Here is a 114,882-nt window from a genome sequence, read left to right as displayed (position 1 = left end):
GATTATATCAATTAAAAATAATAGATTTAATCATTCGGTTTCAGCTATGCTCTCGACTACAATAGAGTTGAGAAGGATGGTGGTGGCCATGTACGAAGAACAGTTTTCTAAGAGGCTTACTGAGCTGCGCACACAGAAGGGTGTGTCTGCAAGAGACATGAGCCTCTCAATCGGGCAGAATCCCGGCTATATTCGTGCAATCGAAAGTGGTACTGCCTTTCCGACGATGGCAAATTTCTTTTACATCTGCGAATATTTCAACATTACTCCACAAGAATTTTTTAATTTCGGCGAGGAAACCTCCAATGGAATGAATGCACTTGTTGACCAGCTAAAACAGTTCGATGCCGAGCAGATCAATGCACTTACGGCTTTTATAAAAACAATCGTAAAAAAGTAAATTATCAGAGAACTTAATACTTGGTAAACCTACCGAAAGATAGGGCAACAAAGCCAAATGAGTCTAAAATCTCATATACGAGGTCATGGCAGCTGGTTGCTTTTTGAATGGGATAATTTTATCCCTCTACCATGTTAGAACCGTCTGTGAAGATTTCAACTCACAGGCGGTTTTTGTTATTTAAAAGCAAAATGATGGGGCATTCTTCAGCTTATGCGGTGGAGAGATAGCTTTACATAGCAGCATCCGGGATTCACCGTATTAAGCGGAAGAATGCCCGGATGCTGCTTTTTATTCAGGAGGTGTCTGTTATGCGGCAATCTGATTCGGTGAGCGAAGAACTTGACACGGAGAACGTTCAGTGTGCGCTTGATTTTGAGAACACAATGAATGAGCTGGAGACACAGTTATACTATCGCCATCTGCCGCCGAAGGAAGTTGCTCTGCGGGTCATGGAAGCGGCCTGTAAATTCTATGATGCCGACTGGTGCGGTCTAATTCAGGTTGATCTGGATTTGGGGCTGTGGAAGCCGCTCTGGTGGCACAATGAATGCCAAGAAGATAAAACCACTATCCTTACAAATGAGTTTGAATCGTCTGAATTTCTCGACCGCTGGGTAAAGGCAGTGCGCAGAGGAACCCCGATGGTCGTTTCTGATGCAGAAGATGTCAAGGACACCTACCCGGACGAATACCGGTTGTATGAGCGCTTAGGTATTAAGTCCGTCCTTGCGATTCCACTGGAACCACGGCAAATCGCCCTGATTGCCGTGCGCAACCCTCAGCGGTACACCCATCAGACCAGTATGCTTAAACTTCTGGCCTATGTGTTACTGGCGGCATACAACGATAAGCGAATGGCTGACAGTCTGAGCATGGCATTCTCGCCAGAAAATATCAAGAGCAGCCATGATGTCTTCATCAGCTTGTTCGGAGAATTGAAAATCCACACTTCCCACGGTGTCCTGCCGGAGTCTGACCTGAAATCTCCTAAAATCAGCCGTCTGCTGACTTTTATGCTGCTTTCCAATAAGAAAGCCCTTTCATCGTTGGAAATCGTACAGGAAATCTGGCCAGAAGAACTGGAGGATAAGGACGAACCCGGAAAAAAGGTCAAACAGCTCGTTTACCGTCTGCGGCAAGCATTCAGCATTATCTCGGATGAGCAGCTGATTCTCTCCACGCCGTCTGGCTACCAATTCAACCCCGACCTCCATATCACGACCGATTTTCAGCGGTTCGATGAGTTGTGCATTGCAGCCGCAAAAGCCACTTCTGCTATAAATAAGGTGAGATTGCTCGAAAAAGCGGCATCATTGTATCAGGGCAAACTTCTTTCTGCTGCCAATGGCGAACATTGGCTGGTTCACTACGCAAACCGATACCACCTCGCATTTATGAGTACAGTTAATGAACTGCTGAAGCAATTGATGGACTTCCACGCATACGATCTGCTTCATCGGGATGCTGCACTGGCCCTGACCATCGCGCCGGAAAACACAAAAGCCTACTATTGGCTTATTCGCTCGTACCAGAAGCAGCACATGGACGAGATGGCAGCGGGCGAGCTTGCGGCTGCAAAGCAGAAACTGCCCGAAGATGAGTATCAGAAACTGCTCATTTCGCTCGAACGATAAAACAACGTAGTTTCGCTATATGACTTTCATGTGACCTTCATGCGACTTCTGCGTGACCCGATTTTTTCAAAAATCGCCCCATGTGACTTTCATAAGACCGTCATGTGACTTCTGTAAGACCCTCGTGTGCTATGATAGCAAGGCAAAGCCTTGTTGTCTGGCTGCGAGGGCTTTATTTTTTGTCCTTTTTTAGCCGGATAAACCGCTTTTGACCTGTAACGAAGAAAAATATATCGAAAGCCTGAGATGCATTAAAGGCTGAGGATACTCATATTGCTTTCCATCTACGGATGGAAAACAGTGTCTGTACCCTTTTCTTTAATGCGTCTCTTTTTTTGCGCCCAAAGAAAAGCCAGTGCCCTGTCCAGCAGTGAGGTGTCCTCATCCTCCGCATCCAGCGGAAAGGACACTTCATGTTTCTTTTTGCCCTCTTTTCGTGGCTGGAACTGGCCGCAAAGTATCCCTAGAATCTCCAGATTTTCAATTTTTTACGAATTATCGAAAATTTGGAGGTCAACAATGGAATTTAATAACGGCAACGAACGTCGAAAACTGAACAAAAAGTGGGAACGGCTGCGTGTGCAGTACCAACAGGCGGGAATGAGTGAAGATGCAATCCAAGCCATGTATGATTTTGATTTGGGCGTTCTCAATAGTGAGCGTTCCTACGTTGCAAACACACTGGCAATCGTTGACGATGGTGATGACAACACGGGAAGGAAATCTTCTGACTTTAAGCAGTATGAAAAGGCAATTACTGTAACCGATACTTACCACGAGACCCGGACTCGGTTTGCATGGGTAGGCGAAATCAAAGACAAGCGTTTGCAAGAAGGGTTAGAAAAACTCTCCGATGAAGAACTTCGGCTTATCACGCTGTATTTCCGCGACGAATATAGTACCGTAGAATTATCTAAAGTTTATGGCATTGCACAGCAAAATATTAGCAAGCGAATCTTGAAAATTACTAAATTTTTGAAGAAGTTTGGATTTTTAGGTGTAGATTGAGGCTTCTCGATGGCTCGTAAGTGAGGGGACAATTCACCAGACGGCTCTCGCCGCTGGTGATATGTCCACACTCACGGACCTTGAAAGCTGAATAGTTCAATCATCTGGTACTTCAAGATAATGATACTTCTGTTCAACGCAGCCCGGTCAGCGTTAGGCGGGGTGGCTGAGATGCCAATGGAGCGGTACAAGCCCGCCGCCAGATGATTCCCCACTCTCAGGGAGCCGAGGGCGAATATGAGAGAACTTTATTCATATTTTCATCGCACTGCCAAATCGGCAGAGCAGTGATCTGCAATCCCAACACGATTCCCCAACAAATAACACGTTGGTTTGCAATAAAGCAGGAGCGGTCGGATGCCGTTTTCGGTCTCCGACAACTCCTGTTACTTTTACTTATCCATATCTATCCGCAAAACAACTACCCGACATAGGAGGACATCTCTATGGTTGAATTGAATCCTACCGTGCGGGAGCAGGAGACCTACGAGGAAATGGAGCTGACCCCGGAAATGGTCAAATCCATCCGAACCCTCTGCGCGACCTGCCTCCGGCACTTCGTGGAAGCTAAGGCTTTCAAAATTGCGCTCGTGCCCAGCCCTGACAAGAGCATGGACACCTGCACGGTCTGCCAGACCAACCGTGGGCATGACTATGTTGTTATGCACCGGTAAGTCCGGCACTGCACTTTGTCACCGGGGAGGTGATAACACACCCCATTAAAATGAATGCCACCATAAATTGAACGAAGCCCGCTGCCAAGAAAAAGCAGCGGGCTTTGTACATAACAAAACATGGAGGTAAACATTTGCAGCAAAACTGGAAGTTCCGGCGCGGAGACATTTACTACGTCCAATTCGGAAACACAAGTACCGGCTCGGAACAGCACGGCGACCGCCCTGCGGTCATCATTCAGAATGATGTGGGCAATACCTACGCACCGACCCTCATCGTTGTCCCTCTGACAAGCAATACGGAAAAGAAAGTAACTCAGCCGACACACTGCTTGTTGGAAAACGAAGGGCTGTCTATGTCCTCTATGGCTCTGGCAGAACAGATCTTCACCATCGACAAAAGCCGCATTTTGAAATACTTAGGGCATCTCGCCCCGGAAGATATGCAGCGGCTCGATTATGCCTTGAAGAACAGTCTTGCCTTGAACCCACTGGGCAGCATTCGGAAGCTCAAGCCCATCATCCGCTCCACGGCAGCGTATGCGCCGCCGGAAGTAGTGGATGGAAAGCCACCCATCTATCCCTACACACCCATCAAATCGTCCTTTGAGGACGCAGGGAGCGTGGAGGAAATGATGCTGTACACCGAGCTGCAATCCGCTGTTCATGCCATGATACAGCGACTCGAATACAGCTTTACCTTTAATCCCAGCCTGCTCGCCATCCCGAAGCGTAAGCAGCAGGTCAGTGAGATTTTAGCAGAAGCCGAAAAATACATCTGGAGAATCCGGGAGGAAATGCAATGCGACTGAGCAACACCAACAACTTTTCCGCATCTTTCAATGTGGCCACTCCTTATCAGATGGTGGTCATTCACAGCAGCAAGCTAATCTACCCGCGCGAGCTTTATCAGCGGGGCATCCAGCGTAAGCGCGTTGAGCTGATTGCAAGAGACTTCAATGAATATACGGCGAATGAGCCGAAGGTCAGCTTTCGCAATGGCCGGTATTATGTAACGGACGGTCAGCACACCATTGAAGCGCGTATCCTGCGCAACGGTGGCAAAGACCTCCCGATTCTCTGCAAGGTGTATACGGGTCTGACGATGCAGCAGGAAGCCCTGTTCTTCGCAGAGCAAAACGGTCACGCTGCACCGCTGACGGCGGGCATCAAGCTCCGTGCCAAGGTCGTGGGCGAGGATGCTCTTTCCATGGCATTCCTCGCAGCCACCAACCGGGTGGGTCTGGACTTCAACTATGACAGCTTGCAGTTGAGCGACTACCGCATCAGCTGCGTAGGCACTGCACTCAAGCTGTACAACCAGATGGGCGAGAAAATCTACTGCGAGGCTCTGCGGCTGATTGTGGACGCATGGGAGGGCAAACCCGATTCCTTCCGTGCCGCAGTCCTGAAGGGTGTGATGTACTTCGTGGAAGTGTATCACGGTGAGTTCAACGAGGAACGGCTGATCCGTGCCCTGCGCAGCGTCCATCCCATGGAAATCTACCGCACCGGGATGGACAACCCGGCAAAGCTGCCCGGATGGAAGAAATACGTTTTCCCCATCTATGCGGCGTACAACGGCAAATCCCGTAAGGATGCGCTGCCAATGAAGTTCTGACATTTACAGGAATCTCTCCTTAAAGACAATGGGCATCCGCACAACGCAGATGCCCATTGTTACATATTAAGACAACAGCATTTATTCATAATAGGAGTTACAATCTTATGATCGATAAATTTTCACAGGTCGCAGAGAACCTTCCTGCGGCTGACCGTGATGCCGACCGGCAATATCATGTAATCAACGGTTATCCTGTCGTTTTTAGCTTTTCCAAGGAACCCAACCCGGAAGCGTTTGAGCGCATTCGGAACATCCTGCTTGCCACCAGCTATACGAAGAAGGTAGGTTGACATCATGGACGAATGCAGAATCAAACGCTATACTGAGTGCGGTAACGGGCGATATTACAAACCGAGCCATTGCCGGACGTTCTTTGACAACGAAATAAAGCCTATCCCCACTTTTATGATGAAAGTGAGGAATTTACAATGACAAGAAATAACAATCGCGTGTGCTGCTTGTACCGCGTTTCCACCGATAAGCAGGTGGATTTCAACTCCAACCATGAAGCAGACCTGCCCATGCAGCGAAAGGCTTGCCATAAATTCGCTGAATCGAAGGGCTGGGTCATCGTCCATGAAGAACAGGAAGAAGGCGTGTCCGGCCACAAAGTCCGGGCCGCCGCCCGCGACAAGCTCCAGATCATCAAGGACTATGCCCGAAAGGGCAAGTTCGATATCCTGCTGGTATTCATGTTCGACCGTATCGGTCGTATCGCAGATGAAACGCCCTTTGTTGTGGAATGGTTTGTACGGAACGGCATCCGGGTATGGAGTACCCAAGAGGGTGAGCAGCGTTTCGACAACCACACTGACAAACTGCTGAACTACATCCGATTCTGGCAGGCGGACGGAGAAAGCGAAAAGACTTCCGTCCGTACCCGCACCAGTCTGCGCCAGCTTGTAGAAGAAGGTCACTTCAAGGGCGGAAATGCGCCTTATGGCTATGACCTTGTACGGAGTGGGCGTATCAACAAGCGCAAGCATGAACTGTACGAACTGCACATCAACGAGCAGGAAGCTGCCGTAGTGCGGATTGTCTTTGACAAATATGTGTATGAGGGCTACGGCCCGCAGCACATTGCTACCTATCTGAACAATTCTGGCTATCGCGCAAGGTCTGGAAAGTGCTGGCACCCATCCAGTATTCGGGGGATGGTACAAAACCTGACCTACACCGGCGTTCTCCGCTGTGGGGATGCACGGTCAGAATTGATGCCGGATTTGCAGATTGTCCCGCAGGAACAGTTTGAAAACGCACAGCGCATTCGGAATGAACGCTCTGTGCGCTCAACTGCGGAAGCCGAAAATCGTCTTCCTTTGAACATCCATGGGAAGTCGCTGCTTGCCGGCAACGCTTACTGCGGACACTGCGGTGCAAAGCTGGAACTGACCAGCAGCCGTAAATGGCGAAAAATGGCAGATGGATCGTTAGACGATACGCTGCGTATTCGCTATACCTGTTACGGAAAGCTCCGCAAGCAGACCAACTGCACCGGGCAGACGGGATATACCGTCCACATTCTGGATGAGATCATTGATAAAGCTGTCCGCCAGATTTTCTCCAAGATGAGGGGTATCCCCAAAGAGCAGATCGTTACAAAACGCTATGAAAAAGAGAATGCGGAACGCAAGAATCATCTGCAAGACCTTCAGACACAGCGGAACAAGGCAGAAAAAGACCTGTTCGCACTGAAAACCGAGGTTTTAGCTTGCATCAAAGGTGAAAGCGTGTTACCGAGAGAAACCCTTGCCGAAATGATTACAGCGCAGGAAGAGAAACTCACGGAGCTGGAAAACCTTTGCGAAGCGGCCAGTGAAGAACTGGAGAAAACGGCTGAGCTGATGGATAAAGTGTCGCGGCTGTATGATGAACTGATTTCTTATGCTGACCTGTACGACAGTGCAAATTTTGAAGCGAAGAAGATGATCGTCAACCAGCTCATCCGCAGGGTAGACGTATATCGCGGATACCAGATCAACATCTCGTTCAACTTCGATCTCACTCCTTACATTGAGGGGGAGTGATACGTCCGCCTGCAAAACAGTCGGGCATCGAACAAGCATTTTCAAAAACAACGAAACAGCAAGAATTGGGGGTTGCCGTCCATACGCCTGCAAAATCAGGCATTTGGCTGATTTTCAGTGTGACCTCCAAGAAAGCAAAAAGAAAAGCACCATACTTCCTACGAAGTACAGTGCTTTTTTGGTGGAGAATAGCGGGATCGAACCGCTGACCTCTTGCATGCCATGCAAGCGCTCTCCCAGCTGAGCTAATCCCCCATAAAATCCAAGAAGCGAACCTCTTGGATGGAGTTTTTTGTTGGGAATTTGATTGTCGCAGGACTATCTGACTGGGGGTGTGTTTTGATACCAACCGGGCTCCCAGCTGAGCTAATCCCCCACATTTTCAGTTTGTGTCCTGCGACGTGAATTATTATACCAGCTGCGCCGCCCTTTGTCAACCTTTTTTGCAAAGATTTTTCAGTAAACTGAACCGTGCAGGCACATCGACCGGGCACAGCCCCCTCCACGCAAAACAGCGCATCCCGCAGGCAGGCTCTGCCCGAAGGATGCGCTGTTGTTTTTTGTTCCGGTTACTGCTTGTGCCTAGAACCAAAGCGGTACTCTTTTCCCTCACGGATGCGCTGGATATTGGCCCGGTGCATCCAGATGACCATGCCGCCCATGATGGCAGCTCCCACCACGCAGACGATGAGGTCGCCAACGGCAAAGCCCTTGAGCAGGCCGTAGATGAGGGTCAGCACCGGATAGGATGCCGCCATTGCAATGCTGCCCAGCGACACCATGCCGGTGGGGACAAGGCAGAGCAGAAAGACGACGGTCAGCACCGGCAGGAGGATGGGCTGGATCGCCAGGATAGCCCCTCCCGCCACCAGCACGCCCTTGCCGCCCTTGAAGCCGAAATAAACAGGCTTGGTGTGGCCCACCACGGCCAGAATGGCAGTCAGATACACGCCCAGATAGGGCGAAACGGCGGCATCTGCGGGCAGGAACCCGAAGAGCCAGCGGCCGATGCAGACAGCGGCAACGCCTTTCAGCACGTCGCCTGCGGCGGTGAACGCCGCTGCCTTTTTGCCAAAGGTGCGCAGCATGTTGGTCATACCGGCTGCACCGCTGCCGTGATTGCGGACATCATCGTGGTACAGGTATTTGCTGACCAGGATGCCGGTGTCCACGCTGCCCAGCAGGTAAGCCTGCGCAGCGGCAGCCAGAACGATGAAGAAGGTCATCATCAACAGCCGCCTCCCCTGTTACACATCTTTTGCGCCGACGCTGCCGGTGCCGCGCTCACGGATCACCAGGCGGATGGGCGTGTGTTCCAGACCAAAGTTCTCCCGGATCTGGTTGATCAGATACCGCTGATAGCTGAAATGGAACAGCTGTTTGGAGTTGACGAAGGCCACGAACGTCGGGGGACGGGTGGAAGCCTGGGTCAGGTAGAAGATCTTCAGGCGGCGGCCCTTGTCACTGGGCGGCTGCATCCGGGCGGTAGCGCGGGCCAGCATCTCATTCAGGACACCGGTGGGCACGCGGGCACCGTTCTGGGCATCCACGTCACGGATCAGCTGCATCAGCTTGTTCACGTTATAGCCGGTCTGGGCCGAAATGAAGATGATGGGCGCATACCCCATGAAGCTGAAGCAATCGGCGTAATCCCGGCGCTGATGCTCCATGGTGTTGGTCTCCTTGCCCTCCACAGCGTCCCACTTGTTGACAACGATGATGCAGGCCTTGCCCTGCTCGTGGGCATAACCGGCCACCTTGCTGTCCTGCTCGGTGAAGCCGACAGTGGCATCCACCAGGATCAGGGCCACGCGGCTGCGCTCCACAGCGGCCAGCGCGCGCACGACCATATAGCGCTCAAGGCCGTCAGAAATGTTGCTGCGCTTGCGCAGACCAGCGGTATCGGTAAAGATGAACTTGCCGTAAGCGTTATCCACAGGGGTATCAATGGCATCACGGGTGGTGCCGGCCTCGTTGGCAACGATCATCCGGTTCTCGCCCAGAATGCGGTTGGTCAGGCTGGATTTGCCCACGTTGGGGCGGCCGATGATGGCAACGGGGATGCGGTCCTCCTCCACCACGGTCTCGCTGAAATCGAGGTGGGCGCAGACAGCGTCCAGCAGGTCGCCGGTGCCGTGACCATGCACGGACGAGATGGGCATCACCTCGTCAAAGCCCAGGTTATAGAACTCGTAGAGCTCCATGGGGGCCTCGCCGGTCTTATCGCACTTGTTGACAGCCAGGATGATGGGTTTATGGCTGCGGCGCAGCATGTGGGCCACTTCCTCGTCGGCGGCGGTCAGGCCGTCGCGGACATCCACCACCATGATGATGCAGTCAGCGGTGTCAATGGCGATCTCTGCCTGCTCACGCATGTGGGCCAGAATGCCCTCGGTCGCCTTGGGCTCGATGCCGCCGGTGTCCACCAGCATGAACTCGTGGCCGCTCCACTCGCAGTTTGCAAAAATGCGGTCGCGGGTGATGCCCGGGGTATCCTCCACGATGGCCAGACGCTGGCCGCAGAGCTTATTGAACAGGGTGGACTTGCCCACATTGGGGCGGCCAACCACTGCTACGATGGGTTTGCTCATAGGGGGTTCCTCCTTTCGTTATGCTCTTCTTCTCGAAATATGCAGGCCGGTGCGGAGCAGGGCTTTTGCCTCATCGCCGCCGCTCACCGGCAGCACCTCGACCTTGACCCCCAGCCGTTCTCCCAACTGGGCAATGGTCATATCATCGAGGAACGTATCTTTTTCTTCCCGCAGCATGACAGCGGGGATGCCCAAAGTTCCGCTTTCCAGCTTTCCCTCGCACTGGGCAATGATATCGGTGGCGGTGATAAGCCCCGCCACGCCCACGTTGCCGCCAAAGAAATTATTCTTGACAACGTGAACTTTCACATCGATCATGGGGTACTGGCGGTGGAGCTCGTCCATCATCTCTGTGATGAGGGGGCCTGCCATCGTGCCGGTGACCACATCGATCTGTTTGGTGCCGTAGATGCGGTGGGGCCTGTCCAGCTCTGCCCGGAATTCATCCTCGAACAGGCGCATCATACCCACGCCGTTTTCCAGCTGATCAAAGTCCTCATAGAACTCTGCCGGGGGGATGGGCCGCCCCGCCTTGAGGTACCACTCATCGCTGGGGTAGATGATGCGCTTGCCGTGGCGGCGTTTGCACTCATCGCCAAACTCCTCCATAATGTCGATGACAGCGGCGCTGGTCTCGGCATCATAGGGGGTCTGCTTGAACAGATTCTGGCGGTAATCCGTCACACCGCAGGGCACAGCGGCAATGCTCTGCACCATAGGGGTCAGCTCCAGCAGGTCGCCCAGGGTGCGGCGAAGCTCTTCGCCATCATTGATGCCCCGGCAGAGCACCAGCTGACAGTTGACGGCGATGCCGCCCTCCACCAGACGGGGCAGGTACTTGAGCACCTCGCCGCCCCGCTTGTTGGCCAGCATCCGGACACGGAGCTGGGGGTTGGTGGTGTGCACCGAGATGTTGATGGGCGAGATGTGCATCTTGATGATGCGGTCGATCTCGTGATCCTGCATATTGGTCATGGTGATGTAGTTGCCGAACAGAAAGCTCAGCCGCTCGTCATCATCCTTGAAATACAGGCTCTCGCGCATACCGGGGGGCAGCTGGTCGATGAAGCAGAACATGCAGTGGTTGGAGCAGGAATGCTTCTGGTCGCCCAGATAGGTGGAGAAATCGCAGCCAAAGGGGCCGCGCTCCGCGCGCCGGACATCCCACTCCCGGATGCCGTCGGCAACCTTTGCCTTCAGGTGAAAGCTGCTGCTGTCGGTATAAAAATCATAGTCCAGCGTATCGTTCAGCTCATTTTCATCCACGCTCAACAGCTCATCGCCGGGCTGCAGGCCCAGCGCCTCGGCTTCGCTGCCCGCGTCGATGCGGTCGATCTTGATCGCCATTGCATTTCACCTCCAGACAAAGAAAGAAGGGGAAGGCATTGCGCCATCCCCTTCTCAACATAACACCAATGTGCCACCAATTTTGCGCAAATTAGGCCTTCTTGATGACTTCCTCGCCCTTGTAGTAACCGCAGTTGCCACATGCCTGGTGGGGGAGCTTCAGAGAGCCGCAGTTGCTGCACTTGACCAGTGCGGGGGCCTCCAGCTTCCAAACATTGCTGCGACGCTTGTCGCGGCGGGCCTTGGAAAGATGTCTCTTAGGTACTGCCATATTTTTGCACCTCCTTGATGGGTTTCTCAGTTCAGCAGTGATTTGAGGATCGCGAGCCTTGCGTCAACAGGAGCGGCCTTGTCTTCCTCCGGCGGGCAGGTACAATCTGCCCTCTTCTTGCCGCACCGGGGGCATAACCCCGGGCAGTCGGCGCTGCAAAGCAGCACCGTGGGGATCTGGAACATAAACTCCTGGGCAAGCCATTCATCCACATCCAGATGTCCTTTTTCGTCCAGCGGAAGCTCGAAATCCGGGTCATCCAGATCCCGCTCCTTTGCTGTCCACTCCGCTTCAACTGTCTCTTCCCGCTCAACCGGGTCCAGACAGCGGGCGCACTCTCCGTGCACCAATGCTTTTGCCCGCAGTGTCATCCGGACCTCATCGCCGTCCGGCTCAGCGGTAAAGCTGGCGGTCACGGGCTGTTCGATCCTTGCACCGGCAAAGTCCCGTGCAGACAAATCACAGGGAAACTCTGCATGGTAAGGCTGTGTGCCGGTTGCGATAAACTTTCTCAGGTCAAATTGCATAGTACACCTCATAAAAGGCTGCTTTGTTAGTATAGCGCCAAAGCCAACCTTTGTCAACACCAAAACAGGCAGAAAACCGAAAAAATTTTGATTTTCCGGTTTCCTGCCCGTTGGAATGCGCTCAGTTCAGAAAATTACAGGTACTTTTTCACGTCGTGGGGCAGAGCAGCCTCGTCAGCACTGACAGTAACAGTGACCTTGACGGAATCGCCTGCAATGGCGGCCATCTCGTCCAGCACAGCGCCCAGACGGTTGATATCGTGATCCAGCACCTTCAGGATGCCGTCGATGTACAGGTCGGTGATATCGTAGTTGCTTGCCATCAGGCCGGCAACAAAGCCGTACAGCATCTCGCCGCCGGCGATCTTATACTCATCCAGATCGATCAGACGTGCAGCGGGGGCGATGTCGTAAGTCAGCTTCATGCCTTTTTCCACGACGACGACGTTGCCCTTGGAGGTCTTGACCGCGTCATTGATCTGGTCGATCATTGCCTTGGTCTTGCCGGAGCCCTTGGTACCAACAATCAGTTTAATCATAGTTCTGTCCTCCTGTATTTTCCACGCCTTGCGGCGGGAGATCATTTTTTGTTTCCTGCTTACTTCAACTTTGCTTCCAGCTCGGCGGTCAGGTTCTCGTAACCCGGCTTGCCCAGCAGAGCGAACATGTTCTTCTTGTAGCTCTCGACACCCGGCTGGTTGAAGGGGTTCACGCTCAGCAGGTAGCCGCTGCATGCACAGGCACGCCAGAAGAAGTAGATGAGGTAGCCTACATTATAAGCAGTCAGGTCGTCCACCTCGATCAGCACCTCAGGCACGCCGCCGTCGGTGTGGGCAAGGATGGTGCCCTCCATGGCCTTGCGGTTGACCACGCTCATATTCTGGTCCGCCAGGAAGTTCAGGCCGTCGAAGTTGCCCTTCAGCTCTTCGATGAACAGATCCTGCGCAGGCTTTTTGACATCCACGATGGTCTCGAACATGATGCGGGAGCCTTCCTGGATGAACTGGCCCATGGAGTGCAGGTCAGTGGAGAAGATGCAGCTTGCGGGGAACAGGCCCTTGTTGTCCTTGCCCTCGCTCTCGCCGAACAGCTGCTTATACCACTCGTTCATCAGGGTGAAGTTGGGCTCGTAGCACTCCAGGATCTCAACAGCCTTGCCCTTGCGGTACAGGATATTGCGGATGGCAGCATACTTGTAAGCGTCGTTGTCCGGGCTCAGCACGGAGAAGCGCTCCATGGCATCGGCTGCGCCCTTCATCAACTCGTCGATGCTGATCCCGGCGGCAGCAATGGGCAGCAGGCCCACAGCGGAGAGAACGGAGTAGCGGCCGCCCACATCGTCAGGAACCACGAAGGTGGGCCAGCCCTGCGCGTCAGCCAGCTGCTTCAGGGTGCCCTTGGCACGGTCCGTGGTGGCATAGATGCGCTTGTTGGCTTCCTCAACACCCATCTCATCCTCCAGCAGCTTGCGCAGAACACGGAACGCCAGGCTGGTCTCGGTGGTGGTACCGGACTTGGAGATGACATTGATGGAGAACTTCTTGCCCTTGCACAGAGCAATGATATCATTCAGGTAGCTGGGGCTGATGCTGTTGCCGCAGAAGTAGATCTTGGGGCCATCCTCCAGCTCGTTGTGGTACAGGCCTTTGACGGCCTCGATCACAGCGCGGGCACCCAGATAGCTGCCGCCGATGCCGGCGACCACCAGCACCTCGGAGTCCTCACGGATCTTCTTGGCAGCTTCCTTGATGCGGGCAAACTCTTCCTTGTCGTAATCGCGGGGCAGGTACATCCAGCCCAGGAAATCATTGCCGGGGCCATTCTTGGCTTCCAGCTGGTTGTGAGCCGCTTCCACCTGAGGATAGATGGCCTTATATTCCTCTTCGTTGATAAAACTGGAGAGGTGCTTTGTATTCAGAACGACGCTCATTCTATCAGAACCTCCAAACGTTTTTACGGGACGTGCTCCCTGAGGGTTTTGTTAGTATAAGTGTACCGTTCCAATCGTGCAAAGTCAAGGCCAAAATCCCCGGATTTCATACAATTTTAATAGTGTTCTTTTGGCTGTCCTGACATCTTTTGTTCAGGCCCGCCAACGCCGCTTTGTTTCTGCTAACCGCTTTTGTTCGGTGATGTGTTTCTTTTGTCCGCTATGCTCCCAGCAGGCACTGCCACAGCATCTCCAGCGCGCCGCCAAAGGTCAGCAGCGGGGCATCCGCGGCCGCTTTTACTTCGTATTCATTCAATAAGGTATCATCCTGAAAAATGCTCACCTTTCCCACCGTCCGCCCCTTTTCCACGGGGGCTTCCAGCGCCTCGGGCAGGGTCAGTTCAGCCCGCAGGGCAGAGGCCGTCCCCTTCTCGGTCAGGATCGTCTCGGGCAGGGCGGCGTAATCCAGCGGCACGCTGTCCTCGGCGCTGCCCTTTACGGCCAACGCCAGCGGGCGCTCCGGCAGGGTGGGCAGCGGGGCAGCGGCATAGTTGGCAAAGCCGTAGTCCAGCAGGGTGGTGGCGGAGTGGAACCGGTCGGCGCTGGAGGGTGACCCCAGCACCACGGCGATCAGGGTCAGGCCGTCCCGGGTGGCGCTGGCGCTGATGCAGACCCCCGCCCCGCTGGTGGTGCCGGTCTTGAGCCCGGTGATGCCGCTGTACCGGCGCAGGAGCTTGTTGGTGTTCACCAGCTGGGTCTGGCCGTTCCGCAGGCTGTCCGTCCAGATGCCGGTATAGTGCAGCAGCTCCGGGCAGGTATTGAGAAGGTAACGGCTCAGAACGGCAACATCCCGCGCCGTGGAGAGATGGCCCTCGGTGTCCAGCCCGCAGGCGTTCCGGAAGGTGGTGTTGGTCATCCCCAGCTCCGCCGCCCGGGCGTTCATCTGTTCCACAAACACCGGCTCGCTGCCGCCCACCAGCTCGGCCACCGCCACAGCGGCATCGTTGGCTGAGGAAACGCAGATGGCCCGCAGCATCTCGTCCAGCGTGAACTGCTCCCCGGGCTCCAGCCAGATCTGGCTGCCGCCCATGTGATAGGCGTGTTCGCTCACCGGCACGGGGGTATCGAGGGTCAATTTTCCACCGCGGATGGCCTCAAAGGTCAGCAGCAGGGTCATCAGCTTGGTGATGGAAGCAATGGGCATCCGCTCATCCGGTGCTTTCTCGTAGAGCACACGGCCCGTCTCCGGCTCCATGAGGATTGCCGCCCGGCATTCCAGCTGCAGCCCGCTGTTGGCCGGAGCCGCCGCCAGCACCGCCGGGGCATCCGCCTGCACTGCCGGTCCCGTTCCCCCAATGGCCACCCGCAGCCCGGCCCCCTGTGCCGTACCCACAGCCAGCGCAAACAGCCAGAAGCAGAGCACCCCCGCGCAGAGCAGGGCCAAATTTCTCCGTTCCATTCCTCGTACCTCCCCGCGTAAAGTCTCTGGTTGCATTCTATGCAAAAAAAGAGGGGTCAATGCCCTTTTCTACGGGAGGAAAATCTGCTATAATAGGAGAGTTTATAAACACTTTAGCTGGCTCACCCTCTCAGGCCGCTTCGCGTCCAGCTCTCCCAAAGGGAGAGCTTTTGACAAAACCAGTAACTTTGCATGGATTGCCAAAGCCTCGCCCTTCGGGAGAGGTGGCAGCGCGTCAGCGCTGACGGAGAGGGTGAGGCCGTTTATCTGAGAGGATCTTTATGCGAGTTTGTTTTTATACCCTTGGCTGCAAGGTCAACCTGAACGAGACCGGCGCGCTGGAGCAGATGTTCCGGGGCGCTGGCTTCACCATCGTGCCGGAGGGCGAAGAAGCGGATGTTTTTGTGGTGAACAGCTGCACCGTGACCAACTTCGGTGACCAGAAGAGCCGCAAGTGGCTGCGCCGCGCCAAGCGCGAAAATCCCGGTGCCGTGACCGTGCTCACCGGCTGCTATCCTCAGGCTTTCCCCGAGGAGGCTGCCCAGTTCATGGAGGCTGACCTCGTCTGCGGCAACGGAGACCGCAAGGCCATCCTGGACAATGTGCTCAAGCTGCTGGACGGCCACGAGCGCATCGTTGCCGTTACGCCCCACCAGCGGGGCGAACTGTTTGAGGAGCTGCCCGTGGAGCGGTTCGAGACCCACACCCGCGCGTTTATCAAGGTGGAGGACGGCTGCAACCGTCAGTGTGCCTACTGCGTCATCCCCCGCGCCCGCGGCCCGGTGCGCAGCCGCGCCGAGGACAGCATCCTGAAGGAGCTGCGCCAGCTGGCCGCCTCCGGCTACCGCGAGGTCGTGCTCAGCGCCATTTCCCTGCCCAGCTACGGTCTGGACACCGGGACCAATCTGGTGGAGCTGGTGGAAAAATGCGCTCAGGTGGAGGGCATCGAACGGATCCGTCTGGGCAGCCTGGACCCCGACATGCTGACCCCGGAGTTCATCACCCGGCTGGCAGCGGTGGAAAAGCTCTGCCCCCAGTTCCACCTCAGCCTGCAGAGCGGCTGCACCTCCACCCTGCGCCGGATGCGCCGGGTCTACACCGCGGAGCAGTACGCCCAGGTGGTGGATCAGATCCGCGCCGCCTATGGGGAGCGCCCTGTCAGCTTTACCACCGACTGCATCTGCGGCTTCCCCGGTGAGACCCAGGCCGACTTTGAGGAAAGCTGTGCTTTCCTCAAGAAGATCGGCTTCCTGAAGGTCCATGTGTTCCCCTACTCCCGCCGCAGCGGCACCCCCGCCTATGATTTTCCGGCGCAGGTGCATGAGCGGGAGAAGCAGGCCCGCAGCCGCGAGATGAACGCACTGGCCGAGGAGATCCGCCGGGAAGTGCTGGCCGCTCATGTCGGCACCGAGGACGAGGTCCTGCTGGAAACACCCCTCTCCGAGACGCTGTTCACAGGCTACACCCGGCTGTACATCCCGGTGGTGGTCTCTGCCCCCGGCCACAAGAGCGGCGAGATCGTTCACGTCAGGCTGGGCGAGTACGATGGCGAGCGCGTCCGTGCAGCACTCTGCTAAAAAAGTTCGTTAAATCTTGTGCGTCCTGTACTATTTGCTAATTCTTTAACATATTTGAAATTTTCTCTTTTCACGCAGGCCCGTTTATGTTAAAATAAAACTGGATATCTGGGTCGGAGCGCCGGTTGCAGCGGTGCGGTACCAGCCGGCCCGGAGCAAAGCAAATTCCGCCTGCCGCAGTCCAGTGTAGGACGGGATGTTTTCTGTTTCTGAACAAGGAGAGATTGGAATGAGTTTTAGAGGAATCAATACCACAGTCATTCAGATCCGCCGTCAGGTGTTTACCGAGGTGGCACGGATGGCTTACGCCAACGTCAAGGGCGAGCAGGCCAACCACCTGATGCGCAAGATCCCCTACACCATCATCCCCGGTGAGGAAGGCAAGCTGCGCAAGGACATCTTCCTAGAGCGCGCCATCGTTGAGGAGCGCGTCCGTCTGGCCATGGGCCTGCCCACCCGCCGCATGGATGAGCACAACAGTGTGGTCTCCGGCTTGGAGGATGCTTCCATTGCCGATAAGTACTATGATCCCCCGCTGGTAAACGTGATCAAGTTTGCCTGCAACCGCTGCCCCGAGAAGCTGGTCAAGGTCTCTGACCTGTGCCAGGGCTGTCTGGCCCACCCCTGTATGGAAGTCTGCCCCAAGAAGGCCATCACCTGGGAGAGCGGCCGTTCCATCATCGATCAGGAAAAGTGCATCAAGTGCGGCCGCTGCGTCACTGTCTGCCCCTACAATGCCATCGTCAAGACCGAGCGTCCCTGCGCCGCTGCCTGCGGTATGGGTGCGATCCACTCTGACGAGCTGGGCCGTGCCGAGATCGATTACAGCAAGTGCGTTTCCTGCGGTCAGTGTCTGGTGAACTGCCCCTTCGGTGCCATTGCCGACAAGGGCCAGATCTATCAGCTGATCCAGGGCTTCAACCGCGGCGACCGCATCTATGCACTGGTCGCTCCCGCCTTTATCAACCAGTTCCCCTCTCTGGCTTCCACCGGCAAGCTGAAGGCTGCCCTGAAGGCCATCGGCTTCTGTGATGTGGTGGAGGTTGCCATTGGTGCCGACCTGTGCACCGTGGACGAGGCACACGACTTCCTTGAGGAAGTGCCCGAGAAGCTGGACTTCATGGCTACCTCCTGCTGCCCCGCATGGAGCATGATGGCAAAGACCGCCTTCCCCGGCCTTGCCAAGAACATCTCCATGACCATGACCCCCATGGTGTTCACCGCCCGCATGATGAAGCAGGCCGACCCCGAGACCCGTATGTGCTTCATCGGACCCTGCGCCGCCAAGAAGCTGGAGGCATCCCGCCGCACCGTCCGCTCTGACGTGGACTTTGTGCTGACCTTTGAGGAGCTGGCCGGCATCATCGAGGCCAAGGATCTGGATCTGGATAGTCTGGAGGTGGATCCCGCCGAGATGGATCTGTGCTACGCTTCTGCTGCAGGCCGCGGCTTTGCACAGTCCGGCGGCGTGGCCAAGGCCGTTGCCGACAAGATCAAGGAATGGCGTCCCGACATGGAGGTGAAGATCGCCTCTGCACAGGGTCTGGCCGAGTGCAAGAAGCTGCTGATGCTGGCCAAGGCCGGCAAGTACAACGGCTACCTGCTGGAGGGCATGGGCTGCCCCGGCGGCTGCATTGGCGGTGCCGGCACCATTGCCGACCCCGTGCGCACCGCAGCTGTGCTGAACAAGTATGTGAAGGAGGCCGAGTTCACCGACCCCGAGCAGAGCGCCTTCATGACCAACATCCACATGCTGAAGGACGACCCCAATTTTGAAGTGTAATCTCTCCGTCACCTGCGGCTTGCCTCCCCTATTATGGGATCTGGCGCAAAGAGCCTGAGAGGTTTTACAATATCCGCTTCCCGCACAGGGGAGCGGATATTTTTTCTACTTTTGATTTTATAAGTGAAACTTTTTTGTGAAAAGCTCACGAAGCAGATTGACATATTATCGCTGACGTGATATTTTGGCGTTGACAAACCCTGTGTCCTGCCCCAACAGGACACCAGAGCAGGCCGCACACGCACGGCCAGGAAAGGTTGATCTTTATGAAAAATACATTCAAACGCTCCGGCGCAGCGCTGATCTCGCTGGTGCTGCTGTTGGTGCTGGCTGTCAGTGCCGGTGCCGCCAGCAGCCAGAATGTCGGTGTGAAATTCTGGAAGGAACGCTCCGATAAGGAATCCATGGCCAACAGCGGCATCGATCCCGACCGCACCGCCACCCTCACCCGGCAGGCCAACGGCACTTACACCCTGACCCTGCCGGTCATGCAGGTATCCAAGCTGGGTGTCACCGGCTATCTGTCCGGCCTGACCATCGGCGATGTGACCTACGACGGCACCCTGACCGGTGATTTCAACAAGGCCACGGCGGTGCTCACCATCAAGAACCTGCCCGCCTCGGTGCTCACCGGCAGCGACGTGAACAAATCCGTCCTTGTGACCTGCAACATCCAGATGGACCTGCAGGTTCTGGGTGAGATCAACACCAGCGCCCGGATGTGTATCTGGAACCAGAAGTAAATGGCAAGCAAAAAGGCAGAGCCCGCGGGCCCTGCCTTTTTGTTTTTCCTCACAGGTCCATCCTGCGCTCCACGAGATCCGTGACCATGGTGTCCAGCTGGCTCATGGCGCGTTCCGCGCCCTTGGCCAGCTTGCGTGCGGTGCGCTTGACCTGCCGCTGGTTCTGTGCCATTGCCATGGTGCCCACGGCCCCCAGGGCCGCGCCTGCCGCCATGCCCAGCAGAACACTGCCGGAGGAAGGCTGACGATTTGTGTTTTTCATGTGGCTCTCTCCTTTCCACTGTGTGATTTTTTGCCGCTGTGGCTAGTATTTCCTGTAAAGAATCCGGTATGCGCTTTTTTTGTCCCGCAAAATGTGGTATACTGTATCATACGCTGAGAAACTGGGCCCTGTGCGGCCCGTGGATGGCGCAAAGGAGGATCCTTTTTATTGAAACCGACTGAACCGAAAAAAATTCTCTGCATTCACGACCTCTCCGGCATGGGCCGGTGCAGCCTGGCGGTCATCCTGCCGGTGCTGTCCGTTATGGACTGCCAGCCTGTGGCCCTGCCCACTGTGGTCCTCTCCACCCACACGGGCGGTCTGGGCACACCGGCACGGCTGGACGGTGCCGCCTACGGGCTGGCCGCTCTGGAGCACTACCGGGAGCTGGGTGTGGAGTTTGACTGTATCTACACCGGCTACTTAGGCGGCGAGGACCAGGTGGCGCTGGCCGAAAAGGCGTTCGATCTCTGGCCTGCTGCCCGCAAGGTGGTGGACCCTGTGATGGGGGACAACGGCAAAGCCTACTCCACAGTGACCTCGGCTCTCATCGACCGGATGCGCGGGCTCTGCCGCCGGGCAGACCTGATCCTGCCCAACGCCACCGAGGCCGCCCTGCTGCTGGAGCGGGAGCCCCAGACCGACACATTCGATGACGCTTCCGCTCAGGCGCTGGCCGATGAGCTGCTGACGCTGGCCCCCAGCGCGGTGGTCACCGGCCTCGCACTGGGCAAGTACATCGGCTGCGCAGGCTCCGGCCGCGAGCGCTTCGTCATCAAAAAACTGCACATCAGCCGCAGCTTCCCGGGCACGGGTGACCTGTACGGTGCCGTGCTCATTGGCTCGCTGATCCAGGGCAACGCCCTGAGCGCCGCTGCCGACAACGCCGCCGAGTTCGTCTCGCTGGCCATTCAGCAGACCCCCGCCGATCAGGACACCCGGTACGGTGTCTGGTTCGAGCCCCTGCTGCCCCGGCTCTGCCCGGTGAGCTGGAGTGACTGAGGAGGCCGCCATGAGCGAAAAACCGACCCTGAACATCGTTCTGGTGGAGCCGCGTATCCCCCAGAACACCGGCAACGTGGCCCGCACCTGTGCCTGCACGGCCTGCCGCCTGCATCTGGTGGGACCCATGGGCTTTGCCATCGATGACAAAAAGCTCAAGCATGCCGGGCTGGATTACTGGCACTACCTCGACATCAATTACTATGATGGGCTGGAGGATTTCTTTGCCCGGAACAAAGGCCCGTTCTACTACTTTACCACCAAAGCGCCCCAGCGCTACACCGACATCCAGTACCCGGACGGGGCCTACCTCGTGTTCGGGCGGGAGGATGCCGGCCTGCCTGAGGCACTGCTGGCGGCCAACCAGGAGCATTGCATCCGGATGCCCATGCGGGATACCTGCCGCAGCCTGAACCTTTCCAACAGCGTGGCTGTGGGCGTGTATGAAGTCCTGCGCCAGTGGGATTTCCCGGAGCTGCTGGATCATGGCCGCCTGCGAGAATACGAATGGAAATGAGGGACATTATGAGCAAGATCGCGATCCTGACCGATTCCTCCTGCGATATCCCGCAGGAGCTGGCCGAGAAGTACGGCATTGATATTATGGGCTTTCACATCCTGCTGGATGATGTAGACTATATCGAGCGTGAGAGCTGCACCAATGAGGAGTTCTACGAAAAGATGCGCGCCGCCAAGGGCATTCCCTCCACGGCTGCCATCACCCCCATCCAGTTCTGCGAAAAGTACTGCCAGTATGTGGACGAGGGCTACACCGATGTGATCCATGTACCCATCAACCGCAGCGGCTCCTCCACCTACAACAACGCCGTGATGGCCCAGGGGATGCTGCGGGAGGAGCGCCCGGAGCACCACCTGCGGATCCATCTGCTGGACCCGCACACCTACTCCATGCCCTTTGGCTGGTATGTCTGCGAGATGGCACGCAAGCTGCAGAATGGTGCGGAGATCAGCCACGTCATTCAGGAGTTTGAGACCCAGATGGACAAGATGGAGATCGTCCTCGGACCTTACAGCCTGAAGCAGATGAAGAAAAGCGGCCGCATCTCTGCCGCCGCCGCTGTCATGGGCGAGCTGATGGGCATCCGCCCCATCATCACCCTGATCGATGGAAAGACCAAAGTGGAGGCCAAGGTGCGCGGCGATGACAAGGTCGTGCCCGCCATGGTGGAGCTGGCCAAAAAGCGCAGCGAGGGTGTGGAGGACTTTGATTATATGATCGGCCACACCAACATCCCCCAGAAGGATGATCTGATCAAGGCCTGCCGCAAGGCGTTCGGCAAAGACCCGCTCATCACCTTCCCGCTGGGCGGCGTTGTTTCCGCCAACACCGGCCCCGACACCATTGCTCTGGTCTACGTTGGCCACGCACGCTGAGTTTTTTCTGAGAACTGCCCGCCGCGGCAGTTCTTTTTTGTTTGCAGGCCGTTGCATTTTGCGGCAATTTGTGCTATACTCCCTTTTGCTGTGCTTTTGCGCGGCAACCTGAAAGAGCAACTTAGGATTTTAGGCTCCCCGGCGTGTCTCGAACCATGCCGGGCCAAACCCATAGGGCTGGCGGTCCCTGTGCGGTCAAAATTCATCCGCCGGAGTATTGTTATGAATCAGAATTTTACTGTCCGCAAACTGGCCCGCTGCGCTGTGGTCGCAGCTCTCTATGTGGTGCTCTGCATGGCGCTGCAGCCGTTCTCCTATGGTGCGGTGCAGGTGCGTGTTGCCGAGGCCCTCTGCCTGCTGCCCGTGTTCGGTGCCGAGTACATCGTGGGCGTGGTGCTGGGCTGCTTCCTGGCAAACCTGCTGGGCTCCACCATCGTGGATGTTATCTTTGGCACCCTGGCCACCCTGCTGGCCTGTGTTGTGACTTACAAACTGCGGAACGTCCGCTTCAAGGGTCTGGCCATCGTGCCTTCCCTGCCGCCCGTGCTCTTCAATGCGGTCATCATCGGCATTGAGATCGCCGTCATGTTCCCCGATCCTTCTTCCTCTGCCCCGCTGTGGCTGGCCTGCATCACCAACGGCATCTCCGTCGGCATCGGTGAGCTCATCAGCTGCACCGTGCTGGGCGTGCTGCTGGTGAAGATCGTGGAGACCAACCCCTCCCTGCGCAAAGTGTTCCTGGAAGCCTGATCGAGCAGGCAGACAAGACAGATTCATAAGGCAAAGGCTTTTCCGTTGCTCGGCCTTTTTGCCCACAATATAGAAAGACCTCCTCTGGCTGTTTCCAGAGGAGGTCTTCGTTTTTATCCGATCACTTGTGCTCCTGCAGCCAGCGCAGGGCCATATAGGCGTAGGCCGCGCTGCCCTCAAAGAGGACGCTGTCATCAAACTTCACCTTAGGGTGGTGCTGGCCGTAGGTGTAGCCCTCGTTGGCGTTGCCCGCCGTCAGGAACATGCTCACGGTGGGCACCTCGTGGCTGACGAACGCGAAATCCTCGCTGCCGCCGCCGGGCTTTCCGCCGGTCATCGGGGTCATATCCATTGCGCCCTTGCCCAGCAGCTCACCCATATAGGTCAGGGCGTTGCCGGCAAGCTCCTTGTCCACCACCATGCAGGGGCAGTAATCACTGAAGGCGATCTCGGCGGTGCAGCGGTAGGCCGTGGCCACCCCCTGCACGATCTCGGTCATCCGCTTGTGCAGCAGCTCCGTCACCGCGCCCTCGGGGTCGGTGGTGCGGATGGTGCCCCACATCTCCGCGCTGTCCGGGATGACATTGGAGGCCGCGCCTGCCTGGAAGCGGCCGGTGGTGAACACGCCAAAGCTGTGGGCATCCAGCTCCCGGCTGTTGATCTCCTGCAGGGCAATGTGGATGTGTGCCGCCGCCGTGATGGGGTCGATGCACTTTTCCGGCATGGAGCCGTGGCCGCCCTTGCCGTGGACGATGATGTGATACTGCTCACAGCTTGCCATGGTGATGCCGCCGCAGGCAGGCACCAGCACCACACCGGCGGGGATGGGCATTCCGCCCAGCACATGGAACATGACTGCCGCATCCACGCTGGGGTTTTCCAGCAGGCCGTTGGCGATCATATCGGGGGAGCCCTGGAAGATTTCCTCGGCGGGCTGGAACTCCAGCTTGACGGTGCCCTCGATCTCATCCTCGTGCTCCTTGAGCAGCTGGGCAGCACCCAGCATCATTGCCGTGTGCATATCGTGGCCGCAGCCGTGCATCTTGCCCGGCACCTCGGAAGCGTAATCCACGCCGGATTCTTCCTGAATGGGCAGGGCATCCATATCACCCCGCAGCAGGATGGTCTTGCCGGGCTTTTTGCCGCCTGCCAGCGCAATGACACCGGCCTTGCCGCAATCCTTGGGCTCATAGCCCATCTCGATCAGGGCCTTTTTCACCAGTGCCTTGGTCTGGGTCAGATCAAAGCCCACCTCCGGGTGACGGTGAAGGGTGCGCCGCCACTCCACCAGCTGGGGTTCCAGCGCCTGGGCACGGCCCAGCAGTTCTTTTGCAGTCAACATTTCAGTCAGCTCCCGTTCTATTTGATTTTAAGGTCGCTCAGTTTTCCCCGCCGTTGCTTCCTTCGGGGTGATACTGGGCGCAGGTGCACTTTTTCCACTTGAGACCGCTGCCGCAGGGGCAGGGGTCATTGCGGCCGATCTTGATGACCCGGACAGGCTGGCCCTTGGGGGCACCCTTGACACCGGGTGCGCCGTTGCCGGGCACAAAGCCCTCACCGGTGGGCTTGGCCACCTGCTCCCGTTTGGGGGCAGCACCGGCCTGCCGCACCTCGATGGTCAGCAGCATCTTGATGCTGGACTCCCGGATGGAATCTACCATCTGGTCGAACATATCAAAGCCCTCAATGCGGTACTCCACCACGGGGTCCTTCTGGCCGTAGCCGCGCAGGGCGATGCCCTGACGCAGCTGGTCCATGTTGTCGATGTGATCCATCCACATCCGGTCCACGCACTTGAGCAGGCAGATGCGCTCCAGCTCACGCATGACCGGTGCGCCGTACCGCACCTCCTTGGCCTGCAGGATCTGCATTCCGCGGTCGTAGAGCAGATCGGCGATGCCCTTCTGGGAGAGGCTGTCGTAATCGGCCACAGTGTAGTGGAAGTCGGCATCGGTGGTCAGCCAGCCCTGATAGTGGCGGCGCAGGGCACCAAAGTCCCACTCGTCCTTCACATCTCCGGCCAGGAACTGCTTGCAGCTGGAATCAATGTTCTCCCGCAGCATGTTGTGCATCTCGGTGCTGATATCCTCACCGTCCAGCACCTTGCGGCGCTGGCCATAGATGATCTCGCGCTGCTGGTTCATCACATCGTCGTACTTCAGCACGTTCTTACGGATCTCAAAGTTCCGGCCTTCCAGCTTCTTCTGGGCACTTTCCAATGTGCTGGTGATCATCCGGTTCTCAATGGGGGTATCCTCGTCCAGCTTGAGGGTATCCATCAGGCTGGAAACGCGGTCACCGCCGAACAGGCGCATCAGGTCATCTTCCAGGCTCAGGTAGAAGCGGGACGCGCCGGGGTCGCCCTGACGGCCTGCACGGCCGCGCAGCTGGTTATCGATGCGGCGGCTCTCGTGCCGCTCCGTACCGATGATGAACAGACCACCGGCCTTGCGCACTTCCTCTGCCTCGGCGCTGATGGCCGGCTTATACTGGGCATACAGTTCCTCAAACCGTTTCCGCACCGCCAGGATCTTTTCATCGTTGGTGTCGCCGTGGCCGTCGGCCTCAGTCAGCAGGAGCTCCACCGCATTCGGGTCGGCATCCTGCGGCTTTTCGGGGTCGAGCAGGTTCTCACAGAAGTGTTCCCTGCGCATCTGGGCCTTGGCCATGAACTCGGCGTTGCCGCCCAGCATGATATCAGTACCACGGCCTGCCATGTTGGTGGCAATGGTGATGGCACCCTTTTTGCCGGCCTGCGCCACGATCTCGGCTTCACGCTCGTGGTTCTTGGCGTTCAGGACATTGAAATCGCGGGTGTACTTCTGCAGCATTCTGGCCAGCGTCTCGCTCTTTTCCACGCTGACGGTACCCACCAGAACCGGCTGGCCGTTCTTGTGGCATTCCAGCACCTGCTCGATGACAGCCTTGTACTTGCCGTTGACGGTCTTGTAGACCGCGTCCGGGTAATCTTTGCGGATGTTGGGGCGGTTGGTGGGCACGGTGACGATGTTCAGGCCGTAGATCTCGGTGAACTCGGTGGCTTCCGTCTTGGCGGTACCGGTCATGCCGGACAGCTTCTTGTACATGCGGAAGTAGTTCTGGAAGGTGATGGTCGCCAGCGTCTTGCTCTCGGCGGCGATCTTCACGCCCTCCTTGGCCTCAATGGCCTGATGCAGGCCCTCGTTGTAGCGGCGGCCGATCATCAGGCGGCCGGTGAACTCGTCCACAATGATGACCTCGCCGTTCTTCACGACATAGTCGATATCCTTCTGCATCACGCCGTAAGCCTTGATGGCCTGATCGATGTGGTGGGCCAGGGTCATGTTCTCTGCGGCGGCCAGGTTCTCAACCTTGAAGTATTCCTCGGCCTTCTGGATGCCCTTGGCGGTCAGGGTGCAGGTCTTGTGCTTTTCGTCCACGACATAATCGCCGTCGGTCTGCTCATCGGCCTCCACCTTATCTTCCAGCTCGACCACCACGCTCTTGTGCAGGGTGCGGACGAAGCGATCCACCTGGGTGTACAGGCTGGAGGAATCCTCGCCCTTGCCGGAGATGATCAGAGGGGTGCGGGCCTCATCGATCAGGATGGAGTCCACCTCATCGACGATGGCAAAGGCGTGGCCGCGCTGCACCATGTTATCCTTATAGGTCACCATGTTGTCGCGCAGGTAGTCGAAGCCGTACTCATTGTTGGTTCCGTAGGTGATATCGGCGTTGTAGGCACGGCGGCGGGCATCGCCATCAATGCCCTGCACGATCAGGCCGACATTCAGGCCCAGCCAGCGGTAGAGCTTGCCCATCCACTCGCTGTCACGCTTGGCCAGGTAATCGTTGACGGTGACGATGTGCACGCCCTCGCCGGTCAGGGCGTTCAGGTAGGCGGGCAGGGTGGCCACCAGGGTCTTGCCTTCACCGGTCTGCATCTCGGCAATGGAGCCGCGGTGCAGGGCAATGCCGCCCATGATCTGTACAGGGAAGTGCTTCATGCCCAGCACACGCCAGGCGGCTTCGCGGCAGACAGCAAAGGCATCGGGCAGGATATCATCCAGCGTCTCGCCGTTTGCCAGCCGCTCTTTCAGGGCCGGGGTCTGCGCCTGCAGCTCGGCATCGGACATCGGCTGATACTTTGTTTCCAGTGCCAGCACCTTTTTGGTAATGGGATTGATCTTTTTCAGCTCCCGGTCAGAGAAGCTGCCAAAGAGTTTTTCAGCAAGGGACATTGTTACACCTCATCTATCAAAAATCGGGGCGGCAGGCCGCCCAACAGCGGAAAAAACCACATACTGTTTATATGATACACCAAAGCTGAAAACCCGTCAAACCCGATGGATAGATTTTATCCGTTTTTTGGGTGAACTTTCTGTTAATTTAGAAAAAACGACCCTCTCCGTCATTGCTGTGCCATGCCGCTTGCCGTGTTGCGGCGCGCGGCGGCGTGACAGAGAGGGTCATTCTTATACCAATGTCGCCCCCGGGCGGGGAACGTGCTCCGTCAGCAGGGTGTGCAGCTGTTCCGGCAGGGCGTAGAAATTGCCGTTGGTATATTCCCACGCCCCCACCGCAGCGAGAGCCGCCAGCAGAGCCAGCACCAACAGCGTCATGCACACCCGGCGCAGGGGATGCCGCTTGGGTTGGGGGCCGGGCGAAACGTCCTTCTTTGCAGCCCTGCGGGCAGGCAGGAAGCCTGTCCCTTCAGCCTGAGGCTTGTTTGCCGCCGTGCGCCGGATAATATCCAGCAGCCAGAGGGCAGGGTTCTCCCCCGCCGGGACGGTGCGCAGAAAGCAGCCCTTCCTGCAGCTGAGCACCAGCACACAATCATTTTCCCGCTCGGCACAGGCGGCGGAGAGATCTGCCCCCACCACGCGGCGGGCAGCCTGAGCCCGGGCCAGCGCCTGCCGGAGCGGGTCGGTGCAGTCTTTGGGCAGACGGGCACGCTTTTCGATCAGTGGGCCGGTCTTGGGGTTAGCATAGCTCACCGCGCCAAAATCAAAGACCTTCTCGGCCCCGGGCAGGTTCTCGAGCCGGGCTTCCAGCAGGGCACCGGCGGCAGCATCCGCACAGATGAGCAGCTTATCGTGCCGTTCCAGCGCCTCCACCACGGCGGCAGGCAGAGTGGTCTCCCCTGCCCCGTACAGGTCTGCCGAAAACGCCTGCCGCAGGGCCTGCGCGGCCTTTTTCAGCCCGGAAGGGTTCTGCGCCTGCAGGGCCACCAGCGTTTCCGCGCCCCGGCTCTTCCACTGGGCCGCGGCCCGCCACTGGGGCGGAAAGTTTTCCACCGTTTTGCCCACCGCTGTGGACTGCGCACCGAACAGCCGCAGCACACACCCGGTCTCCTGTTGCTGTGTCACCCTGCATTCCCCCTGCCTTTTAGTGGCCCAGGAACACCTCGTTCAGCTTGTCCAGCGCTTCGGCGCTGTGCTGTGCGTCCCGGGCAAGGGGCTCTGTGCCTGCGGGAACTTTTCCCTGTGCCAGCCGCAGGGCCAGCTCCAGGGCAGCCTGCGCGGCACGGGCACGCACCAATGCACGGTCGGGCCGGGAGACAGACAGCTTTTTTACATACACCGTCTCCCCCCGGGCCGCGCCCAGATACACCGTGCCCACCGGGCGGAGGGCATCTCCACCGGTCGGCCCGGCCACGCCGGTCACGCTGATGCCGATCTCAGCACCGGCAGCCTGTGCGGCCCCCAGAGCCATCTGGGCGGCCACGGGGGCCGACACCACATTGTACTTTGCAATGACATCCGGTTCCACGCCCACCAGCCTGGCCTTGGCGGCCTCCCAATAGGTCACAAAGCCGTAGCCGAACACTTCACTGGAGCCCGGCACCGAGGTGATGCGCTGTGCGATCAGCCCGCCGGTGCAGCTCTCGGCGGTGGAGAGGGTGAGCCCCTTTTCCTTTAAGGTGCGCACCAGTGTCTCCTCCAGCCCGGCCACATCCTCATCATACACCGCATCGCCCAGCAGATCATAGAACTTTTTGGCATATTCCCGGCACATTTTTTCGCCTTCCGCATCGGAAGCAGCCCGGGCCGTGATGCGGATCTCGCACTCACCGGTCTTACAGTAGATGGCAGCAGTCGGGTTGGCGTTTTCCAGCAGATCACGCACCTGATATTCCAGGTTGCTCTCGCCGCCCAGCACCCGCAGGGTGACAGAGTGCAGGGTGCAGTTCTGGCGCTTCATCAGCAGGGGGCGGACGCTCTCGTTCCACATGGCCTTCATCTCACTGGGCACGCCCGGCATCAGGACAGCACAGCGGCCCTCCTGCTCAAACCACGCGCCGGGGGCAGTGCCGTGGTGGTTGATGATCTTATGCCCCTTTACAGGCACCATGGCCTGCTTGCGGTTGTTGGGGGTGGTCACCCGGCCGGAGCGGGCAAAATAACCGGAGATCTTCTCCCACTCGCTCTCGTCAAAGACCAGCGTATCGCCATAGCAGGCGGCAACGGTCTCCTTGGTCAGGTCGTCTGCCGTGGGGCCCAGACCGCCGGTGAATACCAGCAGGTCACAGCGGTTCTTTGCCTCGTTGACAAAGTCCGCCAGCCGCCCCTGATTGTCGCCGATGGTGCTCTCCCGCTGGACCGTAATGCCCAGCTCAGCAAGCTCCCGGCTCAGGTACTGGGCATTGGTGTTGAGGATGTTGCCGAGCAGCAGCTCGGTGCCCACACTGATGATCTCCGCTGTCATGCCGCTCACCCCTCAAACTCGATCTCGTCCGTAATGCGGATGCGGATCCGCTCGGTGTTCTCGGCAGCTTCGGCCTCCAGCTCTGCCAGACCGGGCATGGCGGCTTCGGCCTCCAGGATCTCTGCCAGCTCGGGGCGGATCTTCGGGTGCGGCGGGGTGAAGATGGTGCAGCAGTCCTCATAGGGCAGGATGCTGGTCTCATAGGTGCCAATGTGGCGGGAGGTCTCGATGATCTCGGTCTTGTCCATGCCGATCAGCGGGCGCAGAATGGGCAGATCCTGGGCGGCATCGGTGCACTGCAGGGCCTTGACGGTCTGGCTTGCCACCTGAGCCAGACTCTCGCCGGTGATGAGGGCCTCGCAGCCCTGTCTGGTGGCAATACGATTGGCAATGCGCATCATGCTGCGGCGCATCAGCACCGTGAACAGCACATCGGGGGCATTGTCCCGGATATATTCCTGCGGCTTGGTGTAGGGCACCACAAACAGGTTGGAGCTGCCGGTATAGGGGGTGATCTTCTGGGCCAGAGCTTTAACTTTCAGTTTTGCGCGCTCAGAAGTATACGGAGGGGACGCAAAATGGATGTGATCCAGGGCCAGACCGCGCTTTGCCATCCGGTAAGCGGCCACCGGGCTGTCGATGCCGCCGGAGAGCATATTCAGGGCACGGCCGGAGGTACCCACGGGCAGGCCACCCTCTCCGGGTATTTTCGGGCCATGAATATACGCACCGTAATCGCGAATCTCTACAATGACCTTAAACTGGGGGTTCTTCACATCCACCCGCAGGTAGTTGTGCAGCCCCAGCAGGTAAGCGCCCAGCTCCCGCATCAACTCAGGGCTGGTCATGGGGTAGGTCTTATCGGAACGGCGGGCCTCCACCTTGAAGGTCTTGATGCCGTGCAGGCTGTCGCCCAGATACTCCTCCGCAGTCCGGCAGATGGTGTCAAAGTCCTTTTCGCAGACCACGGCACGGCTCAGCGCCGCCAGACCGAACACGGTGCGCACCCGGTCAAAGGCCAGATCCATGTCCACGTCCTCTTCCTCGGGCTCCATATAAAAGGTAGACTGGGTGCAGTACACCTTGAACTTGCCCACGGTCTTGAGCCGGTAGCGCAGGATCTTCATCATGGCCGACTCAAACTGGTTGCGGTTCAGACCCTTCAGGGACATCTCGCCCTGATAGCCCATAATAATTTCACGCATAGAGTTCTCCTTAATTATAGCTGGCTCACCCTCTCCGTCAGCGCTGACGCGCTGCCACCTCCCCCAAAGTGGGAGGCCTTGGCATTCCACGCAAAGTTTCCGGTTTTGTCAAGAGCTCCCCCTTTGGGGGAGCTGGACGCGGAGCGGCCTGAGAGGGTGAGGATGCTTTCCTTTTTTACTTTTTGATTCTCTGTAAGTGCTTCATTCCGTCCTCGAAGGCGTTGAGGAACGCGTCCACATCCTCGGGGGTGTTGTCCGCACAGAAGGACACGCGGATGGCCGTGTCGATGGCCAGCGGGTCCCTGCCCATAGCGGCAAGGGTGTGGCTGGGCTGCCCTCGGCCGCAGGCACTGGCCGAGGAGACATAGACCTGCTGCTGTGCCAGATGGGCCAGCATGGTCTCGCTCTTGATGCAGTTCTCGCTGAAGTTCAGCACCTCGGGCACCGCATTGTCCGGGCTGTTGATGACCACCTCCGGGAAGGCTTTCAGCCCTTCCCGCAGGCGCAGGTTCAGGGCGCGCACAGCAGCATCCCGGCTCTTCATGGTCTTGTTCAGGCGGGTGGCCGCGGCAGCAAGGCCCAGCGCATAGGGCAGGTTCTCGGTGCCGGGGCGCTTCTCCCGCTCCTGCTCACCGCCCAGATAGGGAGCCTGGAACGCCTGATACAGGCTGTCGCTCAGGTAGAGCGCACCAATGCCCTTGGGTGCATGGATCTTGTGGCCGCTGACAGCCAGCGTGTCGATGTTCGCCAGCTTGATGGGCACCCGCATCCAGGCCTGCACGGCATCCACATGGACGATGGTGCGGCTGTTGCGGCGTTTGACCTCGGCGGCCAGGCGTTCCACATCGTTCCGGGTGCCGACTTCATTGTTGACCATCATGCAGGCCACAAGGATGGTGTTTTTGTCCACATGGTCCAGCATCCGGTCGATGTCCAGCGTGCCGTCCGGGCCGGGGTCCACCACGGTCACATCGTAGCCCATGGCGGCCAGACGCTCCAGCGGCTTCTGCACGCTGGGGTGCTCAAAGCCGGACACCACGATGCCCTTGCCGAACCTGCGGGTCAGGGCCGCGCCCAGCAGGGCCATGTTGTTGCTCTCGCTGCCGCAGGAGGTAAAATAGAGCTCCCGGCTCTTGCAGCCCAGGGTGCGGGCCACGGCGGCGCGGGCGGCGTTCAAGGCTTCCTCGCTCCGGGCACCGGGGGCATACAGACTGGACGGGTTGGCCCAGTGCTCCCGCATGGCCTTGTCGATGACATCCGCCACTTCCGGGGCCACGATGGTGGTGGCGGCGTTGTCCAGATAATGCAATTCAGGGTTTTGCAGCATAAATTTTGATTCCTGCTTTCTCAGTTACGCCAGCGGCACCCGCCGCCGACAGGATTTCATACTAAACCATGATGATTATACCACAAAGCATCTGCCGCCGTAAAGTAGCACGGCCCACTTGCACGGCCCCGCCGGGTGCTGTATAATGAGGGTAACGAACACAAAGAAAGCCGGGTGTTTTTATGGCCGATTATCAGGAATACCGCCGCCGCATCCTGCGCAAGCGCTGGCGCAGGACTTTTGCCGTTGCCGGGCTGCTGGTGCTGCTCATCCTGCTCAGCGCCGTAGGCCTGCTGTGGAAGCACCTCCACCGGGAGCAGAGCCCTGCCGCCGTGCAGGGCCCGACCATCTTCCAGCAGGAGCTGCAGAGCAGCGAGTGGAACACCATCAGCTACACGCCCGCGCGGCGGCTGAACGTGCAGACCACCTCTGCTGGGTCCACCGCCATGGATTTCCGGCTGGCCGCGCTGGACCGCACCACCGCTGTGGACCGCAGCTATTTTGCCAACGTCTGTTTTCTGGGCGACAGCCTGACGCAGGGGATGCAGATCTATTCCAGCGGCCTGCCGGAGGCTTCTTTCTGCGCCTACCGGGGCGCAGGCCCCAGCGTCGTGGTCAACGGCACCACCTGCAAGCGCTCCGATGGCGGCACAGAGGTCCCCATGGAGGTGCTGACAGCCCGGCAGCCCCCGGTGCTGTACATCCTGCTGGGCACCAACGTGCTCAACCGGGACGGGGATTATTCCAGCTTCCTCACCTACTACCGGCTCATGCTGGATATGATCTCCCAGGCCTTGCCCAACACGCAGATCTACGTGCAGTCCATCACGCCTGTCCGGCCCGAGGTGCGCAGCAGCCACCCCGGCCTGTACAAAGAGCGGCTGTGCGAGATCAACAATGAGCTGGCTGCCATTGCGCTGGAAAAGAACTGCGCTTTCCTCAACCTGTGGGAAGCCCTTGCCGACGACAACGGCGACCTGAAAGCCGAGTACGCGCAGCCTGACGGCATCCACATCAAGCCGGAAGGTTACCCCGCCTGGGTGGAATATCTCGCCACCCACACCGTGGGCCAACAGACGGCTTAAGCTGAATACTCACATAGAAAAACCGCCCTTCTGGTATCAAATCGGAAGGGCGGTTTTGTCATAGAAACAGGAACGGGGAACGCGGCATCAGAACAGCCCCGTGATCTTGCCTTCGGCATCCACGTCGATATTGACGGCGGCGGGCTTCTTGGGCAGGCCGGGCATGGTCATAATGTTGCCGCAGATAACCACCACGAAACCGGCACCGGCGGCAAGGCGGACTTCCCGCACCTCCATGGTAAAGCCGGTGGGTGCACCGGTCAGCTTGGCGTTGTCGCTGAAGCTGTACTGGGTCTTGGCGATGCAGACCGGCAGGTCGCCGTAGCCCAGTTCGGTCAGTTCGGCCAGCGTCTTGGAAGCGGCGGCACTGAAATTCACCCCATCGGCACGGTAGATCTTTTTGGCGATGGCTTCCACTTTCTGCTTCAGGGGCATATCCAGCGGGTAGACATACTGGATGGGACGGTCCTCCATGACCTCCAGCACCTTCTCGGCCAGAGCCTTGCCGCCCTCGCCGCCCTTGGCGAACACCTCGCTCAGGACGCAGGGCACGCCCTGCTCGGCACAGACCTGCTCAACGTATGCCTGCTCCTCCGGGGTGTCGGTGGGGAAGGCATTGATGGCCACCACCACAGGCAGGCCAAAGCCGTTCTTCAGGTTGTCGATGTGGCGCACAAGGTTGGAGGCACCGGCCTTGACAGCCTCGAGATTCGGCTGGTTCAGGTCAGCCTTGGCAACGCCGCCGTGGCTCTTGAGGGCACGGACAGTGGCAACCAGCACGCAGGCGCTGGGGGCGATGCCGGCATAGCGGCACTTGATATCCAGGAACTTCTCGGCACCCAGATCTGCACCAAAGCCAGCCTCCGTGATGACGTAATCGGCCAGCGAGAGGCTGAGCTTGGTGGCCATGACGCTGTTGCAGCCGTGGGCAATGTTGGCAAAGGGGCCGCCGTGGATGATGGCGGGGTTGTTTTCCAGCGTCTGAACGAGGTTCGGGTCAAGGGCATCCTTGAGCAGTGCAGTCATGGCACCGGCAGCACCGATGTCGCCAGCCGTGACGGGCTTGCCTTCGTAGGTGTAGGCGCAGACGATCTTCGACAGCCGCTCCTTCAGGTCGGAGATGCTGGTGGCCAGGCAGAAGATCGCCATGACCTCGCTGGCAACGGTGATATCAAAGCCGTCCTCACGGGGGGTACCGTTCACCTTGCCGCCCAGACCATCCACGATGAAGCGGAGCTGGCGGTCGTTCATATCCATGCAGCGCTTCCAGGTGATGCGGCGGGGGTCGATGTTCAGGGGGTTGCCCTGCTGGATGCTGTTGTCGATCATGGCAGCCAGCAGGTTGTTTGCGGTGCCGATGGCATGCAGGTCACCGGTAAAGTGGAGGTTGATATCCTCCATGGGCACCACCTGGGCATAGCCGCCGCCGGCCGCGCCGCCCTTGACACCGAACACGGGGCCAAGGCTGGGCTCACGCAGGCAGAGCATGGTCTTTTTGCCCAGAGCGTTCATGGCATCGGCCAGGCCCACGCTGGTGGTGGTTTTGCCCTCGCCTGCCGGGGTGGGGCTGATGGCCGTGACCAGGATCATCTTGCCCTGCCTGGATGCCTTGTGGATGAGGCGGTGGTTGATCTTGGCCTTGTAGCGGCCATAGGGGATCACGTCCTCATCGGCAAGGCCCAGCGAGGCAGCGATCTCGGTGATGGGCTTCATTTTGGCTTCCTGTGCGATCTCGATATCAGACTTCATGCTCAAATCCTCCCTGAAATGCAAAAAGGACAGCTTTGCGCACCAATAGCGCAAGGCTGCCCAGACGGTCGGCGTAACAAAACCCGGTTTTGTCTGCACTGTGGTGCTCCACAACGTTCCGTCAGCAGGCAAACCCGTTCTTCTGGGTCAAAGATATCACATCTGCCCGTGGTTTGTCAAGCAGAAACTGTCCGCAAAGAAAAATCTGCCTGTACGGCCCCTGCGGCTTGCATCCATCCTGCCAGATGTGTTATACTAAAGTGTATCAAACGATAGGGAGGCTTTCACGATGCCATTTACACCGAAACTGACTTATAAAGGCAAGCCCCTCGTCCGTAAGGACAACGAGCTGTATTACGGCCGTATGACCGACCCCTATGTGCTGCGGATGCAGATCCTGAGCACCAAATCCGTGGGCGGCATGGATGTGGCCGATAAGGTACACATTCAGGTCTTTTCCACCAACGACAGCCTGGCCCCTGAGGCCCGCGTGTTCCGCCAGACCACCAAGAATGGCCTGTACAACGCACTGGACATTGGCAGCATCTGGCTGCAGAAGGCAAACGAGACCCGCTGAACGGCATAAAAAAGGACCGTCTCCCGCTGAGGAGACGGTCCTTTTTGTTGCGCTTTACTCTTCGGTCACTTCAAAGTCCAGGGGCTTGCCGCAGCCGGGGCACTTGGGTGCGCCATCCAGCAGGTCGTCCTCCTCAAACACAGTGGTCTGACCACAAGCGGGGCAGGTCACCTCGTACTGCACGGGGCCTTCCTCCTGCTCCTCGTCGTCATCCTCCAGCGCGACCTCAAAGGTCACGCCGCAGTGGGCGCAGTTTGCTTCGCCCGCGTCCAGGTCGTCCTCGCTGACGTAAACTGTCTCGCCGCAGTTGGGGCAGGCCACCTCATAGAACGGCTCACTGGCGATATCATCGTCATTGTCGTCCTCTTCGGTGTCCTCTTCCTCTTCTTCGGGCTCCTCGTCATCCTCATCGTCCTCATAGAGGTCGGCTTCCAGATCCTCCAACTCCTCGCTCAGGTCGTTGATCTGGTCGTAGGCGCGGGTCACATCTTCATCGATGCCGTCCACAGCCTCTGCCAGTTCGCCCAGCAGCTCGCTCATGGCCTTGATGACCTTGCCCTCTTTGGTGGTCTCGTCGATGCCCAGGCCCTCGATCAGGCCCCGCAGGTATGCAGCCTTTTCCTTCATAAGAATGACCTCCTATCTTAATCAAAAAACCGGGCACACGGTTGCCCGCTGCCCGGTCTGTCGGTAAATTAGACGCGCTCCATATACTCGCCGGTGCGGGTATCGATGCGGATGTGGTCGCCCTCGTTGATGAACAGAGGAACGCGGATCTCAGCACCGGTCTCGACAGTAGCGGGCTTCAGGGTGTTGGTGGCGGTGTTGCCCTTGACACCCGGCTCGGTCTGGGTGACTTCCAGCTCGATGAAGTTGGGGATCTCGACGCTGAAGACCTTGCCCTTATAGCTCAGCAGCTTGCACGGCTCGTTCTCCTTGCAGAACTTGAAGTTATCGGGCACATCGGAAGCGTTGACGGGGATATCGTCGTAGGTCTCGTTGTCCATGAAGTGGTACAGATCGCCATCCTCATAGCTGTAAGTCACGTCCTTGCGCTCGATGAAAGCCTGAGGGAACTTTGCGGTTGGGTTGTAGCTGGTCTCAACCACAGAGCCGGTGATCACGTTCTTGGTCTTGGTGCGGACAAAGGCAGCGCCCTTGCCGGGCTTCACGTGCTGGAACTCAACGACCTGAAGAACCTGGCCGTCCTGCTCAAAGGTCACGCCGTTGCGAAACTCGCCTGCAGAAATCATAGGAATTCCTCCATTAGTAAAATCTCATTGATGCTTAACGCATATCTCTATTTATTTTACTCAATCCCGCATGGTTTGGCAAGGGGTTTGAGCAAAAAAGACGATAAAATCAGAAAAAAGTTCATCCACAATACATTCTCTGCATCGTCTGTGCATCCTCTGCCTGCGTACCGGCGCTCTCACAGATGATGACAGGTGCAAGCCCACGCTCGGCCAGCAGCTCCATCAGGGGCTGGGGTTCGGGGCCAAACTGAATCTCGGCAAAGGTCCAGTGCCGCTTTTCACCGCCCTTGGAATACTCGATGCGGGAAAAGTGGACATGGAACTGCCGGGCACGCGCATCCCCCAGCGCCTCCCCGATGCGGTCAAGGATAGCGGCATAATCCGCCTTGGACCGGATGCCGCCCAGCGTCCGGGCGTTGAGGTGGCCGAAGTCGATGCAGGGGGTGATGCGGCTGTCCACCCCGCAGAGAGCCAGCACCTCCTCCAACGTGCCCAGCTGGCCGATCTTTCCCATCGTCTCAGGGCAGAGGGTGATCTCGGCAAAGCCCGCTTCATCCAGCGCGTCCTGCGCCCGTTTCAGGGTGTCCAGCGCTTTTTCCATGGCAGCTTCCCGGCTCTGCCTGCCGCAGCTGCCGGAGTGGAAGATGACCCGCCTGCCGCCCAGCGCCCTGCAGAGCGCCGCGCTCTGGAGCAGATAGTTCACGCTGTTCAGCCGCTTTTCCTCGTCCAGGCTGGAGGCGCTGATATAGTAAGGCGCGTGGACGCTGAACAAAATCCCCCGGGCGGCGGCATCGTCAGCCATCTGCCGGGCCTTGTCCAGCCCCAGCCGGACTCCATGGCCGCACTGGTATTCAAAGGCATCCAGCCCCATTTTTTCGGTATAGGCCGGAATGTCCAGACTGTTCTTATACCCCATGGCCGTGAAGCTGTCGCTGGTGCCTGCGGTACCAAACCGAATTTTCCACTCACTCACAGGGTCTTACCTCCCCGGTCGTAGTATTCCTGCCAGTGTTTTTTCTCCCACTTGCGCTTGAGCACCACCTGTGCCCCGAGATCCGGCCCGCGGGGGATGACCATCAGGCCCGGAATCCCATAGAGCGCCGCCGCCATCCGGTCGGCATAGAGCTGGTCGCCCACCATGGCCATTTCCCTGCGCTTCACCTGCATCCGGCGGCGGGCCACCCCCAGCGCAAAGGGCAGGGGCTTGGCGCTGCGGTAGAGGTAGGCAAGGCCCAGCTTTTCCGCAAAGGGGCGCACCCGCTTTTCGGCACCGTTGGAAACGATGGTCAGCTTTACGCCCGCCCTGCGCATGGCTTCCAGCCACTCGGCCACTTCTTCCGGCAGCTCCTGACTGCGGTCGGCGGTCAGGGTGTTGTCGATGTCCAGCACCAGCGCCCGGATGCCCTTTTGGGCCAGCCACTCCGGCGTGATGTGGGTCACATCCTTGAATACATATTCGGGGGTAACTAACATACAGAACCCTCTCTTTGCCTTTCACAGGCTCACCCTCTCAGTCCGCTTCGCGTCCAGCTCTCCCAAAGGGAGAGCCTCTGGCGAAACCAATAACTTTGCACGGATTGCCAAAGCCTCTCCCCTTGGGAGAGGTGGCATTGCGCAGCAATGACGGAGAGGGCGAGGATGTTTATCTTTTTCATAAATGAAAATAGGAGAGCCTGAGTTTCAGGCTCTCCTACATCGGCGTTAGCAACGCGTTTGAAATCTAAAGCAACGTGCGATTTCAAGCAGTTAATTACTTGAACTTGCGCTTGCGGGCTGCTTCGGACTTCTTCTTGCGCTTGACAGACGGCTTCTCGTAAGCCTCGCGCTTACGGACCTCTGCGAGCACACCGCTGCGAGCGGTGCTGCGCTTGAAGCGACGCAGTGCGCTTTCCAGCGACTCGCCCTCTTTAACACGAATTTCCGACATCTTATTCCCTCCCTTGGACCGTGAGGCAGGAATTTCGTTGTTACATGGTAACTAACAGTAGACAGTATAGCGCATTTTCATGCGTTCGTCAACCTTTTTTGAAAGATTTTTTGAAAAAACTCTCCGGCAAAGCGCTTGAGGGATCAGCCCTTCACGGCCAGGTTGACCAGACGGCCCTTGACGTAGATCTCCTTGACGACCTGCTTGCCCTCCAGAGCGGCAGCAACAGCGGGGTCAGCCTTGGCGGCAGCAATGGCGGCAGCAGCATCGATGTCGGCAGCCACCTTCAGGCGCGCCTTCACCTTGCCGTTGACCTGCACCGCGATCTCCACGGTGCTCTCCACGCACTTGGCCTCTTCGTACTGGGGCCAGGGGTAGTAGGCCAGCTGCTCATTGTGGCTGTGGCCCAGCTTCTCCCACAGCTCCTCGGTCATGTGGGGAGCAAACGGGTTCAGCAGCTGAACAACGGTCTCCAGCTCGGCCTTGGTCGCGCCGCCGTTGTCGTACAGGGCGTTGACCAGCGTCATCAGCTGGGCGATGGCAGTGTTCATCTTCAGGCTCTCAATGTCAGTGCCCACCTTCTTGATGGTCTGGTGCATCAGGGTCTCGATGGCGGGGCGATAGCCCTCGCCCTCCACCAGCTTGTCGGACAGCGCCCACACGCGGTCGAGGAAGCGGTTGCAGCCAGCAATGGCAGAGGTCTGCCAGGGTGCGGCCTGCTCAAAGTCGCCCATGAACATCTCATACAGACGCATGGTGTCGGCACCGTACTGGTCCACCACCTCGTCGGGGTTGATGACGTTGCCCAGGCTCTTGGACATCTTGACAATGGGATGGCGTGCCATCTCGCCGTACTTCTCTTCCAGTGCCTTTTCGGCAGCCTTCTGGCTGCCATACTCCTTCAGCAGCTTCTCCTGCTCGTCAGCGGGCAGATTGACAAAGCTGTGGGGGTTCAGGCCCAGGATCATGCCGTGGGCGGTGCGCTTCTGGTAAGGCTCGGCAGTGGGCACCACACCGATGTCATACAGGAACTTGTGCCAGAACCGGCTGTACAGCAGGTGCAGGGTGGTATGCTCCATACCGCCGTTGTACCAGTCCACGGGAGACCAGTACTCCAGCGCCTCCTTGGAGGCCAGAGCATCCTTGCAGTGGGGGTCCATGTAGCGCAGGAAATACCAGGAGGAACCGGCCCACTGGGGCATGGTGTCGGTCTCGCGGGTGGCGGGGCCGCCGCAGCAGGGGCAGGTGGTCTTGACCCAGTCGGTGTGGCGGGCCAGCGGGGACTCACCATCGGGGCCCGGCTCAAAGTCGGTGATGTCGGGCAGGGTCAGGGGCAGGCTGCTCTCAGGCAGGGGCTGCCAGCCGCACTTTTCACACTTGACCATGGGGATCGGCTCGCCCCAGTAGCGCTGACGGCTGAACACCCAGTCGCGCAGCTTGTAGTTCACCTTATCGCAGCCCTTGCCGTTGGCTTCCAGCCACTCGATCATCTTTTTCTGGGCATCTGCCACAGACAGGCCGTCCAGGAAGCCGGAGTTGACCAGCGTACCGGTGGCAACATCGGTAAAGGCAGCCTCGTCCAGATTGGACTCGGTATTGCCCTTGACCACCTCGATGATGGGCAGGCCGAACTTCTTGGCGAACTCCCAGTCGCGGGTATCGTGGGCAGGCACAGCCATGATGGCACCGGTGCCGTAGGTGGACAGGACATAATCAGAGATAAAGATGGGGATCTGCTTATCGTTGACGGGGTTGATGCCCATCACGCCCTCCAGCTTCACGCCGGTCTTTTCCTTGTTCAGCTCACTGCGCTCGAAATCGCTCTTGCGGGCAGCCTCTGCCTGATAGGCTGTAACGGCATCCGCATTCTTGAGCAGGCCCTTTTCCAGCCACTCCTTGACCATGGCGTGCTCCGGGGAGACGACCATGTAGGTAGCGCCGAACAGGGTATCACAGCGGGTGGTGTAAACCGTCAGGGTATCGCCTGCGGTGGTACCGAAGTTCACCTCTGCACCATGGCTGCGGCCGATCCAGTTCTTCTGCTGGGTGGCAACGCGCTCGATGTAATCCAGACCATCCAGGCCGTCGATCAGCTTGTCGGCGTAAGCGGTGATTTTGAGCATCCACTGGCTCTTGACCTTGTGCACGACCTCGCTGCCGCAGCGCTCGCACACGCCGTTGACAACTTCCTCGTTTGCCAGCACACACTTGCAGCCGGTGCACCAGTTGACGTTCATTTCCTTCTTGTAGGCCAGGCCGTGCTTGTACAGCTGCAGGAAGATCCACTGGGTCCACTTGTAGTACTCGGGGTCAGTGGTGTTGATCTCGCGATCCCAGTCAAAGGAGAAGCCCAGCGCCTTGAGCTGCTCACGGAAGTGATCCACATTCTTTTTGGTGACGATGGCCGGGTGGATGTGGTTCTTCATGGCAAAGTTCTCGGTGGGCAGACCGAAGGCATCCCAGCCCATGGGGTACAGCACGTTGTAGCCGTTCTGGCGGCGCTTGCGGCTGACCACATCCAGGGCAGTATAGCTGCGGGGGTGGCCCACATGCAGGCCCGCACCCGAGGGATACGGAAACTCCACCAGTGCATAGAACTTGGGCTTTTTGTGGTCGATCTCGACATGGAAGGTCTTTTCGTCCTCCCACACCTTCTGCCACTTGGCCTCAACGGCCTTGTAATCATACTTCATAGCTTTCAATCACTCCTCATATTCGGCAGCCGCCCTTGCAGGCAGGGAAGCTTACAGACTGTTTTCCGGGGTCAGATACTCCGAGATATCCATGGGCTCACCATCGGCCCACAGATGTTCCAGATCATAGTAGGTGCGGGTGTTGGGCACAAAGACGTGCACGATGACGCTGGAATAATCCAGCAGCACCCAGTTCTTGGAGTCGAAGCCCTCGGTGGTGTAGGGCTCGATGCCCTTCTGAGAAAGCTCGTACTCCACCTCGTCGGCCAGAGCACCCACCTGGGTGGTGGAGGTGCCGGAAGCAATGACGAAGTAATCGGTCAGAACGGTCAGGCTCTCCACTTTGAGCACACGGACATCCTGGGCCTTTTTCTTGTCCAGGATCTTTGCGATCTCAATGGCAAGGGTCTTGCTGTCGATCTTGTTTTCCATAAAAGTCTCCTCTCTGGTTTGTTACTGTCCTGCGGCCTGGCCGTCGGTGGTGGTCGCACCCGCCACGTCGGTATCGCCGCTCAGGATGGCATCATCGGACTCCTTGTCCAGCTGTCCCACGAACTGGACGTTGGCGCTGGTGGAAGCGGTGCCGTGGGGCCAGTTGTTGGTCACAAGGTTCATTTCCTCGGCGCTCACGGGGCCGGTGTAATTGCGGAAATAGGTGTTCAGCAGCTCTGCAATGGAACCGGCATCCGGCACCACGCAGGAGTATCCGTCAAAGCTGCTGGTCTTGCCCACATTGGGCACGCCCATGAACACAGGGGTCTGGGCCAGCATGATGTTCGCACTGTCGATGCGGGTAAAGGACACCAGCATCTTGGCAATGGTGGTCAGATCCATATCCGTGTGGATATAGTTGTTGAAGATCAGGGGCAGCTGTGCAATGACATCGGTCACGCCCATGCTGCGCACCCGCTTGAACAGGCCGGCATAGAAGTAGCGCTGCATGTTCAGGCGGTCGATATCCGAGTTGGCGTAGCCCTCGCCGTGGCGGCAGCGGACAAAGAACTCTGCCGATGCGCCGTCCAGGTTGCGGTAGCCCTGCTTCAGGACACTGCCCGCAAAAGACATATCGTGGGGGATATACACCTCGATGCCGCCGAAGTTGTCCACCATTTCCACCAGTGCCTGCATATCAATGGTCACATAGTAGTCGATGGGCAGCTTGTACTGATCATAGATGACCTCCGCCAGCGCGGCAATGTCGCCGCCGTTGGAGAGGGCCACCGAGTTGATCTGATAGTTGGTGGCCGCGTAGGTCTTGCCGTTGGAAAGGGTGATCTTGCGGTTTTGGGTCGCAACAAGGCTGTTGCGGGGGATCTGCAGCATCCGCAGGGCACCGCCCTTGATATCGAACTGGCAGTACAGGATCATATCCGTCATGCCGTCGTTGCTGCCATCCGAGGAGTAGGCGCGGCCCTCCTCATAGTCGATGCCGCAGACAAGGATGTTCACCACATCGCCCTTGTACTCCTCCAGCGTCTGGATCTCCTCCACCAGCGAGGTCGCGTTCTCCTCTGGCTTCAGATTATCCTCCACCTTGTTCACCATGTTCACGGCGTAGACCACCACGCCCGAGATCACGGCCAGCACCGCCAGCGTCACGGCCATCGGCAGCCACACGGGGGTCTTTTTCTTCTTTTTGCGGCGGCGGGGCGCATCAGCGGGGGCCGCGTGCCGGGGCGGCCGACTGCCGCCATTGCCGCCGCGTCCGCCGCCCGCGCTCTGGCGGGGCGGTTCCGGCTGCTGGGGTGCGGGCTGTTCGTTCTGGAAGAAATCCGGCTGGCCGGACAGCGACACCTGATGCAGGGCGGAGGCCTCCGTGGGGCGCTGCTCCGTGGGACGGTTCAGCGAGCGGTCTGTATTGATATGACGCGGACCTTGACTCATTCGTTCGGTTCCTCCAGCTTTTTTATTCCGACAGAGACTGTCGTCATGTTCCATAGTATAACATTCTTACCCACAATCTGCAATCGGTATTCTTTTCCGGCACAGGATGTGTGCAGAAAAACAGGCTCACCCGGCCTTTGCAGCCCGGGCATCCACCTCTGCTTTGATCTCATCGTAGGCCGCCTTGGACATGGGGTCCAGAGGCTTGCCCTCTGAGAGAACAAAATCATTGGCCCGTTTCAGGGCGGCCAGCATGGCCAGATCCAGATCCTTCAGTTCCAGCCTGCGCAGCTTGTTCACCCCGGGCCAGTCCCGCTCGGCGCTGGTCATATCCGCCAGATAGACGATCTTATCCAGCCTGCTCATGCCGGGCTTGCCCGCGGTGTGGCAGGCAATGGCCGAAAGCACAGCCTCATCCTCCACGCCCCACTCGGTGCGGGCCAGGATGGCGGCGCAGATGCCGTGCCACACCGGGGTGGGGCGCTCTTCCCCGCCCTCGGCCAGTTCCGGGTGGGCCCGCATGATGGCGCGCATCTCGTCCTTGCTGATCTCCTTGGCCGAATCGTGCAGCAGGGCGGCCAGCGCGGCCTTGTCCTCATCCACGCCATACCGCTTTGCCAGCTTGACGGCCATTTTTCTCACGTTCAGGGTATGCTCGTAACGCTTGTCACTCAACCGGCCGCGCACAAGCTCCTTTGCCTGTTTCAGATTCATGGTTTCCGCTTTCCCCTCTGTCTGCCCGGTAAAGCCCCTCCCGCCGGATGACCCGGCGCACGAGGGCGGGCAGTTCATTTTCACACGCTTCCCCTGCTGCAAGGCGGGCACGCAGGTTGCTGCTGGCCATGGGCAGAGCCTCGACCTGTGCAAACAGGATGCGGGCCCCGGTGGGGTCCATCTGCTTTGCCTTGGCGTGAAGCTCCGGCGCGTCGCCGACATTCCGGCTCGTGACCACCAGCCGGGCCAGCCGCAGGATCTCCTGCCAGCGGTGCCAGCTGTCAAAGCTCAGCAGCATATCACTGCCCATGGCCATGTACAGCTCGGCTTCCGGATAGGTGCGGGCCAGCATTTCCAGCGTGAGCACCGTGTAATTGCGCCTGCCCAGCGCGGCCTGCTCCACCTCCCAGCCGCTGACACACAGCGCCGGGACAGCCCCCTCCGCTTCCAGTGCACGGAAGCACGCGCACATCTCCACCCGGGCGCTGCCGGAAGCGGCGGTGGACTGCTTGAAGGGGGAAAGCCCCGCAGGCATCACCACCACCCTGTCCGGGCGCACCCGGGCAGCGGCGGCGCGCAGATTATTCAGGTGGCCGTTGTGGGGCGGGTCAAAGGTGCCGCCGTACAGCAGGAGCCTCATTTCAGCAGGTCAGCGTAGGCGCTGTCTTTTTTCTTCTGCAGATAGAGCACGAACTTGGAGCCGATGACCTGCACGCAGTCGGCACCGGTGGCCTCTGCCAGCTTGACAGAAGCCTCACGGGCATTGTACATGCTGCTCTCCAGCACCTTGAGCTTGATCAGCTCCCGGGCATCCAGGCAGTCCTTCACGCCCTGGATCATGGTCTCGTCGATCTCACCCTTGCCCACGATGAAAACGGGGTCCATGGTGTTTGCCTTGCCGCGCAGAATGGCGCGCTGTTTGCTCGTCAACATAGTTTTTTCTCCTTTTATTTCAGAAATTCAGGTAATTCTTTTTCCAGCTTTGCCAGCGCCACACCGCGGTGGCTGATGGCATCCTTTTCGTCCGGGGTGAGCTGGGCATAGCTGCGTCCCTCGGTATTGGGGCGCTTTTCCGCTTTGCCCACACCGCATTCATCGGGGATGAACAGCGGATCGTAGCCAAAACCGTAATCGCCCGCCAGGCGCGCAAAGGCCACCTTGCCCGGGCACTCGCCCCGGCAGGTCAGGTGCCGGCCGGTGGGCAGGATAAAGCAGACAGCGGCCACAAATTTTGCGCCGCGCTGTTCCGCCGGGACATCCTGCATATTCTCCAGCAGCTTGTCGTTGTTGGCCTCATCGTCGCCGTGGCGGCCGCAGTAGCGGGCGCTGTACACGCCGGGGGCACCCTCCAGCGCATCCACACAGAGGCCCGAGTCATCGGCGATGGTGGGCAGGCCGCTGGCTTTGCAGATGGTCTCGGCCTTGATGAGGGCGTTTTCCTCAAAAGTGGTACCGGTCTCATCGGGTTCAATGGTGATGCCCAGCTCCTTCTGGCTGACCACCTCGTGGCCCTGCGCTTCCAGAATGCGCCGCAGCTCACGGAGCTTACCGGCGTTGCCGGTCGCTGCACAAATTTTCATGTTTTTCTCCTCTCTGCCCCTGTCGAACTCCTGCACTTTGCTCCCCTGTCAAGGGAGCCGGACGCGCCAAAGCGCGGCCTGAGAGGTTCGACTGCAGATCCGTTCGACACTTAATGCTTCCACTGCCGGGGCAGCAGCTCTTCTACATAACCCTCCGGGGTAAAGGGGATCAGGTCATCAATGCCCTCACCCACGCCGATGAACCGCACGGGCAGGCCCAGCCGCTGCTTGACCGCCACGACACAGCCGCCCTTGGCGGTGCCGTCCAGCTTGGTCAGGATGATGCCGGTGGCGTTTGCCGCCTTGCAGAACTCCCGGGCCTGGCTGATGGCGTTCTGGCCCGTGATGGCATCCAGCACCAGCAGGGTCTCCAGACTGGCCTCGGGGCTGGCCTTTTTGACACTGCGGCTGATCTTGGAAAGCTCTGCCATCAGGTTTGCCTTGTTGTGCAGGCGGCCTGCGGTATCCGCAATGACCAGATCATAGCCGCGTGCGGTGGCCGACTTGACCGTGTCAAAAATGACAGCGGCGGGGTCTGCGCCCTCGCCCGCCTTGACAAGGGGCACACCCGCCCGGTCGGCCCAGATCTCCAGCTGCTCGCTGGCGGCGGCGCGGAAGGTATCGCCTGCAGCCAGCATGACCTTTTTGCCCTGACGGGTATAGAAATCGGCCAGCTTGGCAATGCTGGTGGTCTTGCCCACGCCGTTCACGCCGATGACCAGAATGACGGCAGGCGTGCCGCTCAGGTCCATCTCAGCTTCGGGGCGCATCTCATCGGCAATGAGGTCGCGCAGTTCATCGCTGGCCTGCTCACCGGTTTTCAGGCCCTTCTCGTTCACCCGGTCCCGCAGCTTGTCCACCAGTTTGATGGCCACTTCACCGCCCACATCGGCCAGAATGAGCTGCTCTTCCAGCTCATCGTAAAGATCATCATCGATCTTGCTGCCGGTGAGGGTATTCATAATGTTGCCCCAGAAGCCCGTACGGGTCTTTTCGAGGCCGTCTTTCATCTTATCTTTTTCTTTTTTGCCAAATCCAAAGAGGCCCATTGGTTCTCTCCTTTGTTTTGCTGTTTCTATCCGTGATGGCAAAACCCGCCATTTCACGATTTGCGCTCAGTGCTGCCCGGTATGCCAAGGGCTCCCCTACTAGGGGAGCTGGCGAGCGAAGCGAGACTGAGAGGTTTAATCTATTATACCTACGAAACCAGCGTCGCGTCAACCTGTTCCAGATCCAGCTTGAGCAATTTCGACACGCCATCCTCCTGCATGGTCACACCGTACATGACATTGGCGGCCTCCATGGTGCCGCGGCGGTGGGTGATGACGATGAACTGGGTCTTGTCGCTCACCCGGCGCAGATACTGTGCAAAGCGGCTGACATTGGCATCATCCAGAGCGGCTTCGATCTCGTCCAGGATGCAGAACGGTGCCGGGTTGACGGCCAGGATCGCAAAATAGATGCTGATGGCCACCAGCGCCTGCTCGCCGCCGGAAAGGGCTTCCAGATTCTTGATGACTTTGCCCGGCGGTGCCACCTGAATGCCGATGCCGCAGGAAAGCACATCGCTTTCATCCTCCAGCACAAGGCTGGCTTCGCCGCCGCCAAACAGCTCGGCAAAGATGCGGCCAAAGTTTTCATTGATGGCCCGGAAGCTGTCAGTGAAGATCTCCTTCATCTGGCCGGACAGGCTGGCGATCATCCGCGTCAGCTCGTTCCTGCTGCCCTCCACATCGGCCACCTGAGTGCGCAGGGCATCGTACCGCTCCCTGACCTCCTGATATTCCTCAATGGCGCTGACGTTCACATTGCCCAGCGCCCGGATCTGGTTGCGCAGGTCGGCCACCTGCGCCCGCAGGGCGGGCAGGCTGTCGAACTCCACGCAAAGTTCCTCAGCCTGGCTCACCGTCAGCTGGTATTCATCCCAGAGCTTGGCGGCGGTGGCATCGTATTCGCTCTCAGCGGCTGCTTTCCGCTCGGCCAGACGGGCCATCTCCCGGCCCATCTCCTCGCGGCTGTCGGCAGCAGTGCGGGCCCGGGCCAGTGCCTCGGTCTCGGCCTGCTGGCAGGAAAGCCGCTGTTCGGTGGCCTTCCGGATCTCGGCTTCCTTCGCTCCGATCTCCGCCCGGCTGTCGGTCTTGGCCTTGCGGATGGCCTCGATCTCGGCCCGGCAGGCACCACTGCGGGCGGCAAGGGCGGCAAGGCTCTCTTCCAGAGAGGTCCGCCGGCTCTCGGCATCCCGGGTGCGCTGTTCCAGCGCTTCGATCTGTGCCTGCGCCAGCTCGGCATCCTTCTGGCGGCTCACCTGTTCCAGCCGCTTGGCGCTCACCTGCTCGGCCAGCGCCCGCTGCCGGGTCAGAAACGCATCGTCTCCCTCGGCAATGCGGTTCAGCTCGCCCGATTTTGCTTCGATCTCCCCGGCCAGCGCAGCTTCCTGTGCTTCGGCCTGCGCGGCCTTTTCCCGGCTGTCAGCCAGCTGGGCGTTCAGGGTGTCGATCTCCTTCTGCCGCGCGGCAAGGGCCGTCTCGGCCTGCTCCATGGCGGCTTCCAGCCGCTTGCGCTCTGCTTCGGCCCGCACACGGTCGTTGGCGGCAGTGATCTGCTCACTGCTGGCGGCGGTCAGCTCTGCGTTCAGGGCATCTGCCTGCTGTTTGCACTGGTCGGTCTTTTCCTGAGCGGCAAGGCACTCTTTCTGCAATTTCGCAGCCCTGACCCGCAGCTCCTCCAGCTCCTGCTTGCGGGTGAACAAGCCCGCGCTGCGCTGGACACTGCCGCCGGTAAAGCTGCCGCCCGCATTGACCACCTGACCATCCAGCGTGACGACCTTGCTGCGGAAACCGTTGTCCCGGGCCACACGGGAGGCCTCGTTGATATCGTCCACCACGATGATGCGGCCCAGCAGATTGGACACGATGTCACTGTACCGTGCATCGGCCTGGACCAGACTGCTTGCCAGCCTTGCCGAGCCGGACAGTTTTCCCCGGAACACACCGGGCTGGACTGTGTCCAGCGGCAGGAAGGTGGCGCGGCCCGCGTTCTCGCTCCGCAACAGGGCGATGCCTGCCTTGGCAGCGGCTTCGTTCTCCACCACGATGTTCTGCAGGGCACCGCCAAGCGCGGTCTCAATGGCGACCTCCCGGCCCGGCTCCACCCGCAGGATGGAGGACACCGGCCCGATGATGCCCCGCAGCCGCCGGGCGGATGCCGCCCGCATCACGGTCTTGACGGAGTTCTGGTAGCCTTCCATGTTCTTTTCCAGCTCCCGCAGCACGGAAAGCCGCTGGCGGGCGGCATCCAGCTCCCGGTTCAGCTGCTGTTCGGCACGGTCGGCTTCCTCCAGCGCGGCGCGGCGGCTCTTCAGTTTGAGTTCCAGACCGGCCCGGATATTTTTGAGCTGCTGCTCATTCTCGGCCAGCGTGGTGAGGTACCGCACGGTATCCTCCAGATCCTGCTTTGCGTCGTCCCGCTGGACAGCCAGCACCTCGGCAGCTTCTTCCAACGCAGGCAGACGGCTCAGGGCCGTCTCAGCAGCAGCCTCGGCGGCGGCCTTTGCCACCTGCGCTTCGGTGTGCCGGGCCGTCAGGGCCGCCACCTCGCCCCGCAGGGTATCCCGGCGGGCACCGCTCTGGTCGTTTTCCCGGGTCAGGCGCACCAGCTCATCGTTCAGGGCATCCAGCTCTGCGGCCAGTTTCCGGCCCGCCAGCTCCATGCTCTTTGCCACAGCGCGGTGGCGTTCCAGCGCGGCGGCGGCCTCGGTGCTGTCCTGCTGCCCGGCGGCGATCTCTGCCCGCAGGTCTGCGGAGCTTTCCTCGTTGCGGGCAATGTCGTTTTCCAGCACGGCGATCCGGCTCTCGCTGCCGCTGATCTGCTCGGTGATGCTGCGGATATCCCCATTCAGGCGCTCGACCGCAATGGTCAGCTGTTGTGCCTGCATCCGGATCTCCTCAGCCTCGCTCTCGGCGGCTTTGGTCTGGCGGTCGAACCGCTCATAATCGGCCTGGGCTGTCTCGTAATCCCGCACCTGACGGCGCACGGCTTCCTTGGCCCGGTGCACGCCGTCCGTCCACAGGGTCACTTCCAGCGTTTTGCGCCGGGCGCTCAGTTCCAGAAACTTCCGGGCCTTTTCGCTCTCTTTTTCCAGCGGGCCCACCCGGGCCTCCAGCTCGCCCAGGATATCCCGCAGGCGTTCCAGATTCTCGGCGGCAGCGGCAAGGCGGCGCTCGGCCTCGTTTTTGCGGTAGCGGTATTTGGCAATGCCGCAGGCTTCCTCAAAGATCTCCCTGCGCTCGCTGCTCTTGGCCGCCACGATCTCGGCAATGCGGCCCTGCCCGATGACCGAGTAGCCATCGCGGCCGATGCCGGTATCCAGCAGCAGTTCATACACATCCTTCAGGCGGCAGATCTGCCCGTTGATGCTGTACTCGCTCTCGCCGGAGCGGTAATACCTGCGGCCGATGGTCACCTCGTCCGCTTCCACATCCAGCGCGTGGCTGCTGTTGTCCAGCGTCAGGCGCACCTGAGCAAAGCCCATGGCCCCCCGCCGCCGGGTGCCGCCAAAGATGACATCCTCCATCTTTCCGGCGGCGCGCAGCTGGCGGGCGCTGGTCTCGCCCAGCACCCAGCGCACGGCATCGGACAGGTTCGACTTGCCCGAACCGTTGGGGCCCACCACGCCGGTCACGCCCTCGTCAAAGGTGATCTTGACCTTATCGGGAAAGCTCTTGAAGCCCTGGATCTCCAGTTCCTTGAATACCATTTACTTTTCCTTTATCACGCCCAGGAGCTTGAGGGCTTCGCGGGCGGCGTGCTGTTCGGCCATCTTCTTGCTGCGGCCCTCACCCCGGGCGACCTTATCGGAGTTGAAGCGGACAGCCACCACGAAATGTTTGTCGTGGTCGGGGCCGGATTCCTGCTCCACCACATAGCTCAGCCGCTCCTCGGGGTTCTGTTGGACGATCTCCTGCAGGCGGGTCTTGTAATCGGCCTCAGCGTGCTTGCCCTCTGTGATGAAGGGCAGGATGAAGCTCTTTGCCACCTCCATGCCGCCGTCCAGATACAGGGCGGCGATGACGGCCTCAAAGGCATCGGACACCACGCTGGGGCGGGTGCGGCCGCCGCAGCGTTCTTCGCCCCGGCCCAGGCGCAGATACTCGCCCAGATTGATCTCCTGCGCAAACTGGAACAATGCGCCCTCGCTGACCAGGCTGGAACGGATGCGGGTCAGGTCGCCCTCAGGCCGGTCGGCGTAGGCGTGGAACAGATAATCTGCCGAGACGATCTGCAGCACGCTGTCGCCCAGAAATTCCAGCCGCTCGTTGTGCTGCACCGGCGTGCGGCTCTCGTTGGCGTAGCTGGTGTGGGTGAGCGCCGTCTCCAGCAGCTTCGGATTCTTGAACTTGTAACCAATAATTGTTTCCAACTGATGGCTCATGGATTTCTTACTCCCTTTATGTCAAAAATCGTTCTTTCTTGGCTCCCCTGCCAGGGGAGCTGGCCGATGTCAGTCGGCCTGAGAGGTTGTCAGCTCATCCAGCGCGCTCTGCATGGTGCCGCACAGGTCGTTTTCCACGCAGATCTTGGCCTGCCGGATGGCGTTCTTGATGCCCTTGGCCTTGGAGGAGCCATGTGCCTTGATGACCGGCTGCTTTGCGCCCAGGAAGGGTGCGCCGCCGTACTCCTCGCTGTCCATCTGGTGCTTGAGGCTTCCCACGCCGCTCTTGAGCAGCAGGTAGGCGATTTTGCCGCCGAGGTTTGCCAGGAACATCTCCTTGAGCATCCCCAGCAGCATCTTGGCCACGCCCTCGGTCAGCTTGAGGATGACATTGCCGGTAAAGCCGTCGCAGACCACCACATCCACATCACCGTTGGGCACATCACGGGGCTCGATGTTGCCCACGAACCGGATGCCCGGCGTTGCCTTGAGCAGCTGGTGGGCTTCCCGGAGCATCGGGGTGCCCTTGCTCTCCTCGGCACCGTTATTTGCCAGCGCCACGGTGGGTGCGGTGCGGCCCTCTACCTTGTTGACATAGCAGCTGCCCATCACGGCAAAGGCAGCCAGCATCTCGGGGCGGCACTCCACGTTCGCGCCGCAGTCCAGCAGCAGATAGGCCTTGTTTTTGGCCGGCACCATGGTGGCCAGGGCCGGGCGCTTTACGCCCTTGAGGGTGCGCACGATGAGGCTTGCGCCCACATGGAGCGCGCCGGTGCTTCCGGCAGAGACAAAGGCATCGCCCTTTCCTTCCTTCAGCAGGTTCAGACCCACCACGATGGAGGAATCCTTCTTGCTGCGGATGGCCCTTGCAGGCTCATCGCACATCTCAATGGTCTCGGTGCAGTTGACCAGCTCGATGCCGTCCAGCGGAATATTGTGCTCGGCTGCCGTCTTGCGCACCAGCTCCTCGCTGCCCACGCCGATGACCTGCACACCGTACTCTTTCACAGCCTGTGCGGTGCCTTCCAGCACAGCCAGCGGGGCGTTGTCACCGCCCATCATATCAACGATAATTTTCATAAACGTCGTCCTTTCTTGGTCAGCGTCCTCACCCTCTCAGGCGCTTCGCGCCAGCTCTCCCAAAGGGAGAGCCGATTGCGGCCCATGGTCAGCACCTGCTGAATCTGGGATATGCGTTGCCTCTCCCTTTTGGGAGAGGTGGCATTGCGAAGCAATGACGGAGAGGGCAAGCCCGTTTCCCGTTTAGAATCCAGTTTCATCCAGCCACTGTTGGAAGCTGGCCACGGCACGCTGGGCCACAGCCATGTAACGCAGGCGCTTGTCACGGGGACGGCTCTCGGCCGGCAGCGGGGGCAGGATGCCCATATTCGCGCCCATGGGCTGGAAATGTTTGTTCTCAGTGGTCAGATACTGGATCAGCGCACCGCACATGGTATCCACCGGCGGCGGGGGCAGCTGCCTGCCCTCCAGCCGGGCGTAAATGCTCCGGGCTGCCAGCAGGCCGCAGGCGGCGCTCTCCATATAGCCCTCAAAGCCGGTGATCTGGCCCGCAAAGAACACGTTGGGGTGCTCCTTCAGGAACAGGCCCGCATCCAGCACGCGGGGCGCATCCAGAAAAGTGTTGCGGTGCATGACACCGTACCGCACGAACTCGGCATTTTCCAGGCCCGGGATCATGCTGAACACCCGCTTCTGCTCACCCCACTTGAGGTTGGTCTGGAAGCCCACGATATTATAGAGGGTGCGCTCCTTGTTCTCGGCACGGAGCTGGACATTGGCCCAGGGGCGGTGGCCGGTGTTGGGGTCCACCAGACCCACCGGGCGCAGGGGGCCGAAGCGCATGGTATCAGCGCCCCGGGCGGCCATGATCTCAATGGGCATACAGCCCTCGTAGACCGTGACGGTATCCGCCTTTTTGCCGTGGGCATCGGGGTCGGGCTGCGCCCCCTGCTCCGCACCGGCATCGAAGGCATGGAGCGGGGCACGCTCTGCCGAAGCCAGCGCGGCGTGGAAAGCCTCATACTCTGCCTTATTGAAGGGGCAGTTCAGGTAATCGGCCTCGCCCCGGTCGTACCGGGAAGCGGCGAACACCTTGTTGTAATCCAGGCTCTCAGCCGTGACGATGGGAGCTACGGCATCATAGAAATGGAGCCGCTCATCGCCGGTCAGGCGGCCGATCTCGTCGGCCAGCGCACCATCGGTCAGGGGGCCGGTGGCCACCAGAATGGGTGCACTCTCATCGATGTGCTCCACCTGCTCCCGCACCACGGTAATGTTGGGGCACTCCTCCACCCGCCGGGTCACGGCGGCGCTGAATGCATCCCGGTCCACGGCCAATGCGCCGCCCGCGGCCACACGGGCCTCCTCTGCGGCTTCCAGCAGCTGGCTGCCCATCCGGCGCATCTCCTCTTTCAGCAGGCCGGAAGCAGAATCCAGACGCTCGGCCTTCAGGCTGTTGGAGCAGATCAGCTCCGCAAAGCCCGCGCTCTTGTGAGCCGGGGAAAAGTGGGTGGGTTTCTGCTCGTAGAGCGTTACCTGAACGCCCTTGCCTGCCAGCCACAGCGCCGCCTCGCAGCCTGCCAGACCGGCACCCAGTACAGTAACTTTATAGTTGCTCATGTTGTATCCCTTTATCTTATCTCGCACTTCCAGCAGTCAGAAAAAACTTTCCGCCCTGCCAAGGGCTCCCCTACTAGGGGAGCTGGCAATGCGAAGCATTGACTGAGAGGTTTGATCAGTCCTTCTTCGGCACCGGCATCTCAAAGCCGCAGCCTTCTTTTGCGCAGTAGAGCTTGGAGCCCTTGCGGAACAGGGTGGAGCCGCACTTTTCGCACTTGGTGGGCACCGGGGTATCCCAGGTCATAAAGTCGCAGTCGGGGTAGCGCTCGCAGCCGTAGTAGATGCGGCCCTTGGCGCTCTTGCGCTCCAGCATCCGGCCCTTGCCGCACTTGGGGCAGACACCGCCGGTGTCCTTGACCAGACGCTTGGTGCCCCGGCACTCGGGGAAGCCGGAGCAGGCCAGGAACTTGCCGTACTTGCCCACCTTGATGACCATGGGGCGGCCGCAGAGGTCGCAGACCTCGCTGGAAGGCTCGTCCGGCACCTTGACCTTCTTGCCCTCCATGTTCTTTTCGGCCTGTTCCAGGCTGGCGGCAAAGCCCTGATAGAAATCATCCACGGTCTTGTGCCAATCGGCCTTGCCGCTCTCGATCTTATCCAGGTTCTTCTCCATCTCAGCCGAGAAGTCCACGTCCACGATATGGGGGAACTGCTCCAGCATCAGGCCGTCCACGGCGCGGCCCAGCAGGGTGGGCTTGAGCTTTTTCTGCTCCCGCTCCACATAGCCGCGGTCGATGATGGTGGTGATGATGGGCGCATAGGTCGAGGGACGGCCAATGCCATTTTCCTCCAGCGCCTTGATCAGGGTCGCTTCGGTGTAGCGGGCGGGAGGCTGGGTGAATTTCTGCTCACTCTTCAGCTCCTTGAGCTTGAGCAGCTGACCCTGTTCCAGCGGGGGCAGGCTGGTCTCCTTCTTTTCCTTTTCATCGGTGGCTTCCTCGTACAGCACGGTAAAGCCATCAAAGGTCACGGTGTAGCCGCTGGCCTTGAAGCGGTAGTCCCCCGCGTATACGGTCACGCTCACGGTATCCTGCTGGCAGTCCGCCATCTGGCTGGCCATAAAGCGGCTCCAGATCATCCGGTAGAGCTTGGCGGTATCGCCGCTGATGCTCTTGTCCACCTCGTCAGGGGTCAGCCCCGGTACCGAGGGACGGATGGCTTCGTGGGCATCCTGCGCGGCGGTCGCGCTCTTGGTCTTCCAGGTGCGCTTGTAGGGGCAGATATACTGTTCGCCGTAAGCGTCCGCAATATACTCCTTTGCAGCGGCGACCGCCTCATCGGAAATGCGCAGGCTGTCGGTACGCATATAGGTGATCAGACCCATGGTGCCGTGGCCCGCGATGTCTACGCCTTCGTACAGGGTCTGGGCGGCACGCATGGTACGGGTAGCCGTAAAGCCCAGACGGCGGGAGGCCTCCTGCTGCAGGGTACTGGTGATAAAGGCCGGGGTGGGCTGCTTGGCCCGCTTGCCTTTTTTCAGTTCGCCCACGGTGTACTCGGCACCCTCCAGACCCTTTTCGATGGCACGGGCCTCTGCCTCGTTTTTGGGCAGCAGCTTTTTGCCGGTGCTGTCAGAGGCCAGGCGGGCGGTAAAGCTCTTGTGGCCGGTGCCCAGCGTAGCATCCACGTTCCAGTATTCCTCGGGCTTGAAGTTCTCGATCTCCTTCTCGCGGTCATCGATCAGCCGCACCGCCACGCTCTGGACACGGCCCGCCGACAGGCCCCGGCGCACCTTCCGCCACAGGAAGGGGCTGAGCTTATAGCCCACCAGACGGTCGAGGATGCGGCGGGCCTGCTGGGCGTTGAACAAGTCCTCATCGATGGCACGGGGATTGGCCATGCCCTTCTGCACACCCTTTTTGGTGATCTCGTCAAAGGTCACGCGGTTGGGCTCGTGGGGATCCAGCCCCAGGATATTGGCCAGATGCCAGCTGATGGCTTCGCCCTCACGGTCCGGGTCGGTTGCCAGCAGAATGCCGTCGGCCTGCTTGGCTTTTGCCTTGAGCTCCTTGATGAGCTTGGATTTATCCTTGATATTGATGTACTGGGGGGCGTAGTCATGTTCCACGTCGATGCCCAGCTGGGACTTAGGCAGGTCCCGGATGTGGCCCATGCTGGCCGTGACTTCGTAATCCTTGCCCAGATATTTGCCAATGGTCTTCGCCTTTGCCGGCGACTCCACGATTACCAGTTTTGCCATGGTTCTCTTCTCCTATATTATAAACTCCCAGCCTGACAGTGGTAGTAAAACCCAACGAAATGGAGCTGGCGAGTGTCAGCGAGACTGAGAGGTTTCATTCAACTTAAATTGCGCAGTTCAGCGCAGAATATACCGCTTGCCGGGCAGGCAGGTCACACGGCCCGCCAACTCCAGCTTCATCAGGGTGCCCAGCAGCAGGCCGGTGGGCAGGCCGCTTGCCGTGCCCAGCTCCTCCACGCCCTTTGCCTTGGGGCCGATACAGGCCAGCACCCTGCGCTCGGTCTCGCTCATGGGGTCAGGCGCAGAGCGCACCGCCGCCGGAGCCGCCGCGCCCCGCAGGCCCAGCACCCCGGACAGGTCGCCGGGTTTGCAGACGGCTTTGGCCCGGCCCTCCCGCAGCAGGGCATTGGTGCCTGCTGAGTTGGGCGAGTAGATGCTGCCCGGCACCACGAACACCGGCTTGCCATACCGCTCGGCATGGTTGACTGTGGACATGGTGCCGCTCTTTTCCTGCGCTTCCACCACCACCAGCGCCGAGGACAGCGCCGCAATGAGCCGGTTGCGCTGCAAAAAGCCATTGGGGCCAACGGGGCCGCTCTCGGGCGGGTACTCGCTGATCACGCAGCCCTTTTGCTCGATCTTTTTCCGCAGCTCCCGGTTGGAGGCCGGGTAGGTGCGGTCAATTGGCACGCCCAGCACCCCGATGGTGGGGCAGTTCTCCTTCACTGCGGCCCGGTGCCCGGCGCTGTCCAGTCCATCGGCCAGACCGCTGACGATGATGGCCCCGTTTTTGGCCAGACCGCTGCCCAGGTCTGCCGCCGCCTGCAGGCCGTACTCGGTGGGCCTGCGGCTGCCCACCATCCCCACAGCCCCCGGCTCATTGAGCCAGAGCGGGTCGCCGGTGCAGTAGAGTACCAGCGGCATATCGGGAATGCGGGAAAACGCCAGCGGGTAATCCGGGTCGTCATAGGGCAGGATGCGGATATTCCGCGCCGCGCAACGCCGCGCAAAGGCCCGGTAATGCGCCGGGGTGTTGTCGGGCAGGTTGGCCCGGGCAAAGGCCGGGCTGCCCACCGCCTTGCGGAACGCATCGGAATCCCGGTTCTCCCAGGCCTCCTGCGCCCCGCCAAACACATCCAGCACCCGGCCTGCATGGCCGCTGCCCGCCCCCAGCGTGTTTGCCAGCCAGAGCCAGCAGAGCAGCGGGTCGGGGGCCGGTTCGGGCGGGAAAAGACTGGTCTGGCCGAAGCCGGGCCCGGTCACAGGCTCTCCTCCCGGAAATGCCACAGCAGGATGCTGCCCGCAATGCCGGCGTTCAGGCTTTCCACCCGGTCGGTCATGGGGATGCGCACAGTGCCGCTGCAGGCAGCAATGGTCTCTTCCGTCAGGCCCTGGCCCTCGCTGCCGATGACTACGCAGACACCGCCCGGGTAGCCGGGCCGGGCCGCGCTCAGGGGCTGGCTCTGATAGAGTGCCGCCGCAAGGCAGGTGATGTTCTTTGCCCGCAGGGCGGCAATGGCGGCAGGCATTGCCCCCACCTCCATCACCGGCACCCGCACGGCGGCCCCCATGGAGGCCCGCAGGGTCTTGGGGGCAAACACGCTGGCACAGCCGTCGCTCAGCAGCACGCCGTCAAAGCCAAACGCGGCGGCAGAGCGCAGCAACGTGCCCACGTTGCCGGGGTCCTGCACCCGCTCAAGCGCCAGATACCGCCCGCCGGTCTTTGCCTCGTCCAGCGTGTGCACCGGGGTGCGGAACACGCCGAACACGCCCTGATGGGTGCCCACATCGGCCAGCTTATCGGCCACATGGTCCTCCACCAGATAGTGCTCCCCGGGCAGCTCGGCCAGCTCCGGGCACTTTTCCAACGCTGCCTCGGTGCAGAACAGGGTCTCCAGCGCCGCGCCGCGGCAGAGCTCCGGGCAGAGCTTGCGGCCCTCGGCCAGAAATTTCCCCTCACTGCGCCGGAACGCCCCGCTGGAAGCAAGGCGGCAGGCATATTTGATCTTTGCGTTTTCCCGGCTGGTGATCTTTTCCATGCGGTCCTCCAGAAGATACTAAAATATACAAAAAGGACGCCCGCGTATTTTACTACGCGCGGGCGTCTTTCAGGTCTTTATCAGGCGTTCTTCACGGTCTCGACCAGAGCAGCAAAGCTCTGAGGATCGTTGATGGCCATCTCGCTCAGCATCTTGCGGTTCAGCTCGATGCCTGCCTTCTTCAGGCCAGCCATGAAGGTGGAGTAGTTCATGCCCAGGGGACGAACTGCATTGTTGATGCGGCAGATCCACAGGTTGCGGAACTGGCGCTTCTTCATGCGGCGGCCAGCCAGAGCGTAGTTGCCGCTCTTCATGACCTGCTGCTTGGCCATCTTAAAGTGCTTGCTCTTGCAGCCATAGAAGCCCTTAGCCAGCTTCAGCATCTTCTTACGACGTTTGTGAGTCATGGTTGCGCCCTTGATACGTGCCATTTTTTATATCTCCTTTAGTTATCTCTTAGAATGTCTTTGCCTGCGGCTCGCACTTAGGCGTAGGGCAGCATGCTCTTGATGGTAGCGGCGTTGGTCTTGTCAACGTAGTTGGGCTGACGGTAGCCACGGGTCAGCTTGGTGGTCTTCTTGGTCAGGATGTGGCTGCGGAATGCGTGGCCGCGCTTGATCTTGCCGTTCTTGGTCAGCTTAAAGCGCTTCTTAGCGCCGGAATGCGTCTTCAGTTTCATCTTAGCCATTTTAGTTTCCTCCTAAAATTAGTCCTTATTGGGTTTCGGGATCAGCAGAATGGACATCGTGCGGCCCTCAAGCACCGGCGGCTTATCCATGCTTGCCTGGGGCAGAGCCTCGGCAAAGCGTTTCAGCACGTCAGCACCCAGAGCACTGTGCGCCATCTCACGGCCGCGGAAGCGGATCGAAGCCTTCACCTTGTGACCAGCAGCCAGGAACTTGGCAGTCTGGTTCAGCTTGGTGTTGAAGTCGTTGGTGTCAATATTGAGCGAAAGGCGGGTCTCCTTGACCTCGACCACTTTCTGGTTCTTCTTGGCTTCCTTCTCCTTCTTCTGCTGTTCAAAACGGTATTTGCCGTAATCCAGCACCTTGCACACAGGCGGGGTAGCCTGCGGTGCGATCTTGACCAGATCGAGCCCGGCTTCTTCTGCAGCGCGCATGGCCACCTGAATGGACACAACGCCCTTCTGCTCGCCATCGGCACCGATCAGGCGAACTTCACGATCACGGATCTGACCGTTGATCTCCAGTTCCTTCGACTTTCCAGCGGTAGCGATAATGAATGCACCTCCAAACAATAATCCATAGTGTTGCAATATTTGGCATAGAAAACGCGGCCGCCCATTTGCAGGACAGCCGCGCGAAATTTCACACAAAAGCGCAGTTCGTTCAAAGAATCGAACCGTGTTTGGGTATAGCCCGGGGATTCCGACCCCACAAGGCGAGCGCGGCACAGGCCGTAGCTGCTTTCTTTACCGGAACAGTTTACCACACCCACAAAGCCCTGTCAAGCACTTTTACGCGATTTTGCAATAAAATATTCGTGCAGAGCATCACTTGACCTCGATCAGCTTCCCCAGTTCCAGCGAGTAGATGCCCTTATAGGTCACCGGTTTCGGGGCAAAACGCTTGCTGATGGCAAGGGCATAGAGGTCAAGCTGGGCGCGATAGGCGGCAAGGAAGTCGTCCTCGGATTTTCGGCGGTCCGTTTTGTAATCCAGCAGCTCCAGGTGGTTCGGGAACACCAGCACCAGATCAGCGATGCCCTGCACCAGCACCTTTGCCTGTGCCACGGCAGCGCTGTCGGCGGGGGCAGTCCCCTGAGCGGTCAGCACCTCGGCGGCAGGCAGGGCCGTGATGAAGTCCAGCTCCCGCAGCACCTCATCTGCGGCACAGATGCGCGCAAAGGCTTCGCTCTCCACAAAGCGGCGGATGCGCCCTGCATCCAGCTTCTCCGCAATTTCGGGCGCGGTGAGCTTTGCTTCCACCTGCCGGTCACGCTCGGCGGGGATCGCCGTTTCCAGCGTACCCACCTGCTTTGCCGCCGCAAGAGCCGCAAAATCGGCGTGCTCCAGGAAGGCGTGGAGGGCCGTGCCCATCTCGGCGGCGGTCAGGCCGTCCTTTGCCAGAAAGCCCGGGCGCTCCAGCGTGGTCTGCTCTGCCTTGTGGACGATGCCGGTCACGCTGACCTTGGCGGGCACTTGGGCCAGCTCCGCCGCAGGGTACTGCCAGGCAAAGCCCTGCCGCAGTGCCTCGGTCAGGGCCGGGTCTGCCTGGGCCAGCGGTCTTTCCTCCAGTTCCGGGTCGGGCGGCTCCACGCCCTCGGGCAGCGCCTGCTGCACCGTCAGGGTAATGGTGCTCCCGGTATCCGCAAAGGGCAGTTCCAGATCCTCGGCCAGCCGGCGCAGAGGGCCGCCGTTAGGGTGGACGAGCAGGGCCGCGCGGAGCCAGTCGGCAAAGCTGTTTGCCTGCCGGCAGAGCGTCTGCCCCGCCCCGGCTTCGAGGAAGGCCGCCGCTCTGGTAAAGGGGTTGGAGGTCTTTCCGATGCCCAGCGGCACGGTCAGCATGAGCTTATCCTGCGCGCGGGTCAGCGCCACATAGAGCAGGCGCATCTGCTCACTGCGCATCTCGGCGGCGTGGACATTGGAGAGCGCCGTGTAAGCCGCCGTCCTGTACGCGCCCTCGCCCTCCTCGGGGCGCAGGCGCAGGCCCGCTCCATATATCCGATGCAGGAGCACCGGCTGGCGGGTATCGGCGGCATTGAAGCGCCGGGCCGTGTCGGCCACAAACACCACCGGGAACTGCAGGCCCTTGGAGCGGTGGATGGTCATCACGGTCACACAGCCGGGGCGGGAGCCGCCGGGCACGGTATCCTGCCCTGTGGAGCCTGCCAGCGCCGCAGCGTCAATGGCCCGCACCAGCGCCGAGATGCCGCCGGAACCGGCCCCGGCGCAGAAGGAGGCAAACCGTCGGGCATCCTCCCTGCGGCGGGCACCGTTTTCCATCACGCCCAGTGCGGCAAGGTAGCCGGTGGAAGCAAATATCTCCTCCAACAGCTGTTCTGCCGGGGCACTGCGGGCCATCCGGCGCAGCTCGGTCAGCCGGGCATAGAACGCCCGGACTTTTCCGGTAAAAGGAGTGTCTTCCCCGCTGTTCACGGTGAGCAGCAATGCGCCGTAGAGGCTGATGCGCTGGGGGGCGTTTTCCCCCTGCTGCTTCTGGATCTCTTCGGCTCTGGCCCGCAGGCGGACAAGGTCGTCATCGGTGAAACCGAACAGCGGGCCCAGCATGGCGGCGGCAAGATAGATATCCTGCGCCGGGTTGTCAATGACCTTCAGCAGGGCGATGAGGGGCCGGATGTGGGGAGCATCCAGCAGGTTTTCGCGGGCATCCGCATACACCGGGATCCCCCGGGCAGTCAATGCTTCCACATAGGCTGGAAAATCAATGCGCGCCGCCAGCAGGATGCAGCAGTCCTCGTACTGCACCGGGCGGGTGGCACTGCCGTCCCGCACCGGCTCGCCGCTTTGCACCATCTCCTCGATGCGCCGGGCGATCCAGCCCGCGTCCGTTTCGGCGGTGTCATCGGGCAGGAAATGCGCCTCCACGCTGCCCGTGTATTCCCCGGGTGCCCCGCAGACCAGCCGCTGGCCGTCGCCGTAGGCCGTGTCACCGAGTTCCGGGGACATGAGCCGCTCAAACAGGAAATTGATCCCTTCCACCACCTGCGGAGCCGAGCGGAAGTTGGCATCCAGCGCCAGCATGGCATCGGTGCCGGGGGTTCCCTCTGCCGGGCGGGGCCGCGCTGCGCCGCCGGGCAGGGCGGGCCAGCTGTCCAGTTTTTCCCGGAAGATGCTGGGGTCTGCCTGCCGGAAGCGGTAGATGCTCTGCTTCAGATCTCCCACCAGAAAGAGGTCGTCCCCTGCCGGGGATGCAAGGCACCGGTACAAGGCATCCTGCAGGGCGTTGGTGTCCTGATATTCATCCACCATCACGGCGGCGTAGTTCTGCCGGATGACCCCGCACAGCGCAGTGGGGGTGCCGTCCGGGTCACGGAGCAGGCGGAGGGCCTGATGCTCAAAGTCACTGAACTCCAGCAGTTTCCGGTCCCGCTTTTTGGCCGAGAACCGGGCATCGAAATCCCGCACCGCCGCGAACAGTGCCCGCAGGCGGGGCTCTGCGGCCCTGCGGTCTGCCTCAGCCTCCTCTTCACTGCAGGGGATCTGCTCAAGGATCTGCGCAAACAGGGCCGCGCCCTCATCGGCGCGGGTGCGGATGACTTTTTTGTGTTCGCCGTTCAGCCGCTTTTTCATCCCTTTCAGGCCGGGCAGCTCCTCCATGCCCAGCACATAGGGGGTCAGCAGATCGTAAAGCGGGGTCCACTCCCCCGCCACGGCCAGCTGTTCCACCCTGCCCAGCAGGGCGGCAGCCTTGTCCAGCCGTTCCTGTGCATCGGTATATTTTTCCAGCACGGCATTCTTTGCCTTTTCCCGGGCAGAGGGCGTTTTCTTTTCCTCGGCATCGGCCAGCTCCTGCTCCCGGTCGCCCGGGCAGTCAGCCAGCGCAGCGCGGAACAGCTCCCCTGCCGCCCGGGCACTGCGGGCAGCTTCGGCCAGCAGCAGATCATGCCAGCAGGTGGCAGCAAAACCATTTTCCTCCTGCCACGGAGCCAGAAATTCGTCCAGCTTTTTGTCGTAATCGGGCAGGGCGCGCAGAAAATCGTAGACATGCAGGATCGTCTCCCCCGCCGCACGGTCGGTGCGGCCCTTGCCGTAGAGGTCGGCAAAGGCACAGAAATCCGGATCACGGTAGGCATTTTCCAGTGTCTCGCTCAGGGCAGAGGCCCGCAGGAGCTCCACACTGCCGGGGTCTGCGGGGGAAAAGTCCGGCGGGATATCCAGCGCCTGAAAATGCTTGCGCAGCAGGTCCAGACAGAAGGCATCGATGGTGCAGATGGGCGCGCGCTGCAGCAGCATCCGCTGGCGGCGCAGCGCGCCATTGCCGGGTTCCGCCTGACTGCGCTTCAGAAGCGCCTGCCCGATGCGGGCCCGCAGCTCTGCCGCCGCCGCATTGGTAAAGGTAACGATGAGCAGACGGTCCGCATCCACGGGATGCTCCGGGTCGGTGATGAGCCGGACAGCCCGCTCGGTCAGAACAGCCGTTTTGCCGCTGCCCGCCGCCGCGCTCACCAGCAGCGCGCCGCCCCGGTCCTCGATGGTGGCCTGCTGGGCGGGGGTCCACTTGGGTTCACTCATGCCTGTTCCTCCTCTCCCTCTTCGGGCTGCCCGGGAGCCTCAAAGGGCTTTGCGGGGGCCTCCAGCGCCCGCTCCCCGATACCGGTCTCGTGGCAGCAGACAAATCCGTAATCACACCACTGGCAGGGGCTCCGGCCCGTGATCAGCGGCTCGGCGGCGATCTGCCCCTCATAGAGCTGCTGGCCCATCCGGGTCACAAGATCATCCAGATGCAGCTGGATGCGGTTCAGCTTGGCGATGTCTGCCCGCTTGTCCTTCTGGTAGGGGCTGGGCGCGCCTTTGTAATAGGAGAAGGGCAGGTATCTGCCGGTCTCGTCGGCATCCATGGCATCGAACAGCTTCTGCTCGTCCCGCACCAGACCGTCCAGCTTGTATTCCACACTGTGAGCCGCCTTTTCGCGGGTGGTGGTCTCAGGGGCCGGGTCGGCCAGCAGGTAGAGCACACCCGCCGGTTCCGCCCCTGTAAAGCGGCCGCTTTTATCCCGGGTCAGGCTGAACAGGTAGAGCAGCATCTGGCAGTCCAGACCGCAGTAGACCTCCTTCAGGTCCAGCTTTTTGGTGCCGGTCTTGTAGTCCACCACCCGCACCCAGCGGGTGCCGTCCTCCTCCACCCACTCGTCGGCACGGTCCACGGTGCCCACCAGCTGGACGGTGCGCCCGTCCGACAGGTGATACACCTGGGCAGGCACGGCATCCTCGCCCCGGCCGATCTTCAGCTCACAGGCCACGGGCTTGAAACTGGACTGCCGCTGCTCATCCCGCAGGTAGAGCAGCAGGCTTGTCATGCTTTTTTTCAGGCGGGAGAGCAGATAGGCAAAGCGGGCGGTATCCTCGGGCAGATAGCGTTTGGCGTACTCGTCCACCAGCAGCGCGGCAAGGCTCGCCATGGCCTCATCGTCCAGCTCCATAAAGGGCTGCAGCGCCGCCATGGGGTTGTCCGGGCCGGGGTGAGGGTCCAGCGCCATCTGCAGCACCCAGTGCATCAGGGTACCGCTCTGGTCGGCGGAAAGCTCGGCCCGGCGGCGGGGCCTGAGCCCCAGCACATACTGCAAAAAGTAGCCGTAGCGGCAGGTATAATATTTTTCCAGCTGACTGGGCGAAATGCGCAGCTTCCGCCCCAGCAGCGCTTCCAGCGCAGGCAGGTCATGCACCTGCCGGGGGGCAGTGTCGGCCATCCGGCGCAGCAGGGCAAGGCCCTGCGGCTCGGTCTCGCCGGGGGTGTGCAGAGCCTCTGTCAGGCTGGCGCGCTCGGTCTCCGTCAGGGGCCAGCCGCCGCCCAGACAGTCCAGCCCATCTGCAGGGGTGGCCGCAAGGTCCGTCAGTTCCAGCTCCGGGGCAGCAGGGGCCAGCGCTTCCACGAGGGGTTCCAGCGCAGCGCAGAGGGTCTGCCCCTGCCCCTTGGGCCAGCTGAGCCACAGCCCCTTTGCAGGGGCGGTCAGGGCCTTGTAGAAGCAGACCTGCTCACGCACCACACGGTTCTCAAAGCAGTCGGGCAGGTCGATTTCCTGCGCCATCAGGGCATCGCGGTCGGCGTGGGTCAGCAGACCCACCTCGCCGGGCGCGGCCGGGAATTCCCCCTCGGCCAGCCCCAGCACAAACACATAGTCCGGCGCGTCCAGACGCATCTTGCCTGCGCTGGCCAGCACCACCGCGTCCAGGGTCTGGGGGATGTGCCCCAGGTCGGACGAGCGGAGCAGCAGCCCGAACAGATCCTCGTATTCGGCCACAGTCACGGTCTGCTCCCCCAGCAGATGGGCCATCTCGTTCAGCAGCCCCATGACCACGTTCCACTCCCGGGCGGCTTCCTCCGCCGCCGGGATGCCCCGGCCCGCGCGGATGGCCTTTACCTGAGCGGCCTGCTGTTCCTCAGCCCCCAGCGTTTTCAGGCAGAAATACACCGCCCGGCTGATGGCCTCGGCGTTGACCCCGCGCACCTTGGCCCGGAATGCATCCACTGCCCCCACGAGCAGGGCGCGGGCATATTCTGCCTGCTCCCGGTTGCGGAGATCTTCTTCGGTCAGCTCCTGTTCCCCAAAGCCCTTGGGGCTGCGCTCGAACTTCTCCCGCCAGGCCGCCGCCGTGGGGGCCCAGGTGTAGGCATAGTTTTCCAGCGCGCAGACCTGCTCCTCGCTCAGGGCACACAGGCCGGTCTTGGCAAGGGTGGTCAGGTTCTCGGTCAGGTCGGCTCCCCGGGCGATCTCCAGCAGGGCCCGCACCGCCGTGGCCGGGGCGCTGAATTCCGGGGTGGTGGGTTCATCGCAGTACAGAGGGATCTCCGCCATCCGGAATTCATACCGGACAGCGGCACGATACTTGGCGATATCGCGGCAGACCACAGCGATCTTTCCGCACCGCACGCCCTGCCGCATCAGCCGCCGGATGGCACCGGCAGCGGCACGGGCCTCCTCCTCCCGGCTGGGCGCGGCAAAAAGCCGCACCTCGCCCGCCGGGGCATCCGCGGTGCAGCTGCCGGTCTCCAGCAGCTCTGCCACTGCAGCAAGGCCCGGGGCGTTCCGGTGGCGCAGGTCCTTGCGCAACAGCTGCGGAACGGCCACCTCTGCCCCGTTTTTCCGGGCCAGCTGGCGCAGCTGCGCCGCCACCTGCTTGGCCCCGGAGAACAGGCTCAGGTCACCGGGCAGCAGGGGGGCTCCGTCATCGCAGAGGGCCACCGTCACGCTGGGCAGCGCCGCCAGCATAGCCCCCAGCAGCCGCTTTTTGGGGGCGTTGAAGGTATCGAACTCATCAATGAACACCGCCCGGTCCCGCAGAAACTCCGGCAGGCTGTGCCGGGCCAGTGCTTCCTCCAGCCGGGCTCCGGCCAGCTCCAGCCGGTCAGAGGGATCCATGCCGCTGCGGGCCAGCAGGGTCTCGTAGCCCTGAAAGATGAGGGCCAGCTCACTGAGCTTACCGCTCTCGGCTCCGCAGGCACCGGCCAGCTGTGCCAGCTGCTGGCCGGAAAGGCCCGCGCTCTTCAGCTCGTCGATGGTCTGAGCCGCCATCTGGCAAAAAGCCGCACTGCGCCGGTGGCGGTGATAATAGTGGACATTGTCCTGCAGCTCCTCCAGCGCCCGGCGCACCAGCACGGCACGGCCTGCGTCAGAGAGGGTCTGCACCGCCGCGCCGCCCTCGGTGGAAAGGATCTTTTCTGCCAGACTGGTAAAAGAAAAACTCTCCACCATGCCGGACAGGGCATCCCCCAGCTCACGGTAGATGCGGCCCTCGGTGCTGGAAGTGAATTGTTCCGGCACCAGCAGAATGCTTTTTTCCCCTTTTTCGGCCCGGGCGCGGATGCGCTGGTACAGCAGCGTTGTTTTTCCGCTGCCGGAGCCGCCCAGAAGTAGCTGTAACATTGTTTTCTCACTTTCTATAACGAGCTCACCCTCTCAGTCAAAGCCTGCGGCTTTGCCAGCTCTCCCGAAGGGAGAGCCTTTGGCATATCGGGTCAGCCCTGCGCAATGGATAATAATTGAGTTTATTGTACCGCAAAATTGAAGAAAAATCTATTCTGTGGTAAACTGAGGAAAAACAGCAAAACAGGAGGGGCACTTCCCCATGAAGATTCTAGCAGTTGATTACGGTGCCAGCCGCACGGGGCTTGCGGTCTGCGACCCCACCGAGTTCCTGACCACGCCCATCACCCCCCAGATCACCCTGAAGGCCCGGCCCAAGGTGGCCGCCGAGGTCTGCCGCATTGCCCAGGAGCAGAAGGCAGAGCTCATTGTGGTGGGCCTGCCGCTCAACATGGACGGCACCGAGGGCGAGCGCGCCGAGAAGAGCCGCAAGCTGGGCAAGACTTTGCAGATCTGGAGCGGCCTGCCCGTGCGGATGTGGGACGAGCGGCAGTCCACCTGTGAAGCCGCTGATATCCTGGACGAGGTGGGGACTTTTGGTGCCCACCGCAAGGCCATTCTGGATTCCGTCAGCGCCACGGTCATTCTGGAGGATTACCTCGCCTGGCGCAAGGAGCACCCCGGCGAAATTTGAACCGGAAGCAAAAAGAGACGCTTTTCAGCGCCTCTTTTTCGTTTATATGGGTAATGTCACGGGAAAGCCGGTTTTGTCATTTTCAGTTGTTACTGCGCCTGATATGTCTCAATGCTGACGCTGTTGATGGTGATCGTTTCCGTGGGCTTCTGGTTCTCACCCACGGCGGCCTGAGCGATGGTGTCCACCACGTCCATCCCCTCGTACACCTGGCCCAGCACGGTATCGGTGTAGTCGAGGTAGGGCGCGCCGCCAACGGTCTGGTAGGCCGAAACAACCTCAGCGCGGTAACCTGCACTGTTCATCTGGTCAGTGAGTTCCTGGGTGACGGAATCCCCGCCGGGCAGAGTGGACATGATATAAAAGACGCTGGCGCACTGGCCGGAGGAGTCCGCCGCCATGCAGAGGGCACCGGAATAATGGTGGAGCTTGTCGGTGGCCTCAGCCGGGTAGCGGCTGCCGTTCCAGATGGTGGTGCCCTTGCCGTCAGTTCCCTGCCCGGCCTCCACCACAAAATCCTGCTCCACACGGGTCACGGTCAGGCCGTTATAGTAGCCCGCCTGCACCAGACCCACAAAATTATCGTAGGCCTGCGGGGCCTGCTCCGGGAAGAGCACGGCCTTGAACACACCCGCCGTGGTATCGAACACCGCCACGGGTTCCCCCGCTGCCGGGTGGGTGAACTGCAGCTCGGCCGATTCCACCGCCGGGCGGGTGATGGTCTTTGTTCCGGCTCCGCTGCTGCCGCCGATGTTTTTCACAAGGCTGCAGCCGGACAGTGCAAAACTCACGGCCAGCAGCAGCGCCGCCAGCCGGACACGGGTCTTATTCATAAACAGATCCCTCCGTTCATATTCTGATAGCAGTTCCCCCGCACGCGGGAGATACGCAGAATTCAGTATAGCATATTTCTGCCCGGGAAGCGAGAGGGAAATGCGTGAAAATTTGTCGTGCATTTTCTGTGCGAAAAACATCTTGACGAGCAGGCAAAAAAACGCTACACTATAAGCACAGCAAGGGACGGCGGGAACGCAGCAGATCCTGGGCTGTGTGCGTAATTTTATTTGAGTACCATCCCTTTGATTGGGTTTGGATAGACAGGAGAACGTATCTTATGGCAGAAGAGATCAAGAACCCGAACACCGAAGAGGAATATCAGCCCGATCTGATGACTCTTGAGGATGAGGACGGCAATGAGGTCACGTTTGAAGTGATTGATGCACTGGACCATAAGGGCGTGCATTACCTTGCAGTTGTCGAATACGCAGAGGATGAAGAAGATGTCAACGAGGACGCACAGCTGGTCATCCTGAGCGTGGGCGAGGACAGCGAGGGCGAATATCTGGACGTTGTGGAGGATGACGAGACTCTGATGGAAGTCAGCAAGCTGTTTGAGCAGCGCCTGAGCGACCAGTTTGAGATCGAGTAATTCCCCAGCACAGACAGATTCCCAGGCAAGACTTCCTGCCCGGCGCGATTTGTTGCGGTTTATATGATCCTACTAATCATTCAACGGGAGCCCGGAGTTCTCCGGCGGATTGCAGACCTCCCCGCCATGGGTCGACCATGGAGGTTCGATGAGGAAGCGTGAATCCGGCGACAGGGCACCCACCTGTCCGTAAGGGTAGGTTTGATTGCCGCAGACGACCGGGCGGGATCTTTTTATAGCATTGCATCCACCGCTGGCCTGCCACAAGGCCAGTGTGTGGATTTTTTTATAGGACGACCTCTCAGGCGCTGATGCCCCCGCACCCCCAGCAGGGGATACGGCATTGTGCAGCGATGCCGGAGAGGTTCTTGCGGAAAGGATGTGCATTGCGGTATGAAAAGCGAACATCTGGTGGGGACGAGCATCCCCCGTTTCACCTACGACACCCCCACGGTGCCGGGCAATGATTTTTACGCCCTGTGCGAGGGGGAGCATCCGCTGTGCATGATCTTCCTGCCCGGGTTCGACCACCCTGTCAGCCGCGAATATATCACCCGCTACCTGAAAACGCTGCCCCAGCTCAAGGGGGCACGGCTTGTCTGTGTGGTGCGTTCCTCGGCGCAGGCGGTGGCAAAGGCCACCCACGGCTCAGATTTCCCCTTTCCTGTCATCTGCGACGGCCCCGGCGTGCTGTACGGCTACCTGGGCGTAGAGCAGACCCGCGGCCTGTTGAGCTGGAGCTTTGCGGCCCAGAAGATCTACAAGGCCGCCAGAGATGCCGGTTACCACTACGACACCAAAGCCCCTCAGCTGCTGCCGCTGACGCTGGTGGTGGGCCATCTGGGCCAGATCCTGTTCACCCACTCGGGCCGCAGCCAGACCGACCTGCCCGAGGACTGCGCCGCCATCAGCGAGATCGTGCGGGCTGTGGAAAAGGCAACCGCCCCCACCGACGGCCCTGCAGACCCCCACTGCTCGGATGAGACCCTCACCCTGCCCGATCTGGTGGGTTGGGATAACTGAATCCACAAAAAACGGCTGCTGCACATTTTTTCCGTGCAGCAGCCGTTTTTTATTCTTCCGGTTCTTCTGCAAACAGCCCCGGGATGCCGCAGACAGCGGCCACGCCCACCACCGTAAACACGATGCGCGACCAGATGGAGCTGCTGCCGCCCAGCAGCCAGCCCACAAAGTCAAACTGGAACAGGCCCACAAGCCCCCAGTTGATGCCGCCAATGATCATCAGGATCAGGCACACTTTATAAAAGGTCTGCACAAAAAGACCTCCTTTCCTTTGGGCAGTTTTCCCCATTGGAAAGGAGGTTATGCATGTTACAGCATCCACTTCGGGCTGACGACCCGCGCGCCGCCCCGATCGGGCCGTGCCACATACACCTGCGGCCACTGTGCCTTGACAGCCTCGGCGGCGCTTCGGGCAGCTTCTTCGCTCTCAAAGATGCCAAATACTGCCGCGCCGCTGCCGGTCATCAGGGCAGTGACAGCGCCGTTCTCTTTCAGCGCGGTCTTGATGGCCTCGTTGTCTCTGGCACCGCTGCATTCCTCCAGCGCGTTGCCTGCGGCGGCACACACACCCGCCAGATCCTCGGCGCGGATCGCCTTTTCCTGGGCTTCGCAGTCGGGGTGGGTGCTGCTGCCCACTTTATCATAAGCGGCAAAGGCTTCCGGGGTGGAAACGCCGTAATCGGGCATGACCACCGTGAACCAGCAGTCCGGGCAGGGCGGCAGGGCTTTCATCACATCGCCCACGCCCTGCACCCGGCAGGTGCCGCCCATCAGGGCAAAGGGCACATCCGCGCCGATCTTTGCCCCCAGCGCGCAGAGCTCACTCATGGAGAGCTTTGCGCCGTAAAGGACGTTCAGGCCCACCAGCACACCGGCGGCATCGGCGCTGCCGCCCGCCATACCGGCACGCACCGGCACATTCTTGTAAATGGTGATCTCTACACCCGCCAGCAGGCCGGTGTAGTGGAAGAAGGCCAGCGCCGCCTTGATGGCCGTGTTGGAATCGTTGGCGGCCACCGGGCTGCCCGGCAAGGTCAGGCTCAGGTTCTGGCTGCGGCGCAGCACCACCCGCTCGTACAGGGTGATGGCCTGCATCGTCATATCCAGGTTATGGTAGCCGTTGGGCAGCAGGCCCACTACGTCCAGCGCCAGATTCAGCTTGGCCGGGGCCAGAACGGTCACACTGTTCAGTTTTGCCATCGTTCTTCCTCCTCACTGCTCTCCGCTGTTGATGCCGTTTTCTTTCAGGAACTCCCGGATACGCTTCATGGCCTCGGTCAAGTGCTCCACGCTGTAAGCATAGGAAACACGGCAGTAGCCCTCGCCGGATGCGCCAAAGGCATCGCCGGGCACCAGCGCAACATGCTTCTGCTCCAGCAGCTTTGTGCAGAACTCCTGGCTGGTCATGCCGGTGCTCTTGATGCAGGGGAAGGCGTAGAATGCACCCCGCGGCTCAAAGCAGGTCAGGCCCATAGAATTAAAGCCGTGCACCACCAGACGGCGGCGCATGTTGTACTCGTCCCGCATCTTGTCGATCTCGCCGTCGCACTCCCGCAGGGCGGTGATGGCCGCATACTGGCTGGTGGTGGGGGCGCTCATAATGGCGCTCTGGTGGATCTTGGTCATAATTTTGATGATGGGAGCCGGGCCGCAGGCATAGCCCAAGCGCCAGCCGGTCATGGCATAGCTCTTGGAAAAACCATTCACCACAATGGTCCGCTCGGCCATGCCGGGCAGGGTGGCAATGGAGACATGGGGCCGCAGGCCGTAGTTCAGCTCGGCGTAGATCTCATCCGAAAGCACCATGACGTTGGTATCCCGCAGGACCTCCGCAATGGCTTCCAGATCCTCCCGCTCCATCACCGCACCGGTGGGGTTGTTGGGGAACGGCATGATAAGGAGCTTGGTCTTGGGGGTGATGGCGGCTTTCAGGGCCTCGGGCCTGAGGCGGAACTCATCCTCCTGGCGGCAGGGCACATGCACCGGCACACCGCCGGACAGGGTGGTGATGGGCTCATAACAGACAAAGCAGGGCTCCGGGATGATCACCTCATCCCCGGGCTGCACGATGGCGCGGATGCACATATCAATGGCTTCGCTGCCGCCCACGGTCACCAGCACCTCCCGCAGGGGGTCGTAGTGCAGGTGCATCCGGCGCTCCAGATATCTGCAGATCTCCGCCCGCAGCTCTTTCAGGCCTGCGTTGGCGGTGTAGCGGGTGCGGCCATGCTCCAGGCTCTCGATGCCTGCTTCCCGCACAGCCCACGGTGTTTTGAAATCCGGCTCGCCCACGCCCAGACTGATGCACTCGGGCATATCAGCGGCCAGATCGAAGAATTTGCGGATGCCGGAGGGGCGCATCTCCCGTGCGGCAGGCGCGATCAGTTTATCGTAATCCATCACAGAACCGTGCACTCTCTTTCATCGATCTCTTCGTCCTGATACAGGCGGCCCTCTTTTTTATAGGTGCGCAGGACAAAATGGGTGGCAGTGGACAGCACATCGTCCAGCGGGCTCAGGCGCTTTGCCACGAACAGGGCGATCTCCTGGAAGGTCTGGCCCTTGATGACCAGCTGCAGGTCATAGCCGCCGCTCATCAGCAGCACGCTCTCCACCTCGTCAAAGGCGGCAATGGTGGCTGCGATCTCATCAAAGCCGCGGCTCTTCTTGGGGCTGACGTTCAGCTCGATGACCGCTTCCACCCGGTTCACCCCGGCCTTTTCCCAGTCCACAAGGGTCTTGTAGCCCTTGATGATGCCCTGCGCCCGGGCCAGGTCGATCATAGCCGCCACCTCGGCGGGGGATTTATTCAGCATGGTGGCAATGTCCTCAATGGGCAGCCGCGCATTGTCTTCCAGAATCTTCAAAAGCTGTTCCATGGTCGTTTCTCCTTTGTTTTGCGCGGGCGGGCGCACCCGCCCCGCTGTTATTTTTCAGTATAGCACAAGAATCGCCGCTTTGCATCTTATTTTTTTACACCAAAGCGGTATAGAATGTCTTTTCCGCCTGAAAACTGCTCTTTTTTCCAAAAAGAGTGTTCAAAAATCGGCAAATCTGCTATACTGAAATTAAACCCTTCCGTCAAAGCCTGACGGCTTTGCCACCTCCCCTAATAGGGGCGGCCTTGGCAGAATGATACAGTTTGTGCGGAACGGGGAACTTGCAAAACTCCACGCAACGCCAGAGGCCCCACTACCAGGGGGGCTGGCGCGAAGCGCCTGAGGGGTTTTTACCAGAAACAATGGGGGTAAGGAATATGAAAGCGTTTATCACCGTCATCGGACACGATACCGTGGGCGTTGTTGCCAAAGTGGCCGCCCTTTGCTGCGAGCTGAACATCAACATTGAGGATGTGACCCAGAGCGTTCTGCAGGGCATGTTTGCCATGATCATGCTGGTGGACATCTCCAAGTGCAGCGTCAGCCATGAGGAGCTGCACGCCCGCACCGATGCTCTGGCCAAGGAGATGGGGATGCAGATCAATCTGACCCGTCAGGAAGTTTTTGACGCGATGCATACCATCTAACAGACAAGACCTCTCAGACGCTTTGCGCCAGCTCCCTTAATAGAGGTGGCATTGCGAAGCAATGACGGAGAGGCTCAGAAAGGATACTCTTATGAGCATGATGAATACCGGCGACATCCTCGAGACCATCGAGATGTTCACGCAGGACAATCTGGACGTGCGCACGGTCACCATGGGCATCAGCCTGCTGGACTGCATTGATCCGGACCCGAAGAAGGCCTGCGAAAAAATTTACAACAAGATCACCACCAAGGCAGCCGATCTGGTGCCCGCCGTGGAGCATATCAGCGCCGAGTACGGCATTCCCATCATCAACAAGCGGATCAGCGTCACCCCCATTGCCATGCTGCTGGGTGCCTGCCCCGATGCAGACCCCGTGGACTTTGCCAAGGCACTGGATGCCGCAGGCAAAAAGGTGGGCGTGAACTTTGTGGGCGGCTACACCGCCCTTGTGCACAAGGGCTTCTCGGCCGGTGACCGCCGCCTGATCGAGTCCATCCCCCGCGCACTGGCCGAGACCGACATCGTGTGCAGCTCGGTGAATATCGGTGCCACCAAGGCAGGCCTGAACATGGATGCCATCAAGCTGATGGGCGAAGCCGTGAAGAAGGCCAGCGAGCTGACCGCCGACCGCCAGTGCATCGGCGCGGCAAAGCTGGTGGTGTTCTGCAACGCACCCGAGGACAATCCCTTCATGGCCGGTGCATTCCACGGCCCCGGCGAGCCCGACTGTGAGATCCATGTCGGCGTTTCCGGCCCCGGCGCTGTGCGCGCCGCGCTGGCAAAGCTGCCCAAGGATGCTCCCATCGACGAGGTGGCGGAACTGGTCAAGCGCACCGCCTTCAAGATCACCCGCGTGGGCCAGCTGGTGGCCAATCTGGCCTCCAAGGCTCTGGGCGTGCCCGCAGGCATCATCGACCTTTCGCTGGCCCCCACCCCTGCTGTGGGCGACAGCGTGGCCAACATTCTGGAAGAGATGGGCCTTGAGACCTGCGGCTGCTGCGGCACCACGGCCTGCCTGGCCCTGCTGAACGATGCTGTGAAGAAGGGCGGCGTGATGGCCTCCAACCATGTGGGCGGCCTCTCCGGTGCCTTTATCCCCGTCAGCGAGGACGACGGCATGATCCATGCCGCCGAATGCGGCTGCCTGACCATCGAGAAGCTGGAGGCCATGACGGCTGTCTGCTCGGTGGGCATCGATATGGTCATCATCCCCGGCGATACCACCCCCGCTGTCATCAGCGCCCTGATCGCCGACGAAGCCGCCATTGGCATGGTAAACAGCAAGACCACCGCCGTCCGCGTCATTCCCGCCATCGGCCGCAAGGCAGGCGAGATCCTGGATTTCGGCGGTCTGCTGGGCTATGGCCCCATCATGCCGGTGAATCAGCGTGACCCCTCGGTGTTCATCAACCGCGGCGGCCGCCTGCCGGCTCCCATGCAGTCCCTGAAGAACTAAAAGGAACAACCCTCTCAGTCAATGCTTCGCATTGCCAGCTCCCCCGAAGGGGGAGCCCTTGGCATTACAGTCAGACTTCACTGCAAAAATCAAGTATCAGAATAAAATGTGTCAAACAGGCCCATTCTCTGGTTATCATTTCCAGAAAAGGGGCCTGTTTTTATGCTGCCATTCTTTTCCCGCACGCTCACCCGCCGTGAGATGGCGCTGGGGTGCGCCGTGCTTTCCCTTGCGCTGCTTCTGAGCGCCCTGCCTGCTGCCCTGCGCTGGGGGCAGACGCAGCTGGACACCGGGGTCCTCCTCTGTGCCGACACCCTGCGCTTCCACATCCGGGCCGACAGCGATTCCCCTGCCGACCAGACCGCCAAGCTCGCCGTGCGGGATGCCGTTCTGGCCTACGCCGATGCCCGCTGCACCGCACAGGACAAGCCTGCCGCCCTGCGCTGGGCGGCAGAGAACCTGCCTGCGCTGGAGCTGACGGCCCGGGCCGTGCTGGCAGGACGGGGGATTTTTTCCACCGTTACGGTACAGCTGGTGGAAATGTACTTTGATACCACCCGCTATTCCACCGGCATCCTGCCCGCCGGGCGGTATCAGGCCCTGCGCATCGACCTGGGCGGCAACGCCCGCCACGGCAAAAACTGGTGGTGCGTGCTCTACCCGGGGCTGTGCCGCTCTGCCTGCGGCACCTACGCCCTGCCGGAGGAAAACGATCTGGTGTGTGGGGGGTATGTGGTGCGGTTCAAATGCGTGGAGTGGTGGCAGCGGGTGACGGCAAGCCGGGAGGATCAGGTGCTGGTCGAAACAGCCTCGCCCTCTCAGGCGCGAAGCAAAGACGGAGAGGGCAAAAAACGCTATGGCACACCTCCCCACTGCGCTGCATACGCTGTCGTGGAAGGAGTGTGACCACAATGGCGATCCCCGCTTATTATTCGTTGATCCAAAAGGGCTCCTACGGCCCGGACGAAGCTCTGGTGCAGACCTGGCTGAACGGCGTGCGTGACCAGTGCAGCTATTACCCCGCACTGACCATAGACGGCCACTTTGGCACCAGGAGCGAAAACGCCGTGAAAGAATTCCAGCTCCGGAACAGTATGAACATGGACGGCAAAGTCGGGGCCAACACCTGGAATGCCCTTTACGCAAAGTACACCGCAAAGCACGGGCTGGCGGTGCCCTATCCCGGCATCGTGATGCGCACCGGCATGTCCGGCGGCACCATCCGGCTCATCCAGCAGAAGCTCAACACGCTGGGGGAGAAGATCGGCACGGACGGAAAGTTCGGCTCCCGGACTGCCGCCGCTGTTCAGCGGTTCCAGCGCCGCAATGGCCTGAACGCTGACGGTGCTGTGGGTAAAGCCACCTGGGAGAAGCTGTTCCCCGCTAGTTAAAAATTTCAATCGGCTCCGGGCAAAAATGCGGTTAAGAGATCTTCACGCCGACAGGCGGGAATCTCCAGCATTTTTGTTCGGAGCCCTCTGCTTTGGGGTTACTAGGGGCGAGCAGCCCCTAGTTCGTGCCTCCCGCGCTTCGAAAGTAGCGGGTGCTTTTCTGGTTCTCTTTTGGCACGCAAAAGAGAACATTCCGTGGTATAATAGAGCCATCCTTTTAGAAAGGGGGCTTCCCCATGCGTTTTCTCCACCTCTCCGACCTGCACCTGGGCAAACGGGTCTGCGAGTTCTCCATGCTGGACGACCAGCGCTATATTTTAGAGCAGATCTTATCCCTGCTCGATTCCCACCCCGTGGATGCCGTGCTGCTGGCCGGTGACCTGTACGACAAGCCCGTGCCGCCTGCCGAGGCGGTCCGCCTGCTGGACTGGTTCCTCACCGAGCTTTCCCGCCGGGAACTGCCGGTGTTCGCCATCTCGGGCAACCACGATTCCGCTGACCGGGTGGCCTTTGGCTCTGCCCTGCTGGCCGAAAGCAGGGTCTACGTCTCACCGGTGTTTTCCGGGCCGCCGGAGCCCATCACCCTCACCGACGCACACGGCCCGGTCGATCTGTACTTACTGCCCTTTTTGAAGCCCGCTATGGTGCGGCACGTCTGGCCGGACGCGCCCATTGAGAGCTACAACGATGCCCTTGCCTGTGTGCTGGATCACTGTTCGCCTGACCCGGCCCGCCGCAGTGTGCTGGTGGCACACCAGTTCGTGGCAGGAGCTGCCTCCTGCGAGAGCGAGGAGCCCAGCGTGGGCGGCATCGACTGGGTGGATGCCGCCCTGTTCGACAAGTTTGACTATGTGGCGCTGGGGCATCTGCACAGCCCCCAGAAGGTGGGCCGGGACACCCTGCGCTACTGCGGAACGCCGCTGAAGTATTCTTTCTCGGAGGCCAGCCAGCACAAGAGCGTGACCTTTGTGGAGCTGGACGAAAAGGGCAGCGTGACCATTGCCGCCGAACCGCTGGTGCCCCGGCACGATCTGCGGGAGCTGCGCGGCAGCTACATGGAGCTGACCGACCGCCGCAATTACGAGGGCACCGCCGTGGACGATTACCTGCACATCACCCTGACCGATGAGCAGGACATCCCCGAGGCACTGGCCCGCCTGCGGGTCATCTACCCCAACCTGATGCGGCTGGATTACGACAACCGCCGCACCCAGACCCGGCAGGAGCTGGATGCCCCTGCAAAGGCCGAACAGAAAACACCGCTGGAGCACTTTGCAGATTTTTACCAGCTGCAGAACAACCAGCCCCTGACCCATGAGCAGGCGGCTTTCTGCCAGCAGCTCATTGAAAGCATCTGGAAGGAGGAGGACGCATGAGACCGCTCAAGCTGACCCTCTCGGCCTTTGGCCCCTATGCAGGCACCACCACCCTGCCGCTGGAGCAATTGGGCAGAGGCGGGCTCTACCTTGTCACCGGCGACACCGGCGCGGGCAAGACCACCCTGTTCGATGCCATCACCTACGCCCTGTACGATCATTCCAGCGGCGGCGTGCGGGATGGGGCCATGCTCCGCAGCAAATACGCGGACCCCGGCACCCCCACCTTTGTGGAGCTGGAATTTGAGGTGCGGGGGCAGCGGTACACCGTCCGGCGCAACCCGGAGTATCTGCGCCCCAAGGCACGGGGCGAGGGGTTTACCACTGAAAAAGCAGATGCCGCCCTGACCTATGCCGACGGCCGCCCGCCTGTGACCAAAGCCAAGGAGGTGACTGCCGCTGTCATTGATATCATCGGGCTGGACTACAACCAGTTTTCCCAGATCGCCATGATCGCGCAGGGACAGTTCACCCGCCTGCTCAACGCCACCACCGAGGAGCGGAGCAAGATCTTCCGGAAGCTGTTCCGCACCCAGCGCTACCAGAAACTGCAGGAGGCGCTGGCCGAGGAGAACTCTGCCCTCACGGCCCAACGCGCCGCCCTGAACGCAAAGCTGGACGCAGTGCTTGCGGGCATCTCGTATGATGCCGCCGACCCGGAGGCCAAAGCACTGGGGACACTTTCGGCGCAGATGCCGCCGGACCCAGTGACCACCCTGCTGGAGGGGCTGACCGCCCGGCAGGAAGCCGCCGCCGCACAGGCCGCAGACGCGCTGGCTGCGCTGGACAGGCAATTGAGCAGGTTACAGACCACGCTGGGCGCGGCAGAGCAGGCAGAGCGCCAGCGGCAGGAGGTTGCCGGAGAGCTGGCCAAGGCCCGTAGCACCGCCCAGCTGGAATCCGCCAAGGCCAGCACCCGGCGCAAAACGCTGGAAGCACTGGATGCGGCACTCACGGCTTCTGAAGCAGAGCTTGCCGCTCTGGCCGATGCCGACACCCGCCGGGTGGAGCTGGAGGCAGAAGCGGCCCGTCTTGCCCAGCGGGAAACCGCGCTGAACGAGCTGGCCCGGAGCCTGACAGAGTGCCAGCACCGGAACACAACCGCACGCACCGCGCAGGAGGCCTACCGGCAGGCGGCGGTCAGACAGACCGAGGCCCATTCTGCCCGTGACACACTGGAGCGTGCCTTTCTGGATGCGCAGGCGGGTCTGCTGGCTCAGACGCTGGAAGAGGGTGTCCCCTGCCCTGTCTGCGGCAGCACCCACCACCCGGCCAGAGCCCACCTGCCCCGCACCGCTCCCACCGAAGTGCAGGTGAACAAAGCCAAGCAGGCCGCCGCCCAGGCCGACAGCGCCGCACAGGAGGCCAGTGCCGCCGCGCGGGAAGCGCTGACGCGGGAACAGGAGGGCCGCGCCCAGCTGCGGAAGGATGCCGAAGCGCTTCTGCCCGAACGGTTCACTTCGCCCGAGGGGCCGGTGCCCCTGACCGTGAGCCTGCTCAAGACTGCGCTGGCTGAGGAAAATGATGCTCTGCACACTGTACAGGCTGACCTGAAGCAGCGCCAGACCAAAAACCATACCGACTGCCACCGCAAAAAAGAGCTGGAAACCCAGCGAAAAGCACAGGCAGAGCAGCGCACCGCTCTGGAAGCGCAGGTGACGGCAGCCCAGCAGGCTGCTGCCGCCGCCCAGGCTGCGGTGCAGACACTGGAAACCCGGCAGACTGCGGAGCAGACCGCGCAGCCCCAGAAGATCGCGGCGCTCAAGGCAGAGCAGAACGAGCTGCTGGCCCGGCGCAAAGCCCTTGCCGCACAGGAGAAAGACCTGAACGCCCGGCTGCTGCCCAACCGGAGGGCGCTGGCCGATTACCGGAAGCTTGCCGACCAGCGAGACGCGCTGGATGCCCGTTGGCAGTGGGTAAACGCACTGGCCTCCACGGCAGGCGGCACCTTGAGCAGCAAGCAGAAGATCCGGCTGGAGGCCTACATCCAGATGAATTACCTCGACCGCATCCTTATCCACGCCAACACCCGCCTGATGCAGATGACGGCGGGCCAGTACGAGCTGGAGCGCATCGGTGCCGAGAACCAGCGCAGCCAGTCGGGCCTTGACCTGGGGGTCATCGACCACTACAACGGCACCCGCCGCAGCGTCAAGACCCTGTCCGGCGGCGAGAGCTTCAAGGCCTCGCTGGCGCTGGCCCTGGGTCTTTCCGATGAAGTCCAGAGCACCGCAGGCGGCATCCGGCTGGACACCCTCTTCCTCGATGAGGGCTTCGGCTCGCTGGATGAGGAATCGCTGGAGCAGGCCATCCGGGTGCTTTCCGGCCTGACCGAAGGCGACCGGCTGGTGGGCATCATCTCCCATGTCGCCGCCCTGAAGGACCGCATCGACCGGCAGGTGATCGTGCACAAGGAGCGGAGCGGGGGCAGCTGGGTGGAGATTGTGACGTAACCAGAAGACACACCCTCTCAGTCATCGCTATCGCGATGCCAGCTCCCCCAAAGGGGGAGCCTTTGGCGAGTTTACCGCAGACATCTGCTAAAGGGCAAGGCACTTTTGGCTCTCCCTTCGGGAGAGCTGGCTGCGAAGCAGACTGAGAGGGCAAGCCTGGTTGTGGGGCAGCTTTACCTTTCAGAATAATAAGCCTTTAAAAGGGAAAATTATTTGCGGAGGTGTTTCTTATGTCCCACAAGCAAAAGCACGTCGGCCCCACATCCAGCCGGGTGAGCCCGCCGCTGGGGGCGCTGCCCAGCCAGCCGGACAGCCCGGAGGTGCAGCTGCCGCCGCCGGAACCGGACCTGCCGCCGATCCAGGCGGTCCCCATGACGGACGGCACACCGGCAGCCTGTATGCAGAAAAACGCCAAGGAATTTCTGGCAGGAAATACACCCGGCGTAATGGCGCAGTATGCCCCCGGGCTGTTCAGCACTGAGCAGAAGCGAAACAGCCGCCAGCCCGCACCGGATGACCCGGAGGCGGTAAAAGAACTGGTTCGCCTGCGGGAAGAGGAGCCTTATGGTTGACCCCCTCCGTCACGCTCCGCGCGCCATCGCCCCTCGCAGGGGAGCCCTTGGCAGAACGTGCCGTTTTGCGGATATCACATCCGGCTCCTGCAAGTAAAATCAAAATTTTCAAATTATTTTCCAATTACCTGTTGAAATCTTCGCCGCGTTCTTATATTATGATAACAAACAAAGCAAAGGCAGGTAAGGAAACATGGCAGAAATCAAATACGAAGTGGTCCAGCGCATTGCAGTGCTGTCTCAGCGTCCCCGCGGCTGGGAGCGCCAGCTCAACCTCATCAGCTGGAATGACGGCGAACCCAAGTACGACATCCGTGATTGGTCCCCGGACGGCACCCGCATGGGCAAGGGCATTTCCCTGAGCGGCGAAGAGCTGGCCATCCTCAAGGGCATTCTGGAAGATCTGGAGCTGTAAGATGGACTACCACGAGGAGTTTTTGCAGATCTGGCACCAGCATGTCTCCCGCCCGGGCAGCGAAAAGCTGCTGGACTGGCTGGACAACAAGACAGATTTCTTCTCGGCTCCGGCCTCCACCCGGTTCCACGGGGCCTGTGACGGCGGCCTGTGTATGCACAGCCTGAACGTCTACCATGCTCTCCACGACGGCTTTTTCACCGAGGGTGAGAGCGAGGAGAGCTATGCCATCTGTGCTCTGCTGCACGATCTGTGCAAGGCCAACTACTACAAAAAGGGCACCCGCAATGTGAAGAACGATGCCACCGGCCAGTGGGAAAAGGTGCCCAGCTACAGCGTGGAGGATCTGTTCCCCTATGGCCACGGCGAGAAGAGCGTGTTCCTGATCGAGCGTTTTATGAAGCTGAAGGTCGAGGAAGCGGTGGCCATCCGCTGGCACATGGGCGGCTTTGACGATGCGGCCAAGGGCGGCTGCTTCGCCATCTCGGAGGCTTACGACAAATACCCGCTTGCCGTCAAGCTCCACATTGCCGACCTGAAGGCCACCTACCTCATGGAGCACCGCACCAGCGCCGTGCGGTAACATCCCTAAGACGCAAAAAAGACGATGCACAGCGTTTGTGCATCGTCTTTTTGTTATACAGTCATTAAGCTTTCCAGCTGATGTACCAGATCCACTGCCTGATGGTCGAGTGCCGTGGTGGGCTTCCAGTCCGGCTGCGCAAAGGGACAGCGTTCCTCCTTCGGTTCCGGCGGTGCGGCCTGCGGGGCAGGCTCCTGCTCCGGTGCGCTCTGTTCCGGTACAGCATCCGGCTGGGGCTGCTCTGCCTTGGGGGCATCCGCCGCCGGGTGGAACACGATCACCGGCAGGCCGGGCTGTTCCAGCACCTTGGGCTGCGGGGGCACGGGCGGCAGCAAACTGTTTGCCCGCGCCTGCTCACACAGAGCTTCCAGCTCGGCGTTCTCCTGCCGAAGTGCCACCATCTCCCGCTCACAGGCGTAAAGCCGGGTCTGGTAACGGCGGATCTCCGCATTGGCAGCGGCAAGACGGCGGTTCAACAGCTCCGCCTGAGCGGGCTGGCTCGGGAGCCGTCTCCCGGTTTCCGGTTCGACCTGCGCCATCGTTTCCTCCACTTCCTGCACCCTGCGCAGAGCGCGGCGGTATTCACGGGCAGCGGCGGCACAATAACGCTCCACACAGCGCAGCACACTGGTCCTGCGGCAGCTCAGCCATTCGGTGCGCAGCCAGATGTCGTTTGGTACCATCTCTGCTCCTCCCGCTCACGCGCGCAAGAGACCACGCCCCCTCCCGGGCGGTTCACACTGTTGCTTACTTACGCTTATTCAGGATCGCCAGCAGCTCGTCGTAGTAACGGTTGTCGCTGCTCTCTTCCTCCACCGGCTTTGCAGCGCTGTTTGCGGCGGCAGCAGGCTGCTGCTTTGCGGCACCCGCGCCGGACACATCAGAGCTGAACACTGCGCTGGGGGTGGAAGCACCGGCACCGGCGGCGTTGTTCAGGCTGCTGCGCAGGCCATCGGCGGCCTTGTTGTCAAAGCCGGTGGCCACAACGGTAACGCGCATCTCATCGGACAGGTTCTCATCGAACGCAGTACCCCAGATGATGTTTGCATCGGGGTGAGCGCTCTGGGTGATGAGGCCGGCAGCGGTCTCGACATCCTCCAGGCCGATATCGGGGCTGGAGGTGATGTTGATGATCACGCCGTGCGCACCGGCAATGCTGGTTTCCAGCAGCGGAGAGGAGATCGCAGCCTTGGCGGCGTTCTCTGCCTTACCTGCGCCCTTGGCGCTGCCCACGCCCATGTGGGCGTAACCGGCATCCTTCATAATGGAGCGCACATCTGCAAAGTCCAGGTTGATGAAGGCGGGCACATTGATCAGAGCAGAGATGGATTCCACGCCCTGACGCAGCACATTATCGGCAGCCTGGAAGGCGTTCATCAGGGTGATCTTTTCCTGGCTGATCATCTTCAGGCGCTCATTCGGGATAACGATCAGGCTGTCAACGTGCATGAGCAGGTTTGCAATGCCCTGCTCTGCCAGGCCCATCTTGCGCTTGCCCTCAAAGGAGAAGGGCTTGGTGACGATGCCCACGGTCAGGATGCCCAGATCGTGTGCCACCTCAGCCACAACGGGAGCCGCACCCGTGCCGGTGCCGCCGCCCATACCGGCGGTGATAAAGACCATCTGGGAGCCCTTCAGGGCATTTGCGATCTCGTCCTTGCTTTCCTCGGCAGCACGCTGGCCGATCTCGGGATCAGCGCCCGCGCCGCGGCCCTTGGTGAGCTTGGAGCCCAGCTGCACCTTGGTGGCAGCATGGTTCTTGGCCAGCGCCTGCTGGTCGGTGTTCATTGCAATAAATTCTACGCCCTGCAGACCGTCGCTGACCATGCGGTTGACTGCGTTGCCGCCGCCGCCGCCCACGCCAATGACCTTGATCGTCGTAACATTTTCATCCATTTCTTCGTCGAGCATGAGTGCCATAACTTTTGTCCTCCATCGGATATGTTATCGTAAACCTGCGCTTTTCGCACAAGAAGAGTTCGATACTATACTTATATAACTGTATCGTATCATCTTTTTGCCCCGATTGCAAGACAAATTTGTTTTTTTGCAGAGGTTTTTTTCACCGTCCCGTTTCCCGGGGCCGATTCCCGCCGAATTTGCGCCCCCAAACCGGCCAAAATCTCTGTAAATCCGGCATATCCCCGGTCGATATGCGCCGGGTGGGTGATGACCGTGGTTCCCCGGGCCGCAAGCCCCGCCAGCACCAGTGCCGCCCCGCCCCGCAGGTCGGGGGCCTCCACCTCTGTACCGCGCAAAAGGCCGCCCGGCGCAATGGTCAGCACCCTGCCTGCCGTTTCGGCCTGTGCACCCAGGCGGCAAAAGCCCTCAGCACAGCCGAACCGGCGCTCAAAGATCACGTCCTCGATGCTGCTCTCGCTGTCGGCACAGAGCATTGCCGCCGCCAGCAGCGGGGCAGCATCAGTGGCAAGGGCCGGATAGGCTCCGGTGAACACCCGGCCTGCCCCGTGCAGCCGCCCAAAGCGGGAAATTCGCACCGTATCCCCCGCCGGTTCCACCCGGCACCCCATTTGTCCCAGAATTTCCAGCACCGGTGCATAGAGCGCAGGGGCGCAGCCGGTCAGTTCCACCCGGCCGCCCGCTGCCGCACAGCCGCAGGCCAGCGTGGAAGCAAAAATGCGGTCGGGCAGGGGCGAAAAGCAGCACCCGGAAAGGCCCCGCCGCCCTTCGATGCGGATCGTGGAGCTGCCCGCCCCCTCGATGCAGCCGCCGCACCGGTTCAGAAAAGCGGCAAGGTCGGCGATCTCCGGTTCCCGGGCCGCTCCCCGCAGGATGGTCCTGCCCTTGGCACAGGCAGCGGCCAGCAGAAGCGTCTCGGTGGCCCCTACGCTGGGGAAACGCAGGGTGATCTCGGCCCCGTGCAGGCCGGAGGGAGCCGTCAGCACCAGCCGCCCTTCCCCTGCTTCCAGCTCCACCGCCCCCATTTTTGCCAGCCCCGCCAGATGCAGGTCGATGGGCCGGGCCCCGATGCGGCACCCGCCGGGCAGGCTGGTCTCGGCGCGGCCCAGCCTTGCCAGCAGGGGCGCGCAGAACAAAATGGAGGCCCGCATTTGTCCCGCCGTTTGCCCCGGCAGGGTGCTGTTGGCAGGCGGGCCGGAGAGTACCGCATCACTGCCCTCCCACCGGGCTGCACAGCCCACGCCCCGCAAAAGCGCCATGCAGTGTTCCACATCCGCAAGGCGGGGCACAGCCTGGAGCCGTACCTCTCCCGTGCAGAGCAGCGATGCCGCAAAAAGCGGCAGAACGCTGTTTTTCGCTGCCGGAATTTTTACGCTTCCGTTCAGCGGGCGGCCCCCTGTCACCACGATCCGTTCCTCCATGTCCGTGCCCCCATTCCGCAAAAGATACCCCACCGTATGCAAAACAGGGCCGGAGTGTGAGGCGGACAAGTTTGTTTGGCAATTTATAGCATCCTCGCCCTCTCAGGCGCTTCGCGCCAGCTCTCCCAAAGGGAGAGCCTTTGGCAATTCAACTTTATGTTTTCTATTCCGTCAGGTCTCACCTCTTGATACGGATAGGACAATACCCATCTCTCCCAACAACATCATCAGGCTCGTTCCTCCGGAGGAGAAAAAGGGCAGGCTGATGCCGGTGTTGGGGATGGTATTGGTGACCACGGCCACATTGAGGACAGCCTGCAGGGCCACCTGCACGGTAAAGCCCACCACCAGCAGCGCCCCAAAACGGTCGGGAGCATGGGCGGCAATGGTAATGCCCCGCCAGAGCAGCAGCACGAACAGCAGCACCACGGCGCAGGCCCCCACAAAGCCCAATTCCTCGCAGACGATGGAGAAGATGAAGTCGTTCTGGGGTTCAGGCACAAACAGGTGTTTCTGGCGGCTGTTCCCCAGCCCCAGCCCGGTGGCTCCGCCGGAGCCAATGGCGTACAGGCTCTGGATGGTCTGGTGGCCATCCCCCAGCGGGTCGGCAAAAGGGTCCTGCCAGGAGCGCAGGCGGTCGGCGGCGTAGGGCACAAGGTCCGGCATAACGACCACTGCCGCCCCGATGGCGGCTGCCCCGCCCACGCCCGCCAGCACGAACCACCGCAGACCTGTGCCGCCCACGAACATCAGCACAGCTCCGATGCCCAGGATCAGCAAAGTGCCCGAAAGATGGGGTTCCAGCAGCATCAGCGCCGCCACCACCCCCAGCACCAGCACAAAGGGCAGCACCCCCACCGCAAAGCTGCGCATCCTGTCATGGTTCAGCGAGATGATGTGCGAAAACACCAGCACCACCGCAAATTTTGCGATCTCGCTTGGCTGCAGGGTACCCACCCCCGGCAGCACCAGCCACCGTTTGCAGCCGTTGTATTCCGGCATAAAAAGCACCACCGCAAGCAGCACCAGCGAGACCCCCAGCAGCGGCCAGGCCAATTTGTGGAAGATGTGGTAGTCCACCCGGCTGGCCATCCACAGCCCCGCAATGCCCATGGCGGCGTAGAGCAGCTGGGGGCGCAGGTAGGCAAAGGCATCGCCCCGCCGGTAAAGGGCCACCGCCCCCGACGCACTGCCAAGCATCACCAGCCCGAACCCCACCAGCGTGAGTACCAGCACCAGAAACGGCAGGTCCATGGCCGGCAGCGGCCGCAGCGGTGCCTTGTGCCGCCCGCCTGCCAAGGCAGTCAGTTTCATGTCGTCACCCCCAGTTTTACTATTGTACGCCATGCTGCTGTTGGCTATACGGATATTATCGTGACGTTGTGCATATCTTGTACACTAGCTCACCCTCTCAGGCGCTTTGCGCCAGCTCCCCCAAAGGGGGAGCTTTTGACAAAATCATAAACTTTGTATCGAATGCCAAGGCCTCTCCCTTCGGGAGAGGTGGCATCGCGTCAGCGATGACGGAGAGGGTGAGCCCGTTAAAGGGGGTGACATCATGCCCAGATTTCTCCGCACCCTGCCCGAGCGGGGATTCCGCCGCCGGGCACGGGCCGTGGCGGTGCTGTTCTGTGCTGTCTGCCTGGGGCTGGCCGTGCGGCTCTTTTTTCTGCAGGTGCGCACCGACGGTTTCTATGCCGATCGCGCACAGGGCCAGCAGCTGCGGGACACCGTGGTCCCCGCAGACCGGGGGCGCATTTACAGCGCCGACGGCCTTTTGCTGGCCGCCAACAGCAGCTGCTGGACCCTGCGGGCCTCGCCCCGGGAAATGCCGGAAGAGAAAATCACCCTTGCCGCCCACGGCCTTGCGGAGATCCTAGCGCTGGACGAAGCGGCCCTGCTGGAAAAGTTCAGCGACCGTCGCTCCAACGACTGCCTGCTCCGCTACCGGGTGGACCGTGCCGCAGCCGATGCTGTGCGGGACTTCTGCGAGGAAAACAGCATCACCGGCATCCGCATCAATCAGGACAGCAAGCGCTGGTATCCGCAGGGCGCGTTTCTGGCTTCGGTGCTGGGGTTCACCAATGTGGACAACGCAGGGGTGGCCGGGCTGGAACTGAAATATGACGATCTGCTCACCGGGGAAAACGGCGTGGTGCTCACAGCTGTCAACGCCTGGGGCTACACACTGGAACAGAGCTACGAGACCGAGCGTTTTCCCACCGAGGGGGACGGCCTGCGGCTCACCATCGACAGCTGTATCCAGCACTACCTTGAAAATGCGCTGTCCTACGCTGTGCAGGAGCACCATGTGGCGGCGCGGGCTGTGGGGATCGTCATGGATGTGAACACCGGGGCCGTGCTGGCCATGTCCACCACGCCCTCCTATGACCCCAACGAGCCCCGCGTCATTGCCGACACCGCCGCCCGGAACACCGTGGAAGCCCTGACCGGTGATGCGCGCAAGACCGCTTTGCAGCTGGCCCAACAGACCCAGTGGCGGAACAAGGCCGTCAGCGACCTGTACGAGCCGGGCAGTGTGTTCAAGCTCATCACCTGCGCGGCGGCGCTGGATGCCGGAGCCATCACAAAGCATTCCAGCTTCTACTGCGGGGAATCCATCTCGGTGGCAGGCACCCGCTTCCACTGTGCCAACCACAAGCGCCACGGAGCCCAGAGCGTGACCCAGGCGCTGGAAAATTCCTGCAACCAGAGCTTCATCCAGATCGGGGCCCGGCTGGGCAGGGAGGCCTTCTGCGATTATTTTGCCGCCTTCGGCCTGCGGGAGCCCACCGGCATCGACCTGCCCGCCGAGCCGAAAAAGAGCCTGTACTATACCGCCGACCGGATGGGCCCAGTGGAGCTGGCCTCCTGTGCCTTTGGGCAGAGCAGCAAGATCTCCTATCTGGAAATGGCGGCGGCAGTCTGCGCCGTGGTCAACGGGGGAAAGCTGATGCAGCCCTACGTCGTCTCGGAGATCCTGGCCCCGGACGGCAGTACCATTGAGCAGCTCTCCCCTGTCTGCAAACGGCAGGTGCTCAAGGCAGAGACCAGCCAGACCATGCGGGAGATGATGGAGGCCGTGGTGCTCCACGGCGGCGGGCGGAACGCCCAGATCCCGGGCTACCGGGTAGGCGGAAAAAGCGGCACCAGCCAGAAGCTGGACAGCGCCGACGAAAAAGCCCGCATTGCCAGCTTTGTGGCGGTGGCTCCCATCGACAATCCGCAGTTTCTCTGCCTGGTCTGCCTGGACGAACCCCACAGCTGGACGACCGCAGGCGGCAGCCTGTCGGCCCCGGTCTGTGCCGAAGTGCTGGAGCAGACGCTGGTGTACAGGGGCGTGCCCCGCACCACGGAAGCCCCGGCTGCCTCCACAGCAGAGACCGCCGCCGACCTCCCCGCTGACGGCGACAGTTTTGACGGGGCCTGAAAACGGGCAGCAAAAAAGACCGCCGAAGCGGTCTTGAATTGCTTGTTTTCAGTTCTGGTGCGGCTGCTCGCGGAACTTGATCTCGCCGGTCTCGCTGTTCATGGATTCCACAATGGCAAGGCTCTCCAGCTGGATGCCCTTGCTGCGGATGAGCTCGCCGCCCTGCTGGAAGCCCTTCTCCACGGCAATGCCGATGCCCTCGACCGTGGCTCCGGCCTCCTTGGCCAGATCCAGCAGGCCCATCAGGGCACAGCCGTTTGCCAGGAAGTCATCGATGATCAGGACATGATCCTCTGCGGTGAGGAACTTTTTGGAGACGATGACATTATAGATCTTCTTGTGGGTGAAGGACTGGATCTTGGTCTCATAGTTGTCGTAATCCAGGTTGATGCTCATGGACTTTTTGGCAAACACCACAGGCACATTGAACTCGCTGGCAACCACGGCGGCAATGCCGATGCCGCTGGCCTCAATGGTCAGCACCTTGTTGACGGGCTTGCCTGCAAACAGGCGCTTCCACTCCTTTGCCATCTCGCGGAACAGGGGGATGTCCATCTGGTGGTTGATGAAGCTGTCCACCTTCAGCACATTGCCCTCGCGCACGATCCCGTCTTTCTGAATGCGTTCTTCCAGCAGTTTCATATCCGTCTCTTCCTCCAAGCTTTGGTACAGCATTTTGATTTTACCTAGTATACCGGATTTGCCCCCCTGTTTTCAAGGTCTTTTGGCATTTTCTCTCTTGTTTTTCAGCAAAATCTGAGTATACTGGAAGCAACGGCTCCGGGTGGATTTCCGGGGCGCTCCGGGCACAGGGAAAGGTGTCCGTTTTCTGCATCCTGCCGTCTGTTCGGGCGGGATGCATTGTGAGGAGAAGGAGTATCACGCGTATGAAGACCGGATTGATCCTGGAAGGCGGTGCCATGCGGGGCATGTTCACCGCCGGTGTTCTGGATGTTCTGATGGAGCAGGGCATCACGGTAGACGGTATGGTAGGTGTTTCGGCGGGAGCAGTGTTCGGCTGCAACTACAAATCCCACCAGATCGGGCGGACCATCCGCTACAACACCACCTATTGCAAGGACAAACGCTATGCCAGCTTCCGCAATCTGCTGCGCACCGGCAACCTGTACAGTGAGAATTTCTGCTACCACGAGGTGCCCGAAAAGCTCGACCCGTTCGATGACAAGGCTTTCCGGGAAGCCCCCATGGATTACTTTGTGGTCTGCACCGATGTCCGCACCGGCGACCCTATCTATCATAAGTGCCGCACCGGTGATGCGGAGGATGTGCTCTGGATGGAAGCCTCGGCTTCCATGCCGCTGGCCGCAAAGATCGTCAGGATCGGCCATTACGGCCTGCTGGACGGCGGCGTTGCCGATTCCATCCCCATCCGCTTCTTTGAGTCCATTGGCTACAAGCGGAACCTCATCATCCTGACCCAGCCCAAGGGGTTTGTGAAAAAGAAGAATCCCATGCTGCCCGCCATCCGGGCACGGTATCTGCGCTATCCTGCCTTTGTGGAGGCTGTGGCTGACCGCCACGAGCGCTACAATGAAACCCTGAGCTACATCTCCATGCTGGAGCAGTCCGGCAAGGATTACGTTATCCGCCCGCCCATCCCGCTGGAGATCGGTGCCATGGAGCGTGACCCCGACCAGCTGCGCCGCGTCTACGAGACCGGCCGGGCCGTGGCACAGATCCAAGTGGACAAGATCCGGGCCTTCCTTGAAGCTGCAAAGGCCGAAGCCGAGGAATGATCACCACACTGTGAAAACAGTCCATGGCCCGGTAAGAATATGACAAAACGCACCCGCTCTGCAATGCGCAGAGCGGGTGCGTTTTTTGTGTCAGCGGAGCCATTGCCGCCCAGAACATCTGCCTTGCTGCACAGGAGCTGGGGCTTGGCGCAGTCTGGCTGGGCTTGTTTTGCTGTTCTCTCCGTCGTCCTCGCTGCTCTAATTTCAGCATTTGAATGCTGTTTGTCAGGGGCAGCGGTCGGCAGACGTATTTTTTCATTTTGGGTCTTGACTTTTAATAGTTAGTCTTTCACGCAGTTTTACTTGCACCCCCCCCCCCGAAAGTGGTATAATTTCCTTACAAGCCCATGTTTTACCGGATTTGAAACTTTGTAAGGAGGTACCACTTATGATCTCTTATCGTAAACTCGCCATGCGTGTTCTGGGGCACAGCCCGGTTTCTGCGGCCAGAACAGCCCGCCGCTCCACCGCAAAGCGCGCCGCCGCCCTCGCCCTCACCGCCGCCCTTGTGGTCGGGATGACGCTCCCCGCCTTTGCGGATACATGGTACATTGACGATGGTGACATCTCGATTTCGGCTGGTGAAACCGGCAACAAGGTCACACAGGGAAGTACGACAAAAGAGAATGATACGGACACCGTTATTAAAAGCAAGGACTCTTCTACCGCGTCTTCGAACACAGTAACGATCCATGCAGATGAAGGCAAGACGGTGAATGTCACGCTGGATAACGTAACGATCAATGTAGACGAAGGGTACAAGTATGGTTATGAACCGAACGCCTATAAGACCGCTGTAAGCGTTACCGGCAGCGGCAATACGAACATCGAGCTGAACGGCAACAACACGCTGACAAGCGGATATGGCCACGCCGGTCTGGAGCATAACAAGACCGATGACAGCGGCACGCTGACGATTCAGGACGAAAAGAATGATGATGGCTCCGCAAAGGGAAGTGCGTCCGATACTACTGGCAGTTTGACTGCCACGGGTGGTTACCACAGTGCTGGCATCGGCGGCAGTGACAAACAAGACGGCCAAGTGACCATTACGGGCGGTGAGATCACTGCCACGGGTGGTAATGGGGCTGCCGGTATTGGCGGCGGTGCCGGCGACAAGTACGCCGCCGTCGGCGGTGACGGCGATGTGACAATTTCCGGTGGTACGATCACCGCTACGGGCGGCAGTCTGGCTGCCGGTATTGGTGGTGGCCTCGATGGCAACGGTACGGTCATAATTACGGACGGCGATATCACCGCAAAGGCTACGGGCCGCTATGGTGCCGGTATTGGTGGCGGTTGTGGCGAGATACCGAAGGGCACTCTTATTGGAGGAAATGGCACTGTCACCATCAGCGGCGGCACCATCACCGAAGCCTCTGGTGGCTATATGGCTGCTGGCATCGGCAGCGGCCTTCAGGGTCTGGGCACAGTGACCATTGAAGGTGATGCCGTCATCAAAAACGCACAGGGCGGTGAAGCTGGAGCCGGCATCGGCAGTGGCACCCGTGGTAACAGCGAGATCATCATCAGAGGTAATGCAGTCATTGAAAATGCGGAAAGTAAAGAAAACGGCGCAGGCATCGGCAGCGGCCAAGGCGATTTGTATCCCGATGGCGATGGCATGGTAATCGATCTAACTGTAGGCAACGCGACCATTGAAGGCAACGCCAAAATCGAAAATGCAAAAAGTGGTTCTGGTGGTTCCGGCATTGGCGGCGGCGTTATTGGCATCGGCAATGTGATCATTAGAGGCAATGCTCAAATCGGAAACGCCACCGGCGGCGAAGAAGGTGCCGGTATCGGCGGCGGTGCTCTTGGCACTGGTGACGTGACCATCGAGGGCAATGTCACCATCGAAAATGCACAGGGCGGCGCTGGTGCTGCCGGTATCGGTGGCGGCGCAGAAACACAACCCGACACCGAGGATACCAGAAACAAAGTTTCCATCAAGAGCACCGAAGCCGGTTCTCCCAATATCACCGCCAAAGGCGGCGGCGTTCTGAATAACGAAGAAGCTCCTCTTCCCGGTGCTGCGGCCATCGGCAGCGGCAGCGTTGCTGACGGTGCTACTGAGGTAAAGTCTGATATTACCGTTGAAGGCAAGGTGACGATCGACGCCACTGGCGGCGGCGATGTGGCCATTGGCGATTCGACCAACGGCGAAACGCAGTTCTCCGGTTTGCAGGTGGGCACCACCATCACCCGCCGCAATGCGAAGGGCGACGATGTTTCCCAGCCCGGCGATGTTGTACGCGAACCCGAAAAGCCCGCCCAGCCGACCGTGACGCCCACCGAAGGGGCAGAAGCACCTTCCAACGGCTCGGTGGAAGTGGAGCGCCCGGTCACGGTGGAGGGGCTGTATGTCACCAACGTTCTGGGCAAGCAGATCACTCACACCTGCACCCAGAACGGCACGACCCTGACCATCCGCGCCAACGGCATCGTGGCCTCGGCCCACCTGACGCTGGGCATGGTCCGCACCCTGAAGGCTCAGGGCGTGAAGACCCTTGTGTTCACCACCCTGCTCTCCCGCTCCACCACGGTCTCGGTGGATGCCCTGCTGGCGGCTGAACCCGACGCCCCCGATGAAACGGCCGTCGTCTGGACCCACACCGGCCCCCGCGCGGCATTGACCATTGACGGCGCAGACCACAGCGACCTGCTCAAGTAACCGAACGGAGCACACAACTTATAAAAACGCAGCCGGGAGGCTTCCGCTTTTGGAACGCCTCCCGGCTGTTTCGTTATGCCGTTTTGGTTTTGAGGTAGTACCCGATGCCGATGGCAGTGGTTGGCATCGTGATGAAGTTCTTCCAGATCGTCATCTCCATCGTGGTGGGCATGGCAGCAGAATCCACCGCCCTGTCCATGGTGCGTGAGGTGGTGTTTGGTGTGGGCTTTGCCCTGCTGCTGCCCCGGTTTTTCGGGCTGGATGGTGTGCTGTACTCCATGCCGCTGTCGGATATCCTGACCTTCCTGATCGCCGGCTATCTGATCTACAAGACCTACCATGAACTCAACTATCATATCGCGCTGGACAGCGGTGAACGGCATTGAAAAGTGCGCGGAGATCATCGAAAGCCTGGTTTGAATGAACCGGAGTCTGCTGCCATCCGGCTGTCACTGATCCAGAAAAAGAACCCCACGTCCAGACCGTTGTGTGAAACGGCCCGGACATGGGGTTTTATGGTTTTTAATGCAGTTACGCCCAGTTCTTCCGCCCGTAACGGGTGGTCAGCTGGCAGATCTCCTTTTGGAGCTTCTTGGTCAGCTGGGGCTTTTTCAGCCGCCAGCGCCAGTTCTGGCCCACGGTGGAGGGCTGATTGATGCGGGCGGAGTTGTCCAGCCCCAGCCAGTCCTGCATGGGGATGATGCAGGTCGCCGCTGCGCTGCGCAGGATCAGTGCGATCATGCTTTTATAGAGCTGCTCCTCCGGGGTGGCGTAGTCGAACAGATAATCCCGCACCATGGCGCGCTCCGCACCGGTGATGGTCTGGTACCACGATACCAGCGTTTCGTTGTCGTGGGTACCGGTATAGGCCACGCTGTTCACCGGATAGTTGTGGGGCAGGTAGTCGCTGGCGCTGCCGGTATCCCGGGAGTCAAAGGCAAATTCCAGCACCTTCATGCCGGGAAAGCCGCTGTCCCGCACCAGCTGACGCACGGTGTCGCTCATGTAGCCAAGATCCTCCGCAATGATCTCCCGTTTGCCCAGTGCCTGCTCCACAGCACGGAACAGCTCGATGCCGGGGCCTTTTTCCCAGTGGCCCGGTGCGGCAGTCTCGCTGCCGTAGGGGATGGAGAAATACTCATCGAAGCCGCGAAAGTGGTCGATGCGCACCACGTCATACAGCTCAAAGCAGTACCACAGGCGGGTGATCCACCACTGATAACCGGTTGCGCGGTGTGCTTCCCAGCGGTAGAGCGGATTGCCCCAGAGCTGGCCGGTGGGCGAAAAGCCATCCGGGGGAACACCCGCCACCGCTGTGGGAATGTTGTCCTTGTCCAGTTGGAACAGACCCGGGTTTGCCCAAGCGTCCGCCGAATCCAGCGCCACATAGATGGGGATATCGCCGATGATCCGGATGCCCTTGCTGTTGGCGTAGGCCTTCAGCCTGCGTCACTGCTGGTCGAACTTGAACTGGAGATATTTGTGGTACTCCACCTCAAAATACAGCTCCCGGCGGTAATAGTCCATCGCGGGCTGCCAGCGCAGACGGATATCCTCGGCCCACTCGATCCACGGCTTGCCCTCAAAGCGGCCCTTCACCGCCATGAACAGGGCAAAATCATCCAGCCACCACTTGTTTTTCTCGCAGAACGCCGTAAACGCTTCGTTGTGGCCGATGTCGCTGCGGGAGTAAGCCAGCCGCAGCAGGCGGCCCCGCTCGGTATACAGGCGGCTGTAATCAATGTCATCTGCCTTGCGGCCAAAGCTCGCCTTTTTGCACTCGGCGGCGGTCAGCACCCCTTCCTCCACCAGTGCGTCCAAGCTGATGAAATACGGGTTTCCTGCAAAGGCAGAAAAGCTCTGATAGGGGCTGTCGCCGTAGCTTGTCACACCCAGCGGCAGGATCTGCCAGTAAGTCTGCCCGGCTTCCTTGAGCCAGTCCACAAAGTCGTATGCTTCCTGCGAAAAGCAGCCGATGCCGTAAGGGGACGGCAGACTGCTGACGGGCAGCAAAATGCCTGCACTTCTCTGCATCTTCATTTCCCTCTTCCTTTATAACTCGATCAGAACACCCGCGTGGTCGGATACCTGCGGCTCCTGCAGGCCGTTGAACACCACCCGGGTGCTTTTTACAGCGATCGCCTGGGAGCACCAGATCTGGTCAATGCGCTTTTTTGCCGCCGCATCCGGGGCATCCCGCCAGCCATCAATGGCCTGCACGACGGTGTAGCCCTCGTCCCGCTGCTGTGCCAGGCGGTAGGTGTCCTGCCAGCCGCTGCAGAGCACAAGGTCGTAGCCCTCGCCCCGCACGTCGGCCTCACTATTGAAGTCTCCCAGCAGAAAGGCGGTCTTTTTTGCGCCTGCCGCCCGGGACAGCGTTTCCCACTGGGCGGCAAAAGGCTCCACTTCGTCCTTCCACCAACCCAGATGCACTGTGTAATACCAGACATCTCCTGCGCAGATGCCCAGGGTGCGGCGGGTCCTCCAGTTGCTGTAATCGCCGGACTTGCTCAGCAGCAGATTTTCGGCGGCGGTGATGGGTGCACGGCTGAACACCGCCATGCCCTCATCGTACTTGTCGTAACCGATCTTTGCCGGGAGCCAGCTCCAATGGTACTGCACGCCCCGTTCTTCCAGCATCCGGGCTACGGCTGCGGCGTGGTTGTCCGCTTTCAGCAGCACTGTATTGCCGGAGCAGGGATAATATCCCGCCGGAGCCTCTCCCAGCAGCGGAGCGGCGGCGGTCTGGTTCACCTCCTGCAGGGCGAACACCTCCGGCTGCTCCCTGGCGATAAAGTCCACAAAGATCTCCCGCTTTGCCTCATAGTCCGGCTCGATGAGGCTGTGGGTATTCAAAGTCAGCAGTTTCATAGCTTTTTACAGAATATCGTTGATGTCAGATTTCAGAACGTCTGCCTTGGGGCCGTACACAGCCTGAATGCCGTCGCCCTTCACCAGCAGGCTCAGAGCGCCCTCGGCTTTCCATGCGGCAAGGTCGGCCACCTTGGCGGGGTCCTTCACGGTAACACGCAGACGGGTCATGCAGGCATCCACCAGCACAATGTTCTCCCGGCCGCCCAGCAGGGCGATGATGCGCTCGGCCTGGCCGTTATCGGACTTTTTGGCTGCCTTCTTCTCGGCCTTGGTGTCAGCTGCGGCATCGTCTGCGTTGTCATCGGTGTAGTTGCCCAGACGGCCCGGCGTTGCCAGCTTGAGCTTGCCGATCATAAAGTAGGCCACGAAATAGCCGATGATGAAGAACGCCACCACGCAGAGCACAAAGTTGATGATGTCGCCGCCCAGACCGGCCTGCAGGGACATGGGGATACGGGTGATGAATTCCAGATTGCCGAAAGAGTGCAGGCGCAGATGGATGATGCCTGCCATGGCAAAGGCACAGCCCTGCAGCAGTGCGTACACGATGTACAGCGGCATAGCGCAGAACATGAACATAAATTCCAGCGGCTCGGTCACACCGGTCAGGAACACAGCCAGCGCGGTGGAGATGAACATGGACTTATACTTTGCGCGCTTGTCGGCATCCACACGGCGGAACATGGCCAGCGCGATGCCCAGCAGCAGACCGGTTGCGCCGATCATCTGGCCCACCTTAAAGCGGGCGGGGGTAACGGTGGTCAGCAGGTTGTTGTAAGCGGCCATGTCACCGGCTTTCTTGAAGTTGATGAGGTCGTTGGCCCATGCCAGCCACAGCGGGTCCTGACCAAACACCTGGCTGCCCGCATTGACACCGGTGGCAATGGTGTAGGTGCCGCCGAAGGAAGTGTAGTTCATGGGGATGGTCAGCATGTGGTGCAGGCCGAAGGGCAGCAGCAGACGCTCCAGCGTGCCATAGATGAACGGAGCCAGAACGGGAGAAGTCTCGGAAGAGTTTGCGATCCAGATGCCAAAGTTGTTGATGCCGGTCTGGACCACAGGCCAGAACAATGCCAGCACCATGGAAATGACCACAGAATAGGCAATGACCACCATAGGCACAAAGCGCTTGCCGTTGAAGAAGGCCAGTGCATCCGGCAGCTTGCGGAAGTTATAGTATTTATTGTAAGCCACGCCGCCCACAAAACCGGCAATGATGCCCACGAACACGCCCATGTTCAGGGCCGGGGCACCCAGCACAGAGGTGAAGTAGCCGTTGACGGCGATCTCCCGCCCGAACAGGGTGTGGGTCACGGCGTTGGGATCTTCCAGCATGGCGCTGGTGACACCGAAGATGTTGCCGGTGATGACATTGATGAGGGCAAATGCCAGCACAGCCGCAAAGGCACCGCCGGCACGCTCCTTTGCCCAGCTGCCGCCGATGGCCACGGCAAACAGGATGTGCAAATTGTTGATGACCGCCCAGCCAATGTTCTCCATGGTGGTGCCAATGGTCATAACTGCCGCAATGTCACCGCCGCCCATCTGCACCAGCTTGCCCAGACTGATCATCAGACCGGCGGCAGGCATGACGGCGATGACGGTCATCAGCACCTTGCCCAGCTTCTGTAAGAAGTCAAAGTTGATAAGCCCCTTTTTCCCCGGAGCTGCTTGTGTTGTTGCCATAATGTTCCTCCTTATTTCCTTTTGCGCTGTTTTACGCAATCGTTGCGCTTCCGTTGCACAACTTTACGCAACAAGAATAATCCAACTCTGCAATTTTTACAAGAGTTTTCTAGGTCATAAATATATTTTCTGTTTTTTTGCACAACAGCTTGCAAGTTTCTTTGTTGAAAACATCGAAAGTGCGCAAAGGGTGCGGTTGCATGATCTGCGCAAACTCGTGCGCAAATCATTGACATTGCGTGCAAACCGCTTTACAATAGACCTATTACATCAGGGAGGAACAGACTATGGCAGTTACCATCAAGGATGTGGCAGCGGCGGCGGGGGTTTCGCCCTCCACGGTGTCCCGCACCTGCAAGGACAGCCCTTCCATCAGCCGGGAAACCAAGGAGCGGGTGCGCCGCATTATGGCACAGCTGGGCTATGAGCCGAACTTTGAGGCCGAACCGGTGGAGGCATTTTCCAAGACCATCGGCATCATTCTGCCCTCCTCCCAGCGGGATGTCTACGAGAACGCCTTCCATCTGGAGATCATCCGCGGCATCGGGCAGTTCTGCAACCAGCGGAGGTATGTGAACACCGTCATCACCGGGCAGGACGATGCAGAGGTTCTGGATGCCATCCAGAGCATGGTGGCCAACGCGCAGGCAGATGGCTTTATCCTGCTCTATTCCAAAAAGGACTGCCCGGTGGCAGCCTACCTGCGCAGCGAAGGGCTGCTCCATGTCATCGTGGGCAAGGCGGCCCAGTCCGCCAATCAGACCATCTATATCGACAACGACAACGCCCTTGCCGGTGAGGAAGCCACCGATTACCTCTATGAAATGGGCCACCGCCGCATTGCCTATTTTGGTGTCAGCAACGCCATGCTGTTTTCGGCAGAGCGCAGGCGCGGCTACCAGATGTCCCTGCTCAAGCACGGCATCACCCCCCGGGAGGAGGACTGCGTGGAGGTCAATACCCTGAACGATGCTTACGAAGAGCCGCTGAAGGCTCTTCTCACCGCACCGGACCATCCCACGGCCATGCTGGTCAGCGATGACATTCTGGCCGTGGTGCTGGAACAGTTCTGCGGCAAACTGGGGCTGCGCGTCCCGAAGGATCTTTCCATCGTTTCCTTCAATAATTCGCTGTTCTCCCGCATCACCAGCCCCCAGCTGACCACCGTGGACGTGAACCCCTATCAGCTGGGCATGGAGGCCGCCAGCCAGACCATCAACCACATCGAGAACCCGAATCTGCTGGCAACAAAGATCCTTGTGCCGCACAAGCTCATCCCCCGGGAGAGCTGCTGCCCGCCGCCGGAAGTCTGATCAAAACAATGAGGCCGTTCCCTCTCTTTCTCAGAGAAGCGGAACGGCCTCATTTTGTTTATTTTTTCCGGTACTCCCGCGGAGTCATGCCAAAATGTGCCTTGAATGCCCGGTTAAAATAAGAGAGGTTTTCAAACCCGCACCGGGAAGCGATCGTCAGCACCGTCTCGTCCGTAGCGTGCAGCGCTTCGGCGGCGGCATTCAGCCGGTATTCGTTCAGAAAGGCAACAAAGCTCTGCCCGGTCATCTGCCGGAACCAACGCATGAAGTGGCTGGAACTGAAGGAGCAGACCCCGGCGGCATCGGCGACCCGAAGCCCCTCGGCATAATGGGCAGAGATCCATTGCAGAACGGCTTTCAGCCGCTGGGTATCGGCAGTTTCCACGGGGAACTGCTGTTTCCCCTGCGCAATGAGCAGGGAGAGGAAGCGCAGCAGTGCTCCTTTGACCAGCAGCTCATAGCCGGGAAGCTTGGCGCGGTTGGCTTCCTCCACCTCCCGCAGGCAGGCGGCGGCCTGGAGATAACACAGGTCGTTGGGTGTCAGCCGCACAGGCAGCAGCAGCCGCCCGCTTTGCAGCGGAAGCAGGTATTTTTCGGCGCAAAGGTCCTCCGCACCGCCCAGAAGCTCCAGCTCAAAGATGATATTCTCGTATTCCATCCGCTTCCCCTCTGCCTGCCGCAGGGCGTGGAGGGTGCCGGGCGTAAAAATAAAGATATCCCCCTGGTAGGCCGGGCAGGACACCGCACCCACCTGCACCAGCCCCGCGCCCCGCTTGACAAAGACCAGCTCCATGCTCTCCTGCCAGTGGAGTGCCACCTGCGGAAAATCTCCCGGAATGGTGCAGGGATACAGATTGAAGGGGAACCGCACGGCACCGTGCTGCTTGGTTTCCTGCAATGATGCCTGATTTTGCATCTTCTCACCTCCAGATGATAGGATTGTACCACAATTTGCACTTTTAAGGCAAGATTTCGATTGTTTTATCTGGTATATCTTGCATTATAGATGTCAAACCTGTTTTCCGTAGCAAAGGAGGAGCCATTATGAGCTTTACCGAAACATTACAGAGTATCACCGGCAAGCTGCTGGCGGACTGCACCGATCAGGAGCTGTATCTGGCACTGCTGGAGCTGGTGCGGCAGAAGAGTGCCGACCGCGTGCAGCCCGTCACCGGACGCAAGCTGTATTATATCAGCGCCGAATTCCTCATCGGCAAGCTGCTGTCCAACAACCTCATCAATCTGGGGTTGTACGAAGAAGCCCGGGATGCACTGGCCGCTGCCGGAAAGCGCCTTTCGGACATTGAAGAGGTGGAGCCGGAGCCTTCTCTCGGCAACGGTGGTCTGGGCCGTCTGGCAGCCTGCTTCCTGGATTCGCTGGCAACGCTGAACCTGCCCGGCGACGGCGTGGGCCTGCGGTATCACTTTGGCCTGTTCCACCAGTCCTTTGAGGATGGTGTGCAGAATGAAAAGCCCGACCCGTGGCTCACCGCCCACAGCTGGGCTGAAAAGACCGATGTGACCTACCCGGTGGAGCTGGCGGGCAAGGAATACACTGCCCGGCTGTACAAGCTGGCTGTCACCGGTTACGAGGGCCGCACCAACACCCTGAATCTGTTCGATCTGGATACCATCGACGAGAGCATCGTCCATGACGGCATTGCCTTTGACAAGACCGCCATCGACAAGAACCTGACCCTGTTCCTCTACCCGGACGACTCCGATGAGGCAGGCCGCCGTCTGCGGGTGTATCAGCAGTACCTCATGGTTTCTGCCGGTGCCCAGCTCATTCTGGCAGAGTGCGCCGCCCGGGGCTGCAATTACCACGATCTGGCCGACTACGCCGCCATCCAGATCAACGACACCCACCCCAGCATGGTCATCCCGGAGCTGATCCGGCTGCTGGGGCAGCGGGGCATTGAGTTTGAGGAAGCTGTGGAGATCGTTACCAAGACCTGCGCCTACACCAACCACACCATTCTGGCTGAGGCACTGGAAAAGTGGCCTCGCGCCTATCTGGATGCCGTTGTACCCCAGCTGATGCCCATCATTGAAAAGCTGGACGCACTGGCCCGCACCCGTACCGAGGACGAGAGCCTTGCCATCATCGACAAGGACGACCGGGTGCACATGGCCCACATGGACATCCACTTCACCCATTCCACCAACGGCGTGGCAGCGCTGCACACCGAGATCCTGAAAAATTCCGAGCTGCACGGCTTCTACGAGCTGTACCCGGAAAAGTTCAACAACAAGACCAACGGCATCACCTTCCGCCGCTGGCTGCTGGAATGTGACCCGCGCCTGACCGCCACGCTGGAAAAGCACATCGGTTCCGGCTTCCGCAAGGACGCTGCCGAGTTGGAGAAGCTGCTGGCCTTTGCCGACGACGAAGCCGTGCTGGGCGAGCTGACCGCCGTAAAAAAGGCCAACAAGGCAGCGCTGGCAGACTGGCTGCTGCGCACCCAGAAGGTGAGCGTGAACCCCGATGCCATGTTCGATATCCAGTCCAAGCGGCTGCACGAGTATAAGCGTCAGCAGCTGAACCTGCTGTACCTCATCCATCAGTATTATGAGATCAAGGCAGGGCACCTGCCTGCCGTGCCGCTGGTGAGCATCTTTGGTGCCAAGGCTGCTCCTGCCTACACCATTGCCAAGGACATCATCCATGCCCTGCTGACCCTCTCCAAGGTCATCGCCGCAGACCCGGAGGTGTCCAAGTGGCTGCAGGTGGTATTTGTGGAAAATTACAACGTCACCGCTGCCGAAAAGCTCATCCCTGCCTGTGACCTGTCTGAGCAGATCAGCCTTGCCTCCAAGGAGGCCTCCGGCACCGGCAACATGAAGTTCATGCTGAACGGTGCGCTGACGCTTGGCACCATGGACGGTGCCAATGTGGAGATCAGCCAGCAGGTGGGCGAAGAGAACATTTATATCTTCGGCCAGACCTCCGATCAGGTCATCCACCGCTACGCCGTGGGCGATTACGACCCGGCCCAGTGGGTGGAGGGCGATGCCAACATCCGCCGTGCCATCAGCTTCCTCACCGGCCCGGAGATGCTGGCTGCCGGCCATGCCGAAAACCTGACCCGCCTGCACAATGAGCTGATCCACAAGGACTGGTTCCAGACCCTGCCGGACTTCAACGCCTATGTCGTCCGCAAAGGGCAGGCCCTCAGCGATTACGCCTGCGACCCCATGGACTGGCGGCGCAAGTGTCTGGTGAACATTGCCAAAGCCGGGATGTTCTCCTCCGACCGCACCATTGCCGAGTATAACCGCGACATCTGGCATCTGGGGAAGTAATCGTTTTTACTTTACGTCATCCCAGCATCCAGCAGTTTCTTGTAGAAGATGCACTGCTTTCTGGTTGTGTAACCTTCGTTTCTCCCCGCCGCAAAACATTCCATATTTTTGACTCCACACTCACCCTCGCATCCTTCTGCAAACACTTTTCATTCTCCGATCTGATTCATACAATGCTATGGCATCGTAGAATCGGGTCGGATTTTTTGCATTGTTGTTTACAGCACACGGACTAAGAGGGTGGGCACCTAAATATATACCCCCAATACTGGATGTCCAGTATTGGGGGTATATATCACACAACATTTGTGCAACAGCTTCCTTTTTATGGGAAGAGCTATCATTTCGGTACGCCGGAGCATTTGCGGACGCTCCGGCGTACCATTTTTACAGGGAAGGCTTCTGCTCCAACAGGTCTGTCATGCTGCGCAGGCTGATGCCAAGGGTGGAAAGGTTATGCAGCATGGCGCTGGTGGCAGGGGGCAGGATGCCCAGAGCCCCCAGAAGGATGAGGGCCGAGTTGAAGCTGAGCACAAAGCGGTAATTGCTGCCCACCCGCTTTTGCAGGGCGTTGGCAATGGCTTTTAAGGTCACCAGCTCTTCCAGACTATCCGCGCGGATGGTCACATCGGCAATCTCCCGGGCGATGGCGGCACCGGAATGGATGGCGATGCCGATATCTGCCGCCGACAAAGCGGGCGAATCGTTGATGCCGTCGCCGATCATCACCACTGTATGTCCCTCGGCTTTGGCATCGCGGACAAAGGCGGCTTTATCCTCCGGCAGCACCTCCGCAAAGCAGCGGTCTACCCCCACCTGCGCCGCAATGGCGCGGGCAGTGCGTTCACTGTCGCCGGTCATCATAACGGTCTGGGTGATGCCCAGCTTTTGGAGCTGGCGCAGCACCTGTGCCGCCTCCGGGCGCAGGGGGTCTGCAATACAGATGACCCCCGCCAGCACCCCGGATGCGGCCAGATACAGGTGGGAATACTGCGGGTCCAACCCATCAAACTTTGCCTGTTCCCCTGCCGGGATGGTGCAGCCCTCGTCCTCGAAAATAAAGTGAGCGCTGCCGATGACCACCCGCTTGCCCCCTACCCGGCTGGCAATGCCATGGGCCACGATGTACTCCACCTCGGAGTGCATCTCTTCGTGAGAAATTCCCCGCTCCTTGGCGGCACGGACCACGGCGTTTGCCATGGAATGGGGGAAATGCTCTTCCAGACAGGCGGCAAGCTGCAATACCTCCTGCTCCCCGCAGCCGGAGAAAGGCACCACCTGCACCACCTGTGGGGTGGCACGGGTGAGGGTGCCGGTCTTATCGAACACGATGGTGTCCGCCTTTGCCAACGCTTCCAGATACTTGCCGCCCTTTACGGTGATGTGATATTCCCCGCACTCCCGCATGGCAGAGAGCACTGCCAGCGGCATGGAAAGCTTCAGCGCACAGGAGAAGTCCACCATCAAGATGGAGATGGCCCGGGTGACGTTGCGGGTAAAGGCATAGGTAGCCACCGTACCGGCAAGGCACCACGGCACCAGACGGTCGGCCAGCTGCAAAGCCCGGTTTTCGGTGCCGGACTTGAGCTTTTCCGATTCCTCGATCATCGCCACGATCTTATCGTAGCGGTTGGCACCGCCCTCTGCCTTGGCCACAAGGACGCATTCGCCCTCTTCCACCACTGTTCCGGCGTAAACGGTAGCACCAGTGGTCTTGCGCACCGGCATGGACTCGCCGGTCAGGGCAGCTTGGTTCACCATGGCTTCGCCTTCCAGCACCATGCCGTCCAGCGGGATCATGTTGCCAGAGCGCACCACCACTTCGTCCCCGGCGTGGACACGGGTCAGCGGCACCAACACCTCGCCCTGCGGGGTGCGCACCCAGACCTTATCCACGTTCAGCGCCATGCTGCGGGCAAGGTCATCCAAGCTCTTTTTCCGCGTCCACTCCTCCAGCAGGCTGCCCACCGTCAGCAGGAACATCACCGAACCTGCGGTGCTGTAATCCCCCCGCAGGAGGGAGGCGGTGATGCTGAGCGCATCCAGCACCTCTACCTCCAGCTTGCGGTGCAGCAGGCAGCGGATGCCCTTCCAGACAAAGGCGATGGAGCGCCACACCGTATATGCCGCCGCGATGGGCGCGGGCAGGAACACCTTGCGGAACACCCGGCCCGCCACAAGGCTGACCATCTTTTCCTGATATTCCTGATTGATTTTCCGGCTGTCGTGGGAAGTGACCAGCACCTCTAACTCTTCGTTGTCAAAGCGGTAGGCTGCCAGCAGGGCGGCAGCGTCCTTCCGGCTGCCCCGGTAGGTCAGCACCACATCTCCGGTGCGCTCGTAGACGGTGGCTTTTTGAATGTTGTCCTGCCCGTTCAGGTAGGCTTCCAGCACATCTGCCCGGTGCAGGGTCATGCGCACGGCGCAGACGTGCACCCGCATCCGTCCCTTACCTTCATGTAAGATCGTACATTTCATTGCTTTTCTTACCCCTCTGCGTAAAAAAGAGCCGCCCAAGGGCGGCTCCGCTGCGTTGTATCACTGTGCAGTCTGCTCTGCGGGCTGTTCAGCCGTATCCTCGATAACCTCCTGTGCAGCCTCGGCGGCGCGGCTCTCGTTGATGGCCTTTGCATCGGCAAGGATGTCACCGGCCTCTTCCTGCACCTTGTTCACAGTCTGCATGGTGCAGTCCTTCATCCGCAGCACCGCAGCGGTGGTCTGGGTGTAGACCTTTTTTGCATCCTTGCTGGACAGCACCTTGAAGCCGGCAGAGCCGAACACTACACCACCCAAAAACAGTGCAAGCTTTTTTGTATCAAACATATTTATCCCTCATTTCTATGTTTCCTATCTGAGCGCCCATCCCCTTGAGCGGGGGCAGGCTCTTTATCTCTGTATTGTAGCACGCTTTCGGACTTTTTCAATGGTTTTTAGAGATGTTAGGACGCATTAACATTGTTAGCGGCAGCTTGATATGGAGGATCATTTTCGTCATGCTCACCTGTTCTTGTGGATTGGTTTGAACCCCTCCACAAGATGTGGTCGTGTTCATTCAGGGGCGCACCCTGTTTTTTTACTATGCTTCATCATTTTCCACGCGAAGCATCCGGTATCCGACACCAACATGGGTCTGGATCAGATGCGGCGCATCCGGGCAGCGTTCCAATTTTTTGCGCAGGGATGCCATGTAAACTCGCAAGGAAGCAATGTCATTTTCCTGCGTACTGCCCCATACTTTCTGCGTGAGGGAGGTATGCGTCAGCACTTTGCCCACATTATGCGCCAGCACACACAGCAGCTTGTACTCGATGGGGGTCAAATGCAATTCATTCTCGCTCAACCAGACGCAGCCTGCTGAGAAGTCGATTTTCAAAGGACCATTGACAAAAACCGGGCTGTTTATGCCGTCAGAAGCCAGCAGATTCAATCGGCGCTGCGTTACACGCAGTCTTGCCAGCAGCTCATCCACGGAAAACGGCTTTGTCAGATAATCGTCTGCGCCGTTGTCCAGTGCCTCGATCTTATCAGAATCTTCGCTCCGGGCACTCAGGACGATGATGGGCAGGTTCGACCATGTGCGGACGCTGCGGATGACCTCGATGCCGTCTATATCGGGCAGCCCAAGATCCAGCAGCATGATGTCCGGATTGTGGCTGGTAGTCATCATGATTGCCGTTTCCCCATTGGAAGCAGTCAGATATTTATAGCCGTGAGTCTTCAGGGTCGTTGTGATCAGACACCGTACAGGAACATCATCCTCTACGACCAGAATGGTCGGCTTATTCATGGATATTCACCTCGCTTTGCGGCAGTGCAAAGGAAAAGACACTGCCATTGGGAATGTTGTCACGCAGGGTCAATGTTCCGCCGTGAGCAGTCAGGATCGCTCGGCAGAGGGGCAAACCCAGTCCAAGGCTGCGGTGGCTGTCTGCGATACGGCTCTGCCCGGTATAAAACATCTCGAACACCTGTGCTTTTGCGCGCTCCGGAATGCCGGGACCATTATCTGCAACGTCCACTACGATCTGATGGTCTTTCCGGTAAGCCGAAATCTGAATGACCGAGCCCACGGGGGTGTATTTGATGGCGTTATCCACCAGATTGACAACGACCTGCATGATCAGCCGTGCATCCACATTGACCAGGAGGATCTCGTCCCCATACTGTGTTGTGATGGTGTGTTCGCAGCTTTTCCGGTTGACATGGTGCAGTGCTTCTTCGATCATCTCATCCATCAGCTGCGGTGAGATCTGCAGATTCATCCGACCATCCTCAATGCGGGTGATGGAAAGCAGATTTTCCACCAGACCGATCAGCCATTGTGCATCGTCAAAAATATCGGTGCAGATCTTGTTCCGGGTCTCTGTATCCAGCGTTTCTCCGTTGGAAAGCAGATTGCTGGCATTGCCGGAAATGGAGGTCAGCGGGGTGCGCAGATCATGGGAGATCGTGCGCAGCAGGTTTGCCCGCAGTTCTTCATTCCTTGCCTGCAATGCAGCTTGCTCTTTTTCCAGCGCGTTTCTGCGGTTTTCGATGGCCAGCGCGCCTTCACCCAGAATGGAAAGCAGCACGCTGTTTTCAAAGGCATCCAGCGGTTTTTCGGATAGATCGATCCCAACCACTCCAAACACGCCGCCTCCGGTCCGAAGTGCAAGATAAAGTCCCTTTGCGTCCGGGCAGCTATCCGTGCCTGCACCGGAACGCTTTTTGTTTGCAAATGTCCAATTTGCTGCATCACGTTCTTCCGGTGCAGAAAAGATGTTTTGCACCGTTTTCCCGTCAACCCCAAAAACCTGTTCTGAACCAAGATCTCCGTTTTGTTCCGGGTAGACGATCAGGCTCCGGTTCAGCAGCTTCATCAACTGGGACGCTGTCTGAGAGAGGATTTCTTCCTCGCTTTTTGCTCTCTGTAAAAGCTGATTTGTATCAAACAGTATTTTTGTACGGAACGCTGCCTGCGCAGACATTTTTGCATGATCCTTCAACCGTGTTGTCAGGGTGCAGGTAATGATTGCAGAGGTCAGCATCAGGGCAAATGTAACCTGATAACCGGGATCATACGCATGGAATGTCAGGCGCGGTTCCGTCAAGAAAAAATTGTATAACGCAACACTGGCAATGGAGCCCAGCACACCGCAGGTGTAACCGTTGGTACACAATGCGGTAAACAGCACCCCCAGCATATAGAACGTAATAATGTTATAGCGCGCAAAGTCCAATTGTAAAAAAAGAAAGCCGATGAGCGTGATGCAGCTCAAAATGCCTGCGGTGATCAGTAAATCGCGGACAGAAGGCAGAAACGGACGGATGAACAGCTTCCGTCCTGAGCCGTAGCCGTTCTCTGCAGAAGCATCCGGGATGATGTAAATATCCAGATTAGGCGCAGTCATCGTCAATTTTTCAGTCAGTGACGGTCCACTCCAGAAATGGCGGCGATGTACGCTGGAGCGCCCCAGCACGATTTTTGTAATGCCGGAGATGCGGGCAAACTCTGCGATCTGCTGCGGAATGTCATCCCCGTAGATCGTAGAAATGTCGGCACCTGCCTGCTCTGCCATACGAATGTGCTGCTGCAAGCGCCGACAGTCTTCTTTTCCCATCTGATCCGAATCCGGAGTCCGGACATACAGAGCTGTAAAGGTCCCTCCAAACGCCTTTGCCATCGTTGCTGCCGTCCGCACAATCTTTGCATTGGAGGGAGAGGACGACAGACACGCCAGAATATGTTCAGTGGGTGGGTCGTTCTGATTCATAAAGATCACCTGCCTTGCCCACAGTATAGCACAATTTGATGGTCACGACCACCAGCCGCGTCTTTTTCCTTCCTGTCGAAGGATCTCCTTCCGTATGTGATCCAGCGCATCTGCTGCCCAAAAGCCACTCAACATGACTCCAAGAACCATCAACAACAAAACGACATCCATATGATCCGTCCTATCTTTTTAGAGCCGGAAACACTTTTGGATCAATGCGTATTTCCCCAAAACCAGTATGCTTTCATCCCGGCACAGCTGCGTATCCGGCGTGATGTTCATATCGAGCTTTCCGTCTTTTTTCAGCGCAAGAATATTGATGTTATACTTTTTTCGGATATTGATCTCGCCGATCGTGCGATCCATCCATTCCGGCGGAATGGTCACTTCCATGATGGCGTGGTCGTCCTGCAGCTCGATATAATCGAGAATGTGTTCGGAGCTGTATCGGATCGCTGCCCACTTTGCCAGCTGCTTTTCCGGGTAGACCACTTCATCCGCACCATTGCGCAGCAGAAACTTGGCTTGTACATCCCGCTCTGCACGCGAGACCACAAGCTTTGCGCCCAGTTCCTTGAGCAGCGATGTTGTTTCCAGTGAACTTTGAAAATTGCCGCCGATGGTTACGATACACACATCAAAATTGCCAACACCAAGGGAGCGCAGAAAGTATTCGCTGGTGCTGTCACCGATCTGTGCATTCGTCACATAGGAAAGCACGGCGTTCACACGGTCTTCGTTGCTGTCGATTGCCATGACCTGATGACCCAGCTCATTCAGTTCCTGCGCAATATGGCGGCCAAAACGGCCAAGCCCAATCAAAAGAATCGATTTCATACCTGTCTCCTTTATCCGATTGCGATCTTCTCCTGCGGCAGACGAGAGTGGGCAGGGCTGTTGCCAAATGCCGCATAGATCAACGTCAATCCGCCAACACGTCCCAAAAACATCAGTGCGATCAGCACCCCCTGCGAAAGGACCCCCAACTGCGGCGTGATGCCCAATGTCAGACCTACCGTTGCCACAGCCGATGCGGTCTCATACAGACAGACCGACATTGGCAGCTGCTCGGCCGCAGCAATGACAAAGGCTCCGAGGAAGAACAGCGTCAAATACATCCCTGCAATCGTGGCAGCATTCTTGACCGCGGAACCATCTATGCGCCGCCCGAAAAATTCGGCATCTTCTCTGCGGCGGAAGGTCGCCCACATATTGGCCAGCAGAACGGCAAATGTTGTGGTTTTCATGCCGCCTGCCGTGGAGCCGGGCGAACCGCCCAACAGCATCAGAACCACCATCAATGCCTGTGAAGTGCTGCCCATCGCAGCAAGATCGGCGGTGTTAAAACCGGCAGTACGGGGTGTAACGGATTGGAACATCGACAATAAAATGCGCTGTCGGGCAGAGCCTGCCGTGAACTCGAAACAATAAAAGTACAGCGTCGGCAGTACCAGAAGAAATGCCGTTGTGACAAGGATCACCTTGCTCTGCATCCGGTAACGGTGAAGATCAAGGCGATATGTACAAATGTCCTCCCATGTCAGAAAGCCAAGGCCGCCAAAGACGATCAATGCAGCAATCACTGTGGTAAGCAATGGATTTCCTGCATACCGTGTCAGCGAAACAAATTTTGCCCCCTCTGTTCCCAGCAGGTCAAAGCCGGCATTGCAGAACGCCGAAATGGAATGAAACAGCGCGTACCAGATCCCGCGCAAACCATAATCGGCGCAGAATGTCGGCAGCAACAGTGCAGCACCGACCAATTCAAACAGGGCGGTGATCCGCAGAATAAAGCCTGTCAGCCTCACGATGCCGCCCATCTGCGGGGCAGCCGTAGCTTCCTGCATCGTGCTGCGCTGCTTGAGGGAGATCTTTCGCCCGGAAAGCAGCGCAAAGGCAGCACTCACCGTAATAACGCCCAATCCTCCGATCTGGATCAGAAGAAGGATCACGCTCTGCCCAAAAGCCGACCAGTAGCTGCCGGTATCCTGAACCACAAGGCCGGTCACGCAAAGGGCAGAAGTTGAGGTAAACAGCGCCTCATGGAACGGTGTAACGCACCTCTGCTGTGCAGCGATCGGGAGCATCAGAAGCAATGCGCCCACCAGATCAACTGCCGCAAACCCTGCAATAATGACCTGAAAAGAAGAAAAACGGTGCTGCCTGTAACGAGGATATTGAATCATAAAAGCTCCTTTACCTATCCGTGTGCATAAAGATTAGCATGGAACAGATAAAGGAGCCGTAAAGAAAATTGTAGAAGTATAAAGATTTCATTAAAATTGATCAGCCAACACTAAAAAATGCCGGACATCACCAGCTCAAAAAAAGCGGTAATGTCCAGCATTCATTCAGATTTCTAACCCATGGCTTCCGGCCACATTCTTCAAATACTCCTCCGGATCGCCATTCAGAATCAAGTCTGCATAGCCCAGCTTAAGCCACCTTGGTCTTTCGCAGATACCCCCATGCTGCCAATCCAACGAGCATAACGATCTTGATCGGTGCCGATGCCAGCAGTACATCTGCCTGAAAGAAGGCATGCCCGCCTGCATAGAGAAAATCAAAGCTGATCATTTTATACATCAATGCGTTGGAAAGCCCAATGCCCCCTGCCGGAAGCAGGGTGGACAGCCATTCTCCGAAGGAGCCCGGCACGACCATATAAACAATCAGCGGTGCCACCACACTGATCAGCGCCACAGACAAAGCGGTCAGGTTGTTCTTGGCCCATACGGATGCCATCAGCACAAAGGCCACCTCCGCAAAGAAGATCAGGAAGTTTGCCACCAGCATGACCCACTCCATCTGGCCAACGGTATACGGCAGCAGGCTGGTCACAGAAAACAGCCATTGCACGGAAGTTTTGGTATTTTCCCAACCAAACAGAGCATTCGTGACCAGGATCCACACCACGCCGCAAAGCAGATACGCCGCCCCTGTGATACTGAACGCCGCCGCCAGCTTTGCCGCTGCTAGCCGCAGACCGCCGTTTTTTGTGCACAGTTGGATGTCCTGCGCCCCGGTCTGTGCATCCGATGCAAACACCGGGGCCGCAATCACTGCGCACAGCAGGGTGAGCAGCAAGCTCAACAGGGTCTGGTAATCCATTGCGTCTGAACTGACCCCAAATGAATAGGTGAACGGTTTTTGTACAGCATCGAACTTTTTCTGTGCAATGGCCTGCGCCTGCTCATAGCCGGGCTTTTCGCTTTGTTCCAGCCAGATCACCGATTCCAGCCGTTTGGGGAGCTGGCTGTAAAAGTTCTGCATATCCTCTGCGGTCAGCCCCATCACGCCCGGTGCCATGCCGGTTTTCGAGTCGGCAAAGGCTTCCTTTGCGTTGTTCACAAGAGGCTGATACCGGGCAAGTTCTTTATAAAATACCTCGACCGGGATATCGTTGATGGAGCTTGCATCGTACTGCCGGTACACCCGCTGATAGGCTTCCAGTGCTTCCTGCATGACATCCGGCGTGATGGTACCGGATACCTGCTGCTCCTGCTGTTTCCGGATTGCTTTCAGACCCGTGTAACGCACTTCGTTTCCACTGGCATCCAGTTCCGTCCAGCCGATAAAGGTCACCGGCAGATATGCCATGACCACGGCCAGCACCAGTGCAATGGCCAGCAGAATAGCTGTCATACGAGTTTTGCACACACGTTTCAATTCCAAACGATACAGGTTCATTTTGCTTCCTCCATTTCCTCCGGGAACAGCCACAGATACAGATCTTCCAGCCGGGGCTGTGCCGGGACGCTGTCCGGCAGCTGCGGTGCATCCGCCAGATACCGCAATGTTACCGTTCCGTCCGGCTCGTTGCGCAGGTTCACTACCCGCAGCCGGTATTCCCACCGGGCAAGCTGTTCCATCGGGATATTCCCCTGCCAGACCTTGGCTTCGATCTGCTTTACCAGCCCTTCGGTGGTGTCCTGTGCAATGATTTTGCCAGCCTTCATCACGGCATTTTCGGCTGCAATGTATTCCACATCCGAAACGATATGCGTTGAAATAAGAACGATCCGTTCCTGCGCAAACTCCGACAGCAGATTGCGGAAGCGCACCCGTTCTCCGGGGTCCAGCCCTGCCGTAGGTTCATCTAAAATCAGAATTTCCGGGTCGTTGAGCAGTGCCTGTGCGATGCCTACCCGGCGCTTCATACCGCCGGAAAGCTTCACGATCTTTTTGCGGCGCATCTCAGTGAGGCTTACCCGCTCCAGCAGTGCGTCGATCTGCCGGGCAGCCTCTGTGCGCGGCAGACCCTTGAGCGCCGCCATATATTCCAGATAGTCCTGCACCGTGAATTCCGGGTAAAACCCGAATTCCTGCGGCAGATATCCCAGCTTTTCCCGGTAGGCCGCACCAAGCGTCCCAATCTCCACCCCATCGCACAAAATCCGGCCACTGCTGGGCCGCAGAATGCCCGCCAGCATCCGCATTAAGGTTGTTTTGCCTGCACCATTCGCCCCCAGCAGTCCCCACACACCCGGCGTGAGAGCGATGGACACATCATCCACCGCCGTTTTATCCCGGTATCGCTTTGTAATATTCTGGATTTTCAGTTCCATGATTTGTTCCTTTCAAGCTTCTGCAATATATTCTGACCGGGCGGCAAGCCGGATGCACTGCAACACCATACAGAGCACCAGCACGCCCGCCGCCAGTGGCAGACCTTTCGGCAGTTCCGATAATTGCACGAACCGCAGCAAACACAGCTGCCCTGCAAACAGCGGTACAGCCCCGGTCATCATCCATTCCGGGCGCACCCAGCGCAGCAGAAGAAGCAGCTCATTGTTTGCAGTCAGAAATGGCACGGTCAGCACCGCCAGCAGTTGCCCGATGCTCCATGGCACGGCTGCCCGCACATTGAGTACCAGCACTTCCAGCAGGATCGTTTCCCCCGCCAGCAGCAGCAAAAACCGCATCACCAGCGGACGACCGATTCCTGCATAGGTGGCTTGTTCCAGTTCAAGCATCTTATATTGACTTGCCCGGTATAAAAACGGCAGACCGAGCAGGGCTGTCAGCATGGCGAGTGTGCTCAGACCAAACAGTGCATTGCGTAATGTCCATGCCTTCTCCCACAGGGCAAGTTCCCGACCCACACTGTACAACGCCAGTGCCGCCATTGCTTCCAGCGCCCAGACCTTCCAGCCCAGCAATTTGAACTGGCAGTGCAGCAAATCACGCCAACCACTCCGTTGTTTTACGACATGTTCCGCCCGGCAGCGGCGCAGCAGCGTTTCCGGGACAGCTGTGTCCGGCTCTGCCGCAAGTGCTCTGGACAGTTCTTTTTCAAAGGCTCGATTCATCTCCAGTCCTCCTTTTCCAATTGCATTTTCAAGGTTTTCAATGCGGCACGCAGGCGGGACTGCACCGTGCGCAGGGGCAGACCTGTGATCTGCGCGATCTCCCGCAATTTAAGCTGTTGTGCGAACCGCAGCAATACCAGTTCCCGCTGTTCCGGCTCCAGCTGGGCCGTCAGCGCTCGCAGGTTTGCTTTCTCCTCTGCCGCTGCAAAGCCGCTTTCCTGATAGGCGGGTTCGCCCGGCAAGCTCTCCAGCGATACCTCCGTCCGCTCCATGGTACGGTTCAGATCGATGCAAATGTTTTTTGCGATTTTGTACAGAAAGGGACGGAATGACCCCTGAAATCCACCACAGGAATCCAGCCAGCGCACCGCTTTCAAAAAGGTTTCCTGTGCTGCATCCTGCGCCTGCTGCTCGTCCGCTGTATGCCAACGGCAATAGTTCAGAATTTGTGGATAGTACGCTGCAATCAGAGTGTCCAACGCACCTGTATCTCCGCTCTGCGCTTTCCGCAGCAATAATTCTGTCTGGATACGGTTCACCCCCTTCCTGTCTATTAAAACGTTCCACATCATCAAAATGATTTCTGTTTTTTCAAAAATTTCAAATAATTGCCTTTATTCTGTTCTTATAGCTTTATTATCATAAAGAGCCTTGTGTTTTTCCTTGTCAAGAGGGCTGGCACCGTCCAGCCCTCTCTCTTTTTGCCAAAGTTTCCCTTGTTTTTTCTTGCACCCTGCCGAAAGTGGCGTATTCTCAAAAGTTCGCGTTTGCGCAGCGCAGCGCAGCAATCATAACCCCGCGTGAAAACACAGGGTTTGCAGAACGGCCCCATAGGGGCCATAATACCAGCCGCGCCTAAAGGCGCACAATGAGCGACGTCAACCGCACACTGACGTCGCTTTTACTTTCTCATACTATCTGCAGGCACTTCTGGCGAATCGTCGTCATCGAAGTCAGCTACATTCTTGAATGGATCTTCGTATTCCTTGAAGCTCAACTGGTCGCACATCTGATCGTTGAACTCTTGTTCCTGAATGTATTTGCGGATCTTGGCTTCATTTCCACCTACTGTATTTACGTAATATCTTTTCGTCCAGAACACTCTCCTTCCGTATTTGTATTTTAGGTTTGCATGTCGCTCGAATATCATGAACGTACTCTTCCCTTTGAGATACCCCATGAAATCTGCTACGGCAAGTTTGGGCGGTATCGACACAAGCACATGGATATGGTCTAGCATCGCGTGTGCTTCTATTATCTCTACATGCTTGTAATCGCATAGTGTCCTTAGTATTTTTCCAATATCTTTTCTTAGCTTTCCGTATATCACTTTCCTGCGATATTTCGGTACTAGCACTATGTGATATTTGCAATTCCAGCTCGTATGTGATAAACTTTTCTCGTCCATATGGATGAACCTCCTTTTGCTTTAGTATGCGGTTGGCGTTACCCGCTTCTAATTATAGCAAAAGGAGGTTCTTTTTCTACCGTTTCAACGCTACGGCTCTATTCTTCCACAAGCATAGCTTGTGGTTTTCTATATAAGAGAAACAGAGCGTTCCCGACGGGGAACGCCCTGTTGTACATATCGTTATCGTACGTGGATTTTTCAGGGTGCGTCCGGGTGCTGGGTATTCGTAAAACAGTTTTCGAGAAATGACACGGCAACTGCCTGTCAGGATTGGTTACGAGTACCCGGCTAGGCCGAGGAAGCATCAAGTCCCATGTCCGCACCGTCAAGGTATTGGATATGGGACTTTTTGCATTTCAGGAACGTGTACACCTCTGGAAAGGTGTAACACACTAGACTTTGTAGCAAAGTTGTGTGCCAAGGGTGCTGCGCCCCTTAGAATCCCTGCTCACATCGCCTGTGGGCGATGTGGATTCGCCGCACAGAAAGCTCTCACAAAAGGCACACCCGGCTGTCTGCGGCGAGGAGAAGGCACTTCTGCGGAAGTGTAATAACCCACTATGACACTTTCATCCCTGTGGTCTGCAAAGTGTAGTGG

At 59.4% G+C, this 114,882-nt stretch carries 100 protein-coding genes, 1 tRNA gene, 1 other RNA gene, 2 pseudogenes and 3 riboswitches; of the genes and pseudogenes, 36 read left to right on the top strand and 68 right to left on the bottom strand.

Features of this window, described 5'->3' with window-relative positions:
• Positions 1 to 88 precede the first annotated feature (88 nt).
• The 8 genes from D3F01_RS10255 to D3F01_RS10220 all read left to right on the top strand — a co-directional run bounded on the left by D3F01_RS10255 (position 89) and on the right by D3F01_RS10220 (position 7,370).
• Positions 89 to 400, top strand: coding sequence for a helix-turn-helix transcriptional regulator (locus D3F01_RS10255; protein ID WP_117529631.1), 312 nt, complete (start codon positions 89 to 91; stop codon positions 398 to 400).
• 12 nt (positions 401 to 412) lie between these two features.
• Positions 413 to 504: riboswitch (cyclic di-GMP riboswitch) on the top strand.
• A gap of 207 nt (positions 505 to 711) precedes the next feature.
• Entirely contained in the window at positions 712 to 2,037 is a 1,326-nt protein-coding gene (locus tag D3F01_RS10250; RefSeq protein ID WP_207698580.1) for a BTAD domain-containing putative transcriptional regulator, read from the top strand.
• Between the two features lie 519 nt (positions 2,038 to 2,556).
• A complete protein-coding gene (locus D3F01_RS10245) occupies positions 2,557 to 3,045 on the top strand; it encodes a sigma-70 family RNA polymerase sigma factor (RefSeq protein ID WP_117529633.1) in 489 nt (162 codons plus the stop codon).
• A gap of 446 nt (positions 3,046 to 3,491) precedes the next feature.
• The gene (locus tag D3F01_RS10240) at positions 3,492 to 3,719 is read left to right on the top strand and encodes a hypothetical protein (RefSeq protein WP_242888484.1); all 228 of its coding nucleotides are present in this window, start codon (positions 3,492 to 3,494) and stop codon (positions 3,717 to 3,719) included.
• Between the two features lie 134 nt (positions 3,720 to 3,853).
• Positions 3,854 to 4,531, top strand: coding sequence for a type II toxin-antitoxin system PemK/MazF family toxin (locus D3F01_RS10235; RefSeq protein ID WP_242888481.1), 678 nt, complete (start codon positions 3,854 to 3,856; stop codon positions 4,529 to 4,531).
• The gene (locus tag D3F01_RS10230; RefSeq protein WP_112145130.1) at positions 4,522 to 5,340 is read left to right on the top strand and encodes a DUF6551 family protein; all 819 of its coding nucleotides are present in this window, start codon (positions 4,522 to 4,524) and stop codon (positions 5,338 to 5,340) included. The genes D3F01_RS10235 and D3F01_RS10230 overlap by 10 nt, the downstream gene beginning before the upstream one ends.
• Positions 5,341 to 5,447: 107 nt before the next feature.
• A complete protein-coding gene (locus tag D3F01_RS10225; protein WP_015565653.1) occupies positions 5,448 to 5,633 on the top strand; it encodes a hypothetical protein in 186 nt (61 codons plus the stop codon).
• A 138-nt stretch (positions 5,634 to 5,771) separates the two neighbouring features.
• Complete coding sequence (locus tag D3F01_RS10220) at positions 5,772 to 7,370, top strand: recombinase family protein (protein ID WP_112145132.1); 1,599 nt, start codon at positions 5,772 to 5,774, stop codon at positions 7,368 to 7,370.
• A 179-nt stretch (positions 7,371 to 7,549) separates the two neighbouring features.
• Here D3F01_RS10220 and D3F01_RS10215 read toward each other — a convergent pair.
• From D3F01_RS10215 to D3F01_RS10175, 9 genes are all read right to left on the bottom strand, one after another.
• A tRNA-Ala gene (locus tag D3F01_RS10215) sits at positions 7,550 to 7,625 on the bottom strand.
• Between the two features lie 314 nt (positions 7,626 to 7,939).
• Positions 7,940 to 8,599, bottom strand: a complete 660-nt coding sequence (gene plsY, locus D3F01_RS10210) for a glycerol-3-phosphate 1-O-acyltransferase PlsY (protein WP_242888469.1) — start codon at positions 8,597 to 8,599, stop codon at positions 7,940 to 7,942.
• A gap of 18 nt (positions 8,600 to 8,617) precedes the next feature.
• Positions 8,618 to 9,961: a ribosome biogenesis GTPase Der gene (der, locus tag D3F01_RS10205; protein WP_117476275.1), complete on the bottom strand. Its 1,344-nt coding sequence runs from the start codon at positions 9,959 to 9,961 to the stop codon at positions 8,618 to 8,620.
• Positions 9,962 to 9,979: 18 nt separating this feature from the next.
• Entirely contained in the window at positions 9,980 to 11,308 is a 1,329-nt protein-coding gene (locus D3F01_RS10200) for a DUF512 domain-containing protein (RefSeq protein ID WP_242888466.1), read from the bottom strand.
• A gap of 91 nt (positions 11,309 to 11,399) precedes the next feature.
• Positions 11,400 to 11,579 (bottom strand): 50S ribosomal protein L32, encoded by a 180-nt coding sequence (gene rpmF / locus D3F01_RS10195; protein ID WP_005920250.1) that lies wholly within the window; start codon positions 11,577 to 11,579, stop codon positions 11,400 to 11,402.
• 26 nt (positions 11,580 to 11,605) lie between these two features.
• Positions 11,606 to 12,106: a YceD family protein gene (locus D3F01_RS10190; protein WP_097770854.1), complete on the bottom strand. Its 501-nt coding sequence runs from the start codon at positions 12,104 to 12,106 to the stop codon at positions 11,606 to 11,608.
• Positions 12,107 to 12,240: 134 nt separating this feature from the next.
• Positions 12,241 to 12,645: a hypothetical protein gene (locus D3F01_RS10185; RefSeq protein ID WP_035394124.1), complete on the bottom strand. Its 405-nt coding sequence runs from the start codon at positions 12,643 to 12,645 to the stop codon at positions 12,241 to 12,243.
• Positions 12,646 to 12,704: 59 nt separating this feature from the next.
• A complete protein-coding gene (locus D3F01_RS10180) occupies positions 12,705 to 14,036 on the bottom strand; it encodes a glucose-6-phosphate isomerase (RefSeq protein WP_154276542.1) in 1,332 nt (443 codons plus the stop codon).
• A gap of 220 nt (positions 14,037 to 14,256) precedes the next feature.
• The gene (locus D3F01_RS10175) at positions 14,257 to 15,495 is read right to left on the bottom strand and encodes a D-alanyl-D-alanine carboxypeptidase family protein (RefSeq protein ID WP_242888464.1); all 1,239 of its coding nucleotides are present in this window, start codon (positions 15,493 to 15,495) and stop codon (positions 14,257 to 14,259) included.
• 281 nt (positions 15,496 to 15,776) lie between these two features.
• On the opposite strand from D3F01_RS10175, the gene mtaB reads away from it, so the two are divergent.
• The 3 genes from mtaB (at position 15,777) to D3F01_RS10160 (ending at position 19,598) form a co-directional block, all read left to right on the top strand.
• Positions 15,777 to 17,072 (top strand): tRNA (N(6)-L-threonylcarbamoyladenosine(37)-C(2))-methylthiotransferase MtaB, encoded by a 1,296-nt coding sequence (gene mtaB, locus D3F01_RS10170; protein ID WP_097770851.1) that lies wholly within the window; start codon positions 15,777 to 15,779, stop codon positions 17,070 to 17,072.
• A 229-nt stretch (positions 17,073 to 17,301) separates the two neighbouring features.
• Positions 17,302 to 18,855 (top strand): 4Fe-4S dicluster domain-containing protein, encoded by a 1,554-nt coding sequence (locus D3F01_RS10165; RefSeq protein WP_242888462.1) that lies wholly within the window; start codon positions 17,302 to 17,304, stop codon positions 18,853 to 18,855.
• Between the two features lie 266 nt (positions 18,856 to 19,121).
• Positions 19,122 to 19,598 (top strand): hypothetical protein, encoded by a 477-nt coding sequence (locus D3F01_RS10160; RefSeq protein WP_005932934.1) that lies wholly within the window; start codon positions 19,122 to 19,124, stop codon positions 19,596 to 19,598.
• 49 nt (positions 19,599 to 19,647) lie between these two features.
• On the opposite strand, the gene D3F01_RS10155 is transcribed toward D3F01_RS10160, so the two are convergent.
• The gene (locus D3F01_RS10155; protein WP_005932932.1) at positions 19,648 to 19,860 is read right to left on the bottom strand and encodes a hypothetical protein; all 213 of its coding nucleotides are present in this window, start codon (positions 19,858 to 19,860) and stop codon (positions 19,648 to 19,650) included.
• 168 nt (positions 19,861 to 20,028) lie between these two features.
• On the opposite strand from D3F01_RS10155, the gene D3F01_RS10150 reads away from it, so the two are divergent.
• The 4 genes from D3F01_RS10150 to D3F01_RS10135 all read left to right on the top strand — a co-directional run bounded on the left by D3F01_RS10150 (position 20,029) and on the right by D3F01_RS10135 (position 23,007).
• Positions 20,029 to 20,862, top strand: a complete 834-nt coding sequence (locus tag D3F01_RS10150; protein WP_242888460.1) for a bifunctional hydroxymethylpyrimidine kinase/phosphomethylpyrimidine kinase — start codon at positions 20,029 to 20,031, stop codon at positions 20,860 to 20,862.
• Positions 20,863 to 20,872: 10 nt separating this feature from the next.
• A complete protein-coding gene (locus D3F01_RS10145) occupies positions 20,873 to 21,379 on the top strand; it encodes a tRNA (cytidine(34)-2'-O)-methyltransferase (RefSeq protein ID WP_035394116.1) in 507 nt (168 codons plus the stop codon).
• Complete coding sequence (locus D3F01_RS10140) at positions 21,370 to 22,257, top strand: DegV family protein (protein ID WP_097770848.1); 888 nt, start codon at positions 21,370 to 21,372, stop codon at positions 22,255 to 22,257. Before D3F01_RS10145 ends, D3F01_RS10140 begins: the two co-directional genes overlap by 10 nt.
• A 114-nt stretch (positions 22,258 to 22,371) precedes the next feature.
• Positions 22,372 to 22,472, top strand: a riboswitch (PreQ1-III riboswitch).
• A 7-nt stretch (positions 22,473 to 22,479) separates the two neighbouring features.
• A complete protein-coding gene (locus D3F01_RS10135) occupies positions 22,480 to 23,007 on the top strand; it encodes a QueT transporter family protein (RefSeq protein WP_117533538.1) in 528 nt (175 codons plus the stop codon).
• A 121-nt stretch (positions 23,008 to 23,128) separates the two neighbouring features.
• Here D3F01_RS10135 and D3F01_RS10130 read toward each other — a convergent pair whose 3' ends face one another.
• The 6 genes from D3F01_RS10130 to D3F01_RS10105 form a co-directional block, all read right to left on the bottom strand.
• Positions 23,129 to 24,349 (bottom strand): M20 family metallopeptidase, encoded by a 1,221-nt coding sequence (locus D3F01_RS10130; protein ID WP_242888458.1) that lies wholly within the window; start codon positions 24,347 to 24,349, stop codon positions 23,129 to 23,131.
• 37 nt (positions 24,350 to 24,386) lie between these two features.
• The gene (gene secA, locus D3F01_RS10125; RefSeq protein ID WP_242888455.1) at positions 24,387 to 27,227 is read right to left on the bottom strand and encodes a preprotein translocase subunit SecA; all 2,841 of its coding nucleotides are present in this window, start codon (positions 27,225 to 27,227) and stop codon (positions 24,387 to 24,389) included.
• A gap of 234 nt (positions 27,228 to 27,461) precedes the next feature.
• Positions 27,462 to 28,355 carry a CinA family protein gene (locus D3F01_RS10120; protein ID WP_242888452.1) on the bottom strand — a complete coding sequence of 298 codons (894 nt, stop codon included), beginning with the start codon at positions 28,353 to 28,355 and terminating at the stop codon, positions 27,462 to 27,464.
• Between the two features lie 19 nt (positions 28,356 to 28,374).
• The gene (locus tag D3F01_RS10115; protein WP_242888450.1) at positions 28,375 to 29,694 is read right to left on the bottom strand and encodes a competence/damage-inducible protein A; all 1,320 of its coding nucleotides are present in this window, start codon (positions 29,692 to 29,694) and stop codon (positions 28,375 to 28,377) included.
• Between the two features lie 5 nt (positions 29,695 to 29,699).
• A complete protein-coding gene (gene thiI / locus D3F01_RS10110; protein WP_005932913.1) occupies positions 29,700 to 30,899 on the bottom strand; it encodes a tRNA uracil 4-sulfurtransferase ThiI in 1,200 nt (399 codons plus the stop codon).
• 175 nt (positions 30,900 to 31,074) lie between these two features.
• Positions 31,075 to 32,226 (bottom strand): cysteine desulfurase family protein, encoded by a 1,152-nt coding sequence (locus D3F01_RS10105; protein ID WP_242888448.1) that lies wholly within the window; start codon positions 32,224 to 32,226, stop codon positions 31,075 to 31,077.
• 182 nt (positions 32,227 to 32,408) lie between these two features.
• Here D3F01_RS10105 and D3F01_RS10100 point away from each other — a divergent pair, with 182 nt between their 5' ends.
• The gene (locus D3F01_RS10100; RefSeq protein ID WP_242888446.1) at positions 32,409 to 33,311 is read left to right on the top strand and encodes a GDSL-type esterase/lipase family protein; all 903 of its coding nucleotides are present in this window, start codon (positions 32,409 to 32,411) and stop codon (positions 33,309 to 33,311) included.
• An 87-nt stretch (positions 33,312 to 33,398) separates the two neighbouring features.
• Here D3F01_RS10100 and D3F01_RS10095 read toward each other — a convergent pair whose 3' ends face one another.
• Positions 33,399 to 35,060 carry a formate--tetrahydrofolate ligase gene (locus D3F01_RS10095; protein WP_242888444.1) on the bottom strand — a complete coding sequence of 554 codons (1,662 nt, stop codon included), beginning with the start codon at positions 35,058 to 35,060 and terminating at the stop codon, positions 33,399 to 33,401.
• Between the two features lie 51 nt (positions 35,061 to 35,111).
• Positions 35,112 to 35,199, bottom strand: a riboswitch (ZMP/ZTP riboswitch).
• A 150-nt stretch (positions 35,200 to 35,349) separates the two neighbouring features.
• Here D3F01_RS10095 and D3F01_RS10090 point away from each other — a divergent pair.
• Positions 35,350 to 35,637: a hypothetical protein gene (locus tag D3F01_RS10090; protein ID WP_005932907.1), complete on the top strand. Its 288-nt coding sequence runs from the start codon at positions 35,350 to 35,352 to the stop codon at positions 35,635 to 35,637.
• 54 nt (positions 35,638 to 35,691) lie between these two features.
• Here D3F01_RS10090 and D3F01_RS10085 read toward each other — a convergent pair whose 3' ends face one another.
• The 25 genes from D3F01_RS10085 to D3F01_RS09965 form a co-directional block, all read right to left on the bottom strand.
• Entirely contained in the window at positions 35,692 to 36,264 is a 573-nt protein-coding gene (locus D3F01_RS10085) for a CD1247 N-terminal domain-containing protein (RefSeq protein ID WP_179859130.1), read from the bottom strand.
• Between the two features lie 68 nt (positions 36,265 to 36,332).
• Positions 36,333 to 36,890, bottom strand: a complete 558-nt coding sequence (gene efp / locus D3F01_RS10080) for an elongation factor P (RefSeq protein WP_005932902.1) — start codon at positions 36,888 to 36,890, stop codon at positions 36,333 to 36,335.
• A gap of 121 nt (positions 36,891 to 37,011) precedes the next feature.
• Positions 37,012 to 37,866, bottom strand: coding sequence for a TIM barrel protein (locus tag D3F01_RS10075; RefSeq protein WP_242888442.1), 855 nt, complete (start codon positions 37,864 to 37,866; stop codon positions 37,012 to 37,014).
• Complete coding sequence (locus D3F01_RS10070; protein WP_242888439.1) at positions 37,863 to 38,366, bottom strand: YqeG family HAD IIIA-type phosphatase; 504 nt, start codon at positions 38,364 to 38,366, stop codon at positions 37,863 to 37,865. Before D3F01_RS10070 ends, D3F01_RS10075 begins: the two co-directional genes overlap by 4 nt.
• A gap of 277 nt (positions 38,367 to 38,643) precedes the next feature.
• A complete protein-coding gene (gene rpsU, locus D3F01_RS10065; protein ID WP_005928271.1) occupies positions 38,644 to 38,820 on the bottom strand; it encodes a 30S ribosomal protein S21 in 177 nt (58 codons plus the stop codon).
• Between the two features lie 143 nt (positions 38,821 to 38,963).
• Entirely contained in the window at positions 38,964 to 41,513 is a 2,550-nt protein-coding gene (gene leuS / locus D3F01_RS10060; protein ID WP_242888436.1) for a leucine--tRNA ligase, read from the bottom strand.
• A gap of 51 nt (positions 41,514 to 41,564) precedes the next feature.
• The gene (rsfS, locus tag D3F01_RS10055) at positions 41,565 to 41,945 is read right to left on the bottom strand and encodes a ribosome silencing factor (protein WP_117533527.1); all 381 of its coding nucleotides are present in this window, start codon (positions 41,943 to 41,945) and stop codon (positions 41,565 to 41,567) included.
• Between the two features lie 21 nt (positions 41,946 to 41,966).
• Positions 41,967 to 43,397 carry an LCP family protein gene (locus D3F01_RS10050; RefSeq protein WP_242888432.1) on the bottom strand — a complete coding sequence of 477 codons (1,431 nt, stop codon included), beginning with the start codon at positions 43,395 to 43,397 and terminating at the stop codon, positions 41,967 to 41,969.
• A gap of 126 nt (positions 43,398 to 43,523) precedes the next feature.
• Positions 43,524 to 44,111, bottom strand: coding sequence for a bis(5'-nucleosyl)-tetraphosphatase (symmetrical) YqeK (gene yqeK / locus D3F01_RS10045; RefSeq protein WP_242888430.1), 588 nt, complete (start codon positions 44,109 to 44,111; stop codon positions 43,524 to 43,526).
• Complete coding sequence (nadD, locus tag D3F01_RS10040; RefSeq protein WP_242888427.1) at positions 44,065 to 44,751, bottom strand: nicotinate (nicotinamide) nucleotide adenylyltransferase; 687 nt, start codon at positions 44,749 to 44,751, stop codon at positions 44,065 to 44,067. Before nadD ends, yqeK begins: the two co-directional genes overlap by 47 nt.
• On the bottom strand, positions 44,748 to 45,044 hold the full coding sequence (locus D3F01_RS10035; RefSeq protein WP_005932885.1) for a YhbY family RNA-binding protein: 297 nt from the start codon (positions 45,042 to 45,044) through the stop codon (positions 44,748 to 44,750). Before D3F01_RS10035 ends, nadD begins: the two co-directional genes overlap by 4 nt.
• A gap of 14 nt (positions 45,045 to 45,058) precedes the next feature.
• Positions 45,059 to 45,691, bottom strand: coding sequence for an RdgB/HAM1 family non-canonical purine NTP pyrophosphatase (gene rdgB / locus D3F01_RS10030; protein WP_005932884.1), 633 nt, complete (start codon positions 45,689 to 45,691; stop codon positions 45,059 to 45,061).
• A 110-nt stretch (positions 45,692 to 45,801) separates the two neighbouring features.
• Complete coding sequence (ftsY, locus tag D3F01_RS10025; RefSeq protein WP_097772665.1) at positions 45,802 to 46,740, bottom strand: signal recognition particle-docking protein FtsY; 939 nt, start codon at positions 46,738 to 46,740, stop codon at positions 45,802 to 45,804.
• A 149-nt stretch (positions 46,741 to 46,889) separates the two neighbouring features.
• The gene (gene smc / locus D3F01_RS10020; RefSeq protein ID WP_242888425.1) at positions 46,890 to 50,447 is read right to left on the bottom strand and encodes a chromosome segregation protein SMC; all 3,558 of its coding nucleotides are present in this window, start codon (positions 50,445 to 50,447) and stop codon (positions 46,890 to 46,892) included.
• Positions 50,448 to 51,122 (bottom strand): ribonuclease III, encoded by a 675-nt coding sequence (rnc, locus tag D3F01_RS10015; RefSeq protein ID WP_005935533.1) that lies wholly within the window; start codon positions 51,120 to 51,122, stop codon positions 50,448 to 50,450.
• Positions 51,123 to 51,191: 69 nt separating this feature from the next.
• Positions 51,192 to 52,202: a phosphate acyltransferase PlsX gene (gene plsX / locus D3F01_RS10010; RefSeq protein ID WP_097772667.1), complete on the bottom strand. Its 1,011-nt coding sequence runs from the start codon at positions 52,200 to 52,202 to the stop codon at positions 51,192 to 51,194.
• Positions 52,203 to 52,385: 183 nt separating this feature from the next.
• Complete coding sequence (gene trmFO / locus D3F01_RS10005) at positions 52,386 to 53,762, bottom strand: methylenetetrahydrofolate--tRNA-(uracil(54)-C(5))-methyltransferase (FADH(2)-oxidizing) TrmFO (RefSeq protein WP_242888415.1); 1,377 nt, start codon at positions 53,760 to 53,762, stop codon at positions 52,386 to 52,388.
• Positions 53,763 to 53,877: 115 nt separating this feature from the next.
• Positions 53,878 to 55,962, bottom strand: coding sequence for a type I DNA topoisomerase (topA, locus tag D3F01_RS10000; RefSeq protein ID WP_223384971.1), 2,085 nt, complete (start codon positions 55,960 to 55,962; stop codon positions 53,878 to 53,880).
• 117 nt (positions 55,963 to 56,079) lie between these two features.
• On the bottom strand, positions 56,080 to 57,225 hold the full coding sequence (dprA, locus tag D3F01_RS09995) for a DNA-processing protein DprA (RefSeq protein WP_242888404.1): 1,146 nt from the start codon (positions 57,223 to 57,225) through the stop codon (positions 56,080 to 56,082).
• Positions 57,222 to 58,001 (bottom strand): RNA methyltransferase, encoded by a 780-nt coding sequence (locus tag D3F01_RS09990; protein ID WP_242888402.1) that lies wholly within the window; start codon positions 57,999 to 58,001, stop codon positions 57,222 to 57,224. The genes dprA and D3F01_RS09990 overlap by 4 nt, the downstream gene beginning before the upstream one ends.
• 80 nt (positions 58,002 to 58,081) lie before the next feature.
• The gene (gene rplT / locus D3F01_RS09985; RefSeq protein WP_005935552.1) at positions 58,082 to 58,432 is read right to left on the bottom strand and encodes a 50S ribosomal protein L20; all 351 of its coding nucleotides are present in this window, start codon (positions 58,430 to 58,432) and stop codon (positions 58,082 to 58,084) included.
• 53 nt (positions 58,433 to 58,485) lie between these two features.
• Complete coding sequence (gene rpmI, locus D3F01_RS09980) at positions 58,486 to 58,689, bottom strand: 50S ribosomal protein L35 (RefSeq protein WP_005935556.1); 204 nt, start codon at positions 58,687 to 58,689, stop codon at positions 58,486 to 58,488.
• Positions 58,690 to 58,707: 18 nt separating this feature from the next.
• Positions 58,708 to 59,259, bottom strand: coding sequence for a translation initiation factor IF-3 (gene infC, locus D3F01_RS09975; RefSeq protein WP_005935558.1), 552 nt, complete (start codon positions 59,257 to 59,259; stop codon positions 58,708 to 58,710).
• Positions 59,260 to 59,514: 255 nt separating this feature from the next.
• Complete coding sequence (locus D3F01_RS09970; protein WP_242888399.1) at positions 59,515 to 63,216, bottom strand: UvrD-helicase domain-containing protein; 3,702 nt, start codon at positions 63,214 to 63,216, stop codon at positions 59,515 to 59,517.
• Positions 63,213 to 66,566, bottom strand: a complete 3,354-nt coding sequence (locus D3F01_RS09965) for a PD-(D/E)XK nuclease family protein (protein ID WP_242888396.1) — start codon at positions 66,564 to 66,566, stop codon at positions 63,213 to 63,215. The genes D3F01_RS09970 and D3F01_RS09965 overlap by 4 nt, the downstream gene beginning before the upstream one ends.
• Before the next feature lie 202 nt (positions 66,567 to 66,768).
• On the opposite strand from D3F01_RS09965, the gene ruvX reads away from it, so the two are divergent.
• Positions 66,769 to 67,200: a Holliday junction resolvase RuvX gene (gene ruvX, locus D3F01_RS09960; RefSeq protein WP_005935569.1), complete on the top strand. Its 432-nt coding sequence runs from the start codon at positions 66,769 to 66,771 to the stop codon at positions 67,198 to 67,200.
• Between the two features lie 89 nt (positions 67,201 to 67,289).
• Here the strand turns inward: ruvX and D3F01_RS09955 are convergent, their stop codons facing one another.
• Positions 67,290 to 68,033, bottom strand: coding sequence for a peptidylprolyl isomerase (locus tag D3F01_RS09955; protein ID WP_242888394.1), 744 nt, complete (start codon positions 68,031 to 68,033; stop codon positions 67,290 to 67,292).
• 281 nt (positions 68,034 to 68,314) lie between these two features.
• Between D3F01_RS09955 and D3F01_RS09950 the strand changes: the two genes are divergently transcribed.
• The 3 genes from D3F01_RS09950 (at position 68,315) to D3F01_RS09940 (ending at position 69,652) form a co-directional block, all read left to right on the top strand.
• Positions 68,315 to 68,629, top strand: coding sequence for a DUF1292 domain-containing protein (locus tag D3F01_RS09950; RefSeq protein WP_005935590.1), 315 nt, complete (start codon positions 68,315 to 68,317; stop codon positions 68,627 to 68,629).
• 29 nt (positions 68,630 to 68,658) lie between these two features.
• A non-coding RNA gene (gene ssrS, locus D3F01_RS09945) (6S RNA) lies at positions 68,659 to 68,862 on the top strand.
• 160 nt (positions 68,863 to 69,022) lie between these two features.
• Positions 69,023 to 69,652 (top strand): hypothetical protein, encoded by a 630-nt coding sequence (locus D3F01_RS09940; RefSeq protein WP_242888392.1) that lies wholly within the window; start codon positions 69,023 to 69,025, stop codon positions 69,650 to 69,652.
• A gap of 49 nt (positions 69,653 to 69,701) precedes the next feature.
• Here D3F01_RS09940 and D3F01_RS09935 read toward each other — a convergent pair whose 3' ends face one another.
• Genes D3F01_RS09935 through D3F01_RS09920 form a run of 4 tightly spaced genes read right to left on the bottom strand, consistent with a single transcriptional unit; the run spans position 69,702 to position 72,531 of the window.
• A complete protein-coding gene (locus D3F01_RS09935; protein WP_097770821.1) occupies positions 69,702 to 69,941 on the bottom strand; it encodes a DUF378 domain-containing protein in 240 nt (79 codons plus the stop codon).
• A 20-nt stretch (positions 69,942 to 69,961) separates the two neighbouring features.
• Positions 69,962 to 70,852 (bottom strand): 4-(cytidine 5'-diphospho)-2-C-methyl-D-erythritol kinase, encoded by an 891-nt coding sequence (gene ispE, locus D3F01_RS09930; RefSeq protein ID WP_242888390.1) that lies wholly within the window; start codon positions 70,850 to 70,852, stop codon positions 69,962 to 69,964.
• Positions 70,853 to 70,864: 12 nt separating this feature from the next.
• Positions 70,865 to 72,052 carry an aminotransferase class I/II-fold pyridoxal phosphate-dependent enzyme gene (locus D3F01_RS09925; protein WP_117505728.1) on the bottom strand — a complete coding sequence of 396 codons (1,188 nt, stop codon included), beginning with the start codon at positions 72,050 to 72,052 and terminating at the stop codon, positions 70,865 to 70,867.
• The gene (locus tag D3F01_RS09920; protein WP_005935606.1) at positions 72,052 to 72,531 is read right to left on the bottom strand and encodes an Lrp/AsnC family transcriptional regulator; all 480 of its coding nucleotides are present in this window, start codon (positions 72,529 to 72,531) and stop codon (positions 72,052 to 72,054) included. The genes D3F01_RS09925 and D3F01_RS09920 overlap by 1 nt, the downstream gene beginning before the upstream one ends.
• A 377-nt stretch (positions 72,532 to 72,908) precedes the next feature.
• Between D3F01_RS09920 and D3F01_RS09915 the strand changes: the two genes are divergently transcribed.
• The 9 genes from D3F01_RS09915 to D3F01_RS09875 all read left to right on the top strand — a co-directional run bounded on the left by D3F01_RS09915 (position 72,909) and on the right by D3F01_RS09875 (position 81,427).
• Positions 72,909 to 73,178: an ACT domain-containing protein gene (locus D3F01_RS09915; protein WP_098923015.1), complete on the top strand. Its 270-nt coding sequence runs from the start codon at positions 72,909 to 72,911 to the stop codon at positions 73,176 to 73,178.
• Positions 73,179 to 73,269: 91 nt separating this feature from the next.
• The gene (locus D3F01_RS09910; protein ID WP_082210803.1) at positions 73,270 to 74,637 is read left to right on the top strand and encodes a PFL family protein; all 1,368 of its coding nucleotides are present in this window, start codon (positions 73,270 to 73,272) and stop codon (positions 74,635 to 74,637) included.
• 162 nt (positions 74,638 to 74,799) lie between these two features.
• Entirely contained in the window at positions 74,800 to 75,543 is a 744-nt protein-coding gene (locus D3F01_RS09905; protein ID WP_242888375.1) for a stage II sporulation protein R, read from the top strand.
• A gap of 5 nt (positions 75,544 to 75,548) precedes the next feature.
• On the top strand, positions 75,549 to 76,028 hold the full coding sequence (locus D3F01_RS09900; protein WP_117505727.1) for a peptidoglycan-binding protein: 480 nt from the start codon (positions 75,549 to 75,551) through the stop codon (positions 76,026 to 76,028).
• 236 nt (positions 76,029 to 76,264) lie between these two features.
• On the top strand, positions 76,265 to 77,404 hold the full coding sequence (locus D3F01_RS09895; RefSeq protein WP_242888373.1) for an exonuclease SbcCD subunit D: 1,140 nt from the start codon (positions 76,265 to 76,267) through the stop codon (positions 77,402 to 77,404).
• Positions 77,401 to 79,857, top strand: coding sequence for an SMC family ATPase (locus tag D3F01_RS09890; RefSeq protein ID WP_242888371.1), 2,457 nt, complete (start codon positions 77,401 to 77,403; stop codon positions 79,855 to 79,857). Before D3F01_RS09895 ends, D3F01_RS09890 begins: the two co-directional genes overlap by 4 nt.
• A 230-nt stretch (positions 79,858 to 80,087) precedes the next feature.
• Positions 80,088 to 80,429 carry a hypothetical protein gene (locus tag D3F01_RS09885; RefSeq protein WP_005935628.1) on the top strand — a complete coding sequence of 114 codons (342 nt, stop codon included), beginning with the start codon at positions 80,088 to 80,090 and terminating at the stop codon, positions 80,427 to 80,429.
• Between the two features lie 193 nt (positions 80,430 to 80,622).
• Entirely contained in the window at positions 80,623 to 80,844 is a 222-nt protein-coding gene (locus tag D3F01_RS09880; RefSeq protein ID WP_005935630.1) for a PC4/YdbC family ssDNA-binding protein, read from the top strand.
• Between the two features lies 1 nt (position 80,845).
• Complete coding sequence (locus D3F01_RS09875; RefSeq protein ID WP_242888369.1) at positions 80,846 to 81,427, top strand: hydrolase; 582 nt, start codon at positions 80,846 to 80,848, stop codon at positions 81,425 to 81,427.
• A gap of 53 nt (positions 81,428 to 81,480) precedes the next feature.
• Here D3F01_RS09875 and D3F01_RS09870 read toward each other — a convergent pair whose 3' ends face one another.
• The 4 genes from D3F01_RS09870 to D3F01_RS09855 all read right to left on the bottom strand — a co-directional run bounded on the left by D3F01_RS09870 (position 81,481) and on the right by D3F01_RS09855 (position 86,082).
• Positions 81,481 to 82,110, bottom strand: a complete 630-nt coding sequence (locus D3F01_RS09870; RefSeq protein WP_242888367.1) for a hypothetical protein — start codon at positions 82,108 to 82,110, stop codon at positions 81,481 to 81,483.
• 64 nt (positions 82,111 to 82,174) lie between these two features.
• A complete protein-coding gene (gene ftsZ, locus D3F01_RS09865) occupies positions 82,175 to 83,347 on the bottom strand; it encodes a cell division protein FtsZ (RefSeq protein ID WP_005935636.1) in 1,173 nt (390 codons plus the stop codon).
• 89 nt (positions 83,348 to 83,436) lie between these two features.
• A complete protein-coding gene (locus tag D3F01_RS09860) occupies positions 83,437 to 84,768 on the bottom strand; it encodes a UDP-N-acetylglucosamine 1-carboxyvinyltransferase (RefSeq protein WP_242888365.1) in 1,332 nt (443 codons plus the stop codon).
• A gap of 171 nt (positions 84,769 to 84,939) precedes the next feature.
• Positions 84,940 to 86,082 (bottom strand): putative peptidoglycan glycosyltransferase FtsW, encoded by a 1,143-nt coding sequence (locus tag D3F01_RS09855; protein WP_097770814.1) that lies wholly within the window; start codon positions 86,080 to 86,082, stop codon positions 84,940 to 84,942.
• Positions 86,083 to 86,326: 244 nt separating this feature from the next.
• On the opposite strand from D3F01_RS09855, the gene D3F01_RS09850 reads away from it, so the two are divergent.
• Positions 86,327 to 88,198 carry a penicillin-binding transpeptidase domain-containing protein gene (locus D3F01_RS09850; RefSeq protein ID WP_242888363.1) on the top strand — a complete coding sequence of 624 codons (1,872 nt, stop codon included), beginning with the start codon at positions 86,327 to 86,329 and terminating at the stop codon, positions 88,196 to 88,198.
• A 48-nt stretch (positions 88,199 to 88,246) separates the two neighbouring features.
• Here D3F01_RS09850 and D3F01_RS09845 read toward each other — a convergent pair whose 3' ends face one another.
• Positions 88,247 to 88,840 (bottom strand): xanthine phosphoribosyltransferase, encoded by a 594-nt coding sequence (locus D3F01_RS09845; protein WP_097770812.1) that lies wholly within the window; start codon positions 88,838 to 88,840, stop codon positions 88,247 to 88,249.
• Positions 88,841 to 89,085: 245 nt separating this feature from the next.
• Between D3F01_RS09845 and D3F01_RS09840 the strand changes: the two genes are divergently transcribed.
• The 3 genes from D3F01_RS09840 to D3F01_RS09830 all read left to right on the top strand — a co-directional run bounded on the left by D3F01_RS09840 (position 89,086) and on the right by D3F01_RS09830 (position 93,015).
• Positions 89,086 to 89,955: a patatin family protein gene (locus D3F01_RS09840; RefSeq protein ID WP_242888361.1), complete on the top strand. Its 870-nt coding sequence runs from the start codon at positions 89,086 to 89,088 to the stop codon at positions 89,953 to 89,955.
• Between the two features lie 388 nt (positions 89,956 to 90,343).
• Positions 90,344 to 92,629 carry a hypothetical protein gene (locus D3F01_RS09835; RefSeq protein WP_242888359.1) on the top strand — a complete coding sequence of 762 codons (2,286 nt, stop codon included), beginning with the start codon at positions 90,344 to 90,346 and terminating at the stop codon, positions 92,627 to 92,629.
• A 104-nt stretch (positions 92,630 to 92,733) separates the two neighbouring features.
• Complete coding sequence (locus tag D3F01_RS09830; protein WP_347568001.1) at positions 92,734 to 93,015, top strand: hypothetical protein; 282 nt, start codon at positions 92,734 to 92,736, stop codon at positions 93,013 to 93,015.
• 145 nt (positions 93,016 to 93,160) lie between these two features.
• Here D3F01_RS09830 and malQ read toward each other — a convergent pair.
• The 3 genes and pseudogenes from malQ to D3F01_RS09815 all read right to left on the bottom strand — a co-directional run bounded on the left by malQ (position 93,161) and on the right by D3F01_RS09815 (position 97,189).
• Positions 93,161 to 94,663: pseudogene (gene malQ / locus D3F01_RS09825) on the bottom strand (4-alpha-glucanotransferase).
• Positions 94,664 to 94,681: 18 nt separating this feature from the next.
• Positions 94,682 to 95,500, bottom strand: coding sequence for an endonuclease/exonuclease/phosphatase family protein (locus D3F01_RS09820; protein ID WP_242888354.1), 819 nt, complete (start codon positions 95,498 to 95,500; stop codon positions 94,682 to 94,684).
• A gap of 6 nt (positions 95,501 to 95,506) precedes the next feature.
• Positions 95,507 to 97,189, bottom strand: coding sequence for a PTS transporter subunit IIBC (locus D3F01_RS09815; RefSeq protein WP_347568000.1), 1,683 nt, complete (start codon positions 97,187 to 97,189; stop codon positions 95,507 to 95,509).
• Positions 97,190 to 97,476: 287 nt separating this feature from the next.
• Between D3F01_RS09815 and D3F01_RS09810 the strand changes: the two genes are divergently transcribed.
• Positions 97,477 to 98,502 (top strand): LacI family DNA-binding transcriptional regulator, encoded by a 1,026-nt coding sequence (locus D3F01_RS09810; RefSeq protein WP_242888352.1) that lies wholly within the window; start codon positions 97,477 to 97,479, stop codon positions 98,500 to 98,502.
• Positions 98,503 to 98,560: 58 nt separating this feature from the next.
• On the opposite strand, the gene D3F01_RS09805 is transcribed toward D3F01_RS09810, so the two are convergent.
• Positions 98,561 to 99,418 carry an AraC family transcriptional regulator gene (locus D3F01_RS09805; protein ID WP_242888350.1) on the bottom strand — a complete coding sequence of 286 codons (858 nt, stop codon included), beginning with the start codon at positions 99,416 to 99,418 and terminating at the stop codon, positions 98,561 to 98,563.
• Positions 99,419 to 99,546: 128 nt separating this feature from the next.
• Here D3F01_RS09805 and D3F01_RS09800 point away from each other — a divergent pair, with 128 nt between their 5' ends.
• Positions 99,547 to 101,808 carry a glycogen/starch/alpha-glucan phosphorylase gene (locus tag D3F01_RS09800; protein WP_242888348.1) on the top strand — a complete coding sequence of 754 codons (2,262 nt, stop codon included), beginning with the start codon at positions 99,547 to 99,549 and terminating at the stop codon, positions 101,806 to 101,808.
• A gap of 387 nt (positions 101,809 to 102,195) precedes the next feature.
• Here the strand turns inward: D3F01_RS09800 and D3F01_RS09795 are convergent, their stop codons facing one another.
• From D3F01_RS09795 to tnpA, 12 genes and pseudogenes are all read right to left on the bottom strand, one after another.
• Positions 102,196 to 104,286: a heavy metal translocating P-type ATPase gene (locus D3F01_RS09795; protein WP_242888346.1), complete on the bottom strand. Its 2,091-nt coding sequence runs from the start codon at positions 104,284 to 104,286 to the stop codon at positions 102,196 to 102,198.
• A gap of 60 nt (positions 104,287 to 104,346) precedes the next feature.
• Complete coding sequence (locus D3F01_RS09790) at positions 104,347 to 104,631, bottom strand: DUF6110 family protein (protein WP_005935684.1); 285 nt, start codon at positions 104,629 to 104,631, stop codon at positions 104,347 to 104,349.
• 253 nt (positions 104,632 to 104,884) lie between these two features.
• Positions 104,885 to 105,595, bottom strand: coding sequence for a response regulator transcription factor (locus D3F01_RS09785; protein ID WP_117533498.1), 711 nt, complete (start codon positions 105,593 to 105,595; stop codon positions 104,885 to 104,887).
• Positions 105,588 to 107,471: a DUF4118 domain-containing protein gene (locus D3F01_RS09780; protein WP_347568002.1), complete on the bottom strand. Its 1,884-nt coding sequence runs from the start codon at positions 107,469 to 107,471 to the stop codon at positions 105,588 to 105,590. The genes D3F01_RS09785 and D3F01_RS09780 overlap by 8 nt, the downstream gene beginning before the upstream one ends.
• Before the next feature lie 279 nt (positions 107,472 to 107,750).
• Positions 107,751 to 108,398 (bottom strand): TrkA family potassium uptake protein, encoded by a 648-nt coding sequence (locus tag D3F01_RS09775; protein WP_117534951.1) that lies wholly within the window; start codon positions 108,396 to 108,398, stop codon positions 107,751 to 107,753.
• Positions 108,399 to 108,409: 11 nt separating this feature from the next.
• The gene (locus D3F01_RS09770; RefSeq protein WP_156071649.1) at positions 108,410 to 109,747 is read right to left on the bottom strand and encodes a potassium transporter TrkG; all 1,338 of its coding nucleotides are present in this window, start codon (positions 109,745 to 109,747) and stop codon (positions 108,410 to 108,412) included.
• 165 nt (positions 109,748 to 109,912) lie between these two features.
• Positions 109,913 to 109,996, bottom strand: a pseudogene (locus D3F01_RS09765) (DUF6061 family protein); the annotation flags it as partial.
• A gap of 1 nt (position 109,997) precedes the next feature.
• Positions 109,998 to 111,251 carry an ABC transporter permease subunit gene (locus D3F01_RS09760; protein ID WP_156071652.1) on the bottom strand — a complete coding sequence of 418 codons (1,254 nt, stop codon included), beginning with the start codon at positions 111,249 to 111,251 and terminating at the stop codon, positions 109,998 to 110,000.
• The gene (locus D3F01_RS09755) at positions 111,248 to 112,129 is read right to left on the bottom strand and encodes an ABC transporter ATP-binding protein (RefSeq protein WP_156071655.1); all 882 of its coding nucleotides are present in this window, start codon (positions 112,127 to 112,129) and stop codon (positions 111,248 to 111,250) included. Before D3F01_RS09755 ends, D3F01_RS09760 begins: the two co-directional genes overlap by 4 nt.
• 12 nt (positions 112,130 to 112,141) lie before the next feature.
• Positions 112,142 to 112,873, bottom strand: a complete 732-nt coding sequence (locus D3F01_RS09750) for a hypothetical protein (RefSeq protein WP_156071658.1) — start codon at positions 112,871 to 112,873, stop codon at positions 112,142 to 112,144.
• Complete coding sequence (locus D3F01_RS09745) at positions 112,870 to 113,352, bottom strand: RNA polymerase sigma factor (RefSeq protein WP_347567999.1); 483 nt, start codon at positions 113,350 to 113,352, stop codon at positions 112,870 to 112,872. Before D3F01_RS09745 ends, D3F01_RS09750 begins: the two co-directional genes overlap by 4 nt.
• 422 nt (positions 113,353 to 113,774) lie before the next feature.
• Positions 113,775 to 114,281, bottom strand: a complete 507-nt coding sequence (tnpA, locus tag D3F01_RS09740; RefSeq protein ID WP_242888342.1) for an IS200/IS605 family transposase — start codon at positions 114,279 to 114,281, stop codon at positions 113,775 to 113,777.
• Positions 114,282 to 114,882: the final 601 nt, after the last annotated feature.

This window comes from Faecalibacterium sp. BCRC 81149 (assembly GCF_022750605.1).
Taxonomy (GTDB): Bacteria; Bacillota; Clostridia; order Oscillospirales; family Ruminococcaceae; genus Faecalibacterium; species Faecalibacterium duncaniae.
This window is presented reverse-complemented; position numbering and strand designations above follow the sequence as displayed.

Coding starts and splice junctions, on each gene's coding strand:
- D3F01_RS09820 (WP_242888354.1), bottom strand. CDS start 95,500: ATGAAACTGCTGACTTTGAATACCCACAGCCTCATCGAGCCGGACTAT.
- D3F01_RS09780 (WP_347568002.1), bottom strand. CDS start 107,471: ATGGCAAAGGCGTTTGGAGGGACCTTTACAGCTCTGTATGTCCGGACT.
- yqeK (WP_242888430.1), bottom strand. CDS start 44,111: ATGAATCTGAAACAGGCAAAGGAGCTTGTGCGCGGCCGGTTGAGTGAC.
- D3F01_RS09775 (WP_117534951.1), bottom strand. CDS start 108,398: ATGAAATCGATTCTTTTGATTGGGCTTGGCCGTTTTGGCCGCCATATT.
- D3F01_RS10240 (WP_242888484.1), top strand. CDS start 3,492: ATGGTTGAATTGAATCCTACCGTGCGGGAGCAGGAGACCTACGAGGAA.
- ftsZ (WP_005935636.1), bottom strand. CDS start 83,347: ATGGCACTCATGCTCGACGAAGAAATGGATGAAAATGTTACGACGATC.
- D3F01_RS09815 (WP_347568000.1), bottom strand. CDS start 97,189: ATGGCAACAACACAAGCAGCTCCGGGGAAAAAGGGGCTTATCAACTTT.
- nadD (WP_242888427.1), bottom strand. CDS start 44,751: ATGAGGCTCCTGCTGTACGGCGGCACCTTTGACCCGCCCCACAACGGC.
- ispE (WP_242888390.1), bottom strand. CDS start 70,852: ATGGCAAAACTGAACAGTGTGACCGTTCTGGCCCCGGCCAAGCTGAAT.
- D3F01_RS09915 (WP_098923015.1), top strand. CDS start 72,909: ATGAAAGCGTTTATCACCGTCATCGGACACGATACCGTGGGCGTTGTT.
- D3F01_RS10250 (WP_207698580.1), top strand. CDS start 712: ATGCGGCAATCTGATTCGGTGAGCGAAGAACTTGACACGGAGAACGTT.
- D3F01_RS09760 (WP_156071652.1), bottom strand. CDS start 111,251: ATGAACCTGTATCGTTTGGAATTGAAACGTGTGTGCAAAACTCGTATG.
- D3F01_RS10095 (WP_242888444.1), bottom strand. CDS start 35,060: ATGAAGTCTGATATCGAGATCGCACAGGAAGCCAAAATGAAGCCCATC.
- D3F01_RS09885 (WP_005935628.1), top strand. CDS start 80,088: ATGTCCCACAAGCAAAAGCACGTCGGCCCCACATCCAGCCGGGTGAGC.
- D3F01_RS09785 (WP_117533498.1), bottom strand. CDS start 105,595: ATGAATAAGCCGACCATTCTGGTCGTAGAGGATGATGTTCCTGTACGG.
- D3F01_RS09920 (WP_005935606.1), bottom strand. CDS start 72,531: ATGGAACAGCTTTTGAAGATTCTGGAAGACAATGCGCGGCTGCCCATT.
- rnc (WP_005935533.1), bottom strand. CDS start 51,122: ATGAGCCATCAGTTGGAAACAATTATTGGTTACAAGTTCAAGAATCCG.
- D3F01_RS10200 (WP_242888466.1), bottom strand. CDS start 11,308: ATGGCGATCAAGATCGACCGCATCGACGCGGGCAGCGAAGCCGAGGCG.
- D3F01_RS09950 (WP_005935590.1), top strand. CDS start 68,315: ATGGCAGAAGAGATCAAGAACCCGAACACCGAAGAGGAATATCAGCCC.
- D3F01_RS10105 (WP_242888448.1), bottom strand. CDS start 32,226: ATGCTGCAAAACCCTGAATTGCATTATCTGGACAACGCCGCCACCACC.
- D3F01_RS10140 (WP_097770848.1), top strand. CDS start 21,370: ATGGAAATGAGGGACATTATGAGCAAGATCGCGATCCTGACCGATTCC.
- rpmI (WP_005935556.1), bottom strand. CDS start 58,689: ATGGCTAAGATGAAACTGAAGACGCATTCCGGCGCTAAGAAGCGCTTT.
- ruvX (WP_005935569.1), top strand. CDS start 66,769: ATGAAGATTCTAGCAGTTGATTACGGTGCCAGCCGCACGGGGCTTGCG.
- D3F01_RS10085 (WP_179859130.1), bottom strand. CDS start 36,264: ATGAAGGAAAAGGCTGCATACCTGCGGGGCCTGATCGAGGGCCTGGGC.
- efp (WP_005932902.1), bottom strand. CDS start 36,890: ATGATTTCTGCAGGCGAGTTTCGCAACGGCGTGACCTTTGAGCAGGAC.
- D3F01_RS10190 (WP_097770854.1), bottom strand. CDS start 12,106: ATGCAATTTGACCTGAGAAAGTTTATCGCAACCGGCACACAGCCTTAC.
- D3F01_RS09835 (WP_242888359.1), top strand. CDS start 90,344: ATGATCTCTTATCGTAAACTCGCCATGCGTGTTCTGGGGCACAGCCCG.
- D3F01_RS10220 (WP_112145132.1), top strand. CDS start 5,772: ATGACAAGAAATAACAATCGCGTGTGCTGCTTGTACCGCGTTTCCACC.
- topA (WP_223384971.1), bottom strand. CDS start 55,962: ATGGCAAAACTGGTAATCGTGGAGTCGCCGGCAAAGGCGAAGACCATT.
- D3F01_RS09830 (WP_347568001.1), top strand. CDS start 92,734: ATGCCGATGGCAGTGGTTGGCATCGTGATGAAGTTCTTCCAGATCGTC.
- D3F01_RS10035 (WP_005932885.1), bottom strand. CDS start 45,044: ATGTTGACGAGCAAACAGCGCGCCATTCTGCGCGGCAAGGCAAACACC.
- D3F01_RS09795 (WP_242888346.1), bottom strand. CDS start 104,286: ATGAAATGTACGATCTTACATGAAGGTAAGGGACGGATGCGGGTGCAC.
- D3F01_RS09990 (WP_242888402.1), bottom strand. CDS start 58,001: ATGGAAAAGATCACCAGCCGGGAAAACGCAAAGATCAAATATGCCTGC.
- D3F01_RS10245 (WP_117529633.1), top strand. CDS start 2,557: ATGGAATTTAATAACGGCAACGAACGTCGAAAACTGAACAAAAAGTGG.
- D3F01_RS09750 (WP_156071658.1), bottom strand. CDS start 112,873: ATGAATCGAGCCTTTGAAAAAGAACTGTCCAGAGCACTTGCGGCAGAG.
- D3F01_RS09755 (WP_156071655.1), bottom strand. CDS start 112,129: ATGGAACTGAAAATCCAGAATATTACAAAGCGATACCGGGATAAAACG.
- tnpA (WP_242888342.1), bottom strand. CDS start 114,281: ATGGACGAGAAAAGTTTATCACATACGAGCTGGAATTGCAAATATCAC.
- D3F01_RS09870 (WP_242888367.1), bottom strand. CDS start 82,110: ATGGTACCAAACGACATCTGGCTGCGCACCGAATGGCTGAGCTGCCGC.
- D3F01_RS09910 (WP_082210803.1), top strand. CDS start 73,270: ATGAGCATGATGAATACCGGCGACATCCTCGAGACCATCGAGATGTTC.
- D3F01_RS09800 (WP_242888348.1), top strand. CDS start 99,547: ATGAGCTTTACCGAAACATTACAGAGTATCACCGGCAAGCTGCTGGCG.
- rdgB (WP_005932884.1), bottom strand. CDS start 45,691: ATGAAAATTTGTGCAGCGACCGGCAACGCCGGTAAGCTCCGTGAGCTG.
- D3F01_RS10100 (WP_242888446.1), top strand. CDS start 32,409: ATGGCCGATTATCAGGAATACCGCCGCCGCATCCTGCGCAAGCGCTGG.
- D3F01_RS10115 (WP_242888450.1), bottom strand. CDS start 29,694: ATGACAGCGGAGATCATCAGTGTGGGCACCGAGCTGCTGCTCGGCAAC.
- D3F01_RS10225 (WP_015565653.1), top strand. CDS start 5,448: ATGATCGATAAATTTTCACAGGTCGCAGAGAACCTTCCTGCGGCTGAC.
- D3F01_RS09970 (WP_242888399.1), bottom strand. CDS start 63,216: ATGAGTGAACCCAAGTGGACCCCCGCCCAGCAGGCCACCATCGAGGAC.
- secA (WP_242888455.1), bottom strand. CDS start 27,227: ATGTCCCTTGCTGAAAAACTCTTTGGCAGCTTCTCTGACCGGGAGCTG.
- D3F01_RS09840 (WP_242888361.1), top strand. CDS start 89,086: ATGAAGACCGGATTGATCCTGGAAGGCGGTGCCATGCGGGGCATGTTC.
- rsfS (WP_117533527.1), bottom strand. CDS start 41,945: ATGGAAAACAAGATCGACAGCAAGACCCTTGCCATTGAGATCGCAAAG.
- plsY (WP_242888469.1), bottom strand. CDS start 8,599: ATGATGACCTTCTTCATCGTTCTGGCTGCCGCTGCGCAGGCTTACCTG.
- D3F01_RS10090 (WP_005932907.1), top strand. CDS start 35,350: ATGCCATTTACACCGAAACTGACTTATAAAGGCAAGCCCCTCGTCCGT.
- D3F01_RS10180 (WP_154276542.1), bottom strand. CDS start 14,036: ATGAGCGTCGTTCTGAATACAAAGCACCTCTCCAGTTTTATCAACGAA.
- rpsU (WP_005928271.1), bottom strand. CDS start 38,820: ATGTCGGAAATTCGTGTTAAAGAGGGCGAGTCGCTGGAAAGCGCACTG.
- D3F01_RS09895 (WP_242888373.1), top strand. CDS start 76,265: ATGCGTTTTCTCCACCTCTCCGACCTGCACCTGGGCAAACGGGTCTGC.
- rpmF (WP_005920250.1), bottom strand. CDS start 11,579: ATGGCAGTACCTAAGAGACATCTTTCCAAGGCCCGCCGCGACAAGCGT.
- D3F01_RS09845 (WP_097770812.1), bottom strand. CDS start 88,840: ATGAAACTGCTGGAAGAACGCATTCAGAAAGACGGGATCGTGCGCGAG.
- D3F01_RS10070 (WP_242888439.1), bottom strand. CDS start 38,366: ATGTTAGTTACCCCCGAATATGTATTCAAGGATGTGACCCACATCACG.
- thiI (WP_005932913.1), bottom strand. CDS start 30,899: ATGCGTGAAATTATTATGGGCTATCAGGGCGAGATGTCCCTGAAGGGT.
- D3F01_RS09880 (WP_005935630.1), top strand. CDS start 80,623: ATGGCAGAAATCAAATACGAAGTGGTCCAGCGCATTGCAGTGCTGTCT.
- D3F01_RS09860 (WP_242888365.1), bottom strand. CDS start 84,768: ATGGAGGAACGGATCGTGGTGACAGGGGGCCGCCCGCTGAACGGAAGC.
- D3F01_RS10145 (WP_035394116.1), top strand. CDS start 20,873: ATGAGCGAAAAACCGACCCTGAACATCGTTCTGGTGGAGCCGCGTATC.
- D3F01_RS09875 (WP_242888369.1), top strand. CDS start 80,846: ATGGACTACCACGAGGAGTTTTTGCAGATCTGGCACCAGCATGTCTCC.
- D3F01_RS10255 (WP_117529631.1), top strand. CDS start 89: ATGTACGAAGAACAGTTTTCTAAGAGGCTTACTGAGCTGCGCACACAG.
- D3F01_RS09935 (WP_097770821.1), bottom strand. CDS start 69,941: ATGGGGAAAACTGCCCAAAGGAAAGGAGGTCTTTTTGTGCAGACCTTT.
- D3F01_RS10160 (WP_005932934.1), top strand. CDS start 19,122: ATGAAAAATACATTCAAACGCTCCGGCGCAGCGCTGATCTCGCTGGTG.
- D3F01_RS09955 (WP_242888394.1), bottom strand. CDS start 68,033: ATGAATAAGACCCGTGTCCGGCTGGCGGCGCTGCTGCTGGCCGTGAGT.
- D3F01_RS10130 (WP_242888458.1), bottom strand. CDS start 24,349: ATGTTGACTGCAAAAGAACTGCTGGGCCGTGCCCAGGCGCTGGAACCC.
- der (WP_117476275.1), bottom strand. CDS start 9,961: ATGAGCAAACCCATCGTAGCAGTGGTTGGCCGCCCCAATGTGGGCAAG.
- D3F01_RS09940 (WP_242888392.1), top strand. CDS start 69,023: ATGAAAAGCGAACATCTGGTGGGGACGAGCATCCCCCGTTTCACCTAC.
- D3F01_RS10185 (WP_035394124.1), bottom strand. CDS start 12,645: ATGATTAAACTGATTGTTGGTACCAAGGGCTCCGGCAAGACCAAGGCA.
- D3F01_RS09905 (WP_242888375.1), top strand. CDS start 74,800: ATGCTGCCATTCTTTTCCCGCACGCTCACCCGCCGTGAGATGGCGCTG.
- D3F01_RS09925 (WP_117505728.1), bottom strand. CDS start 72,052: ATGGATTACGATAAACTGATCGCGCCTGCCGCACGGGAGATGCGCCCC.
- plsX (WP_097772667.1), bottom strand. CDS start 52,202: ATGAAAATTATCGTTGATATGATGGGCGGTGACAACGCCCCGCTGGCT.
- D3F01_RS10135 (WP_117533538.1), top strand. CDS start 22,480: ATGAATCAGAATTTTACTGTCCGCAAACTGGCCCGCTGCGCTGTGGTC.
- D3F01_RS10050 (WP_242888432.1), bottom strand. CDS start 43,397: ATGAGTCAAGGTCCGCGTCATATCAATACAGACCGCTCGCTGAACCGT.
- D3F01_RS09790 (WP_005935684.1), bottom strand. CDS start 104,631: ATGTTTGATACAAAAAAGCTTGCACTGTTTTTGGGTGGTGTAGTGTTC.
- trmFO (WP_242888415.1), bottom strand. CDS start 53,762: ATGAGCAACTATAAAGTTACTGTACTGGGTGCCGGTCTGGCAGGCTGC.
- rplT (WP_005935552.1), bottom strand. CDS start 58,432: ATGGCACGTATCAAGGGCGCAACCATGACTCACAAACGTCGTAAGAAG.
- D3F01_RS10165 (WP_242888462.1), top strand. CDS start 17,302: ATGAGTTTTAGAGGAATCAATACCACAGTCATTCAGATCCGCCGTCAG.
- D3F01_RS10175 (WP_242888464.1), bottom strand. CDS start 15,495: ATGGAACGGAGAAATTTGGCCCTGCTCTGCGCGGGGGTGCTCTGCTTC.
- ftsY (WP_097772665.1), bottom strand. CDS start 46,740: ATGGGCCTCTTTGGATTTGGCAAAAAAGAAAAAGATAAGATGAAAGAC.
- D3F01_RS09805 (WP_242888350.1), bottom strand. CDS start 99,418: ATGCAAAATCAGGCATCATTGCAGGAAACCAAGCAGCACGGTGCCGTG.
- D3F01_RS09965 (WP_242888396.1), bottom strand. CDS start 66,566: ATGTTACAGCTACTTCTGGGCGGCTCCGGCAGCGGAAAAACAACGCTG.
- D3F01_RS09855 (WP_097770814.1), bottom strand. CDS start 86,082: ATGAAACTGACTGCCTTGGCAGGCGGGCGGCACAAGGCACCGCTGCGG.
- smc (WP_242888425.1), bottom strand. CDS start 50,447: ATGGTATTCAAGGAACTGGAGATCCAGGGCTTCAAGAGCTTTCCCGAT.
- D3F01_RS10230 (WP_112145130.1), top strand. CDS start 4,522: ATGCGACTGAGCAACACCAACAACTTTTCCGCATCTTTCAATGTGGCC.
- D3F01_RS09900 (WP_117505727.1), top strand. CDS start 75,549: ATGGCGATCCCCGCTTATTATTCGTTGATCCAAAAGGGCTCCTACGGC.
- D3F01_RS09890 (WP_242888371.1), top strand. CDS start 77,401: ATGAGACCGCTCAAGCTGACCCTCTCGGCCTTTGGCCCCTATGCAGGC.
- leuS (WP_242888436.1), bottom strand. CDS start 41,513: ATGAAGTATGATTACAAGGCCGTTGAGGCCAAGTGGCAGAAGGTGTGG.
- D3F01_RS09850 (WP_242888363.1), top strand. CDS start 86,327: ATGCCCAGATTTCTCCGCACCCTGCCCGAGCGGGGATTCCGCCGCCGG.
- D3F01_RS09770 (WP_156071649.1), bottom strand. CDS start 109,747: ATGATTCAATATCCTCGTTACAGGCAGCACCGTTTTTCTTCTTTTCAG.
- mtaB (WP_097770851.1), top strand. CDS start 15,777: ATGCGAGTTTGTTTTTATACCCTTGGCTGCAAGGTCAACCTGAACGAG.
- D3F01_RS10155 (WP_005932932.1), bottom strand. CDS start 19,860: ATGAAAAACACAAATCGTCAGCCTTCCTCCGGCAGTGTTCTGCTGGGC.
- D3F01_RS09810 (WP_242888352.1), top strand. CDS start 97,477: ATGGCAGTTACCATCAAGGATGTGGCAGCGGCGGCGGGGGTTTCGCCC.